At 59.6% G+C, this 115,343-nt stretch carries 104 protein-coding genes (1 of these 104 running past the window's edge); 35 read left to right on the top strand and 69 right to left on the bottom strand.

Annotated elements, in window-relative coordinates; genetic code table 11:
• A protein-coding gene (locus ACSSNI_RS09825) for an alkene reductase (protein WP_200637674.1) crosses the window boundary here: on the top strand, positions 1–171 show its end. It extends 879 nt beyond the left edge of the window; only the last 171 of its 1,050 coding nucleotides appear in the window; its start codon lies beyond the left edge, outside the window; the stop codon is at positions 169–171.
• A 221-nt stretch (positions 172–392) separates the two neighbouring features.
• Here the strand turns inward: ACSSNI_RS09825 and fghA are convergent, their stop codons facing one another.
• Positions 393–1,238, bottom strand: coding sequence for an S-formylglutathione hydrolase (gene fghA / locus ACSSNI_RS09820; RefSeq protein ID WP_200637673.1), 846 nt, complete (start codon positions 1,236–1,238; stop codon positions 393–395).
• Positions 1,239–1,307: 69 nt separating this feature from the next.
• Positions 1,308–2,423: an S-(hydroxymethyl)glutathione dehydrogenase/class III alcohol dehydrogenase gene (locus tag ACSSNI_RS09815; protein ID WP_102834872.1), complete on the bottom strand. Its 1,116-nt coding sequence runs from the start codon at positions 2,421–2,423 to the stop codon at positions 1,308–1,310.
• Between the two features lie 129 nt (positions 2,424–2,552).
• Here ACSSNI_RS09815 and ACSSNI_RS09810 point away from each other — a divergent pair, with 129 nt between their 5' ends.
• From ACSSNI_RS09810 to ACSSNI_RS09800, 3 genes are all read left to right on the top strand, one after another.
• Entirely contained in the window at positions 2,553–3,452 is a 900-nt protein-coding gene (locus ACSSNI_RS09810; protein ID WP_102834873.1) for a LysR family transcriptional regulator, read from the top strand.
• A gap of 131 nt (positions 3,453–3,583) precedes the next feature.
• Complete coding sequence (gene hpf, locus ACSSNI_RS09805) at positions 3,584–3,901, top strand: ribosome hibernation-promoting factor, HPF/YfiA family (RefSeq protein WP_102834874.1); 318 nt, start codon at positions 3,584–3,586, stop codon at positions 3,899–3,901.
• A gap of 81 nt (positions 3,902–3,982) precedes the next feature.
• Complete coding sequence (locus tag ACSSNI_RS09800; protein WP_200637672.1) at positions 3,983–5,149, top strand: baeRF3 domain-containing protein; 1,167 nt, start codon at positions 3,983–3,985, stop codon at positions 5,147–5,149.
• A gap of 75 nt (positions 5,150–5,224) precedes the next feature.
• Here ACSSNI_RS09800 and ispD read toward each other — a convergent pair whose 3' ends face one another.
• From ispD to rpsB, 23 genes are all read right to left on the bottom strand, one after another.
• Positions 5,225–5,929 (bottom strand): 2-C-methyl-D-erythritol 4-phosphate cytidylyltransferase, encoded by a 705-nt coding sequence (gene ispD / locus ACSSNI_RS09795; protein WP_200637671.1) that lies wholly within the window; start codon positions 5,927–5,929, stop codon positions 5,225–5,227.
• Positions 5,926–6,204 carry a cell division protein FtsB gene (ftsB, locus tag ACSSNI_RS09790; protein WP_073301032.1) on the bottom strand — a complete coding sequence of 93 codons (279 nt, stop codon included), beginning with the start codon at positions 6,202–6,204 and terminating at the stop codon, positions 5,926–5,928. The genes ispD and ftsB overlap by 4 nt, the downstream gene beginning before the upstream one ends.
• Before the next feature lie 194 nt (positions 6,205–6,398).
• Positions 6,399–7,688, bottom strand: coding sequence for a phosphopyruvate hydratase (gene eno / locus ACSSNI_RS09785; RefSeq protein ID WP_200637670.1), 1,290 nt, complete (start codon positions 7,686–7,688; stop codon positions 6,399–6,401).
• 33 nt (positions 7,689–7,721) lie between these two features.
• Positions 7,722–8,567 (bottom strand): 3-deoxy-8-phosphooctulonate synthase, encoded by an 846-nt coding sequence (kdsA, locus tag ACSSNI_RS09780; RefSeq protein ID WP_102834878.1) that lies wholly within the window; start codon positions 8,565–8,567, stop codon positions 7,722–7,724.
• On the bottom strand, positions 8,564–10,195 hold the full coding sequence (locus ACSSNI_RS09775) for a CTP synthase (protein ID WP_148924637.1): 1,632 nt from the start codon (positions 10,193–10,195) through the stop codon (positions 8,564–8,566). Before ACSSNI_RS09775 ends, kdsA begins: the two co-directional genes overlap by 4 nt.
• A 140-nt stretch (positions 10,196–10,335) precedes the next feature.
• Complete coding sequence (tilS, locus tag ACSSNI_RS09770; protein WP_200637668.1) at positions 10,336–11,655, bottom strand: tRNA lysidine(34) synthetase TilS; 1,320 nt, start codon at positions 11,653–11,655, stop codon at positions 10,336–10,338.
• 164 nt (positions 11,656–11,819) lie between these two features.
• The gene (locus ACSSNI_RS09765) at positions 11,820–12,770 is read right to left on the bottom strand and encodes an acetyl-CoA carboxylase carboxyltransferase subunit alpha (protein WP_200637666.1); all 951 of its coding nucleotides are present in this window, start codon (positions 12,768–12,770) and stop codon (positions 11,820–11,822) included.
• 185 nt (positions 12,771–12,955) lie between these two features.
• Positions 12,956–16,477 (bottom strand): DNA polymerase III subunit alpha, encoded by a 3,522-nt coding sequence (gene dnaE / locus ACSSNI_RS09760; RefSeq protein WP_200637664.1) that lies wholly within the window; start codon positions 16,475–16,477, stop codon positions 12,956–12,958.
• Between the two features lie 132 nt (positions 16,478–16,609).
• Positions 16,610–17,257 (bottom strand): ribonuclease HII, encoded by a 648-nt coding sequence (gene rnhB / locus ACSSNI_RS09755; RefSeq protein ID WP_200637662.1) that lies wholly within the window; start codon positions 17,255–17,257, stop codon positions 16,610–16,612.
• The gene (lpxB, locus tag ACSSNI_RS09750) at positions 17,257–18,390 is read right to left on the bottom strand and encodes a lipid-A-disaccharide synthase (protein ID WP_200637660.1); all 1,134 of its coding nucleotides are present in this window, start codon (positions 18,388–18,390) and stop codon (positions 17,257–17,259) included. Before lpxB ends, rnhB begins: the two co-directional genes overlap by 1 nt.
• Position 18,391: 1 nt before the next feature.
• A complete protein-coding gene (gene lpxA, locus ACSSNI_RS09745; RefSeq protein ID WP_200637658.1) occupies positions 18,392–19,168 on the bottom strand; it encodes an acyl-ACP--UDP-N-acetylglucosamine O-acyltransferase in 777 nt (258 codons plus the stop codon).
• Positions 19,165–19,605: a 3-hydroxyacyl-ACP dehydratase FabZ gene (gene fabZ / locus ACSSNI_RS09740; RefSeq protein WP_019342391.1), complete on the bottom strand. Its 441-nt coding sequence runs from the start codon at positions 19,603–19,605 to the stop codon at positions 19,165–19,167. The genes lpxA and fabZ overlap by 4 nt, the downstream gene beginning before the upstream one ends.
• A 99-nt stretch (positions 19,606–19,704) precedes the next feature.
• Positions 19,705–20,763 (bottom strand): UDP-3-O-(3-hydroxymyristoyl)glucosamine N-acyltransferase, encoded by a 1,059-nt coding sequence (gene lpxD / locus ACSSNI_RS09735; protein ID WP_200637656.1) that lies wholly within the window; start codon positions 20,761–20,763, stop codon positions 19,705–19,707.
• The gene (locus tag ACSSNI_RS09730) at positions 20,763–21,266 is read right to left on the bottom strand and encodes an OmpH/Skp family outer membrane protein (RefSeq protein ID WP_200637654.1); all 504 of its coding nucleotides are present in this window, start codon (positions 21,264–21,266) and stop codon (positions 20,763–20,765) included. The genes lpxD and ACSSNI_RS09730 overlap by 1 nt, the downstream gene beginning before the upstream one ends.
• Before the next feature lie 46 nt (positions 21,267–21,312).
• On the bottom strand, positions 21,313–23,676 hold the full coding sequence (gene bamA, locus ACSSNI_RS09725) for an outer membrane protein assembly factor BamA (protein ID WP_200637652.1): 2,364 nt from the start codon (positions 23,674–23,676) through the stop codon (positions 21,313–21,315).
• A 69-nt stretch (positions 23,677–23,745) separates the two neighbouring features.
• A complete protein-coding gene (rseP, locus tag ACSSNI_RS09720) occupies positions 23,746–25,098 on the bottom strand; it encodes an RIP metalloprotease RseP (RefSeq protein WP_200637651.1) in 1,353 nt (450 codons plus the stop codon).
• 85 nt (positions 25,099–25,183) lie between these two features.
• Entirely contained in the window at positions 25,184–26,398 is a 1,215-nt protein-coding gene (gene ispC / locus ACSSNI_RS09715; RefSeq protein ID WP_234484440.1) for a 1-deoxy-D-xylulose-5-phosphate reductoisomerase, read from the bottom strand.
• Positions 26,371–27,186 (bottom strand): phosphatidate cytidylyltransferase, encoded by an 816-nt coding sequence (locus ACSSNI_RS09710; RefSeq protein ID WP_448259192.1) that lies wholly within the window; start codon positions 27,184–27,186, stop codon positions 26,371–26,373. Before ACSSNI_RS09710 ends, ispC begins: the two co-directional genes overlap by 28 nt.
• Positions 27,180–27,941 (bottom strand): polyprenyl diphosphate synthase, encoded by a 762-nt coding sequence (gene uppS / locus ACSSNI_RS09705; protein ID WP_200637647.1) that lies wholly within the window; start codon positions 27,939–27,941, stop codon positions 27,180–27,182. Before uppS ends, ACSSNI_RS09710 begins: the two co-directional genes overlap by 7 nt.
• 158 nt (positions 27,942–28,099) lie before the next feature.
• Positions 28,100–28,657, bottom strand: a complete 558-nt coding sequence (gene frr, locus ACSSNI_RS09700) for a ribosome recycling factor (protein ID WP_025240920.1) — start codon at positions 28,655–28,657, stop codon at positions 28,100–28,102.
• Positions 28,654–29,397 (bottom strand): UMP kinase, encoded by a 744-nt coding sequence (pyrH, locus tag ACSSNI_RS09695; protein ID WP_045429014.1) that lies wholly within the window; start codon positions 29,395–29,397, stop codon positions 28,654–28,656. Before pyrH ends, frr begins: the two co-directional genes overlap by 4 nt.
• Positions 29,398–29,593: 196 nt before the next feature.
• Complete coding sequence (gene tsf, locus ACSSNI_RS09690) at positions 29,594–30,463, bottom strand: translation elongation factor Ts (protein ID WP_200637645.1); 870 nt, start codon at positions 30,461–30,463, stop codon at positions 29,594–29,596.
• Between the two features lie 125 nt (positions 30,464–30,588).
• The gene (gene rpsB / locus ACSSNI_RS09685) at positions 30,589–31,329 is read right to left on the bottom strand and encodes a 30S ribosomal protein S2 (RefSeq protein WP_102834894.1); all 741 of its coding nucleotides are present in this window, start codon (positions 31,327–31,329) and stop codon (positions 30,589–30,591) included.
• 301 nt (positions 31,330–31,630) lie between these two features.
• Here rpsB and map point away from each other — a divergent pair, with 301 nt between their 5' ends.
• Positions 31,631–32,413: a type I methionyl aminopeptidase gene (map, locus tag ACSSNI_RS09680; RefSeq protein WP_200637642.1), complete on the top strand. Its 783-nt coding sequence runs from the start codon at positions 31,631–31,633 to the stop codon at positions 32,411–32,413.
• 31 nt (positions 32,414–32,444) lie between these two features.
• Positions 32,445–35,147 (top strand): [protein-PII] uridylyltransferase, encoded by a 2,703-nt coding sequence (locus tag ACSSNI_RS09675; RefSeq protein WP_200637640.1) that lies wholly within the window; start codon positions 32,445–32,447, stop codon positions 35,145–35,147.
• Between the two features lie 58 nt (positions 35,148–35,205).
• Here the strand turns inward: ACSSNI_RS09675 and ACSSNI_RS09670 are convergent, their stop codons facing one another.
• From ACSSNI_RS09670 to ACSSNI_RS09640, 7 genes are all read right to left on the bottom strand, one after another.
• Positions 35,206–35,535: a Na+/H+ antiporter subunit G gene (locus ACSSNI_RS09670; protein WP_102834898.1), complete on the bottom strand. Its 330-nt coding sequence runs from the start codon at positions 35,533–35,535 to the stop codon at positions 35,206–35,208.
• 9 nt (positions 35,536–35,544) lie between these two features.
• The gene (locus tag ACSSNI_RS09665; RefSeq protein WP_200637634.1) at positions 35,545–35,814 is read right to left on the bottom strand and encodes a K+/H+ antiporter subunit F; all 270 of its coding nucleotides are present in this window, start codon (positions 35,812–35,814) and stop codon (positions 35,545–35,547) included.
• On the bottom strand, positions 35,799–36,299 hold the full coding sequence (locus tag ACSSNI_RS09660; protein WP_200637631.1) for a Na+/H+ antiporter subunit E: 501 nt from the start codon (positions 36,297–36,299) through the stop codon (positions 35,799–35,801). The genes ACSSNI_RS09665 and ACSSNI_RS09660 overlap by 16 nt, the downstream gene beginning before the upstream one ends.
• Positions 36,296–37,798: a monovalent cation/H+ antiporter subunit D gene (locus ACSSNI_RS09655; RefSeq protein ID WP_200637630.1), complete on the bottom strand. Its 1,503-nt coding sequence runs from the start codon at positions 37,796–37,798 to the stop codon at positions 36,296–36,298. The genes ACSSNI_RS09660 and ACSSNI_RS09655 overlap by 4 nt, the downstream gene beginning before the upstream one ends.
• The gene (locus tag ACSSNI_RS09650; protein WP_102834902.1) at positions 37,795–38,124 is read right to left on the bottom strand and encodes a Na+/H+ antiporter subunit C; all 330 of its coding nucleotides are present in this window, start codon (positions 38,122–38,124) and stop codon (positions 37,795–37,797) included. Before ACSSNI_RS09650 ends, ACSSNI_RS09655 begins: the two co-directional genes overlap by 4 nt.
• The gene (locus ACSSNI_RS09645; protein WP_200637628.1) at positions 38,124–40,916 is read right to left on the bottom strand and encodes a monovalent cation/H+ antiporter subunit A; all 2,793 of its coding nucleotides are present in this window, start codon (positions 40,914–40,916) and stop codon (positions 38,124–38,126) included. Before ACSSNI_RS09645 ends, ACSSNI_RS09650 begins: the two co-directional genes overlap by 1 nt.
• 291 nt (positions 40,917–41,207) lie before the next feature.
• The gene (locus tag ACSSNI_RS09640) at positions 41,208–41,669 is read right to left on the bottom strand and encodes an outer membrane lipoprotein (protein WP_102834904.1); all 462 of its coding nucleotides are present in this window, start codon (positions 41,667–41,669) and stop codon (positions 41,208–41,210) included.
• A gap of 175 nt (positions 41,670–41,844) precedes the next feature.
• On the opposite strand from ACSSNI_RS09640, the gene ACSSNI_RS09635 reads away from it, so the two are divergent.
• On the top strand, positions 41,845–42,081 hold the full coding sequence (locus ACSSNI_RS09635; protein ID WP_200637626.1) for a hypothetical protein: 237 nt from the start codon (positions 41,845–41,847) through the stop codon (positions 42,079–42,081).
• A 50-nt stretch (positions 42,082–42,131) separates the two neighbouring features.
• Here the strand turns inward: ACSSNI_RS09635 and pdxH are convergent, their stop codons facing one another.
• From pdxH to dinG, 4 genes are all read right to left on the bottom strand, one after another.
• Positions 42,132–42,779 (bottom strand): pyridoxamine 5'-phosphate oxidase, encoded by a 648-nt coding sequence (gene pdxH, locus ACSSNI_RS09630; RefSeq protein WP_102834906.1) that lies wholly within the window; start codon positions 42,777–42,779, stop codon positions 42,132–42,134.
• 115 nt (positions 42,780–42,894) lie between these two features.
• A complete protein-coding gene (locus tag ACSSNI_RS09625; protein ID WP_148924620.1) occupies positions 42,895–43,524 on the bottom strand; it encodes an OmpA family protein in 630 nt (209 codons plus the stop codon).
• A gap of 136 nt (positions 43,525–43,660) precedes the next feature.
• Positions 43,661–44,809 carry a serine hydrolase domain-containing protein gene (locus ACSSNI_RS09620; RefSeq protein ID WP_200637624.1) on the bottom strand — a complete coding sequence of 383 codons (1,149 nt, stop codon included), beginning with the start codon at positions 44,807–44,809 and terminating at the stop codon, positions 43,661–43,663.
• Positions 44,810–44,947: 138 nt separating this feature from the next.
• Entirely contained in the window at positions 44,948–47,092 is a 2,145-nt protein-coding gene (gene dinG, locus ACSSNI_RS09615) for an ATP-dependent DNA helicase DinG (protein ID WP_200637622.1), read from the bottom strand.
• A gap of 86 nt (positions 47,093–47,178) precedes the next feature.
• Between dinG and ACSSNI_RS09610 the strand changes: the two genes are divergently transcribed.
• Positions 47,179–47,643 (top strand): CopD family protein, encoded by a 465-nt coding sequence (locus ACSSNI_RS09610; protein ID WP_200637620.1) that lies wholly within the window; start codon positions 47,179–47,181, stop codon positions 47,641–47,643.
• Between the two features lie 60 nt (positions 47,644–47,703).
• Here the strand turns inward: ACSSNI_RS09610 and ACSSNI_RS09605 are convergent, their stop codons facing one another.
• Complete coding sequence (locus tag ACSSNI_RS09605; RefSeq protein WP_465250172.1) at positions 47,704–48,342, bottom strand: OmpA family protein; 639 nt, start codon at positions 48,340–48,342, stop codon at positions 47,704–47,706.
• A 174-nt stretch (positions 48,343–48,516) separates the two neighbouring features.
• Between ACSSNI_RS09605 and ACSSNI_RS09600 the strand changes: the two genes are divergently transcribed.
• On the top strand, positions 48,517–49,014 hold the full coding sequence (locus ACSSNI_RS09600; RefSeq protein ID WP_200637618.1) for a DUF6231 family protein: 498 nt from the start codon (positions 48,517–48,519) through the stop codon (positions 49,012–49,014).
• Between the two features lie 6 nt (positions 49,015–49,020).
• Positions 49,021–49,506, top strand: coding sequence for a YchJ family protein (locus ACSSNI_RS09595; RefSeq protein ID WP_200637616.1), 486 nt, complete (start codon positions 49,021–49,023; stop codon positions 49,504–49,506).
• 62 nt (positions 49,507–49,568) lie between these two features.
• Here ACSSNI_RS09595 and fpr read toward each other — a convergent pair whose 3' ends face one another.
• On the bottom strand, positions 49,569–50,345 hold the full coding sequence (fpr, locus tag ACSSNI_RS09590) for a ferredoxin-NADP reductase (RefSeq protein ID WP_159968733.1): 777 nt from the start codon (positions 50,343–50,345) through the stop codon (positions 49,569–49,571).
• Positions 50,346–50,458: 113 nt separating this feature from the next.
• Between fpr and ACSSNI_RS09585 the strand changes: the two genes are divergently transcribed.
• On the top strand, positions 50,459–51,385 hold the full coding sequence (locus ACSSNI_RS09585; protein WP_102834915.1) for a LysR family transcriptional regulator: 927 nt from the start codon (positions 50,459–50,461) through the stop codon (positions 51,383–51,385).
• Between the two features lie 48 nt (positions 51,386–51,433).
• Here ACSSNI_RS09585 and erdR read toward each other — a convergent pair whose 3' ends face one another.
• Entirely contained in the window at positions 51,434–52,084 is a 651-nt protein-coding gene (erdR, locus tag ACSSNI_RS09580) for a response regulator transcription factor ErdR (protein ID WP_102834916.1), read from the bottom strand.
• A 234-nt stretch (positions 52,085–52,318) separates the two neighbouring features.
• On the opposite strand from erdR, the gene ACSSNI_RS09575 reads away from it, so the two are divergent.
• On the top strand, positions 52,319–53,242 hold the full coding sequence (locus ACSSNI_RS09575; RefSeq protein ID WP_200637614.1) for a DMT family transporter: 924 nt from the start codon (positions 52,319–52,321) through the stop codon (positions 53,240–53,242).
• 14 nt (positions 53,243–53,256) lie between these two features.
• On the opposite strand, the gene ACSSNI_RS09570 is transcribed toward ACSSNI_RS09575, so the two are convergent.
• Positions 53,257–53,973: a tRNA-uridine aminocarboxypropyltransferase gene (locus tag ACSSNI_RS09570; protein ID WP_200637612.1), complete on the bottom strand. Its 717-nt coding sequence runs from the start codon at positions 53,971–53,973 to the stop codon at positions 53,257–53,259.
• Between the two features lie 114 nt (positions 53,974–54,087).
• Here ACSSNI_RS09570 and ACSSNI_RS09565 point away from each other — a divergent pair, with 114 nt between their 5' ends.
• Positions 54,088–54,480 carry a PA3611 family quorum-sensing-regulated virulence factor gene (locus ACSSNI_RS09565; protein WP_200637610.1) on the top strand — a complete coding sequence of 131 codons (393 nt, stop codon included), beginning with the start codon at positions 54,088–54,090 and terminating at the stop codon, positions 54,478–54,480.
• A gap of 51 nt (positions 54,481–54,531) precedes the next feature.
• Here ACSSNI_RS09565 and ACSSNI_RS09560 read toward each other — a convergent pair whose 3' ends face one another.
• Complete coding sequence (locus tag ACSSNI_RS09560) at positions 54,532–56,937, bottom strand: phosphoketolase family protein (RefSeq protein ID WP_200637608.1); 2,406 nt, start codon at positions 56,935–56,937, stop codon at positions 54,532–54,534.
• Between the two features lie 128 nt (positions 56,938–57,065).
• On the opposite strand from ACSSNI_RS09560, the gene ACSSNI_RS09555 reads away from it, so the two are divergent.
• Entirely contained in the window at positions 57,066–58,466 is a 1,401-nt protein-coding gene (locus ACSSNI_RS09555; RefSeq protein ID WP_200637606.1) for an MBL fold metallo-hydrolase RNA specificity domain-containing protein, read from the top strand.
• Between the two features lie 260 nt (positions 58,467–58,726).
• Complete coding sequence (locus tag ACSSNI_RS09550; RefSeq protein WP_200637604.1) at positions 58,727–59,818, top strand: LOG family protein; 1,092 nt, start codon at positions 58,727–58,729, stop codon at positions 59,816–59,818.
• 66 nt (positions 59,819–59,884) lie between these two features.
• Here ACSSNI_RS09550 and recX read toward each other — a convergent pair whose 3' ends face one another.
• From recX to ACSSNI_RS09530, 4 genes are all read right to left on the bottom strand, one after another.
• Positions 59,885–60,346 carry a recombination regulator RecX gene (gene recX / locus ACSSNI_RS09545; RefSeq protein ID WP_200637602.1) on the bottom strand — a complete coding sequence of 154 codons (462 nt, stop codon included), beginning with the start codon at positions 60,344–60,346 and terminating at the stop codon, positions 59,885–59,887.
• Between the two features lie 5 nt (positions 60,347–60,351).
• Positions 60,352–61,395: a recombinase RecA gene (gene recA / locus ACSSNI_RS09540; RefSeq protein ID WP_102834922.1), complete on the bottom strand. Its 1,044-nt coding sequence runs from the start codon at positions 61,393–61,395 to the stop codon at positions 60,352–60,354.
• Positions 61,396–61,479: 84 nt separating this feature from the next.
• Positions 61,480–61,980 carry a CinA family protein gene (locus ACSSNI_RS09535; RefSeq protein WP_200637600.1) on the bottom strand — a complete coding sequence of 167 codons (501 nt, stop codon included), beginning with the start codon at positions 61,978–61,980 and terminating at the stop codon, positions 61,480–61,482.
• A 93-nt stretch (positions 61,981–62,073) separates the two neighbouring features.
• Positions 62,074–62,499, bottom strand: a complete 426-nt coding sequence (locus tag ACSSNI_RS09530) for a potassium channel family protein (protein WP_200638165.1) — start codon at positions 62,497–62,499, stop codon at positions 62,074–62,076.
• Positions 62,500–62,737: 238 nt separating this feature from the next.
• Here ACSSNI_RS09530 and mutS point away from each other — a divergent pair, with 238 nt between their 5' ends.
• Both mutS and fdxA read left to right on the top strand, forming a co-directional pair.
• Positions 62,738–65,308, top strand: coding sequence for a DNA mismatch repair protein MutS (gene mutS / locus ACSSNI_RS09525; protein WP_200637598.1), 2,571 nt, complete (start codon positions 62,738–62,740; stop codon positions 65,306–65,308).
• Between the two features lie 131 nt (positions 65,309–65,439).
• Complete coding sequence (gene fdxA / locus ACSSNI_RS09520) at positions 65,440–65,763, top strand: ferredoxin FdxA (RefSeq protein ID WP_102834926.1); 324 nt, start codon at positions 65,440–65,442, stop codon at positions 65,761–65,763.
• Positions 65,764–65,815: 52 nt separating this feature from the next.
• Here fdxA and ACSSNI_RS09515 read toward each other — a convergent pair whose 3' ends face one another.
• Entirely contained in the window at positions 65,816–66,007 is a 192-nt protein-coding gene (locus ACSSNI_RS09515; RefSeq protein ID WP_045429079.1) for a CsbD family protein, read from the bottom strand.
• A gap of 311 nt (positions 66,008–66,318) precedes the next feature.
• Here ACSSNI_RS09515 and ACSSNI_RS09510 point away from each other — a divergent pair, with 311 nt between their 5' ends.
• Entirely contained in the window at positions 66,319–67,542 is a 1,224-nt protein-coding gene (locus ACSSNI_RS09510; RefSeq protein ID WP_200637596.1) for an MFS transporter, read from the top strand.
• A gap of 170 nt (positions 67,543–67,712) precedes the next feature.
• Here the strand turns inward: ACSSNI_RS09510 and ACSSNI_RS09505 are convergent, their stop codons facing one another.
• On the bottom strand, positions 67,713–68,438 hold the full coding sequence (locus ACSSNI_RS09505; RefSeq protein ID WP_200637594.1) for an SIMPL domain-containing protein: 726 nt from the start codon (positions 68,436–68,438) through the stop codon (positions 67,713–67,715).
• 174 nt (positions 68,439–68,612) lie between these two features.
• Between ACSSNI_RS09505 and ACSSNI_RS09500 the strand changes: the two genes are divergently transcribed.
• Positions 68,613–69,560: an alpha/beta hydrolase gene (locus ACSSNI_RS09500; protein WP_200637592.1), complete on the top strand. Its 948-nt coding sequence runs from the start codon at positions 68,613–68,615 to the stop codon at positions 69,558–69,560.
• A 19-nt stretch (positions 69,561–69,579) separates the two neighbouring features.
• Here ACSSNI_RS09500 and ACSSNI_RS09495 read toward each other — a convergent pair whose 3' ends face one another.
• A complete protein-coding gene (locus tag ACSSNI_RS09495; protein WP_200637590.1) occupies positions 69,580–70,482 on the bottom strand; it encodes an alpha/beta hydrolase family protein in 903 nt (300 codons plus the stop codon).
• Positions 70,483–70,787: 305 nt separating this feature from the next.
• On the opposite strand from ACSSNI_RS09495, the gene ACSSNI_RS09490 reads away from it, so the two are divergent.
• From ACSSNI_RS09490 to ACSSNI_RS09480, 3 genes are all read left to right on the top strand, one after another.
• Entirely contained in the window at positions 70,788–71,225 is a 438-nt protein-coding gene (locus ACSSNI_RS09490) for a response regulator (protein WP_148924600.1), read from the top strand.
• Positions 71,226–71,227: 2 nt separating this feature from the next.
• The gene (locus tag ACSSNI_RS09485) at positions 71,228–72,226 is read left to right on the top strand and encodes a sensor histidine kinase (RefSeq protein WP_200637588.1); all 999 of its coding nucleotides are present in this window, start codon (positions 71,228–71,230) and stop codon (positions 72,224–72,226) included.
• A gap of 158 nt (positions 72,227–72,384) precedes the next feature.
• Entirely contained in the window at positions 72,385–74,244 is a 1,860-nt protein-coding gene (locus ACSSNI_RS09480) for an SLC13 family permease (protein ID WP_200637586.1), read from the top strand.
• Between the two features lie 59 nt (positions 74,245–74,303).
• On the opposite strand, the gene ACSSNI_RS09475 is transcribed toward ACSSNI_RS09480, so the two are convergent.
• From ACSSNI_RS09475 to ACSSNI_RS09460, 4 genes are all read right to left on the bottom strand, one after another.
• Positions 74,304–75,314, bottom strand: a complete 1,011-nt coding sequence (locus ACSSNI_RS09475; RefSeq protein ID WP_200637584.1) for an alpha/beta fold hydrolase — start codon at positions 75,312–75,314, stop codon at positions 74,304–74,306.
• Between the two features lie 246 nt (positions 75,315–75,560).
• Positions 75,561–75,989, bottom strand: coding sequence for a 3-isopropylmalate dehydratase (locus tag ACSSNI_RS09470; protein ID WP_200637581.1), 429 nt, complete (start codon positions 75,987–75,989; stop codon positions 75,561–75,563).
• Positions 75,990–76,066: 77 nt separating this feature from the next.
• Entirely contained in the window at positions 76,067–76,288 is a 222-nt protein-coding gene (locus ACSSNI_RS09465) for a hypothetical protein (protein ID WP_159967442.1), read from the bottom strand.
• Between the two features lie 118 nt (positions 76,289–76,406).
• Entirely contained in the window at positions 76,407–76,550 is a 144-nt protein-coding gene (locus ACSSNI_RS09460; protein ID WP_159967441.1) for a hypothetical protein, read from the bottom strand.
• A gap of 201 nt (positions 76,551–76,751) precedes the next feature.
• Here ACSSNI_RS09460 and ACSSNI_RS09455 point away from each other — a divergent pair, with 201 nt between their 5' ends.
• Positions 76,752–77,144: a hypothetical protein gene (locus ACSSNI_RS09455; RefSeq protein ID WP_200637579.1), complete on the top strand. Its 393-nt coding sequence runs from the start codon at positions 76,752–76,754 to the stop codon at positions 77,142–77,144.
• 135 nt (positions 77,145–77,279) lie between these two features.
• A complete protein-coding gene (locus tag ACSSNI_RS09450; protein ID WP_200637577.1) occupies positions 77,280–78,545 on the top strand; it encodes a DUF445 domain-containing protein in 1,266 nt (421 codons plus the stop codon).
• A gap of 36 nt (positions 78,546–78,581) precedes the next feature.
• Here ACSSNI_RS09450 and ACSSNI_RS09445 read toward each other — a convergent pair whose 3' ends face one another.
• From ACSSNI_RS09445 to ACSSNI_RS09430, 4 genes are all read right to left on the bottom strand, one after another.
• Positions 78,582–79,241 (bottom strand): ABC transporter ATP-binding protein, encoded by a 660-nt coding sequence (locus ACSSNI_RS09445; protein ID WP_200637575.1) that lies wholly within the window; start codon positions 79,239–79,241, stop codon positions 78,582–78,584.
• The gene (locus tag ACSSNI_RS09440) at positions 79,234–79,995 is read right to left on the bottom strand and encodes an ABC transporter permease (RefSeq protein WP_200637573.1); all 762 of its coding nucleotides are present in this window, start codon (positions 79,993–79,995) and stop codon (positions 79,234–79,236) included. Before ACSSNI_RS09440 ends, ACSSNI_RS09445 begins: the two co-directional genes overlap by 8 nt.
• Positions 79,992–80,915 (bottom strand): ABC transporter substrate-binding protein, encoded by a 924-nt coding sequence (locus ACSSNI_RS09435; RefSeq protein WP_234484439.1) that lies wholly within the window; start codon positions 80,913–80,915, stop codon positions 79,992–79,994. Before ACSSNI_RS09435 ends, ACSSNI_RS09440 begins: the two co-directional genes overlap by 4 nt.
• A 200-nt stretch (positions 80,916–81,115) precedes the next feature.
• On the bottom strand, positions 81,116–81,562 hold the full coding sequence (locus tag ACSSNI_RS09430) for an HIT family protein (RefSeq protein WP_200637569.1): 447 nt from the start codon (positions 81,560–81,562) through the stop codon (positions 81,116–81,118).
• A 247-nt stretch (positions 81,563–81,809) separates the two neighbouring features.
• Between ACSSNI_RS09430 and ACSSNI_RS09425 the strand changes: the two genes are divergently transcribed.
• Positions 81,810–82,514, top strand: coding sequence for a glutathione S-transferase N-terminal domain-containing protein (locus ACSSNI_RS09425; protein WP_159967434.1), 705 nt, complete (start codon positions 81,810–81,812; stop codon positions 82,512–82,514).
• Positions 82,515–82,518: 4 nt separating this feature from the next.
• On the opposite strand, the gene ACSSNI_RS09420 is transcribed toward ACSSNI_RS09425, so the two are convergent.
• The 3 genes from ACSSNI_RS09420 to ACSSNI_RS09410 form a co-directional block, all read right to left on the bottom strand.
• Entirely contained in the window at positions 82,519–83,247 is a 729-nt protein-coding gene (locus ACSSNI_RS09420; RefSeq protein ID WP_200637566.1) for an anti-sigma factor, read from the bottom strand.
• Positions 83,244–83,816, bottom strand: a complete 573-nt coding sequence (locus ACSSNI_RS09415) for a sigma-70 family RNA polymerase sigma factor (protein WP_200637564.1) — start codon at positions 83,814–83,816, stop codon at positions 83,244–83,246. The genes ACSSNI_RS09420 and ACSSNI_RS09415 overlap by 4 nt, the downstream gene beginning before the upstream one ends.
• Positions 83,817–83,916: 100 nt before the next feature.
• Positions 83,917–84,447: a DUF3455 domain-containing protein gene (locus tag ACSSNI_RS09410; RefSeq protein ID WP_200637562.1), complete on the bottom strand. Its 531-nt coding sequence runs from the start codon at positions 84,445–84,447 to the stop codon at positions 83,917–83,919.
• Positions 84,448–85,245: 798 nt separating this feature from the next.
• Between ACSSNI_RS09410 and ACSSNI_RS09405 the strand changes: the two genes are divergently transcribed.
• Entirely contained in the window at positions 85,246–86,409 is a 1,164-nt protein-coding gene (locus tag ACSSNI_RS09405) for an acetyltransferase domain-containing protein (RefSeq protein WP_200637559.1), read from the top strand.
• A gap of 53 nt (positions 86,410–86,462) precedes the next feature.
• On the opposite strand, the gene ACSSNI_RS09400 is transcribed toward ACSSNI_RS09405, so the two are convergent.
• On the bottom strand, positions 86,463–87,416 hold the full coding sequence (locus ACSSNI_RS09400; RefSeq protein ID WP_200637557.1) for a helix-turn-helix domain-containing protein: 954 nt from the start codon (positions 87,414–87,416) through the stop codon (positions 86,463–86,465).
• Positions 87,417–87,558: 142 nt separating this feature from the next.
• Between ACSSNI_RS09400 and ACSSNI_RS09395 the strand changes: the two genes are divergently transcribed.
• Positions 87,559–88,176 (top strand): cysteine hydrolase family protein, encoded by a 618-nt coding sequence (locus ACSSNI_RS09395; protein WP_200637556.1) that lies wholly within the window; start codon positions 87,559–87,561, stop codon positions 88,174–88,176.
• A 28-nt stretch (positions 88,177–88,204) separates the two neighbouring features.
• Here the strand turns inward: ACSSNI_RS09395 and ACSSNI_RS09390 are convergent, their stop codons facing one another.
• The 3 genes from ACSSNI_RS09390 to ACSSNI_RS09380 form a co-directional block, all read right to left on the bottom strand.
• Complete coding sequence (locus ACSSNI_RS09390; RefSeq protein ID WP_200637554.1) at positions 88,205–88,381, bottom strand: hypothetical protein; 177 nt, start codon at positions 88,379–88,381, stop codon at positions 88,205–88,207.
• 48 nt (positions 88,382–88,429) lie between these two features.
• Entirely contained in the window at positions 88,430–89,173 is a 744-nt protein-coding gene (locus tag ACSSNI_RS09385) for a Mut7-C RNAse domain-containing protein (RefSeq protein ID WP_200638163.1), read from the bottom strand.
• A gap of 75 nt (positions 89,174–89,248) precedes the next feature.
• A complete protein-coding gene (locus ACSSNI_RS09380; protein ID WP_159967426.1) occupies positions 89,249–90,031 on the bottom strand; it encodes a sulfite exporter TauE/SafE family protein in 783 nt (260 codons plus the stop codon).
• Between the two features lie 198 nt (positions 90,032–90,229).
• Here ACSSNI_RS09380 and ACSSNI_RS09375 point away from each other — a divergent pair, with 198 nt between their 5' ends.
• Together ACSSNI_RS09375 and ACSSNI_RS09370 are read left to right on the top strand one after the other, a co-directional pair.
• Positions 90,230–91,219, top strand: coding sequence for a ribonuclease Z (locus tag ACSSNI_RS09375; RefSeq protein ID WP_200637552.1), 990 nt, complete (start codon positions 90,230–90,232; stop codon positions 91,217–91,219).
• 136 nt (positions 91,220–91,355) lie between these two features.
• Complete coding sequence (locus ACSSNI_RS09370; RefSeq protein ID WP_200637550.1) at positions 91,356–93,473, top strand: TonB-dependent receptor; 2,118 nt, start codon at positions 91,356–91,358, stop codon at positions 93,471–93,473.
• 141 nt (positions 93,474–93,614) lie between these two features.
• Here ACSSNI_RS09370 and hrpA read toward each other — a convergent pair whose 3' ends face one another.
• Positions 93,615–97,754 carry an ATP-dependent RNA helicase HrpA gene (hrpA, locus tag ACSSNI_RS09365; protein WP_448259171.1) on the bottom strand — a complete coding sequence of 1,380 codons (4,140 nt, stop codon included), beginning with the start codon at positions 97,752–97,754 and terminating at the stop codon, positions 93,615–93,617.
• A gap of 276 nt (positions 97,755–98,030) precedes the next feature.
• On the opposite strand from hrpA, the gene ACSSNI_RS09360 reads away from it, so the two are divergent.
• From ACSSNI_RS09360 to ACSSNI_RS09340, 5 genes are all read left to right on the top strand, one after another.
• Positions 98,031–99,305, top strand: coding sequence for a tyrosine-type recombinase/integrase (locus ACSSNI_RS09360; RefSeq protein WP_448259169.1), 1,275 nt, complete (start codon positions 98,031–98,033; stop codon positions 99,303–99,305).
• A gap of 321 nt (positions 99,306–99,626) precedes the next feature.
• Positions 99,627–100,007 (top strand): BRO-N domain-containing protein, encoded by a 381-nt coding sequence (locus ACSSNI_RS09355; RefSeq protein WP_448259238.1) that lies wholly within the window; start codon positions 99,627–99,629, stop codon positions 100,005–100,007.
• 1,150 nt (positions 100,008–101,157) lie between these two features.
• Complete coding sequence (locus ACSSNI_RS09350; RefSeq protein ID WP_448259168.1) at positions 101,158–101,907, top strand: hypothetical protein; 750 nt, start codon at positions 101,158–101,160, stop codon at positions 101,905–101,907.
• A 577-nt stretch (positions 101,908–102,484) separates the two neighbouring features.
• A complete protein-coding gene (locus tag ACSSNI_RS09345; protein ID WP_248493228.1) occupies positions 102,485–102,871 on the top strand; it encodes a hypothetical protein in 387 nt (128 codons plus the stop codon).
• Between the two features lie 68 nt (positions 102,872–102,939).
• On the top strand, positions 102,940–103,959 hold the full coding sequence (locus ACSSNI_RS09340; RefSeq protein WP_448259167.1) for a hypothetical protein: 1,020 nt from the start codon (positions 102,940–102,942) through the stop codon (positions 103,957–103,959).
• A gap of 626 nt (positions 103,960–104,585) precedes the next feature.
• Here ACSSNI_RS09340 and ACSSNI_RS09335 read toward each other — a convergent pair.
• From ACSSNI_RS09335 to fadD2, 4 genes are all read right to left on the bottom strand, one after another.
• Positions 104,586–106,190, bottom strand: coding sequence for a M28 family metallopeptidase (locus tag ACSSNI_RS09335; protein WP_200637535.1), 1,605 nt, complete (start codon positions 106,188–106,190; stop codon positions 104,586–104,588).
• A gap of 255 nt (positions 106,191–106,445) precedes the next feature.
• Entirely contained in the window at positions 106,446–108,131 is a 1,686-nt protein-coding gene (locus ACSSNI_RS09330; RefSeq protein ID WP_200637532.1) for a methyl-accepting chemotaxis protein, read from the bottom strand.
• A gap of 179 nt (positions 108,132–108,310) precedes the next feature.
• Positions 108,311–109,999 (bottom strand): long-chain-fatty-acid--CoA ligase FadD1, encoded by a 1,689-nt coding sequence (gene fadD1 / locus ACSSNI_RS09325; RefSeq protein WP_200637529.1) that lies wholly within the window; start codon positions 109,997–109,999, stop codon positions 108,311–108,313.
• A 212-nt stretch (positions 110,000–110,211) separates the two neighbouring features.
• Positions 110,212–111,900 carry a long-chain-fatty-acid--CoA ligase FadD2 gene (gene fadD2 / locus ACSSNI_RS09320; RefSeq protein ID WP_200637527.1) on the bottom strand — a complete coding sequence of 563 codons (1,689 nt, stop codon included), beginning with the start codon at positions 111,898–111,900 and terminating at the stop codon, positions 110,212–110,214.
• Between the two features lie 269 nt (positions 111,901–112,169).
• Between fadD2 and ACSSNI_RS09315 the strand changes: the two genes are divergently transcribed.
• Positions 112,170–112,640 carry a MaoC family dehydratase gene (locus tag ACSSNI_RS09315; protein ID WP_102834960.1) on the top strand — a complete coding sequence of 157 codons (471 nt, stop codon included), beginning with the start codon at positions 112,170–112,172 and terminating at the stop codon, positions 112,638–112,640.
• A 128-nt stretch (positions 112,641–112,768) separates the two neighbouring features.
• Here ACSSNI_RS09315 and ACSSNI_RS09310 read toward each other — a convergent pair whose 3' ends face one another.
• Positions 112,769–114,757 carry a methyl-accepting chemotaxis protein gene (locus tag ACSSNI_RS09310; protein ID WP_200637524.1) on the bottom strand — a complete coding sequence of 663 codons (1,989 nt, stop codon included), beginning with the start codon at positions 114,755–114,757 and terminating at the stop codon, positions 112,769–112,771.
• Between the last annotated feature and the right edge of the window lie 586 nt (positions 114,758–115,343).

Genomic DNA, 115,343 nt, shown 5'->3' with positions numbered 1-115,343 from the left:
AACGCTTGGCTTGAAGAAGGTAAAGCCGACGCGGTTGCATTCGGCATCCCCTACATCGCCAACCCCGACCTGGTCGAACGCCTACGCAAGGACGCTCCGCTCAACGAGCCTCGGCCTGAGTTGTTCTATGCGAAAGGTGCCGAAGGTTTCACCGATTATCCATCGCTCTAGCTCCTTGCGATGGAAGGCCCGACCGGGTAACCGGTCGGGCCTTTTTTGTGCTTGCCGCTGATGACGCGCAACGCCTTGCATCGATAGGCCTGGGCATTTGCGCTGCCCGCAACGCTACAGCGATCTATCCACCGTGAAAGCAATCAGTGGTAAGCCACCTCCCCGAGAGAAAAGGTTCTGCTATCGCAAAACAGCCAGCTCAACGGCAAACGCAACACACCTCAAGCCTTAAGCGCCTGCGCATGATGACGCAGATGATCGTCGATAAAGCTGCTGATGAAGTAGTAGCTGTGATCGTAGCCAGGCTGGATACGCATCGTCAGCGGATGATCCGCCGCTCTTGCGGCTGATACCAACGCCTCAGGCTTCAACTGGTTGACCATGAAGTCATCACGATCACCTTGGTCGACCAGTATCGGCAACTTCTCCTGCGCCTTGGCGATCAAGGCGCAGGCATCCCATTCACGCCAGCGAGAACGATCTTCACCGAGGTAATTGGAAAAGGCCTTTTCACCCCACGGGCAGTCGGCCGGACTGGTGATCGGCGCGAAGGCCGACAGCGACTGGTAGCGGCCAGGATTCTTCAAGGCGCACACCAGCGCACCGTGACCGCCCATGGAGTGTCCACTGATGCCGCGCTTATCAGAGACCGGGAAGTTTGCCTCGATCAGCGCAGGCAGCTCATCAACCACGTAGTCGTGCATACGGTAATGCTGGGCCCATGGATCCTGAGTCGCATTGAGGTAGAAACCCGCCCCTAGACCGAAATCATAGGCAGCGTCCGGATCATCAGGCACATCAGGCCCACGAGGGCTGGTATCTGGCGCGACGATGATCAAGCCAAGTTCTGCTGCAAGTCGATGCGCACCCGCTTTCTGCATGAAGTTTTCATCGGTACAGGTCAAGCCGGACAGCCAGTACAGCACGGGCAGCTTTTCGCCCTGCTCCGCCTGAGGCGGCAGGTATACGGCAAACACCATGTCGCAGTTCAAGCTGGCAGAGCGGTGGCGATAGCGCTTGTGCCAGCCACCGAAGCTCTTCTGGCAGGAAATGTTCTCGAGGCTCATGGGCCCTCCTGAAGCGGGCCGGTGGTGTTCGCCAGGGCAAGGCAAAGCACCACGGCCCGACATGCGAAATCAATAGTGGATGACGGTCCGAATGCTCTTGCCTTCATGCATCAGGTCAAACGCATGGTTGATCTCGTCCAGCCCCATATTGTGGGTGATGAAGGTATCCAGCGGGATCTCACCGGTCTGAGCCTTCTCCACATAGCCCGGCAATTCGGTGCGCCCTTTGACGCCGCCGAAGGCGCTGCCACGCCAGACGCGGCCCGTCACTAGCTGAAACGGACGAGTGCTGATCTCCTGACCCGCGCCGGCCACACCGATGATCACCGATTCGCCCCAACCCTTGTGGGCACATTCCAGCGCGGCGCGCATCAGCTGGACGTTGCCGACACACTCGAATGAATAGTCAACGCCACCATCGGTCATCTCGACGATGACTTCCTGGATCGGCTTGTCGTAATCCTTCGGATTGACGAAGTCGGTCGCGCCCAGTTCTTCGGCGATGGCGAACTTGGACGGATTGATGTCGATCGCGATGATTCGGCTGGCCTTGGCCATCTTTGCGCCGATGATCGCTGCCAGGCCGATGCCGCCCAGGCCGAAGACCGCTACTGTCGCGCCCTCTTCAACCTTGGCGGTGTTGAGTACCGCACCGATCCCGGTGGTTACGCCGCAACCCAGCAGGCAGACCTTGTCCAGTGGCGCTTCCTTGGGAATCTTCGCTACCGAAACCTCAGGCAACACGGTGTATTCGGAAAACGTCGAAGTACCCATGTAGTGGTAAATCGGCTGGCCGTTGTAGGAAAACCGCGTGGTGCCGTCCGGCATTAGGCCCTTGCCCTGGGTCGCGCGCACCGAGCTGCAGAGGTTGGTCTTGCCGGATTTGCAGAATTTGCACTGGCGGCATTCGGCGGTGTACAGCGGGATCACGTGATCGCCCACCGCCACCGAGGTAACGCCCTCGCCGACAGCTTCGACGATGCCGCCCCCTTCGTGACCAAGGATGCATGGGAAGACACCTTCCGAGTCTTCGCCGGAGAGCGTGTACGCGTCGGTGTGGCAGACGCCAGTCGCAACGATGCGCACCAGCACCTCGCCAGCTTTGGGCGGCTCGACGTCCACTTCGACAATTTGCAGAGGCTGATTGGGGGCAAACGCGACTGCGGCACGGGACTTGATGGTCATGGCTGGCTTTACTCGTGGATGAATGGTGAAGCGCAGTGTAGTTTTATCAGCGGACAGGGTTAATAAGCTGATCGTGAAAACATTATTGCCATACAGGGATAATTCAGCCCTATACCGAAAGGATCGCTTATGAACCGCTGGGAAGGCTTGGACGAATTCGTGGCAGTCGCTGAAGCGGGCAGCTTCATGCGCGCCGCCGAACATCTGCGCGTATCGTCATCCCATGTAAGTCGGCAAGTGGCGCGGCTTGAGGAACGTCTGCAGGCCCGCTTGCTCTATCGCACCACCCGCCGTGTATCGCTGACCGAAGCCGGCCATACCTTTCTCTCTCGCTGCCAACGTTTGATCGAGGAGCGCGACGAAGCCTTTCACGCCATCAGCGACCTGCATGCCGCCCCCACAGGGTTACTGCGGATGACCGCTGCAGTCGCGTACGGCGAACGCTTCATCGTGCCGCTGGTAAACGAATTCATGGCGCAGCACCCTCAATTGCGGGTCGACATTGAATTGTCAAACCGCACGCTCGATCTGGTGCAGGAAGGTTACGACCTGGCCATACGCCTGGGCCGACTCAGCGAATCACGGCTGGTCGCTACGCGCATCGCCCCGCGGGCGATGTATCTGTGCGCGGCACCGAGCTACCTCGAACGCTACGGCCGGCCTCACACGCTTTCCGAGCTGGCGCGGCACAATTGCCTGATAGGCACCGTTGATACCTGGACGTTGCAGATCGAAGGCCGCGAGCAACCTTTCAAGCCCTCGGGCAACTGGCGTTGCAACAGCGGCCAGGCGGTGCTGGACGCTGCACTACGGGGCTTCGGGCTATGCCAGCTACCGGACTATTACGTCCAGGAACCGCTGCGCCGCGGTGAACTGGTGTCCTTGCTCGAAACCTATCAGCCGCCGAATACAGCCGTATGGGCCGTCTATCCGCAGCGGCGCTATCCCTTGCCAAAGGTCCGGCTATTGATCCAGGCATTGAAGCAGGGCCTGGCAAGCCGCCCTGAATACCGCAACGAACGCAATTGAGTTGCGACTGCGCCGCGCGTCCGACTGCCAGCGTCAGGCGGAACCCGAATTAACCCACCACGTCGAAATCCTGAAGCCGGTGCCTCCGGCCCTCTGCTTGAGCGAGCCGGCCATTCAATCAGGAGGACATCATGCAGATTCTGGTGAACAGCAATCATAGCGTCGACGTGACCAGCAACCTTGAGGAGCACGTGAAGGCGACGGTCGAGAGCGAACTGGAGCGCTTCGACGATCAGCTGACCCGAGTCGAAGTTCATCTCAACGACGAGAACAGCGGCAAAAGTGGTCCGCAGGATAAGCGCTGCCAGATGGAAGCACGCGTCAAAGGGCACGAGCCCATCTCGACCAGCCACAAGGCGGACTCGCTGAATATGGCTATCGACGGCTGTGCCGAAAAGCTAAACCACGCACTAGCCCATGCACTGGACAAGAAACTCAATCACCACTGAACGCCGCCTATGCGACCCGCCAAAGCGGGCCTATCGTCACCCGTGAGGAACCGAACCATCTGACAACGAGTGAGGCCGTACATGAACAGATTGCTCGATCGAGAAACCATGTCCCAACTGCTGGCAAAACGCGAAGCGCCCTGCCTGTCACTTTATCAGCCCACCCACCGCAGTTTCCCCGAGCGTCAGCAGGACCCGATTCGCTTCAAGCACCTCCTCCGTGAGCTGGAAGACTCGCTCAAGCAACAAGGCCGGGGGGATCAGGCCAAAGCATTACTTAAGCCGTTCCAAGACCTGATGAATGATCCCGACTTCTGGAATTCCAACCGTGATGGACTTGCCGTCTTCGGTGCGGTGGATTATTTCGAAGTATTCCGCTTGCAACGCAGCGTTCCCGAGCTCGCCGTCGCCAATGATCGAATGCACCTCAAGCCGCTACTGCGTATCGCGCAGTCTGCTGATCGCTATCAGATACTGGCGATCACCCTCAACTCGGTTCGTTTATTCGAAGGCAACCGCGACGGCATCGACGAGGTCCGCTTGGGCGACGGGGTACCGAAAACACTTGAGGAAGCATTGGGGCGCGATCTGACCGAGAAGGGGCAGACCGGCTTCCCGCAAGGCTACAGCCGCGCCAGCGAGCGTGGCGACCCAATGCAGGTAGAAAGCGGTGGCGCTGGCCGCCAAGACGAAATCGATCGAGACCGGGAGCGTTTCTTCCGTGAAGTGGACCGCGCAATTCTCGAGCACCACAGCCGCAAGTCGCGACTGCCGCTGATCCTCGCCGCATTGCCGGAGCATCAGTTTCACTTTCGCAAACTCAGCCACAACGAGTTCATGCTTTCGGAAGGGATCGAAAGCGATGCGTCGTTGCTGAGCCATGACGAACTTCGGCAAAAGAGCTGGATGGTCGTGCAGCCGCGCTACATCAAGCGTCTGGAAGGCTTCATCAACCAATACGGCGTCTCGCACGGTCAGGGACTGGCTACCGATCAGCTTGAGCAGATTGGCCAGGCGACACTCGAAGGCCGCGTTGCCACGCTTCTGGTAGAGGCGGAGCGTCAGATTCCAGGAGTTGTGGACAAGCAGCAGGGTAAGGCGGTCGCAGTGGAAGATGACACCGCGACGACGTCCGACCTGCTCGACGAGTTGACCATATGGACGCTGGAGCAAGGCGGTGAGGTGATTGCTGTGCCTACCGAACGCATGCCAACTCAAAGTGGTGCCGCTGCAATCTATCGGTACTGATCGCAACGCCTCTAGAGCTGCTATGCAGAGCGCATCGACTTTACTTTGTGCCGAGCATTCTGAGCAGCGCTGGACTCACGATTTCCAGCGCTGCTCCAGCCATTGAAGATCCTCTGGACGAGTGATCTTCAGATTGTCGGCCCGACCTTCAACCAAACGCGGGTGGTATCCTGCCCATTCAAGCGCGGACGCTTCATCAGTCACCGCCACCCCGCTAGCCAGCGCATCCGCCAAGGCCTCGCGCAACGACCCAAGCCGGAACATCTGTGGGGTAAACGCCTGCCAGATGACGCTGCGATCAACCGTCTCCTGGATGCGGCCGTCTGTATCTGCACGCTTGAGCGTATCGCGCGCCGGCACGGCGAGCAGCCCACCAACGGGATCTGTGGCAAGGGTCTCCAGCAGCTGATTAAGATCCGTGAGTGTCAGGTTGGGTCTGGCGGCGTCGTGCACCAGCACCCAGTCGTTGTCCGTGGCACCGAGGCCAGACAGTTTTCGAAGGCCGCCAAGCACGGAGTCAGCTCGCTCGCTACCGCCATCGGCACGGTGAACCCGCGGATCTATCGCGCAAGGGAGATCTGGCCAATAGGCATCATCACGCGCCAGACAGACCACCAGTCCCATGAGCTGGGGATGACCCAGGAAACAATCCAGGGTGTGTTCCAGGATTGTCCTTCCAGCCAGCTGCAGATACTGCTTGGGACGGTCGGCTCGCATGCGACTGCCAATGCCGGCAGCCGGAATCACGACCCAATAAGACGGGAGATTTTCTACGCTCATTCGGTGAGCTGAAAGAGAGTTTCGCCCTCTTTGACCATGCCCAACTCATGCCGAGCACGCTCTTCCACAGTTTCCATACCCTGCTTGAGCTCTCTGACCTCGGCTTCGAGAATTCGGTTGCGCTCAAGCAACCGCTGGTTCTCGCCCTGCTGCTCAGCGATCTGTTTGTTCAGCCCGCTGACCTGGGCGAGGCTGCCCTCGCCCACCCACAGGCGATACTGCAAGCCACCCAGGAGCAGAATCAGGACAACAAACAACCAGTAGGGACTGCGCATGGAGGGCATGGATCGAATTCGATTGGTTTCCAGTGACGTTGTATAAGCGGCGGTCAGCGACATGGCCCGGCTTTCCTTTGCTGGCTAGCGCATCGCCTTGCGGCGACCTTAACAGCGCTGACCGTTATCCACAAAAAAGGGCGACTAACGCCGCCCTTTTCTAGCATGCCCCAGCTTTTCTAGCGATAGCCAGATTAGCCGCGAAACTCGGCACGTCCCTTGTAAGCCGCTTTCCCGCCAAGCTGCTCTTCGATACGAAGCAGCTGGTTGTACTTGGATACGCGGTCCGAGCGGCACAGTGAACCAGTCTTGATCTGGCCGGCAGCCGTTCCTACTGCCAAGTCGGCGATGGTGCTGTCTTCGGTTTCGCCGGAGCGGTGCGAAATCACCGCCGTGTAACCAGCAGCCTTGGCCATCTGGATGGCTTCCAGGGTTTCGGTCAGCGAACCGATCTGGTTGAACTTGATCAGGATCGAGTTACCGATGCCCTTCTCGATGCCTTCCTTGAGGATCTTGGTGTTGGTTACGAACAGGTCGTCGCCCACCAGCTGAACTTTGCTACCGATCTTGTCGGTCAGAACCTTCCAGCCAGCCCAGTCGGACTCATCCATGCCGTCTTCGATGGAGATGATCGGGTAGCGGTCGGCCAGGCCCGCCAGGTAGTCAGCAAAACCGGCGGCGTCGAAGACTTTGCCTTCACCGGCGAGGTCGTATTTACCGTTCTCGAAGAACTCGCTGGAAGCGCAATCAAGCGCCAGGGTGACGTCATCACCCAGCGTATAACCGGCGTTAGCCACCGCTTCTGCGATGGCTGCCAGGGCGTCTTCGTTGGATGCCAGGTTCGGTGCGAAGCCACCTTCGTCACCAACCGAAGTGCTCAGGCCACGGGCCTTCAACACCGCTTTCAGGTGGTGAAAGATTTCGGCGCCCATGCGCAGCGCATCAGCGAATGTCTTGGCGCCGACGGGCTGAACCATGAACTCCTGAATGTCGACATTGTTGTCGGCATGTTCACCACCGTTGATGATGTTCATCATCGGCACCGGCATGGAGTACTCACCCGGCGTGCCATTGAGGTTGGCAATGTGCGCGTAGAGCGGCAAATCTTGGTCCTGCGCAGCGGCTTTGGCAGCAGCCAACGACACGGCAAGAATGGCGTTGGCACCCAGCGAGGCTTTGTTTTCGGTACCGTCCAGCTCAATCATGGCGCGGTCCAGCGCCTTCTGATCCAGCGGATCCTTACCCAGCAGCAGATCACGGATAGGCCCATTGATGTTGCTGACAGCCTTCAGCACTCCCTTGCCCATGTAACGGCTCTTGTCGCCATCGCGCAGTTCCAGCGCCTCGCGGGACCCAGTGGAAGCACCGGACGGCGCACAGGCGCTACCAGTAATGCCGTTATCCAGGATAACGTCCGCTTCAACAGTGGGATTGCCACGGGAGTCGAGAACCTCACGCCCTTTGATGTCGACGATCTTTGCCATTTTTATTAACACTCCGTAGATAGCTTCAAGGCTTCAAGCAGTTTCGATTGGCGCAAAATTCTTGATCAGATCATCCAGCTGCTTGAGCTGGGTGAGGAAGGGTTCGAGCTTGTCCAAACGCAATGCACAAGGACCATCGCACTTGGCATTTTCCGGATCCGGATGGGCCTCAAGGAACAACCCGGCCAGCCCTTGGCTGAGACCGGCCTTGGCCAGATCGGTAACCTGTGCGCGACGACCGCCAGCCGAGTCGGCGCGGCCACCCGGCATCTGCAGCGCATGTGTGACATCGAAGATCACCGGATATTGCATCCGCTTCATGATGTCGAAGCCGAGCATGTCGACGACCAGGTTGTTGTAGCCAAATGAGGAGCCGCGTTCGCAGAGAATCAGTTGATCATTGCCGGCTTCTTCACACTTGGTGAGGATGTGCTTCATTTCCTGCGGCGCGAGGAACTGCGCCTTCTTGATATTGATCACCGCACCGGTCTTCGCCATCGCCACCACCAGATCGGTCTGGCGCGAGAGGAAGGCCGGCAGCTGAATGATGTCGCACACCTCGGCCACCGGCTGTGCCTGGTGAGGCTCGTGTACGTCGGTGATCACCGGAACGCCGAAGGTCTTCTTCACTTCTTCAAAGATGCGCATCCCCTCTTCCAGGCCAGGGCCTCGGAAGGAGTTGATCGAGGAGCGATTGGCCTTGTCGAAGCTGGCCTTGAAAATATAGGGAATCCCGAGCTTCTCGGTGACCTTTACATAGGTTTCGCAGATCTGCAGTGCAAGATCGCGAGACTCCAGCACGTTCATCCCGCCAAACAACACGAATGGCTTGTCGTTGGCGATCTCGATACTGCCGACGCGAATGGTCTTCTGACTCATGCCTTGCCCGCCTTGTAATCCAGCGCTGCCTTGACGAAGCCACTGAACAGCGGATGACCGTCGCGCGGTGTGGATGTGAATTCAGGGTGGAACTGGCAGGCCACGAACCAGGGATGATCTGGCGCCTCGACCACTTCGACCAACGCGCCGTCACCGGAGCGACCGGTGATCTTCAGGCCAGCGGCCTGCAGTTGCGGCAGCAGGTTATTGTTCACTTCATAGCGATGGCGATGACGCTCGATGATGCGCTCCTTGCCGTAGCAGGCGAACACATTGGAGCCTGCCTCCAGACCGCATTCCTGCGCACCCAAACGCATGGTGCCACCCAGGTCTGACGCATCGCTGCGGGTTTCCACAGCACCGGTGGCATCTTCCCACTCGGTGATCAGACCCACGACCGGATGGGTGCTGTCCTTGTCGAACTCGGTGGAATTGGCGTCGGTCCAGCCAAGCACGTCACGAGCGAACTCGATCACCGCAACCTGCATGCCGAGGCAGATGCCGAGGTAGGGAATCTTGTTCTCGCGAGCATATTTGACGGTGGCGATCTTGCCTTCCACGCCGCGCAGCCCGAAACCACCCGGAACCAGGATCGCATCCATGCCTTCCAGCAGGCTGGTGCCCTGGTTTTCGATGTCTTCGGAATCAATGTAGCGAAGGTTCACTTTGGTACGGCTCTGGATGCCAGCATGGCTCATTGCTTCGATCAGAGATTTGTACGCATCCAGAAGTTCCATGTACTTGCCGACCATGGCAATGGTGACTTCCCGCTCCGGGTTCAGTTTGGCGTCGACCACACGATCCCACTCGGACAGGTCGGCGCCGCCGCACTCCAGACCGAAGCGCTCTACCACAAAATCGTCCAGCCCCTGAGCATGGAGGACACCAGGAATCTTGTAGATGGTGTCAACGTCCTCAAGGCTGATCACCGCGCGCTCTTCGACGTTGGTAAACAGAGCAATCTTGCGCCTTGAGGAGACGTCGATCGGATGGTCGGAGCGGCATACCAGTACGTCTGGCTGCAGACCGATGGAGCGCAGCTCCTTCACCGAATGCTGGGTTGGCTTGGTCTTGGTTTCACCAGCCGTGGCGATATAAGGGACCAGCGTCAGGTGCATCAGCATCGCGCGTTTCGCGCCCACTTCGACGCGAAGCTGGCGGATCGCCTCAAGAAAGGGTTGCGACTCGATGTCGCCGACCGTGCCGCCAACCTCCACCAGCGCGACGTCGGCATCGCCAGCGCCTTTGATGATGCGGCGCTTGATTTCGTCAGTGATGTGCGGGATGACCTGGATGGTGGCGCCCAAGTAGTCACCACGGCGCTCGCGACGCAATACGTCTTCGTAGACGCGGCCGGTGGTGAAGTTGTTGCTCTTGGTCATCGTGGTGCGGATGAACCGCTCGTAGTGACCAAGGTCGAGGTCGGTCTCGGCGCCGTCGTGGGTGACGAACACCTCACCGTGCTGGAACGGGCTCATGGTGCCCGGATCCACGTTGATGTAAGGGTCCAGCTTGAGCATCGTGACCTTCAGGCCCCGCGCCTCCAGGATGGCCGCCAATGAAGCCGAGGCGATGCCTTTCCCCAATGAAGAAACAACACCACCCGTGACGAAGATGTAGCGCGTCATGAAAAACCCTAGAAGTCTGCGTTAAGCGGTCAGCGCCGCCGGGGAAAAGCGAAGGTGCCACTGCGCCTGGGGCGGCAATAGCTCAACTGCCACGGTTTTCGAAGAAAGCCGCAGAAGCTGTGTTGGGACGGGAGCGTAGTCTACTCGAAAGACCCTACCAGCTCAAACGTGTCGACGGTTGGCGGCGACCACTGCAGCGACAGGGCTTGGGCATCGAACTGCGGCAGATTGGCGACCGCAACGAGCTCACCGTCTAGAAACAGCAGCGGTAGACGCGAGCGCACGAAACCTGGCATTCCAGCCTCATTTAGCAACCGTTTGAGGTCACGCCGGCCTCGGCCAGGAATTTTCAGTGACTCGCCGCCCTGACGATAGCGCACCTGCAGCAAGCCTTGCCCAGCGTAGCCGCTCAAGCGCAGGAAGCCGTTGCCGGGCAGCTGCAGGTCAGTGCTCGGCTGCGGCCAGTCGACTGGCCCCGCCACGGTGGCCAACCAGGACCCCGATAACCACCAGAGGCAACCATCGCCTCTGTGCAGCTCGCCAGCAGCCAAGCGCCAGACCGGAGCGGCATCTGGAGCGGCATCACGCAACGCATCCCAGCCAGCCCAATGATCGCTATCAGGAAGCGCCGTCAGATCAGCCAACCAATAGCGCAACGCATTGCGCTGACGAGCGGGACTGAGCGATTCCAGTGACAACAAGGAGAGCTTCGGCATCAGTAACCACTGATACCGGCAAGGCGCATGAGCTTTGCGCAGATCGATTTCGGCGAGCTCATCCAGCAGCTGCTGTGCCTCGCCCAGATGTCCGGCGGCGCGCGCCATATTTTCCACGGCTCGCGGCCAGCGCTGCCGGAGCACTGGCATAACACGATGACGAAGAAAGTTTCGCGCATGTTCGGTGCACTGGTTGCTTGGGTCCTCGACCCAGCTGAGGCGCTGCGCCCGCGCGTAGGCCTCCAGTTCGTCACGCCCGACATTCAGTAAAGGTCGCACAAGCCAGCCCTCACCCAGCGCGCGTACTGTCGGCATGCTGGCAAGTCCCCGCACCCCCGCGCCACGCAGCAGGCGAAAGATCAGGGTCTCCGCCTGATCGTCTCGGTGCTGACCTGTGAAAAGCACGTCGGCTGTGTGCAAGCACCCGCTGAAAGCCGCATAGCGCGCAGCTCGCGCGGCGCTTTCGAGGCTCGGACCAGGCTCGACCCGTACCCGCACAACCTGCAACTCGATGCCGAGGCTTTGGCAGATGGACCGGCAGTGCTCCGGCCAACCCTCGGCTGCAGGCTGCAAACCATGGTGAATATGGATCGCGCTTATTGGCGGAAACCTTTCGCGAGTCGATAAGCGCACCAATAAATGCAGTAAAGCAGTGGAGTCCAGACCACCGGAAAAAGCCACACGCCAGCGCGGCGCGGTACGCCATGGTTGCAATACATCAAGCAGCCGAGACTCGAGAGACATCTGATTGCAGCTCAGAATAAACGAAGGTCAGCATAAGCTGGATATGGACGAACGCTAGCCAATCGCACGGATCAGTGGGGCGCTGAAACAATCTGGCAAAGTGAAAGGCTCAGACACGAAAACGGCGGGAAAGCCCGCCGTTTCGTTCATCGGTCACTCAGTTATCAGGCTATTCCGTAGCTCATCAGACGCTCGTAACGCCGCGCCAGCAGGGCCTGGGTATCGAGCCCTTTGAGCATGTCGAGCTGAACAGTCAACTCGTCACGCAGCGACGCCGCGATCGCCGCCGGATTACGATGGGCGCCGCCCAGCGGCTCGGGTACGACCTTGTCGACGATACCGAGATTCTTCAAACGCTCAGCGGTTACACCCATCGCCTCGGCAGCTTCCGGCGCCTTGTCAGCAGTCCGCCATAGAATGGAGGCGCAGCCTTCAGGCGAAATGACCGCATAAGTCGAGTACTGCAGCATGTTCAGCTGGTCGCAGACGCCAATAGCCAGCGCACCGCCGGAACCACCCTCGCCGATCACCGTGGCGATAATGGGGGTTTTCAGCCGTGCCATGACCCGCAGGTTCCAGGCAATCGCTTCGCTCTGGTTGCGCTCTTCAGCGTCGATACCCGGATAGGCGCCGGGTGTGTCGATGAAGGTGAGGATCGGCATCTTGAAGCGCTCGGCCATTTCCATCAGGCGGCACGCCTTGCGATAGCCCTCAGGACGGGGCATACCGAAATTGCGACGCACCTTTTCGCGGACCTCTCGACCTTTCTGATGACCGATGATCATCACCGGCTCGCCGTTCAAGCGAGCCGTACCACCGACGATTGCGGCGTCATCGGAGAAATGGCGATCGCCATGCAGCTCTTCGAACTCGGTGAACAGGTGTTTGATGTAATCCAGCGTGTAAGGGCGCTGCGGGTGTCGGGCCAGACGAGCGATCTGCCAACTGGTGAGATTGCCGAAGATGCTCTCGGTGAGCGACTCGCTCTTGTCCTGCAGGCGGGCAATCTCATCGCCAATGTTCAGCGAGTTGTCATTACCAACCAGGCGCAATTCTTCGATCTTGGCTTGCAGGTCGGCGATCGGCTGTTCGAAATCGAGAAAATTCGGGTTCATAGGCATCCGTCATGCGTCGACGGCCAGGCGGCCGGGAGCTGTTCCGTTTTTTGCGCCCTACCTTACGGGACGGACGCATTCAGGTCGAACAAAATGTTCACAATCATGACCCGATCAGAGATCAGGCCGGTTCAGGACGCCGATGGTTCTCGCACCTGCAAAGGTGCACCCATCGGCGGGTCCCACTATCGGTATTGCAGAAAGACGTTGTCGCGCCCGAACTGGTCACGCAATGCCTGAATCAAGTTGTCAGCAGGGTCGATTCGCCACCCTTCGCCGAACTGCAACAGAGCACGGGCATCAGCGCCGGTGTACTCCAGCGTAATCGGACAGGCGCCGCGATGACGACCGCAAACATCGGCCAACCAACGGACCCGATCGCCTTTTAGCGCATCGCTGGCCACTTTGACTCGCAGACTTTCGGCCAACCCGGTTCGGGCCTCCTCCAGACTCATGACCCGCTTGGCTCGCAGGCGCAATCCTCCCGAGAAATCATCATTACTGACTTCGCCCTCTACCACCACCAGAGCATCGGTCTGCAGTAACGCCTGAGCGCTGTTGAAGGCTTCGGCGAACAGCGAGGCTTCGATCCGCCCCGAGCGATCGTCCAGGGTGATAAAGCCCATTTTGTCGCCTTTCTTGTTCTTCATGACCCGCAGGTTGACGATCAGCCCGGCTACAGTTTGCTCGCCCCGAGCGGGACGCAGATCGATGATGCGCTGACGAGCAAAGCGGCGGACCTCGCCTTCGTATTCATCGATTGGATGCCCGGTAAGGTAGAGCCCCAGGGTGTCCTTCTCGCCTTTCAGACGCTCCTTCAAGGACAACTCGCGAGCTTTGCGATGGTTCGCATAGACATCTGCTTCGGGCTCAGCAAACAAGCCCCCAAACAGGTCCGCATGGCCGCTGTCGAGGCTGCGTGCCGTCTGCTCTGCTGCCTGGATCGCCTCTTCCATTGCCGAGAGCAGCACCGCCCGATTGCGATCGATATTGGCCTGGTAGGCTTTCGGCTCATCAGAGAAATAAGGCCCAAGGCGATCCAGCGCGCCTCCACGGATCAGGGCTTCGAGGGTGCGCTTGTTGATTCGCTTAAGATCGACACGGCTGCAGAAATCGAACAGGTCCTTGAACGGCCCACCTTCCTTGCGACATTCACAGATGGCTTCGACCGGGCCCTCACCGACGCCTTTGATCGCGCCAAGCCCGTAAATAATTCGGCCATCGTCACTGACCGTGAACTTGAACTCGGAGTTGTTCACATCAGGCGCGTCGATACGCAGCTTCATGCTGCGGCATTCTTCGATCAGCGTGACCACCTTGTCGGTGTTGTGCATGTCCGCCGAGAGAACCGCCGCCATGAAAGGCGACGGGTGATGCGCCTTGAGCCAGGCGGTCTGGTACGAAACCAGGCCATAGGCCGCCGAGTGAGATTTGTTGAAGCCGTAGCCGGCAAACTTTTCGACGAGGTCGAAGATGTTACCCGCCAGATCAGCGTCGATGCCGTTGTTGGCACAGCCTTCGATGAAGCCGCCGCGCTGCTTGGCCATTTCCTCGGGTTTTTTCTTACCCATGGCGCGACGCAGCATATCCGCCTGGCCAAGGGTATAGCCGCCCATGACCTGCGCAATCTGCATCACCTGCTCCTGATACAGGATGATGCCGTAGGTGGGAGCCAGCACCGGCTTGAGGCCCTCATACTGGTAATCCGTATGCGGGTAGGAAATTTCTGCACGGCCGTGCTTACGGTTGATGAAGTCGTCAACCATGCCCGACTGCAGCGGGCCAGGCCGGAACAGCGCCACCAGAGCGATGAGGTCTTCCAGGCAGTCCGGCTTGAGCTTTTTGATCAGCTCCTTCATCCCGCGCGATTCAAGCTGGAAGACTGCGGTCGTCTCGGCTTTTTGCAGCAACGAATAGGTCGGCTTGTCGTCCAGCGGGATGAAATCAATGTTGACCGGCTCGAGCCCCTTGCGCGCCTGCTCGCGATTGATGGTTTCCAGCGCCCACTTGATGATGGTCAGGGTGCGCAGGCCAAGGAAGTCGAACTTGACCAGGCCCGCCTGCTCGACGTCATCCTTGTCGAACTGAGTCACCAGGCTGCCGCCTTCGTCATCGCAGGCGATAGGTGCAAAATCTGTGAGCTTGGTGGGCGCGATGACCACGCCGCCGGCGTGCTTGCCGGTACCGCGCGTGATCCCTTCGAGCTTGAGCGCCATGTCCCAAATTTCCCGGGCGTCTTCGTCGACGGCCAGGAAATCCCGGAGCGGCTCTTCCATTTCGTAGGCTTTCGCCAGAGTCATGCCGACTTCGAAGGGAATCATCTTCGACAATCGATCAGCCAGGCCGTAGGACTTACCCTGCACCCGCGCCACGTCACGCACCACGGCCTTGGCCGCCATGGTGCCGAAGGTAATGATCTGGCTGACCGCGTTGCGGCCGTACTTCTCCGCCACGTAGTCGATGACCCGGTCACGGCCATCCATGCAGAAGTCGACGTCGAAGTCGGGCATGGAGACCCGCTCCGGATTAAGGAAACGTTCGAACAGCAGGTCGTAGGCCAGCGGATCGAGATCGGTGATCTTCTGCACGTAGGCCACCAGCGACCCCGCACCCGATCCCCGCCCAGGCCCAACCGGCACGCCATTGCTCTTCGCCCACTGGATGAAGTCCATGACGATAAGGAAGTAGCCGGGGAAGCCCATCTGAATAATGATGTCGAGCTCGAAATTCAGCCGGTCGATGTAAACCTGCTTTTTCGCCTCATAGTCCGGCGTGTCCTTGGGCAGCAGCACCTCGAGTCGCTCATCGAGCCCATCGAACGATACCTTGCGGAAATATTCGTCCATGGTCATGCCATCCGGCACCGGAAAATCGGGCAGGAAGTAGGTACCGAGCTGCACTTCAATGTTGCAGCGCCGGGCGATCTCTACGGTGTTCTCCAACGCCTCTGGCAGATCGCTGAACAGCTCCCACATCTCCTCGGGCGTCTTCAGATACTGCTGATCGGAGTAATTGCGCGGCCGCCGCGAGTCGTCGAGGGTGCGGCTTTCACCGATACACACGCGCGTTTCGTGGGCTTCAAAATCTTCCTGTTTGAGAAAGCGCACGTCGTTGGTAGCCACAAGCGGAACACTGCAGCGCTGCGCCAATACCACCGCCGCATGCAGATGTTCTTCGTCGTTGACGCGGCTCGTACGCTGTACTTCAAGATAGAAACGCTGCGGAAAGGTTTGCCTCCACTCATCCAGCAACGCCTCAGCCAAGGCTTCTTCGCCATTGAGCAACGCATGGCCGATCTCCCCTTCCTTGGCGCCTGACAATGCAATCAAACCATCCGCCGCACCTTTGACCCAATCGCGCTCAATGATGATCTGATCGTTACGCTGACCTTCTGTCCAACCGCGTGAAACCAGTTCAGTCAGGTTGCGATATCCCTGGCTGTTCATCGCCAGCAAGGTCAAGCGGCTGAGCGGTCCATCTTCATCACGGCTGGCCAGCCAGATATCGGCACCACAGATCGGCTTGATCCCTGCGCCTTGTGCCGCCTTGTAGAACTTGACCAGCGAGCACATGTTGCTCTGGTCCGTGACCGCCACCGCTGGCATGCCTGCGCTTGCTACCGACTTCACCAACGGTTTGACGCGCACCAGTCCGTCAACAAGAGAATATTCAGTGTGCAGACGGAGGTGGACGAAGGAGACGGGCATGAACGAACCTTGGACTGGCGAAACGACAAGCCGCGAATTGTACCGGAAAGCCGCAGTCGATTAAGACGGCGTTTAACCGCTTGTGGATCAGCGGAAAGCACGCCTCGATAGACTGAGGAATGCCGGCGAAGATCAGCCTAGCAGGCTAGCCGTTTCGGCGGTTACGCGCTCAACCACGGCGCCGCCTTGCTCCAGGAGGTTGCGCACAGGCGCGAAGGAACGGCGATGGATGATGGTCGGGCCGAGACGCCGCAGGGCGTCGAGGTGATGCGGCGTTGGATAGCCTTTATGGGCGGAAAGCCCATAACCGGGATAGCACAGATCCAGCGCACACATTTCCCGATCCCGGCTGACCTTGGCCAGAATCGATGCAGCGGCAATTGCGGGTACCTGTGCATCGCCCTGTATGACCGGTGCGCTCGGCACCGCAAGCTGGGGGCACCGATTACCGTCGATCAAGGCCAATCGAGGTCTGACGCTGAGCCCTTCAACTGCACGCTGCATGGCCAGCATGGTGGCATGAAGGATGTTCAGCTGATCGATCTCATGCACCTCGGCGCGGGCAATGCACCAAGCCAGCGCTTTCTCGCAAATCTCATCGAATAACGCCTCGCGGCGCGCCTCGGTGAGCTTCTTCGAGTCGTTCAAGCCTTCGATCGGACGCAAGGGGTCAAGGATCACCGCTGCAGTAACCACGGGTCCACACAGCGGCCCACGGCCCACTTCATCGACGCCAGCGACCAGCTCTTCAACCAGATTGAAATCCAGCCCGATTTGCATCAGCGCGCGCCTATCAGTTCAAGCACTGCATCGGCCGCCTGGCTCGAGGCATCGCAACGCAGCGTACGGTGAATCGCATCAAACCCGTCGGTCTGCCTGTCGCCGTTATCCAGCAATGGCGACAACAGCTGAGCCATTGCGTCTGGAGTCGCAGCGTCCTGAAGCAACTCAGGAACAAGGAGCCGCTGCGCCAACAAATTAGGCAAGGCCACATACGGGCTTTTAACCAGGCGCTTGAGGATCCGAAACGTCAGCGGTGCAACGCTGTAAGCCACCACCATGGGCCGCTTGTATAGCAAGGCCTCGAGCGTTGCGGTGCCAGAGGCGATCAGCACTGCATTGCAGGCGGCCAACGCCTCATGGGAACGACCGTCAAGCAACGTCAGCGGCAGGTCCCGTCCTGTCAGCATCTGCTCCAACTGAGCTCGCCGCTCGGGACTGGCACAGGGCACCACGAAACGAATCCCCGGACGCATCGAGCGCAAACGATCGGCTGCGGCCAGGAACAGTTCGCCAAGGCGACCCACCTCTCCGCCCCGACTACCGGGCATCAACGCCACGACCAGCCCGTCCTGCGGCAGATTCAATAGAACCCGCGCCTCGGCGCGATCAGCTACTAATGGGATAGTGTCGGCCAGTGGGTGGCCTACAAAACGCACCGCCACCTGATGGTCGTGGTAAAACTTCGCCTCGAAGGGAAACAGAGTCAGCATCAGGTCGCAGGCTTCACGGATTTTCAACACACGCTTTTGACGCCATGCCCAGACCGAAGGGCTGACGTAATGCACCGTCCTGATACCAGCACGACGCAATTTAAGCGCCAGGTCCAGATTGAAATCCGGCGCGTCAATTCCGATAAATACATCGGGACGCACTTCAAGCAAGGTCTTGAGCAGTCGCTTGCGTCGTCCGAGCAGTTCCGGTAGGCGCCCGAGCACCTCAACCAGCCCCATGACAGCCAGGCGTTCTTGCGGAAAATAGGATTTAAGCCCCTGCGCCTCCATTCGAGGGCCGCCCACCCCAACGAATTCGACCATCGGATGCTGCGCCTTCAGCGCTTGCATCAATCCGGCGCCAAGAATGTCGCCAGACGCTTCGCCAGCAACCAACGCAACTTTAAGAGGTTTTGACATATCAGCGGGTGATACCGCGGTTCGAAGCCCGCACTGAGTCTCTAAACAGCGCTACCTCAGGAAAAGCCTGGGCATCCACCTCGAGCGCAGTCAGTGCAGCTTCTACCGTCAATCCCTTGCGATAGACGACTTTATAAGCATTGCGCAGTGCCATGATGGCTTCGGTGCTGAAGCCCCGACGACGCATGCCTTCGAAGTTCATGCTGCGTGCTTCGGCCGGATTGCCAAATACCGTCACAAAAGCGGGAACATCTTTGCCTATGGCCGTGCCCATGCCGGAAAAGCTGTAAGCACCGATGTGGCAATACTGATGGACAAGGGTGTATCCGGACAGGATCGCCCAGTCACCCACATGCACATGGCCAGCTAGCGCTGTGTTATTGACCAGGATGCAATGATTGGCGATGACGCTGTCATGGCCAATGTGCGCATAGGCCATGATCAGATTGTGGTCACCGAGCGTGGTCTCGCCTCGATCCTGCACGGTGCCGCGGTGAATGGTCACCCCTTCGCGGATCACGTTGTGATCACCAATCAGAAGGCGGGTAGGCTCACCCTTGTATTTGAGGTCGGGGGTATCTTCACCCACAGAGGAAAACTGGAAGATTCGATTGTGCCGGCCGATACGGGTCGGCCCCTTGATGACCACGTGAGACGCGATCACGGTACCCTCGCCTATTTCGACATCCGGGCCGATGATCGACCACGGGCCGACCTGAACGTCATCCGCCAGCCGGGCCGCAGGATCGACGATGGCGCGAGGGTCGACCAAACTCATATCTTCTGTTCCGCACAAATGATTTCCGCCGAGCATACCGGCTTACCGTCAACACTGGCGCGGCAATCGAACTTCCAGATTCCGCGCTTGGCGCTGATGAAGGATGCCTCAAGCGTCAACTGATCGCCCGGCACTACGGGTTGCCGGAAACGCAGCTTGTCCGAGCCGACGAAAAAGTACAGTGTGCCATCGGCTGGCTTCGCACCCATCATCTTGAAACCAAGCAGCCCCGCCGCTTGCGCCATGGCTTCAATGATCAAGACGCCCGGCATGATCGGATGCTGCGGAAAATGCCCGTTGAAGAACGGTTCGTTGATGGTGACATTCTTGTAGCCGCGAATACGCTTGGCATCCGTGTCTAACTCCACCACCCGGTCAACCAGCAGAAAGGGGTACCGGTGGGGAAGGTATTCGCGTATCTCGTTGATATCCATCATTTGGAAAAAAGCCCGTTAGGAGAATGGGAGCCTGCACAGCCATATAGCCGAGCGACCCGCTGGCAAATGCCTTCTGAAAGGAGCGGTCAGACGGTATGGTCAGCCATCTGAAGCCGTATCCCCGCGTGGGGTCACGGATGCCAAGCGCTTTTCTACCTGCTGCAGCCGGCGCGCCATGTCGTCAAGGTGCCGAATCCGAGCAGCACTCTTGCGCCATTCCGCGGCAGGCTGCATGGCCGTTCCAGAAGAATAGCTTCCCGGCTCGGTGATCGACCGCGTGACCATGGTCATGCCTGTGATGAACACGTTATCGCAGACCTCGATATGCCCAACGAGCCCAGCGCCGCCCGCAATCATGCAGTTACGACCAACCTTCGTGCTACCGGAAATGCCGGAACAGCCAGCCATGGCAGTGTTATCACCGATCTGTACGTTATGCGCGATCATGATCTGGTTATCCAGCTTGACGCCATTGCCTATAACCGTATCCGATATGGCACCTCGGTCGATGGTGGTATTGGCGCCAATCTCGACGTCATCACCGATACGCACGCCACCGAGCTGAGCAATCTTTTCCCAACTGCCCTGCTCATTGGCGAAGCCGAACCCTTCACCTCCGATCACCGCACCGGGTTGAATGACCACGCGTTCGCCGATGATTACGTCGTGACAGAGGGTAACGCGAGCAGCGAGCCGACCTCCGGCGCCGATGCGGCTTCGCGCACCGACAAGGGATTGTGCTCCGATCTCCACACCGGGCCCCACCCAGGCATCTGCCTCAATCACCACCTGCGCTCCAATGCGCGCCGAGGGATCAACCGAGGCACTGGGGTCAACAACTGCAGTGGAGTGAATACCGATGGGCGCCAGTGGGCGCCTCTCAAACAGATGCGAGAGGCGTGCATAGGCAAGATACGGGTTAGCTACAACCAATGCGGCACCGGTGTAGCCATCGGCATCCTTGGCGGTAAGCAGCACGCCGCCCGCTTTAGTCGCGGCCAGAAATTTCCGGTACTGCGCATTGGCCAGAAAGCTCAAATGCTCAGGGCCAGCATCCTGCAACGTCGCGAGACCTGACACTTGCAGCGAGCCATCGCCGCGCAGGTCGGCACCGAGCCGTTCGGCCAGGTCGCCGAGCGTATAAGCCACTCTGCTCATTAGCGCAGCTGATTCATGCGCTCAATGACCTGGCGGGTGATGTCGTACTGCGGCTTGACATCAACCACCGCGCCACGCTCGAGCACCAGATCATAGTCACCTTTTTTGATGACCTCTTCGACCGCCTTGTCCAGCTTTGGCTTGAGCTGCTTGAGCATGTCACGATCAGCGGATGCTTTAGACTCGTTCAGCTCCTTCGACAGAAACTGGAAGTCGCGGGCCTTTTGCTTGAATTCAAGCTCAAGACGCTCACGTTCAGCCTGCTGCATCTTATCGCCGTCTTTGCCCAGACGGTCCTGAATGCGCTTGGCGTCGCTCTCCAGTCCTTTGAGCTTCTCCAGCTGTGGGCCGAACTTCTTCTCTGCGTCGACCGAATAGCGCTTGGCTGCGTCCGATTCGAGCAGAGCCATCTGATAGTTCATCACCGCTATTTTCATTTCAGCAAATGCGGGGGTCGCCACTAGAGCAGTGGCAATGACAAGCAATTGGGTCAACTTACGCACGGTATATACCACTCTTCAGGATGCGCTGGAGCATGGCTCCAGATGATTAAAAGGTTTGGCCCAGCGAGAACTGGAAGACCTGAGTATCCGCTTCGTCCGGCTTCATTACCGGCATCGCCAGACTGAAACTCAGCGGCCCCATAGCAGTGATCCAGGTCAGACCGACACCGACCGAACTGGCCATGTCGCCGATATCGATATCGCTGCATTTAGCCGAGCCCGACGGGCAATTCGTATCGTAGACGTTACCCACGTCCCAGAACACCGAGGTGCGCAACGAGCGTTGATCCTTGACGAACGGCATCGGAAACAGCAGTTCCATTCCGCCCTGGATCAACACGTTACCACCGTAGGGCAGCGCATCCTGATCAGGATCGGCAATGGTGCCCTCATTCCCGGTTACAGGCTCGCCACGACTCGGCGTGCTGCGCGGACCGAGACTGCTGTCTTCGAAACCACGGACAGAGTTGAAACCACCTGCATAGTAGTGCTCATAAAACGGCAGCCGTGAGGTCGAGCCATAGGCATCGCCATAGCCCAGCTGCGTATGCAGCCGCATGGTGTAAGTCTTGGTAACCGGCACGAACAGCTGAGCGTTGTAATCGAGTTTATAGAACGACAGGTCGCTGCCTGGAATGGTAATTTCCAGCGACAGGCTCTGTGAATGCCCCCGGGTTGCCAGAACGCCACGGTTCAACGTCGACTCAGACCAACCGACTGAAGCCTTGAAGTTGAGATAACTGTCGCCTTCCTGCTCGATGAAATCGAAAATCTCATCAACCGTGTAGCGTCCACTGTCGATCGTGTCCTGTTGCGCGGACAGACCAAACGACAGCCGCGAAGTCTCGCTGATCGGATAGCCAATGTTCACACCGCCACCCAGACTATCGACCGAGTAGCTTGAAACGTCGTAGTCCAGCTCGTCGTAGTCGGTGGTTCGATAGAAAGCATTATATCCAAGGCTGACGCCGTCTTCGGTCCAGTAGGGATCCACAAATCCGAAGTTGTAACGCGACTGGTATTCGCTGCGGGTGAGCCCTACGCTGACACGATTACCGGTGCCTAGGAAGTTGTTCTGACTGATCGACCCGCCGAGAATCAGACCCGCATTCTGCGCAAATCCGATGCTCGCCATAATCGAGCCAGAGGGCTGTTCCTCGACGCTGTAGTTCACATCGATCTGGTCGTCGGTACCTGGGACCTGCGGCGTCTCGACGTTCACTTCCTTGAAGAAGCCCAACCGCTCGAGACGAGTCTTGGACTGATCGATCAGATAGGTCGATGCCCACCCGCCTTCCATTTGGCGCATCTCGCGTCGCAGCACCTCGTCTTCGGTCTTGGTGTTGCCGCGGAAGTTGATGCGATTGACATAGGCACGCTTGCCCGGATCGACCACAAAAGTGATCGATACAGTGTTGTCCTCGTCGTTGGTTTCCGGCACGCCGTTGACGTTGGCGAAGGTATAGCCCTCATTGCCCAAGCGGCGCGTGATCAGCTCCGAGGTGGTAGTCATCACCTTTCGCGAGAAGACCTGCCCTTCCTTTGCCAACAGCAAGGATTGCAGCTCTTCTTGGGGCACTTTCAAATCGCCGCTCAGTTTGACGTCACTGACGGTATAGCGGTCGCCTTCAGCGATGTTTACCGTGATATAGACGTCTTTCTTGTCTGGCGTGATGGACACCTGGGTAGAGGTGATGTCCATGTTGATATAGCCGCGATCCAAGTAATAGGAGCGCAGACGCTCAAGATCACCGGACAGCTTCTCCCGCGCGTACTTGTCGTCATTACGGAAGAACGACAACCAGTTACTGGTCTTCAACTCGAACAGGTCAGAAAGATCTTCGTCAGGAAACACGGAATTGCCGACGACGTTGATATGCTTGATTGCCGCGACGGAACCTTCGTTTATGTTGATCTTCAACGCGACGCGGTTGCGTGGCTGCGGAACAACCTCAGTTTCGATCGTGGCCGAGTAGCGACCCTGCGCAACATACTGCCGCTGCAGCTCGTTGCGCACACCTTCGAGCGTGGCTCGCTGGAAGATTTCACCTTCGGCAAGGCCTGACTGCTGGAGACCGGAAAGCAGGTCTTCGGTCTTGATTGCCTTATTACCATCGATTTCGATGCCGGAGATCGACGGGCGCTCGACTACGTTGATTACCAGCACATCGCCTTCACGGCCGAGCTGGATGTCTTCAAAAAAACCGGTGCGAAACAACGCTCGGGTTGCATCGACCAGCCGACTGTCGTCAGCTGCCTGACCGACATTCAGCGGCAACGCGCCAAAGACACTGCCAGCAGAGACTCGCTGCAGACCGTTGACGCGTATATCGGAAATAGTGAAGGACTCGGCGTGAACTTCGGCAATCATCAGTGCGGAAATAACCGCAGGTAGCAGCAGACGTTTCATGAAGTCCTTTCTTTTCAAACCTGATAATTGAACCTGCGCGTGGCGCGGCGACATCAAGGTATATGGCGGTTAAAGGCGGCCAAGGTCGTTGACCAGCGCAAGCAGCATCACCCCAACAACCAGGCTGATACCGATCTGTACTCCCCAGCCCTGGACCCTGTCCGACAAGGGACGTCCACGGACCCACTCGACCAAGTAGAAGAGCAGATGCCCTCCATCCAGGACAGGGATAGGCAATAGATTGAGTACCCCAAGACTTATGCTCAGGTAGGCGAGGAAATTCAGGAAGTCGCCCACGCCCGACTGTGCAGAAGCGCCCGCCACTTTAGCAATGGTTATCGGACCGCTCAAGTTTTTTACCGAGAGCTCCCCGAACAGCATTTTCCTAAGCGAATCCAGTGTCAGAACGCTCATTGTCCATGTGCGACGAAGCCCTTCACCGACAGCTTCGACAGGACCATGACTGACCTGACGCAACATTTCCGGTGGCCATTCCCCCCCCGCAACGCCAGCACCAAGATAACCCCGACGCTTATCCCCATCACCACGCTCAGCCAGCGTCAGGGGCAGATCAATCTGCTGGCCGTCACGCTCGACCCCCAGTAACACTGCCCGTCCGGCCAGCGGCTTAACCCGATCTATTACTGCTTGCCATTCGGTCAGCGCCTCTCCATCAAGACTGACCAAACGATCCCCTAGTTGAACACCAGCAGCCTGAGCCGGCCCTTCCGGATCCAGCTGGGCAACCACCGGTGCGATTTCCGGACGCCAAGGGCGAATGCCCAACGAACCGATCGGGTCAGGTTCTTCGGCGCCTTTCAGCCAATCCGTCAGCTCCAGCTGCAGCCGTTGCGGCTGATCGCCATCAACCCCACGCACCAACATCTCCAGCGATCCGCTTTCACCTAGTCGCCGGATGAGCTGCAAGTTGACCTCTGCCCAACCAGCCGTTGGCTTGCCGTTGATTTCGACGATTTCCTGCCCTGGCATCAGCCCTGCCCGCTCAGCAAGGCTACCGACCTCTACCGCGCCCACAACTGGACGAACCTGCTCGGTGCCCAGCATGGCCAACGCCCAGAAGAACACCAGGGCAAGCAGAAAATTGGCTAACGGCCCAGCGGACACAATGGCGAAACGCTGCTTTACGGTTTTGCGGTTGAAGGCCTGTTCCAGCAGAGCGGGCGGTACGTCGCCCTCGTGCTCATCGAGCATCTTGACGTAGCCGCCGAGAGGGATCGCGGCGAGAACGAACTCGGTACCCTGGCGGTCATGCCAGCGCAACAACGGCCGACCGAAGCCTACCGAGAAGCGCAGAACCTTGACGCCGCAACGACGAGCTACCCAGAAGTGCCCGAACTCGTGAAAGGTTACCAGTACACCCAGCGCCACGAGGGTGCCAATGATCATGTACAGCGCGCCCATATTTCCTCTGCCTCGAAAGGTCTTTTAGCAGCCTGTCAGCCCGATCAATGCCGGAGCGTCACAGCCAAGTTGGGACTTTTGATCACTATCGATCGCGGGTTTGCAACCAGCTCGAAGCAAGCTTGCGAGCCTGCGTATCGGCGGCAAACACGTCAGCAAGGCAACGAGCCGGAACCGAAGCCTCCTGATCGAGAACGTCCTCGATAATACTCGCGATTTCAGTGAAGCGAATGCGGCCGTTCAGGAAAGCATCCACAGCCACCTCATTTGCGGCATTGAGCATCGCAGGCGCCGTTCCGCCGTCCTGAGCGGCCTGTCGGGCGATCCGAAGACACGGAAATCTGTGCTGGTCGGGGGCCTCGAAATCCAGACGGGTCACCTGAAGCAGGTCCAGGGCAGATACGCCTGAGTCGATCCGCTCCGGCCAGGCCAACGCATGTGCAATAGGTGTGCGCATGTCGGGGTTACCCAGCTGAGCCAAGACCGAACCGTCGACGTAGTCGACCATCGAGTGGATGACGCTTTGCGGGTGAATCACGACCTCGACCTGGTCCGGCCGAGCATCGAACAGCCAGCAAGCCTCGATGAGCTCAAGCCCCTTGTTCATCATGCTCGCCGAATCGACCGAAATCTTGCGACCCATGGACCAGTTCGGGTGAGCACAGGCCTGATCAGCAGACACAGCAGCGAGCTGCTCCAGAGGCAGTTGACGGAACGGCCCACCTGAGGCGGTAAGCAGAATTCGCCGGACGCCAACACGGCTCAGGCCGGCAGCATAATTGCCAGGCAGACATTGGAATATGGCGTTGTGCTCGCTGTCGATGGGCAGCAACACCGCCTCGCTGTCGTGTAGCGCCTGCATGAACAGCGCGCCGGACATGACCAGCGCTTCTTTGTTCGCTAACAGAACCCGCTTGCTGGCTTGAACCGCCGAGAGCGTCGGACGCAAACCGGCCGCACCAACAATCGCGGCCATAACCACATCGACCTCGGGATGCGCTGCAACCTCACTCAGACCACCCTCACCTACCAGCACCCGGGTTTTGACGCTATCGCTGTCGAGTTGCTCCTGCAGCACACGAGCCCTGCTGCTATCAGCCACTACGGCATACCGGGGATGGTGCAGTCGGCACAGCTCACGCAACTCGGCGATGCGACTGAATGCAGTAAGCGCAAAAGCCCGGTAACGCTCGGGATGACGGGCGATGACATCAAGCGTGCTCAGCCCGATGGAACCGGTCGCGCCAAGAATTGTTACCTGCAGCGGGCCACTCACCATGCACCCCAACCGGCGAGCCATAGCAGAACCGTGAATACGGGTACCGCAGCTGTCAAGCTGTCGATACGATCCATCACGCCACCGTGCCCTGGAAGCAGCTGGCTGCTATCCTTGATACCAGAGCTGCGCTTGAACATGCTTTCGGTCAGATCACCAACAACGGAAATGACCACTACCAGAGCCGCACCCAACAGAGCGAGCACTAGCTCACGTGTGGACCAGGACTGATAGAGACCAACAGAAAACGTAATCAGCAGGCTGGTAACCAGGCCACCAATCATCCCCTCCCAACTCTTGCCCGGACTGACCTGCGGAGCGAGCTTGCGACGACCAAAGGTCTTGCCTGCCGCATAGGCACCGATATCAGCGCCCCAGACCAGTACCATCACAGCAACGATCAGCCAATTGCCTTGCGGCCACTGTTTCAGCAAAACCAGACCCTGCCAGGCGGGCAACAGAATCAGCAATCCGATAAACAGGCTGCCGGCACGCCCACCCCAGTGCCGCTGCCTTCTGGGATAGCTGACCACCAACGCCGCAGCCGCCAGCCACCAGACCACGCTGATCGCTAGCAACCATGATGCCAAGACGGGAGCCGAATACAGCCCAGCAAGCAGAAGAGCGACCGCCGCCGCATAAAGAATCCGGACCGCCTGAGCCTCGAACCCCGCTAGACGCGCCCACTCCCAGCCCCCAAGCACTACTACGAGGCCTATGAACAACGCAAAAGCGAGACCCTCAAGAAGGAAAAACCCAATCAGTGCGATCGGAAGAAGGATGGCTGCCGTGATGATGCGATGCTTCAGCATTCAGCTCGAACCTCTATTTCTACCTGATCCCCGGTCTTACCGAAACGTCGTTGACGCTTGGCGAAATCGGCCAATGCAGTACGCATAGCGTCGTGCTTGAAATCGGGCCAATACAGGTCCGAGAAATACAACTCAGCGTAAGCCAGCTGCCATAAAAGGAAATTGCTGATGCGCCGCTCACCCCCGGTACGAATGCAGAGGTCCGGCGGAGGCATGTCACCAGTTGCCAGATAGCGCTGAAAGACGGCAGGCGTGACCTCATCCGGATTCAGGCGACCCTCCTGCGCTTCGTGAGCCAATCGCTGTGCGGCTTGGAGTATGTCCCATTGGCCGCCATAGTTGGCAGCCACTTGAAGCACGAAACGGCCTGCTCCCGCGGTCATCCTCTCAGCCTCAAGCATTGCTGCCTGCAACTCCGGATGAAAGCGAGAGCGATCACCAATGATTCGCAAGCTGATGCCATTTTCATTGAGCTTGCGCGCTTCGCGGCGTAGAGCAGTCAGAAAGAGCTCCATCAGAGCCCCAACCTCTTCAGCAGGCCTTTGCCAGTTCTCACTGGAAAAGGCAAACAGCGTAAGCACCTCAACACCTGCCTCAGCGCAGACCTCGATAACGGCTCGCACCGCATCTACACCGGCCTTGTGCCCAGCCACGCCGGGCAAGAGACGACGCTTCGCCCAGCGATTGTTACCATCCATGATGACTGCGACATGACGGGGTACATTCCGCCCGGCAATCTGCCTGACCTTATCCATGAAACGACTCTACCTGCGCTCAATCACGCTGCGAACAATGGGAGAAACCGCCAGCGGCAGCTTCCGGGGATACGACTGGTTAGCCCCTCGCGCCGCGACCCTGCTTGGCTCGGCGCACTCCGACGTGTGCAGTACGGACGAAGTCCGGTACAGCGACATCAAACAGCCATCAGGTCGTTTTCCTTACCTTCAAGCGCCTTGTCGATCTCCGCAACGTACTTGTCGGTCAGCTTTTGAACGTCGTCCTGTCCGCGTCGTTCCTCGTCTTCGCTGATTTCCTTCTCCTTCACCAGATCCTTCAACTGAGCAATGGCATCGCGACGGATATTGCGCACGGCGACACGAGCATTCTCGGCCTCCGAACGCGCCTGCTTGGTGTACCCCTTACGGGTCTCTTCAGTAAGCGCAGGCATCGGCACGCGGATGGTAGTGCCAGCCGTGGCAGGATTCAGGCCGAGATCAGACGTCATGATCGCCTTTTCGACAGCCTGAATCATGCCTCGATCGAAGACCGTAAGGGCCAGAGTGCGCGAGTCTTCCGCGGTTACGTTGGCTATCTGGCGCAGAGGCGTGTCACTACCGTAATAAGACACCATAACGCCGTCGAGAATACTCGGATGAGCACGACCGGTACGAATCTTGGCGAACGCGTGCCCCAGCGATTCCAGGGTTTTCTTCATGCGTTCCTGTGCGTCTTGCTTGATCTCGTTGATCATTGATACTGCTCCTCGATCAGGGTTCCTTCGGCGCCGCCAAGCACAATATTGAGCAGGGCACCGGGCTTGTTCATATTGAACACCCGCAGCGGCATGTTGTGGTCGCGGCACAGGCAGATGGCGGTCAGGTCCATGACGCCCAGCTTGCGGTCAAGCACATCATCATAAGTCAGCTGTTCGAACTTTTCGGCATTCGGATCCTTGAATGGGTCCGCCGTATAAACACCGTCAACCTTGGTGGCTTTGAGCACCACATCGGCATGAATCTCGATGGCACGCAGGCAGGCGGCCGAATCGGTGGTAAAGAACGGATTGCCGGTGCCCGCGGAGAAGATCACCACTTCGCCGCTCTTCAGGTGACGCATCGCCTTGCGGCGGTCGTAATGGTCAGTAACACCGACCATCGAAATCGCCGACATGACCAGTGCGGGAATGTTTGAGCGCTCCAAGGCGTCACGCATGGCCAGGGAATTCATGACCGTAGCGAGCATGCCCATGTGGTCGCCAGTTACACGGTCCATGCCCGCAGCAGACAGCGCAGCACCACGGAAGAGGTTGCCGCCACCAATGACCAGGCCAACCTCTACGCCGATGCCCACTAACTGACCAACTTCCAAGGCCATGCGATCAAGCACCTTGGGATCGATGCCAAAGTCCTCGGACCCCATAAGGGCCTCGCCGCTTAATTTGAGCAGAATGCGTTTATAGCGAGGATTGCGTGCACTCATCTGCTGAGCCATTGGCGTTGTCTCTCCTGCGGCATTTGTATGACTAGGCTGGCCTGCAGCCGGAAAAAATGTCTGCGCTATGACAGCGCAGTATCGCGTTGGTGCCAAGCGGTGACCGTCGCATTGGCGAAAAACATTTCAACCCTCCAATCCGACAAAGAGGCCGCGCGCGTAAGCGGGCAGCCTCTTTGAGGACAGCAGAAGCGTCTTATTGCTTGGTGGCAGCTACCTGAGCGGCGACTTCAGCAGCAAAGTCGACCTCGGCGCGCTCGATGCCTTCACCTACTTCGTAACGCACGAAGGAAACGATTTCGGCACCAGCCTTCTTAGCCAGCTCACCGACCTTGACGTCCGGATCCTTGACGAAGGCCTGTTCGACCAGGCTGGCTTCAGCAAGAAACTTGCTGATACGGCCTGCAACCATCTTCTCGACGATTTCGGCCGGCTTGCCTTTGATCTTGTCTTCGTTCAATGCCAGGAAGATTTCCTTTTCCTTTGCAACAGCCTCTTCGGAGACCTGCGACGGATCCAGGAACTGCGGGTTGCTAGCAGCGACGTGCATGGCGATTTCCTTCGCCAACTCAACGCTACCACCCTTCAGCGCAACGAGCACACCGATACGGTGACCGTGCAGATAAGCACCTACCAGATCCGCCTCAACGGTAGTCAGGCGGCGGATATTGACGTTCTCTCCGCACTTGGCAACCAGCGCTTCACGATCAGTTTCCTGAGCTGCAACCAGCGGCGCAGCATCGGTCATCTTCTCGGCAAAAGCCTTCTCGACGCTGTTGCTGACGAAATTCTTGAAGTCGTCCTGCAGGGCCAGAAAGTCGGTCTGCGAGTTGACTTCGATAATCACGGCACGCTTGTTGTCATCAGCAACCTTAACCGCAATAGCGCCTTCTGCAGCGATGTTGCCAGCCTTCTTGGCGGCCTTGATGGCACCCGCAGCACGCATGTCATCAATGGCTTTCTCGATGTCGCCACCAGCAGCGGTGAGCGCCTTTTTGCAATCCATCATGCCTTGGCCAGTGCGCTCGCGCAGTTCTTTAACCAGGGCTGCAGTGATCTCTGCCATGTTCGCAAATCCTCTCGATTCGATTGTCGATCATGCCCTCAACTCGGGCGATCAATTCGGAATTGGCAAAAAGGGGGCATAGCCCCCTTTCTGTTCAACGGGTATCAGCTAGGCGACAGATGCGCTCAGCCTTGAGCGGCCTCGGCAGCTGCCTCTTCGACGAACTCGTCAGCACCGCCAGCATTGTTCTGACGACCACGCAGCACAGCGTCCGCCATGGAGCCGAGATAGAGTTGCACGGCACGGATGGCGTCATCATTACCAGGGATGATGTAGTCGACGCCTTCCGGGCTGCTGTTGGTATCAACGATGCCGATAACCGGAATACCCAGCTTGTTGGCTTCGGAGATAGCAATGCGCTCGTGATCAACGTCAACAACGAACATGGCGTCCGGCAGGCCGCCCATGTCCTTGATGCCGCCGAGGCTACGATCCAGCTTTTCCAGATCGCGAGTACGCATCAGCGCTTCTTTCTTGGTCAGCTTCTCGAAGGTGCCGTCCTGAGCCTGGGTTTCCAGCTCACGTAGACGCTTGATCGAGGCGCGAATGGTCTTGTAGTTGGTCAGCATGCCGCCCAACCAGCGATGATCGACGTACGGCGAGCCACAACGAGCAGCTTCTTCGCGAACGATCTTGCCAGCGGAACGCTTGGTGCCAACGAACAGAATCTTGTTCTTGCCTGCAGCCAGCTTCTCAACGAAGCGCAGAGCGTCGTTGAACATCGGCAGGGTTTTCTCAAGGTTGATGATATGGATCTTGTTACGCGCGCCAAAGATGTACTTATTCATCTTCGGGTTCCAGTAACGGGTCTGGTGGCCGAAGTGCACACCGGCCTTCAGCATATCGCGCATAGTGACTTGAGACATGAGAGTTCCTCAGATAAGTCGGGTTAGGCCTCCACGCGTCCCGATATCCAACTCTTGCGAGCACCCAGGATACCGTGTCGACACGTGTGTGGGGTCAGGCTCGGCAGGTAGTCCCGCAGAGCGGCGCGTTTTATAGCACAAGCAAGCATCGGAGGCTAGCGCGTGCTGACATTGAATGAAGTTATCAAGGCTGCCTCTGTTTGCCGGAGCCGCCAGGGCCGCCTGCAGGCCACGCCCTCTTTGGTTTATCATTTGCCGCTTATATCTATTCGCCTGCGCCTCTTGGCGCCAAGAGGGTTGCATGACTGTTTCCATCAAGACGCCTGAAGACATCGAGAAAATGCGCATTGCCGGCCGCCTGGCCGCCGAGGTGCTGGAAATGATCGGTGATCACGTCAAGTCGGGCGTCACCACCGAAGAACTGGACCGCATCTGCCACGACCACATCGTCAACGTGCAACAGGCTGTACCTGCCCCGCTCAACTACAAGGGCTACCCCAAATCGATCTGCACCTCAATCAACCACGTCGTATGCCATGGCATCCCGAACGACAAGCCGCTCAAAGACGGTGACATCCTCAACATCGACATCACGGTCATCAAGGACGGCTACCACGGCGATACCAGCAGAATGTTCATTGTCGGCAAAGCGCCAGAGTGGGCCGAGCGACTCTGCAAGGTAACGCAGGAGTGCCTTTATAAAGGGATCGAAGTGGTCCGCCCCGGTGCGCGCCTTGGCGACATTGGTGAAGTGATTCAGAAGCACGCCGAGAAGAACGGTTTCTCCGTCGTCCGCGAGTACTGCGGACATGGCATCGGCAAGGTTTTCCACGAAGAGCCGCAGGTGCTGCACTACGGCCGAGCTGGGACCGGTCTTGAGCTAAAGGAAGGGATGACCTTCACCATTGAACCAATGATCAACCAGGGCCGGTCAGAAACCCGTCTGCTTGGCGACGGCTGGACAGCGATTACCAAGGACCGCAAGCTATCCGCCCAATGGGAACACACCCTTGTGGTCACTGCAGATGGCTATGAGATCTTCACCCTTCGCAGCGATGACACCATAGCCCGCACATCGCCCTGATATTTTTGATGCTTTGACGGAGGGCGACGGTATGCCTCAGGTTGATTCCGAATTGTTCGACCGCAGCCAGTTCCAGGCTGAACTGGCACTTAAGGCCAGCCCCATCGCCGCCTTCAAGAAAGTCATTCGCAAGGCCAGAGAGGTGCTCGATGCGCGCTTCCTCGCCGGCCAGGATATCCGTAGCCTGATCGAAGGCCGCGCCTGGTTCGTTGACCAGATCCTGCGCGCCGCCTGGGGCCGCTTCGACTGGAGCAACGAAGCACAGATCGCGCTGGTCGCGGTAGGCGGCTATGGGCGCGGCGAACTGCACCCCTATTCCGATATTGATCTGCTGATCCTCCTCGATAATAACGATCAGGAAATTTTTCGGGACGCCATCGAGCGATTTCTAACGCTGCTCTGGGACATCGGCCTGGAAGTTGGCCAGAGTGTGCGTTCGGTGCAGGAGTGTGCCGAGGAGGCACGTGCAGACTTGACCGTCATCACCAACCTCATGGAGAGCCGCACGATCGCCGGCCCCGAACGCCTGCGCCAGAACATGCTGAAGGTCACCAGCCCTTCAGAAATGTGGCCCAGCAAGGAATTCTTTCTTGCCAAGCGTAACGAGCAGGCCACCCGCCATTCGAAGTACAACAATACCGAGTACAACCTGGAGCCAAACGTCAAAGGCTCCCCTGGCGGGCTGCGTGACATACAGACCATTCTGTGGATAGCGCGGCGCCAGTTCGGTAGTTTGAATCTCAGCGCTATCCTTGATCAGGGATTCCTGACCGAAGGCGAATACTCACTGCTGGTGGCCGGGCAGGAGTTCATCTGGCGTGTCCGTTACGGGCTTCACATGCTGGCCGGACGCGCGGAGGATCGCCTGCTGTTCGACCACCAGCGCAGTCTCGCCGCCCTCCTTGGCTACGAAGACAGCGATGCCAAGCTGGCGATCGAGCGCTTCATGCAGAAGTACTACCGCGTCGTGATGAGCATTTCAGAGCTAAGCGACCTGGTCGGACAGCACTTCGCCGAGGTAATCCTCTGGGAAGGCGACAGCGGCGATGCGGTGCCGCTCAACAGCCGCTTCCTGGTGCGCGACGGCTATCTGGAAGTAGCCGATGATTCAGTGTTCAAGCGCAGGCCCTTCGCGATACTGGAGATCTTCGTACTGCTGGCCCAACATCCCGACATTCAGGGTGTACGAGCGGAGACCATCCGCCTACTCAGGGACCACCGGCATCTGATCGACGACGAGTTTCGCAGCGACATCCGCAACACCAGCCTGTTCATCGAGCTGTTCAAATGCAAGGAAGGCATCCACCGCAATCTGCGGCGCATGAATCGCTACGGCATTCTCGGGCGGTATTTGCCCGAGTTCGGCCATATCGTCGGGCAGATGCAGCATGACCTCTTTCATATCTACACGGTCGATGCCCATACGCTCAACGTCATCAAGTACCTGCGCAAACTGAGCAAACCCGGAGTCGCCGAAAAGTATCCACTGGCCAGCAAATTGGTGGAACGGCTACCCAAACCGGAGCTCATCTACATCGCCGGGCTCTATCACGATATCGCCAAGGGCCGTGGCGGCGACCATTCGGAGCTGGGCGCAGTGGATGCGCAGGAATTCTGTGTACGCCACAAGCTGCCTGCATGGGACACGCGCCTGGTGGTATGGCTGGTCGAGAACCATCTTGTGATGTCAACGACCGCCCAGCGCAAGGACCTGTCGGATCCTCAGGTAATCAACGACTTTGCCCAGCAGGTAGGTGACGAAACCCACCTCGATTACCTGTATGTGCTGACTGTTGCAGACATCAATGCAACCAACCCGACACTCTGGAATTCCTGGCGGGCAAGTCTGCTGCGCCAGCTGTACACCGAAACCAAACGCGCCCTCAAGCGTGGCCTGGAAAACCCACTTGGGCGTGAGGAGCAGATTCGCCAGACCCAGCGAGCCGCACTCGACAGCCTGGTGCGCAACGGAACCGATCCAGATGATGCTGAACAACTATGGTCGCAGCTGGGCGATGACTATTTCATGCGTCACAGCTCGGTCGATGTGGCCTGGCACACCGAAGCCATCATCGAGCACCCGAGCGACGGCGGTCCGCTGGTCCTGATCAAGGAAACCACCCAGCGTGAATTCGAAGGTGGCACTCAGATCTTTATCTATGCGCCAGATCAGCATGACTTCTTCGCCGTGACCGTCGCGGCCATGGACCAGCTGAACCTGAACATTCACGACGCCCGAATCATTACCTCGAGCAGCCAGTTCACGCTGGACACCTACATCGTGCTGGACGCCGACGGTTCACCCATCGGCAACGACCCCGAGCGCACAGAAGAAATTCGACAAGGGCTGATCACCGCGCTGCGGAACCCGGCTGATTATCTGACCATCATTCAGAAACGCGTACCGCGACAGCTCAAGCATTTCGCGTTCCCGCCGCAGGTCACCATTCACAACGACATGCAGCGCCCGCAAACGATCATCGAGGTCGTTGCACCAGACCGCCCCGGGCTACTGGCGCGCATCGGCCAACTGTTTCTGGACTTTGATCTCTCGGTACAGAATGCCAAGATCGCCACGCTGGGCGAGCGTGTAGAGGACGTTTTCTTCGTCACCAATGCAGACAACCAGCCTTTGTCAGACCCGCAGCTATGCACTCGCTTGCAGCAGGCAATGATCAAGCAGTTGACCCAGGACAACGAGCATCAGCCCTCACCTAGCAGCATCGTCATCTAATCAGCAACGGCATCCTGCCTCTGCGACGAGGCGGTAGCGAATATCGCCGGGGCCTGAGTCAATCCCAGGGCTTGCCTCGGGTTTTCTCTGTGTAGGGCAGCCTCTGCTGCATGGCTGCCTTCGCCAGCACATGCGCGCTGACTGGTGCGGTCAAAAACAGAAACAGGGTGATCAGCACCTCATGGACGCTGAGGCCGTTGCCCTGATTACTGAAGAAGATCATCGAAGCGATGACGATCCCACCGACTCCAAGCGTGGTCGCCTTGGTTGGGCCATGCAAACGCGTAAAGAAATCAGGAAGACGATACAAACCGATCGCGCCTACCAGGGCAAACACGCTTCCCACTATTAGAAATGCGCTTACCAGCAGCTCTATCCAGAATGGCATGCAGCCTCCTCAGTCGATGATCTCACCGTGCAACAGGTGTTTCCCCACTGCCACGGTACTGACGAAGCCCATCACCGCGATGAGCAGAGCAGCCTCGAAGAACAGGTCGGACGTGAGCCAGATGCCAAACAAGACGATCAAGGCCAACGCATTGATGTACAGGGTGTCGAGCGCCAACACCCGATCAGGCATGTCGGGCCCCTGGACCAGCCGCACCACATTCAGGATCGCTGCGATTCCAATGATCGCCATGCACAGCGGAATTACGTACGTGAGCATTCGAAAATCTCCAGCAGCGGTGTTTCGTACCGGTTTTTCACCTCGGCCACCAGCGCTTCCGTGTCGGGCGCATCCAGCGCGTGGATCAACAGCATCTTGTGGCCGGGCCGCAAAGCAGCCGATACCGTCCCTGGGGTCAGCGAGATGATGCTGGTCAGCACAGCGAGAACGAACGGATGCTCGATCGCCATCGGCACTTCGACGAAGGCAGGCCGCAGCCGGTCCCGAGAACTGAGCACCAGCTTGGCCACGCTGACGTTGGCCACGACGATGTCGTAACAGACCTTTAACAGGAACAGGCAAAGCTTCAACGGGCGGCGGACCTTCGGCAGATCGACCAGAAACCCCTGCACCAACAAAGGAATCGCCCAACCCAGAACCAGTCCAAGCACCAGATGCCCCACGCTTAGCGCATTACTGAGAAGCAACCAGAGCAGCGCCAGCAGCAAGGTTAGCGCGGGATTGGGAAGCAGGCGGGACTTCATGCCTCACCTCCCCGAATGATTTGCATATAAGGCCCCAGATCGAACAGCTGCGCTGCCGTCGCTTGCATATAGGCCTGAATCGGCTGCGCCACCACGACCAACAACACGCTTCCCAACAGCAATCCGAAACTGGCCACCACGCGCACTCGATCCGCAGGTCGCCCGACGCTGACCGCCTCACTTGGCCGCCAGAAGACCATACTGCCGGCTCGGCTTAGCGCGATGACCATCCCTAACCCGCCCACCAGCACCACAGGCCACAGCAGCAGGGCGTCGACCCCAGCAGGCACAGCCTGCAGCAGCATCACCTTGCCGATGAATCCTGAAAAAGGCGGGAGCCCGGCGATCGAAATCGCACCGGCAAAAAACAATGCCCCCAGCATCAATGGCTGCTTGAGCGCTGGTGCCGAAAGCAGCTCTGAGGCCATATCGCCGCGCTGGCGAGCAATGAGGTCAGCGAGCAGGAACAAGCCCCCGGAAACCAGAGTGCTGTGCACCAAGTAATACAGGGCAGCACTGAGGCCCACCTCCGACCCCAGCGCGATGCCGGCCAGCAGGGTGCCCACCGAAACCACCACCAGATAGGACAGCAGGACCTGCAGGTTGCGGGCCGCCAGCGCACCCAGTACGCCGCCGATCAGCGTGAGCATCGCTAGTGGCCACAACCAGTCGAGGACCATGTTGCTCAGCACACCCGCTTCGCTGCCGAAAATCAGTGTGAAGACTCGCACGATGGCGTAGAGCCCAAGCTTGGTCATGATCGCGAACAACGCCGCCACTGGCGCAGTCGCCGCGGCGTAGGCTCGTGGTAGCCAGAAATACAGCGGCAGAATCGCGCCCTTCAGTGCGAAAACCACTAGCAACAAGTAGCCCGCCGCAGCGAGAAGCGGCGCGTCGGCCGGGTCGGCCGCACTCACCCGCCCCGCCAAGTCGGCCATGTTCAAGGTTCCGGTCAGGCCATAAAGCATGCTGACGCCGATCAGAAACAGCGATGAACCCAGCAGGTTCAGCACAACGTAGTGGATGCCCGCCTGCACGCGCTTCGCGCCGTGGCCATGAAGCAACAGCGCGTAGGACGAGATCAACAGGATCTCGAAGAACACGAAGAGATTAAACAGATCACCAGTCAGAAAAGCGCCGTTGATGCCTGCCAGCTGGAACTGAAACAACGCATGGAAGTTCGGGCCGCGCTCGTCATCTCCACGCGCGGCATAAAGCACCGAAAAGCCAGCAAGCACCGCGGTCACCAGCAACATCAAGGCACTCAGCCGATCCAGCAACAGCATGATGCCGAACGGCGGCTGCCAGTCACCGAGACGATACACGGACAGCTCGCCAGCATTTGCCTGCCAGGCCAGCCACAAGGCCAGCGGCACCAGCAGCCAGGTGGCGGTTACTGATAGCAAACGCTTAAGCGATGCGCCACGGCGATGAATCAACAGCAAACTGCACCCGACCAACAGGGGCAGCAGGATCGGCATGATCAACGCATGATTCATTTGCCCGGCTCCCGACCATCAACATGATCGGTACGCAGCTCGCCCAGACCGCGAAGGGCCAGTACCACAACGAATGCGGTCATGGCGAAGCCTATGACGATTGCAGTCAATACCAAGGCTTGCGGCAAGGGATCACCGTACTCGGCGCTCGCCCCGATGATTGCCGGAACCCCTGTCGAAAGACGCCCCATGGCGAATATGAAGAGATTCACTGCATATGAAATCAAGGTCAGCCCCATGACCACCGGAAATATCCGTGCACGTAGCAGCAAATACACGCCACTTGTCATCATCACGCCCAACGTGACCGCATAGACGATTTCCATCAAACCACCTCCTTGCACGACTCGTCCTGACTGACATGACCGAGGTTGGAAAGAATCAGCAGCGTTGCCCCTACAACAGCCAAATACACACCGAGATCGAACAGCATCGCGGTTGCCAGCTCAAAGTCGCCAATCAACGGAAGATGAAAATGGCCGAAGGCCGAGGTCAGGAAGGGCCGACCGAACAACCAACTGCCGAGCCCGGTCAGACCGGCAATCAGCACACCAAGCCCGGCCACGCCGTGATAGCTGAACGGCTGACGCTGCTGCGCCCAGACCACACCATGAGAGATGTACTGCAGAATCAGGGCGACTGCTGTAATGAGCCCAGCGATGAAGCCACCCCCAGGGAGATTATGGCCGCGCAAAAAGATGAATACCGACACCAACAGCGCCATCGGCAACAGCACGCGCGACAGCGTGTCGAGGACCATCGGGTGCCTGTCGGTGGACCATAGCCGGCCGCCGTAATCCCTGACCGGGTGAGGCAGATGCAAGCCATGAAGCAGGCCATAGATCCCTACTGCGGCAATTGCCAACACGGCGATCTCGCCCAGAGTATCGAAGCCACGGAAGTCGACCAGGATGACGTTGACCACGTTGGTTCCACCGCCTCCGGATACGCTGTTCTCGAGAAAGAACGAGGCAATGCTGTCATACGGCCGACTCAAGACCGCATAGGCAAGCAAGGCCACCATGGTGCCAAAGGCCGACGCAATGATCAGATCGCGGAAACTGCGCAGACTACTCGACTCGACCGGCGTACGGTCAGGCATGAAAAACAAGGCCAGGATCAGCAGGATGATAGTCACTACCTCAACTGAAATCTGAGTCAAGGCCAGATCCGGTGCCGAGTAGCGGGCGAACACCAGGGCGACCAACAACCCCACCACACTGAGCACCATCAGCGCCATGAGACGTCTGCGGTGAAAGATCACCGTCATTACCGACGCCAGGGCGAGCAACAGCATCCCGACAACGGTGATGCCGTCCAGCGGCGTCAGCGGTACAGTGCCGCGCAGCGCTTGTAGGGGGGTCAAGGCATACACAACTACCAGCAGCGAGCTGACCAGCATCAGCACCAGATACCGCTGCAACGATCCGTTCTCCATGCGCTCGGTCACCCAGCGCGCCGTTGCAGCTATGCCGCTGACCACCTGAGCAAAGACCTGCAGCGAATCGACACGCGGCAGCCCTTCATACCAGCGAAACGCCCACTTGCGCATCGAGTAGATCAACAGGCCACCGCCCAGCGCTACGAAACTCATCGCCAAGGGAAGGTTGAAGCCATGCCATATGGCCAGGCTGTAGTCAGGAACGTCACCGCCCAGGCTGCCGGCAACAGCCGCAGCCAACAAAGGTGCGACAGTGTAGGCCGGCAAGGTACCCACCAGCAGGCAAAGCAACACGAGGATCTCAACGGGAATCTTCATGTACCGCGCCGGCTCATGCGGCGGATATTTGGGCAGGTCGATCGGTTCGCCGTTGAAAAACACGTCATGCACGAAGCGCAGCGAGTAAGCGACTGAAAAGGCGCTCGCCAGCGTCGCCAGAGCCGGGATTGTCCAGTAAAAGCTACCCAACAGATGCTGGTCGAGCGTCTCGGCAAAGAACATCTCCTTGCTGAGAAAGCCATTTAGCAGCGGCACGCCGGCCATCGCCAGCGACGCCACAATTGCCAGCGCCGCCGTATGCGGCATGTACTTCAACATGCCGTTGATTCGCCGCATATCGCGAGTTCCGGTCTCGTGGTCAATGATCCCCGCGGCCATGAACAACGAAGCCTTGAACGTTGCGTGATTGATGATATGGAAGATCGCAGCCACCGGCCCGAGGCGTGAGTCGAGACCGAACAGCAAAGTGATCAGTCCCAGGTGACTGATGGTCGAATACGCCAGCAACCCTTTCAGGTCGTGCTGGAAGAGCGCCATGACCGCGCCGATCAGCAACGTCGCCAAGCCCGTCAAACTGACCAGATAAAACCACCATTCCGAATCGGAAAGGGCCGGGTACATCCGCGCCAACAGAAACACGCCAGCCTTGACCATGGTCGCGGAGTGCAGAAATGCCGATACAGGGGTGGGCGCCGCCATCGCCTGTGGCAACCAGAAGTGAAACGGAAACTGCGCCGATTTGGTAAATACACCGAGCAGAATCAGAATCAAGGTCAGCGGATACAAGCCGCTGGCGCGGATCAAATCACCCGACGCCAAGACAGTGCTTAGCTCGTAGCTGCCGACGATATGCCCGATCAGCAAAATACCCGCCAACAGCGCTAGCCCGCCGCCTCCTGTAATTGCGAGGGCCATGCGCGCGCCCTGGCGTGCATCGGAGCGGTGATTCCAAAAACCAATCAACAGGAACGACGAAAGGCTGGTCAGCTCCCAGAACATCAACATCAACAGAAGGTTTTCAGCTAGCACCACACCGAGCATGGCGCCCATGAACAATAGAAAGAAGCCGAAAAAGCGCCCCATCGGCTCGCTCTTCGACAGGTAATAGCGTGCATAAAGGATGACGAGCAGGCCGATGCCGAGAATCAACAGCGCAAAGAGAAATCCCAGACCGTCCAACCTCAAACTGAGATTCAACCCCAGTTCGGGAAGCCAGGGCAGGGTCTGGACTTCCGTCTCGCCGCCAAACACGGCGGCACGCTTGGACAACAGCAATGCCAACGCCAGCAATGGGGCCAGACCGGCACCGAATGCACAGGCAGATCGCCCAAACCGCTCAAGCAGCAACGGCAGGCATATGCCCAGGAATGGCAACGCGATGATCAGCGCAAGCGCCATGAGTAAAACCCCTTAAGCCGTGCGTGCGCACGGCAGTTATATCCCTTGGTCGGCCCTTTCGCAGCCCGAAGGGGCATGGCGGTGTGCGCCGATTATCCATACCGACCGTAGCAACGTCATGGATTCAAGTATTTCGAAAAACAAAAAGCGCAGCCTGAACACCGTATCAGCCGGCATTCAGGCTGCGCCCTGTCTCCCAACCCGCTTAGAAAAGTCGCCTGCGATTCATAGCATCTGACTGGCGTCCGCGACAGCCCGTTGCTAACGCTCCCCCGGCCGACACGAACGGTATCAGGGTGCGATACGGCTGGTGCCATTGACCGTCATGATTCGTACGCGCTGACCGACACGAAACACCTGATTGGGCTCGACTTCCTGAACATAGGCGCGCATGTTGCCGTCATCCTCACGCACCGTGATTTCAACGCCTTGAGCCCGTGTGATGCCCTCCTCCGCTGCTGAACCGAGCATACCGCCGGCCAGTGCGCCGATCACCGCCGCCACGGCACTGCCCCGACCGCCGCCAACCCCGCTACCAGCAATACCACCGACCACAGCGCCTGCGCCGGTACCGATCGGGGTCTTGGTCCCTTCGAGCTTGACCGGGCGCAATGACTCGATCGTGCCATAACGTACCGTCTGGACGGTCCGCGCCTCGTCGCGGGAATAGCTATCCCCGGTAAGGTTGGAAGTACAACCGCCGACGGCAAGCGCCACGACGGTGAACGAAGCAACAACGATAGAGTGGCGCATAGGTACTCTCCTGGGAAACGAGGTTGAACCCGACCGTGGTCAGTCGGTGCGGCGAAGAAACACTTGGCAACCGCCTCGACCTGACTCAGCATTCATTCAACTAGGACCGTACTTTACCCGAGGCGATCCCGTCCCGCATGCAGGGCGCTCGCTCAAGCTGTACTCGAGACTATCCATGGACTACTTCATTATCACCATCGTTACGCTGGCCGGGCTGGTTTTCCATGCCTGGCTGTTCATCCGATTCAGACGCTGGGCGGAACGGGACCTGGCGCTTTCGTTGGCAGGAGATGACCCACAGAAGCGAGCGTGGGTCTTGCAGCGCCTTTCAGCTGCGAAAGATGCGCGCGTCAAACGTAAGGACTTGCAAGCATGGCTGGAAAGCGAATTAGCGCTCTACAACGAGCGCTGACATGAAAAAGAGGCCGCAACCGGCCTCTGATCAAAAGCTGAGCCCTCGGCTCAGGGCGCCAGACGCTCGCGCTGCCAGTTGCTGGCCAGGCGTCGATAGTTGAGCCGGTCATGCAGACGGCTGGGACGTCCCTGCCAGAACTCCATTCGCTCCGGCAGCAAACGATAACCGCCCCAATGAGGAGGGCAATGCGGGGCCTGGTCCAGAAAGCGCTGCTCCGTCTCGGCGAGAAGCCGTTCAAGCTCGGCACGATCGCGAATCACATGGCTTTGGGGTGAAGCCCAAGCGCCAAGGCGGCTACCCAGCGGACGCACCTGATAGTAAGCATCCGACTCGGCCGCGCTGACCTTCTCGACCCGCCCCTCGATACGTACCTGACGCTCCAGGCTGGGCCAGAAGAAGGTCATCGCAGCGAACGGACATGCTTCCAGCTGCTCGGCCTTGGCACTGTCATAGTTGCTGAAAAAGGTGAAGCCACGTTCATCCAATGCTTTGAGCAGAAGCACTCGGCAATGGGGGCGACCCTCGGCGTCTACCGTCGCCAAGGTCATGGCATTCGGTTCGACTGGCGGCTGCTCCGTTTGCACCGCATCCTGAAACCACTGCCGAAAGAGTTCGAACGGCTCTTCCGGCGCGTTCACTTCACTGAGTCCGTCACGCGTGTAATCGCGGCGCATATCGGCCAAGGATTGGGTCATCGCTGGTTTCCTGGAAGACAGTTGAAGCCAAAGCTTACCGGCTCTATGCGTTACCCCGCTTGATTCAACGCAAAAGTAGGCCGAACGGGCAGCGGGTCGATGACAGAGCACCGGGTTATTTGGCTTTGCTGACTTCTGCGGCAGCGACTTGGGTCGGCTTGGCAGGCGCCTCGCTGTACTGGGTAATCAGTGCCAGCAAGGTTGGCTGAGGAGCCAAGACCATCTCGACACGCCTGTTCAGAGCACGGCCTTCTTCGTGCTCGTTTGAAGCACGCGGCATATCTGAACCCAGCCCACGAATGCGCAGCCGGTCGTGTTTCAAGCCACTCAGCCGGAAAATTGCCGCTATGGCTCCGGCACGCTGGCGGCTGATGTCGCGATTGAGATCGGTCGGTCCCGTACTGTCAGCATGGCCAACCACAACCACGGCGGTCTTCTCGTCGCCTTCCACCAATTTCGCCACCCGACTGAGCGGACCAAGCGTTACAGGCAGCAGCATGCCGGGGCGGTCCGGGTTGAAGGAGCCATCGACGGGTGCGGTGACCACTAATACGCCCTCACGGCGCTCAAGCTCGAAATGACTGTCCTTCAACGCATCGCGAAGGCGCGGCTCGTACCCATCCAACCAGGCAGCGTCAATCACAGGACTCGGCGCAGCAACCACTTCCACCGGCTTGTCGTCGTTGGAGCTGCAGCCGGCAATGACCATACAGAGTACAAGAGAGGCGCTTTTCAGCAGGTTCATGAGCCAATTTCCGTGGAAGAGGGTTGCGAAAACAAACTGCGTGGGTTGAGCACGCAGCTTAAGCAAGGATTTGACTCAAATTGTGGACGCAGGTCCTTGTTCTGCAAAGTCTCACCCAGCCAAACAGACGAGTGGTTCAACCGATACATGCCTTGACTACACGTGCCAGAGATTGCGCGCGTGGATCCATCAGCACGTAAGGCCCCATCGTGTTGGTGACAAAGCCGAAGGCCACTTCGCGCTGAGGATCGGCGAAACCGATGCAACCGCCGGCCCCCGGGTGGCCGAAGGCGCCCGGCCCCATTCCGAAGGTGGCGTTCTCAACGTCCGGCTGGTCTAGCCAGCAGCCTAGCGCGAAACGAGTCCGGGTGAGCAGCGTGCGGTCCTCACCGATGCAGTGTTCTCGCGTCATCTCGTCCAGCAGCTGGTAATCAAGCAGCTCCCCACGCAACAGGCCGTCATAAAAGCCTGCTAATGATCGCGCATTACCATGCCCGTTGGCAGCCGGCTGTGCCATTCGACGCCACTCCGGCTTATTCGCGCTGTTCATGATCGACGGTGGATTGGTAAAGGCGAGAGCCGTGAGCGATTGCGGATCGCACATCAGGGCTTTGATTACCCGTTGGGCTGCCGCATCGCCAAGGTTGTTTTTCTCCCGTGTCAGATAGCCGACTCGATCAAACTCGCTATCGGCCAGACCGATATGGAAATCGAGTCCCAAAGGCCGAGCGGTACGCGCCACTATCGCTTCACCCGGCTCACGGCCGTCGGCGCGGCGAATCAGTTCGCCTAGCAACCAACCATAGGTGATTGCGGCGTAGCCGTGCCCTTCGCCGGGCGTCCACCAGGGTGTCTCGGCTGCGAGCGCCGCAGCCATCGTTTCCCAGTCGTACAGAGCTTCGGGCGGTAGTGGCTGGCGAACTGCCGGCAACCCAGCCTGGTGGCTGAGCAGTTGCCGTAGCGTGATGTCCTGTTTGCCGTTGACACCAAATTCCGGCCACACACGGGCAACCGGCTCATCCAGCTGCAGCTTGCCCTCCGCGACTAACTGCAGGGCAGCCACCGCGGTGAACGTCTTGGTGCAAGAAAACAGATTGACCAGGGTGTCGCTCTGCCAAGCCTGTTCACCGGCATTATCTGCAACGCCAGCCCACAGATCGACGACGGTTTCGCCACCAACCTTCACACAAACCGCGGCGCCACGCTGCTGGGTCCGCACGAAAAGCTCGCTGAATGCGTCCCTGACCGCTTCGAAACGAAGGTCGATATACCCCTGAATCTGCACGTTTGTGCTCCTTACCAGGCTGATGGATTCAGCGCATTGTTCCAGTCACACCGAATCTGGCAAACAAATTCGAGTTCGCTGAAGAGACAATCATTCACTTGAATAACGGCGCATGTTGCTCGCTAGGCCAACATGCCACTAACCGATCTCGCGGCGGAACGGCGGCAACGCATTGAGGATGGCCTTTCCGTAGCGCTGCGTGACGACCCGGCGATCCAGCAGCGTGATCGTGCCGCGGTCCTCCTCAGTACGTAGCAGCCTTCCGCAGGCCTGTACGAGGCGCAAGGAGGCATCAGGTACGGCGATTTCCATGAAGGGATTACCGCCTCGCGCTTCGATCCACTCCGCCAACGCTGCTTCGACCGGGTCATCGGGTACTGCAAACGGAATCTTGGCAATCACCACGTGTTCGCAATACGCACCAGGGAGGTCGACGCCCTCTGCAAAGCTGGCGAGCCCGAAGAGCACGCTCTTCTCGCCATCGTCCACGCGCGCTTTGTGCTTGTTAAGCGTCTCCTGCTTGGACAGATTGCCCTGAATGAGTACCCGCCGTCGCCAGTCCCGCTCCAGCCCGTCGAAAACGTCCTGCATCTGTTTGCGCGACGAAAAAAGTACCAGCGTACCGCGTGAAGCTTCCACCAGCTGCGGCAGATCCCGCACGATCGCCGCCGTGTGTGCAGCGGCATCCCGCGGGTCGGCCTTGAGATCGGGCACTCTCAGTACGCCAGCGTCGGCATGATGGAACGGGCTCGGCACCACCGCCGTAACAGCACAACGTGGCAACCCGGCACGCATGCGGTAGCGATCGAAACTGTTCAGTGCGGTGAGCGTGGCCGAAGTTACCAGCGCGCCGTAGCAGACGTTCCACAGATTGCGGCGCAACGTCTCGGCCGCCAGGATCGGACTGGCGTTGACTTCAATATCGAACAGAGCGCCACCATCGGCCAGTGTCAGCCAGCGCGCCATGGGTGGGCTGTCTTCTGGATCGTCGACCGTGAAGGCTGTCCACAGCTCCCAGTTGCCCTGGGCCCGAGTGAGCAGACTGCCGAATAATGGATACCACTCCTCGGCTTGATGGCTGGCGATGCCCACACCCGTTTCGCCATCCATCGCCTCTTTGAGCAACTCGGTCAGCCGGGTGAACAGATCGTTCAGCTTGGCGAAGCCCTTTTTCAGCTCGATACCCAGCTCGATCAGATGCTCCGGAACCACACCACCCACGAACCGATGACGAGGCCGCTCGCGGCCCTCCATGTCTTCCCCGGCTCGGAAGTCAGCCAGCTGTTCGCAGGCACTGAACATGAATTGCTGTTGACTGCGAAGGTCTCGGGCGATTTCAGGAACCGCCTCGATCAGCCGGCCGAGATCGCCCGGCAGCGGATGCTGGGCGAGCAGCTTGGTCAGGTTCTTTTCGACCTGGGCAAGCCACTCGGCGGTAGAACGCAGGCGGGTGAAATGAGCGAAATGCCCGATCGCCTTATCCGGCAGATGATGGCCTTCGTCAAAGACATAGAGTGTGTCGCGCGGATCGGGCAGCACCGCCCCACCACCCAACGCGAGGTCTGCGAGCACCATGTCATGATTGGTGACGATGACGTCAACCTTGGTCATGCCTTCGCGCGCTTTGTAGAAGGCGCACTGCTGAAAGTTGGGGCAGTGGCGCCCAGTGCATTGACTGTGATCCGTGGTCAGGCGCGCCCAGTCGGGATCAGCCAACTCTTCAGGCCAACTGTCGCGATCACCATCCCAGCGATTGCCTGCGAGCTTCTCGATCATGCTTCCGAAGAGCTTTTCGCTCCGCTCGTCCACATCGATGCGAAAGCCCTCTTCTTCGAACAATTGAGCGGTTGCGCTCTGCGCCTGCCCTTCCTGCAGCAGTGCGTCGAGTTTGGACAGGCAAAGATAACGACCGCGTCCCTTGGCCAGAGCAAAGGAAAAGCTCAGGCCGCTGTTGCGCATCAGATCCGGCAGATCCTTGTGCACAATCTGTTCTTGCAACGCGATCGTAGCCGTTGCGATCACCAAGCGCTTGCCCGCCGCTTTGGCCGTCGGAATGGCAGCCAGGCTATAGGCGACAGTCTTGCCGGTGCCAGTGCCAGCCTCGACCGCGACGATGGCGGGTTCCCCATCGCGCCGCCCCTCATCGTCGGCCTTGATCGCGCCGAGCACTTTCGCCACTTCGGCGATCATCAGACGCTGGCCATAACGGGGCTTGAGGCCCTTAGCTTCGAGAAACTGGGAGTAGGCGCCCTGGATCTGGGACTTGAGTTCAGTGCTGAGCATGGGCGCGGATGCTGTATATATTTTCAGTATTTCTGGAGGGTGGCTATGATAACGCGCGTTTCCTCGACCGCCACCGGAGATTTCCCATGACCGCATTCGCCGCGCTCTATTCACTACATGTACTGGCCGCTGTGATCTGGGTGGGAGGCATGTTCTTCGCCTGGATGGTCCTGCGCCCAGCGGCTGTTTCCGCACTACAGGCACCGGAACGGCTGAAGCTTTGGGCCGAAGTGTTTCGCCGCTTCTTTCGATGGGTCTGGGTTACGGTGCTGGTGCTTCCGATAAGTGGTATCGGTATGTGGCACATGCGCTTCGACGGGCTGGAGGCTGCGCCTCGCTACGTCCACATCATGGCCGGGATGTTCCTGGTGATGCTCGCCCTGTTCTTGCGCATACAGCTGCTGCAGCTGCCCCAACTCAAGCGCGCGATCACCGCGCAGAACTGGCCGGAAGGTGGCGCTGCATTGGGCCAGATCCGCAAGCTTGTCGGCATTAATCTACTGCTGGGTCTGGCTGTGGTCGCGCTGGCAAGCGCGCGCCCCTTGTTCTGAGGCGGCCAATTGAAACAAGAAAACCGGGTCATACAACCCGGTTTTTTTACAGAGCCTGCGTTACGGACGCGCTTCGACCGACGCCTCAACGCGACGGTTGATGGCACGGCCCAGCTCGGTCGAGTTATCAGCGACCGGACGCGACTCACCATAGCCCACCGCTTCAAGACGGTTGGCTTCAACACCGTAGCGATTGACCAGTGCATCGCGAACGGACTCGGCACGCTGCATGGACAGACGCTGGTTATAAGCGTCAGTACCGATGGAATCGGTGTGACCCTCTACAGTCGTCGAGGTCTGGTCGTACTGCTTCATGAAGTCAGCAAGCACTTCGATGTCATCGTATGCGTCCTGACGGATGGTGGCTTTGTCGAAGTCGAATTTTACGTCCAGCTCAACCCGTACAGCCTCCATCACAGGCTCGGGCTCCGGCTCAGCCATCGGTGCAGGCTCAACCGTTTCAACCACGGCGACAGTCTCCTGCTCGGTGCCATTGGCCCAGCAGTAGGCTGCAGCCATGCCGCCACCAATCAATGCGCCATAACCTGTGTAGGTGCTGCTTTCTATCGCGCCCAACGCGGCGCCGGTTACGCCGCCAACAGCCGCGCAGCTGGGCCAATCTTGTTTCTGCACCCCTGCGCAGCCGGCCAGAAAGGTGGTCATCACAATCACGGGTACTGCTGTCCGTAAGCTACTCATCGTTAAAGCCTCCTAATGTGGGATCGGCCAGAGCTTTATGCGCCATAGCATAAGCAGCTCCAGTTATATCGAGACTAGGACGGCAGGCGCCAGCGCGCTAGTCTTTATACTTTGACAGACCGAGCGGACTGCAATCTCTGCATTCCGCTACGCCTGATATCGAGGAATCCCGGCTTGACCGCATCCCGCTCATCGCAGACGCCGCAGCAAGCTTTGGCCGCCCTGTTGGAACAACACCGTCCGGCCCGATTGCTGTATGTCGGTCATAGCGAACTGCCCGCTATCGACGCATTTAGCCACAGCCATAACCATTGCCAGATCGATCGCGCACTGACCGGCCCACTGCCTGCAGACCTCGCGGCCCGCCGCTACGATCTCGCCCTGGTCGCTGACTGCCTGGAACACCTTCCGAAGCGCGACGGCCTGCAGTTGCTCGGCGGCATTCGCAATCTCAACACCAGCCGCATGGCGGTTTTGGTCGATCTGAATGCGTCGGACTGGCAGGCAACCGATTTTTACTCGCTGGCCTTACAGCTCAGCGGACGCTTCGAACGAGGCGGCCAAACGGTGACCCTCTTCACCTACGACCTACTGGATTACAAGCAGGTTCCAGACTGGCTCAATGCAAAATACTGGGCCAATCCGCAAATGTTCGGCAAATATTGGTGGTGATTGACGATGTCTGATGATCAACCGACAGACGCAAATTGCCCTTGCGGCACCGGCGACCCCTACGGCGAATGTTGCGGCCGTTATCATCAAGGTCTACCAGCGCCTAGCGCTGAACAACTGATGCGCTCGCGGTATAGCGCCTACGTTGTCGGGGCTATCGCTTACCTGCAGGCCACCACGCTGCAGGCACAGCAACAAGCTCTGGATCTGCAGTCCATGAAGGAGTGGAGCGCCAACAGCACCTGGCTGGGACTGGACGTTGAGCAAAGCCAAGTGCTCGGCGGACAGCCAGAACATGCGCTGGTCAGTTTTACTGCACGATGGCACGACGGAGCCGGAGAGCACGCTCAACATGAGCGCTCAGCGTTCGTGCAGCACAATGGACGCTGGTACTTCATTGACCCCACTGTCCCGCTGAAGGCCGGTCGCAATGACCCGTGCCCGTGCGGGAGCGGTCAGAAGTACAAGAAATGCTGTGCCACTTACTTCTAAAGAGCCAGCCAAAAAAAACCGGCTGACGTGACGCTCAGCCGGTCGTTGGACTCAACGTCCAATCACTTCTCGACGAATGCTCGCTCGATCAGGTAGTGCCCAGGATCGCCCATCCGCGGCGATGCCTTCAGACCAAAGCTGTCGAGCACTTCGCTTGTTTCGGCCAGCATACTAGGGCTACCGCAGATCATCGCACGGTCGTCTTCCGGGTTGATCGGCGGCAGGCCGATATCCGCAAACAGCTTGCCGCTGCGCATCAAGTCGGTCAGACGCCCTTGATTCTCGAACACCTCGCGCGTGACGGTGGGGTAATAGATCAGCTTCTCTTTCAGGGCCTCGCCGAAGAATTCGTTCTGCGGCAGGTGCTCGGTTATGAACTCACGGTAGGCAACTTCGTTTGCGTAACGAACACCATGCACCAGGATGACTTTCTCGAAACGCTCATAGGTTTCCGGATCCTGGATCACGCTCATGAAAGGCGCCAGACCGGTTCCCGTACTCAGAAGATAAAGATGCTTGGCCGGCAACAGGTCGTCCAGCACCAACGTGCCAGTCGGCTTGCGACTGACCATTAGCGAATCACCTTCTTTCAGGTGCTGCAGGCGAGAGGTCAGCGGACCATCTGGCACCTTGATACTGAAGAACTCCAGATGCTCTTCATAATTGGGGCTCGCAATGCTGTAAGCACGCATGAGGGGTCGCCCTTCTACTTCGAGTCCGATCATCACGAACTGACCATTTTCAAAGCGCAGCCCCGGATTGCGGGTGGTTTTGAAACTGAACAGCGTGTCGTTCCAGTGATGCACACTGAGGACTCGCTCAACGTTCAGGTTGCTCATGTAGTGCTCCCCTTCTAGCGCACAACGGCGCATCAATATTTGCTGGCAGTTTACCGGGCCGACTAATATCCGCTAAACGAATATTAACGATATATGTTATCGGTTATATAGATATGCATTTCACACTCCGGCAGTTACAGGTGTTCGTCGCGTTCGCGCGGCATGAAAGCGTTTCCCGTGCGGCTGAAAGCCTTGCCCTTTCACAGTCGGCGACCAGCACCTCACTGGCCGAACTGGAGCGCCAGTCGGGTTGCCAGCTGTTCGATCGTGCCGGTAAACGTTTGTGGCTGAACGCATTAGGCCACCAGCTATTGCCGCAGGCAGTAGGCTTGCTCGACCAGGCCAAAGCGATTGAGGATCTGCTCGCTGGCAAAACGGGATTCGGCTCGCTGAGCGTGGGCGCTACCCTGACGATCGGCAACTACCTCGCCACCTTGCTCATCGGCAGTTTTATGCAGCGTCACCCTGAATGCCGGGTGAAACTCCACGTGCAGAACACCGCGCATATTGTCCAGCAGGTTGCGCAACATGAACTTGATTTAGGTCTGATTGAGGGCGACTGCCAGCATCCAGAGATCGAAGTATTACCCTGGGTCGAGGACGAACTGGTGGTGTTTTGCGCGCCCCAGCATGCGTTGGCCGCCCACACTGCGGTGAGCCTGGATCAACTCTCGCGCGAAGCCTGGATTCTCCGCGAACAGGGCTCTGGTACTCGCCTGACCTTCGACCATGCCATGCGCCATCATCCGGCCAAATTGAACATTCGGCTCGAGCTGGAGCACACTGAGGCGATTAAACGAGCCGTCGAATCCGGGCTCGGGATCGGCTGCATTTCAAGATTGGCGCTACGCGATGCATTTCGCCGGGGCAGCCTGGTCGCTCTGGAAACACCCGAACTGGACCTTGCTCGGCAGTTCTATTTCATCTGGCACTCGATGAAATATCAGACCGCCGCCATGCGCGAATTCATCGAGCAATGCCGAGCGCTGACGGCAGGCGTCCGCCGCAGTGATGAGATTGTACTGCCGACGATTGCCTGACACTGAGCCAGCGCGGTTAACGAGGCATCTACAGGCAAGAACGTGCTTTCAGCTGCTGGGGATCGAGCCCATCTGCTGCAACAGTAGAGCAGCCTGGGTTCGGGTGCGAACGCCCAACTTACGGAAGATTGCGGTCACATGCGCCTTGATGGTCGCCTCGGAAACACTGAGTTCATAGGCGATCTGCTTGTTTAGCAAACCGTCGCACACCATGGTGAGCACGCGAAACTGCTGGGGCGTGAGGCTCGCGAGCCCTTCGCTGGCAGCCTTGGCTTCGGGGCTGACGTGCGCCACATCCTCGATATTGCTAGGCCACCAGACGTCGCCATCAAGCACGACCCGAACAGCCTGCTGAATCGTTTCGAGTGAGCTGGATTTGGGTATGAAACCGCTGGCGCCAAACTCACGAGAGCGAGCAACAACCGCAGCGTCTTCCTGTGCGGAGATCATCACAACAGGCAGCTGGGGATACTGACCTCGCAGCAGCACCAGCCCGGAGAACCCATAAGCGCCGGGCATATTGAGATCCAGCAATACCAGATCCCAGTCCGATGTTCGGGTCAGTTGAGCTTCGAGCTCGGCAATGCTAGCCGCCTCGGATAGCCGAACGTCATCGCCCAGCCCAAGCGTCAATGCTTGCTGGAGGGCACTGCGAAACAGGGGATGATCATCGGCGATAAGGATTTCGTAAGCAGCCATGGCGGACCTATAGTTTTTATTGGCGCTTCACCTGCCTGAGCCGGGTGCTGACAATCAGGACGGCAAGAACCCGCAATATGCTCGAGGGTGACCACGGTGATGATATCGCGCCACCACGCGAAATTCGATCATCGTTCCGCATTTAATCAGCCGTTTGCCGCGCCGGACGGCGAAGCGGTGGCAAAGCCCCTCGGTTTGATGCAAAGTTCGCGGTTTTTCCGCACGAGTTCAAACATGCGCAAACAAGCCCTTCGCGCCGATTTCTTAATGCTGATCACGGCCATGATCTGGGGAAGCGCATTTGTCGCACAGCGGGTCGGCATGGATAACATCGGGCCATTCCTGTTCACCGGCCTTCGCTTCGCATTGGGCGCAATCGTATTGCTGCCCTTGTTGCTGCACCAAGGCCGAGGCGCTGCTCGCCACGAGCCATTCTTGCAGCGTGGATTGCTACTCGGAGGCCTCAGCATGGGCCTCGCCCTCACTATAGGCATCAACCTGCAACAGGTTGGCCTGCTGTTCACCAGCGTGACCAACTCCGGATTCATCACTGGCTTGTACGTCATCGTCGTGCCCTTACTCGGCCTGGCTATTGGCCAGAGGACCGGCATGGGCACCTGGCTAGGCGCAATACTCGCCGTGGTTGGCATGGCGCTGCTCAGCATCGACGAAAACTTTCAGATCGCTTCCGGCGACTGGATACAGTTGGCTGGCGCTTTCGTGTGGGGCATTCATGTGTTGCTGGTGAGCTTTTTCGTGGGTCGTCATGACGCCATTCGCCTGGCCTTTCTGCAGTTCGTAACCTGCGCGGTTGTCAGTCTGCTGCTGGCGGCAGTCTTCGAAGAAGCCAGCCTGAACAGCATCTGGCTTGCCGCGCCGGCCCTGATCTATGGCGGAATGTTCGCAGTGGGGGTTGGTTATACCTTGCAAGTCGTGGCGCAGAAGCACGCAATCGCCTCGCACGCGGCCATCATCCTCTCGCTCGAAGCGGTGTTCGCCGCACTTGCTGGAGCATTTTTGCTTGATGAAAGCCTAAGTCCGCGCGGTTATTTTGGTTGTGCGCTGATGTTCGTTGGCATGCTCGCCGCCCAACTCTGGCCGCGCAAGGATGTACCCGTGCCGGCTGCTACCGAAATCCCACAGGTGGCCAGGCACTGACCCACAGGCCAATATCAGCGCTGGCCAAGGGCAGCCAGCGCCCGATGAGTGGCATCCTCGGGATCTGGTGCGCGGTGATATTTGGCACCCAGGTAATGGTCAGTGAACGCATCGAGCCAGGTATCCAGTGCCGCGCAGCCTTGGTCATCTCCAGCCAAGCCCAAGCACAACGCAGCGACCTCCGCGGTGCACAGGTGTTCGCTGCGGGTCGAGCGACGCAGGCGATAACGTGACAGTACGTCGGCCTGCAAGCTCAGCACTGGCAGATGATTCAGATAGGGGCTTTTACGAAACATCTTGCGCGCTTCGGTCCAAGTCGCATCCAGCAGGATGAACAGCGGGCGCTTCCCCGGTGTGACCTCAAGCTCCGTAACCACCCGATCTGGTTGCGCGTACTCACCCGGAAAGACCACCAGGGGCTGATAGCGGGCATCGGCCAGCAGCTCTAGCAGCGCAGCGTCTACACCGGTTCGTTGCCAGGTGAAGGCATAGGTTTCAGCCACGATATCGGCAATCAGCCAACCGGTATTGCTCGGTTTCAGCGGCTCGATATCGTGCATGATCAGGCAGACCGCGCTATTGGTCGTCACCGATGGCAGCCAGTCACACAGGCAATGGCTGAAGGCAACTCGGCAGCGGGCACACCGCGGCGTGCGCGAACCGCGGGCAATGAACGGTTTGGCGCTACGCGCCAGGCGAGCATCGCGAAGGCGGACGACGGCGTGAGTCATGATTGTTCGATCAACAGAGGGGGAGCGGAGTTTAACAGCCGCCCCCAAACCATGGCAGCGCTGAACCGTGAGGACCGACACCGGTCGAACGACGGCAGTCATCAGGAGATCACCATGCGCCGTCTGACCACACTTTTAACGCTTTGCCTCGCCCTGCCCTTCGCCCACACCGCATCCGCACAGGAACAGGCGCTCAGCCAATTGCTGGAAAAAGTCGCCCGTGAAAGCAGTGTAGGCACTCCACGTGCGATCAACTCCGACCTGCTCGACGAGGGCTACAGCGTCGACGGAAACGAGCTGGTCAACCATTTGAGCGTTCAGCCGCGCCACGCCGCGCAGATGCGAGACAACCCCAAGCAAGTCCGCACCCAACTGGCCGCCAGCGTTTGCAACAACGAGGGCCTGCGTCAGCTGATGAGCCAGGGCGCAGTGTTGCGCTTCGAGTTCAGTGAGTACCAGAGCAAGAAACCGATCACCACGGAACGCTATCGCTCCAGCGATTGCTGAAGCCGGCAACACGCCAAGGGCAGCATCGGCGCTGCCCTTTGACAGGTCTGACTAGCGCAGCACGCGCGGATCGCCCTTGCCCGCGACCGCAGCCGCCTCATCTGGCTTGAGCAGTGCGGTTCGCGGTATATCGAGCAAACGTGCGCAGGCGGCCAATACATTCGCCCAGCTAGCCCGGTTGGCGAATTGCATACCGCCCTCGTCCAGCGTGCCACCACGATTGCGATAGCCCAGAACCGAATTTCGTCGCACGTCCGGCAAAATCGGCCAGAGATGACCACGCGCCACTTCGGGCCGCATGTGAGTGAGCAGCACCCTCATCTCCATCTGTTCGGGAAACAGGCGCTCGGTTACACCCTCGGCCGCAAGCGCCTCGATCTCCCAACGATCCCGCGGTGCGCGGAAGCGACCCGGCTCCTGCAGATACACCAGACGATAGCTGACACGCGCTTCTTTGAGGCGCTGAGTGGCACGTTGCATTTCAGTCAACTGATAGCTGCCATTGGCAATCAGAAGGATGGGGTTATCACCCTTCTGCTCGTCAACGATGATCGCGCCGTCACGGGCAAGCTGCTCGGCCTGCGCCTGATTGAAAATAGCTGGCCGCTCACGCTTGGGCATGACCAGGCAAGCCAGCGCACCGCGGGTCTGGTAGATCGAAGGCAGCAGTGCCATGGCGCTGTTGTGGTCTGCCGGGAACAAAACTCTCGCCATATCGCTCATTTCGCTCAGCAAGGCCTCGCAAAAAGTGGTGTCCTGGTGCGACTGCTGGTTCTTGCCGTTTTCCCAGGTGTGAGACGTAGCGATGATGGGCCAGCCAAGCCAACCGGCTGGCCGCCCAACCTCCTTCTGCTGACGGGAGAAAATCAGGGTTTGGCGTACCGCGCCGAGCATCTTCACGCAGAACGCCTCATAACTGGCAACCAGGTTCAGGCCACCCTGGTTGGCAAGACAGGCGGAAACCACGGCCTCTTCATTCAGTGCTGTGATGATCTTTCCGTCCACTGCCTCCAGCTCTCCCTCAGGATCGACCACGCGGTGCTTCATCGCTCTGAGTACGCCGCCCAAGCGATTGCTGGCCAGTTCATCGGGGTTACCCACACGGGGGCGCAGTGACGGATTGGCACGGGTGAGTTCGACAAAGAAATCATCTACCGCTGCCATCGGGGAACAGGCGTGATCGTGATACCGGAGCGGCGGCATGACCGGAGCATTGGGCCGCCTGGTCGCGAGGACGTTGTCGCGCTCGGCAGGGCGCGCATGGCGGGACTGCGCAACCAGCTGGCGAGCTTGCTCAAGCTCATCCCAGGGAACGAAAAGCGGGGCGGCATGAGTATTGAACAACTCACGCGAAGCGTCATCGACGCTCGGGTTGCCCGGCAGCGGCAGGTTATGCGCTGCATTGCAGCCGGCACCATAGAAGCCGAATCCCTTGATCGTCTCGGCTATTCCGTAGGGGATCGGCAGCGGATAGCGCAGCAGACCGCGGGATTTTTCCTCGACACGCCGAACCAGGCGCTGCTCCATCTCCCACAGGGCGCAGACGAAAGCAGCCGGGTCACGCCCATCGAACGGGATAGGGTCAAAGCCACAACGGCTAAGATGCTGGCGAAACCCCTCAAGCCCCTCATGAGTGCCAAGCTGGGTCCGTTGTTCGATACGCCGACCATTGGCGATCATGATGGGCAGCGCTACACCGCAATCCTCGGCACGCCACCAGCGCGGAATCCAGTCGCTGCCGCGCTGTTCCTCTGCTGCACCATCGGATAGAAAGGCCACCAGCGTCTCGCCAGGCAGTGGCATGTGGGCATATTGCAGCTCGGCGAAGCCAAGGTATCCGCCTTCGGCGATACCGCCCCCAGTGTGTGCATTGACATGGCTGCCGAGAGGCGCTGAGGGGCTGCCATCCGCCGCCTGATGGTAGCCGTAGAAGTCTTCGAGGAGCCGATTGATGCCCGCCTCGCCATCGCCGTAGGCTTGCTTCTGTTCGGGGTGCAGATTGTCGGTAAGCAGATTCAGCGCTTCGATCGCTGCAACGCAGTGGCCCTGCCCCATCAACCAAGCACGTGTACTGCCGGTCAGGGCGTTCAGTCCTAGATAACCGGCGTAGGCAGGCACCATATTAAGAGAACCGCCGGTATGCCCTTCTGGCGCAACCTTGAAGTCCTCGGCGCTGAGTTCAGAGCCGTCCAGCCGAACCCGACGCGCATAGGTCATGTGCACAACCAGCCACAGGCCAGCCGAACCGATCCTGTCGATCGCCTGCAGCAGCCGATACACACTTGCCAGATCCGGCTGCAGCTCGGCCTGTACCAGCTGATGGGCCAGGCGAAACACGGAAGCCTGGGTTTCCAAAGCATGTTCAAAGGGTCCGTACCCGGTTCGCCAGCGAGCGAACTCCGGCTGGATCTCCGCATGATGGTCCAGCTCGTCAAGACTGGGCAGTAGCTGATTCATGAGGCACTCCGTTGGTGGGCATTGGCGATAGTCTAGTCAGCGTCTAGCGGGCTCTCTCTGATATGCATCAAGATGAGCTGCCGGCATAGCGGGCATGCTGGGCGCAACTGTACAGACAGGAGGTTCTCATGGCTTTGCTCAGCTTTCTCGGCGCCATCCAACAGGTCACCGGATCCTGTTATCTGATCGAAACCCATGATGGCGTTCGCGTGCTTCTAGACTGCGGCATGCGCCAAGGGCGGCGCGAAGAGGAGGCCGGCAACCGTGCAGGTTTTAGCTTCGACCCGCAGACCCTGAATGCCGTGGTGCTGTCACACGCACACATCGACCATAGCGGCTTGTTACCGAAGCTCGTGGCAGCCGGATTCAAAGGGTCGATTCATGTCACCGAAGCGACCGGGAAGCTGGTCGAGCTGATGCTGCTCGACTCGGCGAACATCCAGGAAAAGGACGCCGAGTGGGAAAACCGTTGGCGCGCGCGTCTGGGCAAGCCGGCCATCAAGCCGCTCTACACTCGGGTCGACACCGAACGCATGCTTGCGCAAAGACAGCCTCACGCCTATGGCGACGTCTTCGAAGCCGCACCGGGGGTCTCCGTGACCTTTTTTGATGCGGGACACATCCTTGGCTCAGCTATCGTTCAAGTCGACGTCACCGACTTTGGCGCCACCCGCCGCCTGGTATTTTCCGGGGACCTCGGCAATGCCTGCTCGCCCCTCATGCATGCGCCGACGCCACTGCGCGAGGCCGACGTGGTACTGATGGAGTCCACCTATGGCGATCGCGACCACCGCGATCATCAGGCAACCATCGAAGAACTGGCCGAGATCCTTCAGCAAGCCCACCGTGATGGTGGCAACGTACTCATGCCGTCCTTCGCCGTTGGCCGCACGCAAGATCTGATCTATTACCTCGGCCTTCTGTACCACCAGGGCCGAGTGCCTCAGCAAGTGGTCTTTCTGGACAGCCCGATGGCCATCGGCGCGAACGCAATCTACTCACTTTTCCAGGAGCAGCTGGACATAGAACCAGGCGCAGCACCTGATAGTAACCGGCAGCGTATCGAGACATGGCTGCCGATATTCAGGGCGACGCCAACCCCTGAAGAATCGATGGCCATCAACCGTTTCAAAAGTGGCGCGATCATTATCGCCGGCAGCGGCATGTGCAATGGTGGGCGCATTCTTCATCACTTCAAGCACAACCTCTGGCGTAAGGAATGTCACCTGGTCATTCCTGGCTTCCAGGCGAGCGGCACACTTGGTCGCGCCATCGTCGATGGCGCGAAAACCGTCAAGCTGATGCATCAGCGCATAGCGGTGAACGCCCAGGTCCATACGTTGGGCGGTTTCTCCGCGCATGCGGGGCAATCGCAGCTGATCGAATGGGCTAGCCACTTCAAGTCGCGTCCGGAGCTATATCTAGTCCACGGGGAGCTGGACAAGATGCATACATTGCAGGAAGCCCTGCGCGTTCGCCTCGATTGGCAAGCCCGCATTCCGGAACCGGGGGATCGCATCGCACTCTGATGGCCGGAAACTGATGCCCCAGACATAAGCTGCACGCGCGATGATCGTGGCTGTTCACCGAGCGATAGAACCGACGTTCGACATCTTTGCGCTGAGCTACTGTTAGGCATGAAACAAGTGCGTCACGAACGCCAAATGCCGACATACCATCACCCAGATTGTTTTCGGCGGCTGTCTGGACTTACTCAGACCACAGTGCGAGATACGGTTCTCGCGCCTGGCGGATGAGCAGCGCCCCAGCTTCCACAGGGAGAACTTGTATGCCTTTCGAATCGGACGATTACCTGTCGCGACATTTCAAAACCAGTGGTGCCGAGCTATCGAAGAAAATTGATGAACTGGTTGCACTCGTAGTTCCATCCAGCAGCCAGAACCTGCCCCTATATCGGGAAATGCTGGTTACCGTCATGCGCATGGCTCAAGCCGACCGAAGCCGCTGGGATGCCAAGATTCTGCTACAGACCATGCGTGAAATGGAGCACGCCTTCAGCCGCCTCGATCAGTTCAAGCGTCGCCGCAAAGTGACCGTTTTCGGCTCGGCGAGAACGCCCATCGAACATCCGTTGTACGCGCTCGCCCGCGAGCTCGGCGAGACGCTTGCACGCTACGACCTGATGGTTATTACCGGTGCCGGTGGCGGCATCATGTCGGCTGCCCATGAAGGCGCCGGCATGGATAACAGCCTCGGCCTGAACATCACCCTACCCTTCGAGCAGCATGCTAATCCGACGGTAGATGGCACCGACCACCTGCTGTCTTTTCACTTCTTCTTCGTGCGCAAGCTGTTCTTTATCAAAGAGGCCGATGCGCTGGTGCTCTGTCCCGGTGGTTTCGGCACACTGGACGAAACCCTGGAAGTACTCACGCTGGTCCAGACGGGCAAAAGCCCACTGGTGCCGATTGTGCTGCTGGATGAGCCCGGCGGCACATTCTGGAAAGACGCGCTGAACTTCATGCGCCGACAGCTTGAAGGCAACCGTTACATCCTTCCAACTGATATGCGGCTGATGCGCTTGGTAGACAATGCCGAAGACGCTGCTGCTGAGATCGATCACTTCTACAGCAACTTTCATTCGAGCCGATGGCTGCAAGACTGCTTCGTCATGCGCATGAACCATGTGCTGACCGATTCCGCCATGTCCTACATGAACGAACATTTTGCCGACCTTTGTCTCAAAGGCCGCTTCGAGCAGCAAGCGTGCTGTGAAATGGAATTGGACGAGCCGGAACTGCAGCCGTTACCCAGGCTGAGCTTCGTATTTAACGGAAGGGATCATGGCCGGCTACGGGAGCTGACCGACTTTATCAATGCAAAGGAACACTGGGCTTCGCCGCTGAGCGCGAAAGATTGAAGTAGTGCGAGCTCAGTTAGTGACGCGATCTCTACCAGCTGCGGGATGGCCGCTATCGAATCCGGATCAATCGAACGAAGCGCCCCGCAGAAGGCGACCAATCGAATCCAGGGGATAACCTCGGTAGCTCAAAAAGCGGCCCTGGCGGGCCCTTTCACGCTGATCGCCCGGTAACTCACCGAACTTTCGCAACCAGACTTCGCGCAACTGCTCATTCCAGTCGAAGCCACTGTCACGTAACGCCTGCTCGATTTCCTCCCGCGGGAGGCCTCGCTGGGTCAGTTCCTCACGTATGCGCAACGGGCCGTAACCCGCATTAGCACGCATGCGCACAAAACTTTCCAGATAGCGAGCCTCGCTGAGCAGCCCCTCATCAGCCAGTTTTTCCAGGGCTGGCTCGATGAGATCAGGCGGGGCACCACGCGAACGCAACTTGCGACTCAGCTCCATACGTCCGTGCTCGCGCCGGGCCAGTAAATCCATAGCGGCCCGCCGCACGGCGGCAGGGCTGTCGAGCACGACCGGCATGCTGCTTAGAGGTCAGCTTCGGCCAGGTCTTCAACGACCGGATTGGCCTTGCTGCTCGGAGAAACCACCAGCAACTTGTCACGAATCTGCTGTTCGATCTCGCGACCGATCTCTGGATTCTCTTCCAGGTATTTAGCAGCGTTGGCCTTGCCCTGACCGATCTTGTTGCCTTTGTAGGCATACCAGGCACCAGACTTCTCGACCAGACCCTGTTGAACGCCGAGGTCGATGACCTCGCCATTACGGTAGATGCCCTTGCCGTAAAGAATCTGGAACTCGGCCTGACGGAACGGTGGCGCCACCTTGTTCTTGACGACCTTGACCCGCGTTTCACTGCCGACCACTTCGTCGCCTTCCTTCACCGCGCCGGTACGGCGGATGTCGAGACGAACCGACGCATAGAACTTCAATGCGTTACCGCCGGTGGTGGTTTCCGGGCTGCCGAACATCACACCGATCTTCATGCGGATCTGGTTGATGAAGATAACCAGGCAGTTGGCGTTCTTGATGTTACCGGTGATCTTGCGCAGCGCCTGAGACATCAGACGAGCCTGCAGACCGACGTGGGTATCGCCCATCTCGCCTTCGATTTCCGCCTTGGGGACCAGAGCCGCTACGGAGTCGACAATGATCACGTCGACCGCGTTGGAGCGCACCAGCATGTCGGTGATTTCCAAAGCCTGTTCGCCGGTATCGGGCTGTGAAACCAGCAGGTCGTCTACATTGACGCCGAGCTTGCCAGCGTAATCGGGATCCAGCGCATGTTCGGCGTCGACGAAGGCGCAAGTGGCGCCGGCCTTCTGAGCCTCAGCAATGACGGAAAGCGTCATGGTGGTCTTACCGGAAGATTCCGGACCGTAGATTTCGACGATCCGACCTTTAGGCAGACCGCCAATGCCGAGCGCGATGTCCAGGCCCAGCGAGCCAGTGGAAATGGCCGGGATCGCCTGGCGATCATGATCGCCCATGCGCATGACCGCGCCTTTACCGAACTGCTTTTCGATCTGGCCCAAGGCGGCAGCCAAGGCGCGCTTCTTGTTCTCGTCCATTACAATCCTCACTTGATCAAGAGGGCCAGAGGCCACGACAACTGTATAAGTAGACAGTATTAGAGCATAGGCAAAAACGAGCGCCTAGCCCTCAATCGGATTTTCTCCGGCCACTAGGCGGATCAGTCCGACGAGCGCAGCCTTCACACTCTGCTCACGAACAGACTGTCGGTCGCCGTCAAACTGGAAGCGTCTTGCAAACCGCTCAGCCTCGCACCCCCAGGCCAACCAAACCGTACCGACCGGCTTATCCGGCGATCCACCGCCCGGCCCTGCTACGCCGCTGACGGCAACGGCGTAGCGCGCTCCGCTGGCGACCTGGGCGCCGCAGACCATAGCTTCTACAACCTCACGGCTCACCGCACCCACTTCTGAAAACAGATGTTCCGGCACCTGCAGCTGACGCGTTTTCTGACCGTTCGAGTAGGTGACAAAACCAGCCTCGAACCAGGCCGAGCTGCCAGCAATGCGGGTAATGGCCTCGGCAATACCTCCCCCTGTGCAAGATTCGGCGGTGGTTACTTGCGCCGACTTTTGCTGGAGCGCATGGCCTAGCTGCGCCGCGAGTTCGGTCAAGGCGGACATGAAGGCTCCTTATATCGATATCAAACGCTACCTTAACAGCGCACGTTTCTGAGGGTCAGCCACACGTCGCCAGACGCAGCCTGATGAATGCCATCACCGAACGGTCCAGTGACGCTGCATTTCGAGAAACAGAAACGAGGCGGTCCAGGTGATCAACACCAGGCCCGTCAACGCCTCGATGCCCGTCAGAAATCGAATGGCGCCGACGGGGTGGATATCCCCGAAACCAACGGTCGTGAAGGTCGTGAAAGAAAAATAGGCACAGTCCAGCAGGCTGCCGCTGAACTCGCCGGCCAGCGTCCCCCACCCAGTCGCGTGGTGCATGAGGTAGTAGGCAAAGGCGAACACCCAGACCTCTACCGCGTGCGCGGTCAATGCGCCGAACACACCAAACACTATCCCAACGCGATGATGGAAATGGGGGCTCGCCCTGCTTGCAGACAGGCGCGACAGAAACTCGTAGTGAATCGCCACGACTACCGCAACGACGATGACGTTGACCAACGTAACGAGAAGCAGATTCGCCGATGCGTTCGACGCCTGTTCTAGAGCAGACATAGCACTTCCAAAGCAATCAAACCCATGCGGGGCATCTCAGGTACCGGCTCGGCAGGTTGGCCCTTCGCACCCACGCGGGCCATGATAACCTTCCCGGTTTATTTCATCCTGCACACAGTGCCACCAACGGTGGCCGATACCTGAACGGGATCGAGCCGCGCCCGCGCTGTTACCTGCACATCGCCCCAAGTCGAGCTATATGTCACAAGACCTGTCCCATCACACGCCCATGATGCAGCAGTACTGGAAGCTCAAACGCGAGCACCCTGATCAGCTGATGTTCTACCGCATGGGCGACTTTTACGAGCTGTTCTACGACGACGCCAAGAAAGCGGCCAAGCTGCTGGACATTACCCTGACCGCGCGTGGCCAGTCCGGTGGGAATGCGATCCCCATGGCTGGCATTCCGTTTCACTCGGCCGAGGGCTATCTCAGCCGTTTGGTGAAGCTTGGCGAGTCCGTGGTGATCTGCGAGCAGATCGGCGATCCGGCCACCAGCAAGGGCCCGGTGGAACGACAGGTGGTGCGGATCATCACCCCCGGCACGGTGAGTGATGAAGCGTTACTCGACGAGCACCGCGACAACCTGCTTGCGGCGGTGGTCGGCGATGAAAAGCTGTTCGGCCTGTCGGTCCTGGACATCACCAGCGGCCGATTTAGCGTGCAGGAGTTCGGCGGCTGGGAAACGCTCCTGGCTGAAGTCGAACGTCTCAACCCGGCCGAGCTGATGATCCCGGACGATTGGCCGGCGAATCTGCCGGTGGAGAAGCGCCGCGGTGTGCGCCGTCGCGCGCCTTGGGATTTCGACCGTGACAGCGGCTTCAAGGGCCTCTGCCAGCAGTTCGGCACTCAGGACCTGAAAGGCTTCGGCTGCGAGCAGCTGACGCTGGCCATCGGCGCCGCGGGCTGCCTCCTGACCTACGCCAAAGAAACTCAGCGTACCGCTCTGCATCATTTGCGCAGCCTTCGTCACGAACGCCTCGACGAGACAGTGATTCTCGACGGGGCGACCCGGCGCAATCTGGAACTGGACATCAATCTTGGCGGCGGACGGGAAAACACCCTGCAATCAGTAGTCGACCGTTGCCAGACCGCCATGGGCAGCCGCCTGCTCAGCCGCTGGCTGAATCGCCCCCTGCGTGATCGACGCGTGCTCGAGGCCCGCCAGGACTCGATCACCTGCCTGCTCGAGCACTATCGTTTTGAACAGATCCAGCCACAGCTGAAGGAAATCGGTGACCTCGAGCGCATCCTCGCGCGGATCGGCCTGCGCAACGCGCGTCCCCGCGATCTGGCGCGCCTGCGCGACGCGCTCGCGGCACTGCCCCAGTTGCAGGAGGGCATGCAGGAACTGGTGGCGCCGCACCTGATCGAGCTGGCAGCCACCATTCGGACTTATCCCGAGCTGGCTGCCTTGCTGGCTAAAGCCATCATCGATAATCCACCGGCCGTGATCCGTGAGGGTGGCGTCCTGAAAACCGGCTATGACGCCGAGCTGGACGAGTTGCAATCGCTGTCGGAGAACGCCGGCCAGTACCTGATGGATCTGGAAACCCGTGAGAAGGCCCGTACCGGGTTGGCTAATCTGAAGGTTGGCTATAACCGCGTGCACGGGTATTTCATTGAGCTGCCGAGCAAGCAGGCCGAGTCGGCCCCAGCCGATTACATTCGCCGGCAGACACTCAAGGGGGCCGAACGCTTTATCACGCCCGAACTGAAAGAATTCGAAGACAAGGCGCTGTCTGCCAAGAGCCGCGCATTGGCGCGCGAAAAGCAGCTCTACGAAGAATTGCTGGAACGCCTCATTGGTCATCTCGCACCACTGCAGGACAGCGCCGCGGCTCTGGCCGAACTCGACGTGCTCAGCAACCTGGCCGAACGGGCGCTGACGCTTGATCTCAACCGTCCACGTTTCGTCGAGCACCCCTGCATGCAGATCGAACAAGGTCGTCATCCGGTCGTCGAGCAGGTCCTGCAGACGCCGTTCGTCGCCAACGATCTCAACCTTGATGACGACACCCGCATGCTGGTCATCACCGGTCCGAACATGGGCGGTAAGTCGACCTACATGCGTCAGACCGCGCTGATCGTCCTGCTGGCGCAGATCGGCAGCTTCGTTCCGGCGAAGGCCTGCGAGCTGTCCCTGGTCGACCGCATCTTCACCCGCATCGGCTCTTCGGACGACCTGGCTGGCGGCCGCTCGACCTTCATGGTGGAAATGAGCGAGACCGCCAATATTCTGCACAATGCCAGCGACCGCAGTCTGGTGCTGATGGACGAAGTCGGTCGAGGCACCAGCACATTCGATGGCTTGTCGCTGGCCTGGGCGGCTGCCGAGCACCTTGCCAAGCTGCGCGCCTACACCTTGTTCGCGACGCACTACTTCGAGCTCACCGTGCTGCCGGAAAGCCAGCCAGCGGTGGCCAACGTGCACCTGTCGGCCACCGAGCACAATGATCGCATCGTCTTCCTTCACCACGTCCTGCCGGGTCCGGCAAGCCAGAGCTATGGCTTGGCCGTGGCACAACTGGCTGGCGTGCCAGGTGAGGTGATCCAACGCGCACGTGACCATCTGTCGCGGCTGGAAACTACCAGTCTGCCTCACGAAACGCCGAAAATGGCGCCCGGCCAGCCTGCCCCACCCATGCAGAATGACCTCTTCGCCAGCCTGCCCCATCCGGTGGTCGAAGAATTGGTGCGGATCAATCCCGATGATATGAGCCCGCGCCAAGCGCTGGACCTGCTATACAACCTGAAAGCGCGTGTCTGACGGCTGCTAAAAGCTGATAGAATCGCGCGCATTTTTTGGATATAGGCGGCATTTGCCTGGTGTCGCCATAGTCCTGCCGAACGGGGGCGTCATTGCAACGCCACCTGACACGCCCGAGGAGATAGCTAGAAATGACCTTCGTCGTCACCGACAACTGCATCAAGTGCAAATACACCGACTGTGTGGAAGTCTGTCCGGTGGACTGCTTCTACGAAGGCCCGAACTTCCTGGTCATTCATCCCGACGAGTGCATCGATTGCGCGCTTTGCGAGCCGGAGTGCCCTGCCCAGGCGATCTTCTCCGAGGATGAAGTGCCCGATGATCAGCAGGAATACACCCAGCTGAACGCCGATCTGGCGGAAGTTTGGCCGAACATTACCGAGAAGAAGGACTCGCTGCCCGATGCCGAAGAGTGGGACGGCGTGAAGGACAAACTGCAGTATCTGGAGCGCTAAGCGCCAGAAACGAAAAAAGCCCGCGATGCGGGCTTTTTTCTTGGCTCAGCGGTCAGGCGCGATCAACGCCCTTCTTCACTGTGTCTTTGGCTTCGCCCTTGACTTGCTGAGCGTCGCCTTTAACTTCCTGACGCTGGCCTTCGCCTTTCATGCGCTCGTTATCAGTCGCCTCGCCCAGACCCTGCTTGGCCTTGCCCGCGGCTTCGTTGAGGTTGCCTTTCATTTTATCTCCGGTACTGCTCATGGCGCGTTCCTCTCTGCTTGGGTACGTTCAGTTGACAGAGCCGCTCCGACAATAGTTTCGTTTTCCCGAGGAACGGTTCGGCAGGGTCATCAATCAATGCGTGCTTTGGCCAGGCGATCCATTGACAACCGAGCCGCAACCCCCAAACGCACCGTGACATGGGTCGCGCCATAAGCGCAGTCGGTCCTCGACGCGGAGCAGAACTTCAACCTACGATCGCTGCCTACTTATTCGCCCACCCCCACACACCCCAGCGCCGCTCGACTTGAGCGGCGCGTGTCCGTTATTCGAATCATTCCGTCGAGGCACCGATGAACCATGTGAACGCCACAGGCAAGCCGACGCTTTCGGCACGCGCCATATTGCTGATCGAGCTGGCCCTGGCCATGGGCGGGTTCGCCATCGGCACCGGCGAATTCGCCATCATGGGTCTGATGCCCAACGTCGCGCAGGGCCTCGGAATCAGCGAACCCCAGGTGGGCCACGTGATCAGCGCCTATGCGCTGGGCGTGGTGGTGGGAGCGCCGCTGCTGGCGATCCTCGGTTCCCGAGTGTTTCGGCGGCATCTGCTGTTGCTGCTGATGACCTTCTTCGCACTGGGCAACTTCGCCAGCGCGATGGCGGCGGATTACCACACGCTGATGGTCTTTCGCTTTATTGCAGGGCTGCCCCACGGCGCCTATTTCGGCGTAGCCATGCTGGTCGCCGCTTCAATGGTGGCCCCCGATCAACGCGCCAAGGCGGTCAGCCGCGTACTGGCCGGCCTGACTATTGCGATGCTGATCGGCAACCCAACCGCCACCTGGCTGGGGCAATGGCTCAGCTGGCGCTGGGCCTTCGGCCTGGTGGGCCTCATCGCCCTGCTGACGGTGTTGCTGGTGGCAATCTTCCTGCCGCTCGACCGCAGTGAGCCGCGCAACAACCCCATGCTCGAACTGCGTGATTTCAATCGCAAACCCGTGTGGCTGGCGCTGGCCATCAGCTCGATCGGTTTCGCCGGCATGTTCTGCGTATTCAGCTACCTGGCGCCGACCCTGCTGGAGGTCACCGGCGTCGGCGAGCACTGGATTCCGGTAGGCCTGGCCGCGCTCGGCCTGGGCGGCATCGTCGGCAACATCTTTGGCGGCTGGCTGTTCGACAAGTTGGGATTCAAGGCGATTGCCTGGTTGCTGCTATGGAGCATTGTGGTGCTGCTGGTGTTCCCGCTCGCCGCGCACTCGCTGTGGACGATCCTTCCAGCCGCGTTTGCGGTAGGCACCATGATATCGCTCGGCCCGCCCCTGCAGACCCACCTGATGGATGTGGCCGGTGAAGCCCAGACCCTGGCAGCCGCATCCAACCATTCGGCATTCAACGTTGCCAACGCGCTCGGACCCTGGCTCGGCGGGCTGGCGATCAGCGCCGGACTTGGCTGGACATCGACCGGCTACATCGGCGCCGCTACCGCTGCCGTCGGCTTGCTGGTGTTCTGGTGGGCCTGGACCGCAAGCAACCCAAGCGAAGAAACAAGGGGAGCCGCTACCGCCTGCGATTGAGGGAATGACCTCATCGAGTCGTGAACTGGCAAAACCTAAACACCTGCTGATTGCCCCGCAAAAAAAACACCGCAAACAGCGCAATGTTCGGAGGGATATCGAGCCTCCCGCCACATGGGGTCAATCCTTCTACAACCGCGACCGGCCTCGGCGTCCCAGCAACAGGGGAATTACTGCAGCGCGTATTCGAATGTGCTGACCACACGCAGACGCTTGCCTGGCGTACGTCCGGTGTCCATGTCGCTGCCGTCGTCGTCGAGCACCCGGATTACACCCTGGTTGGCAGTCTTCAATTCGCCGAGCTGCGCACCGGCATCTTCGGCGAACTTGGCAGCCTGCTCGCGGGCATTGCGTGTGGCGTCCTCCAGCAAGGCAGGCTTGAGATCATTAAAGCCTCGCAGCTGGTAGCGCGGCCCGCTAAATCCGTTCTGTTCGGTATCCAGCTGGATGCCGGCCTGTATCAAAGGGTCTACCCCGTTGGCGGCCTTACCGACCGCCTCGACACGCGCCGATTTCACCAGCACCTGCCCACTGCCGTTGAAACGCAGGGCGATCTCCTGCGGGGCCCACTCACGCGCCAACAGATCCTGAACCTGTAATGGGCGCACTTCGATCTCGTCGTCAGCGAATCCCTGCTCGCGAAGGAATGCTACGACTCGATTGCGATCCTCGGACAGGCTCTGTTGAACGCTGGCAAAATCGTTGCCGGCACGACGAAAACCCAGTGTCCAGACGGCGAAATCACTCGACACGTCTCGCTCCGCGAGCCCTTTGACCGTCACCGAGCGATCCGCCATGCGAAAGCGCTCCACCCCCTGCCCTACAGACCAACCAGCAAAAGCCACCGCGGCGGCGATCAATAAAGCGGGCAGCAAACCGATACGTGCGGTAGTCACGATGAACCTCCATCAGCAGTAGGAGCGTTGATGCTACTCCGCATCGCTAATCAATGGCCGCTAGTCACCCGTGCCGCACTGCAATCTGTAGTAATGACTTATCGACGCTAGCCGCTTGCGTGCCTATCCAACTGGACGCTCAATGTCCGCTCCAGAAGGAGACGCCCTCACCGCATGTTGAAGTTGCCGTTTTTCCGCACCAGAGCCCGCACAGTTGCTTCGCTGATCATCCTCGCTGCGCTCGCCGTGCTGCCGGTAGGTTGCTCAATGCTCGAGCAGAAAGAGCGAGAACTGGTGTTTCGTATCGAGCCTGGTACCGCCAGCTGGTATCGAGGCCTGCCCAATGGGGTAGAAGAACTGGAGCTGACTGCGCCTGCGTTTGGCGACAGCCAGAACATCCACGCATGGTGGTGGCCAGCCGAAGCGGCAGATGCGCCAGCGATTCTCTATCTTCATGGGTCGCGGTGGAACCTCACCGGGCACCTGTTCCGGCTGGAGCAGATTCGGTCGCTGGGTTTTTCGGTGCTGGCAATCGACTACCGGGGCTTCGGCCAGAGCCTCGGCGAGCTGCCGTCCGAGGCCACCGTCTATGAAGATGCTCGCATCGCCTGGGACCACTTGAAAACGCTGCAACCAGACGCCGGCAAACGTCTGATCTATGGCCACTCGCTGGGCGGCGCTGTGGCGGTAGACCTGGCGGCCGAGCTTGGCCGTGAAGCCAAACGCCGGGACGAACCACCGCAAGCGCGCGCATTGATCGTTGAATCCACTTTTACCAACCTGGCCGATATCGCGACGGAAGTGGCCGACACCGCCTGGCCGATCCATTGGCTGGTGTCGCAGAAATTCGACTCGCTGGAAAAGATCGACCAGGTCGGCATGCCACTCCTGCTGGTCCACGGAACGCAAGATCAATACGTGCCGGCGAGCTTCAGCGAAGCACTCTACGCCGCTGCGCGTAACCCCAAACAGCTCCTGCTGATAGAAGGCGGCAACCACAACAACGCCATGCGCGTGGGTCGGCGCGCCTATGCCGAAGCCATCCGCGAATTGCTGGAGACACCAGTGGAGCACGCCGCCAACAGAACATTGCCAGGCGATTCAGAGACCAACCGCAGTTGAAGTGCGGCCGCGTTCGCGCTCAGTAGGCTGCACAAACGGCGGGTTGTGCCTCGTCTGACCAGGGGTTGCGGCCCTCCTCGATCCAGCCCAGGCTGGCTTTCCAGAATCCGTCTCGGTGGCGTTCGCGGAACAGATCGAAGTGCCCGACCCGCTCCATGCCCAGTGCCGCCGGGCTGAGCTGCACCTGCTGGACCTGAGCGTTGCGGTAATAGGCCAGCCCGCGCGCAATAGCCGCTGGCGTGCCGTATTCATCGTCGCTGACACTAACCGCCAGGATGGGCGCATTGATCGCAGCAAAGCGCTGAAGCACATCGGCCCGCTCGTGCTCGGGGTAGCTCTGTTCCAGCCTTGCCCGGCGAAACGCCCATTCCCGTGCAACGCCCGCCGGCAGATCCTCCAGCCAGCCCAAGCGGCGGCCGGGAAAATAGCCGAACAACGCAGCCATTGCAGGCATGCAGAGATGCCACTTGGCGAACATCCGCAGGCGCTGCGCAGCCGCATAGTCACGCCAGTAGGCGTATTGCGCCCCAACGCTGAGAAAGCGGTCCACTTCGGTCGCGGCCGCCGCGAAACCCGGCAGGAAACCGCCAATGCTGTGACCGACCGCAACCAGCGGACCGTCAGGATCACGCTGGCGCATCCAGTGCACCGCGGCGTCGAAGTCCAGATCACCCCAGTCGCGCCAGCGAATGTGCACGCCGCGCAGGCTTTCAGGCCGCGAGCCGCCAATACCGCGGTAGTCGTACGTCAGTACCGTGTAGCCCTGCTCGCGCAGAAAATCCGCATACCGGGCGTAGTAGCGCGCCAGCACACCGGTCGCGCTGCTGATAACCACCGAGCCGCAGCTGTCCCCAATTGGCAGCCAGAGCTGCCCAGACAGTGAATAGCCGTCACGGCATGTGAGACTGATGGATTCAGGCATGCGGTCGTCAATCCTTGGTAACTGATGTGCCGGGCTCTCGCACATTTGCTTTGGGGCCAAACATGACCCAATCAGCAGCGCTACAGCGTGCAACCTCCTGGGAGGCGACGCAGCAGCTGATTACGGTCTTCAACAACCATAGGCGTCGGAACCGCACCCGCCAATGTTCCGCGCCCTAGGCGCCGCTCGAATCATGAGCGCTCATCGATGAATGTTCGCAAGTCGCTTGTCGGCATTGCTAGACTTCACGGCTAATTGCCGTGGCTCCGCAAAAACTCCTCCTTTTCCTATACCGAAAGGCTTTCATGCGCATCCTGCTGGTTGAAGACGATCCCATACTCGCGTTGATCGCAGCGTCTATGCTGGAAGACGAAGGACACGAGATCATCGGCCCCGCTTATGGCGATGAGCAAGCCCTGGCGCTGGCCGACAGCCAGAGCATCGACATCGCATTGGTTGACATCAACCTGGCGGGGCACGATGAAGGCGTTGCGCTCGCGCGCACTCTGCGCAAGCGCTACGGGATTGCGTCGATGTTCGTCAGCGGCCAGACCGAAGCGGCGCGCAACAACACCGATGCCGCCCTGGGGTTGTTACGCAAGCCTTACGAACCGAGCGATCTGGGCCGCTGCGTAGCGATCGCACAGGCTCTGATCAGTGGGCTGACTGTGTTACCAATGTCCGTGCCGGCTTCGCTTGAAGTCTACTCCCCTGCTTTAACCTGCAACCGCCCAGGAGCCTGAACATGGACCAGTCGCAAGAACCTGTGGGTGAACCGCAGGACGGCATGGGCGAGCGCGAATTCCGTGAGCTTGCCGATAACGCACCGGTAATGATCTGGCGGTCACGTACCGACAAACTCTGCGACTGGTTCAACAAGCCCTGGCAGGAATTCGTCGACAGAACGCCGGAGCAATTGTTCGGCTATGGCTGGGCAGAAGACGTCCACCCGGACGATTTCGAGCGTTGCGTCGCGATCTACAACGATGCCTTCGATGCCCGCGAAGCCTTCACCATGCCCTACCGACTGCGCCGCCGTGACGGTGTCTATCGCTGGTTTCTCGACAACGGCGCGCCTTTTTTCCGCAACGGCGAGTTCGCCGGTTACTTCGGCAGCTGCATCGATATCACCGAGCAGCGAGACCTTGAAGAGCACCAGCGGCTCTTGCTAGCTGAGCTCAACCACCGGGTGAAGAACAACCTCCAGCTGATCATCTCGTTCCTTCAACTCTCGAAGAACCGCGCCAGTGGCGAGGAAGCCAAAACCCTCCTGCAAGGAGCGATCAGCCGTATTCATGGCGTTGGGGCGGTGCAGAACGAGTTGCACAAATACACCAGCGGAGTTGTCGACCTGGCCGAATATCTGCCGAATCTGGCGCGCAGCGTGCTCACCATCGAACGGGGTGAGGATCACATCCTGACAACCGAGGCTCAGTCGGTGAAGGTTTCATTCCAGACTGCTTCCAACCTTGGCCTGATCGTCAACGAGCTGGTAATCAATGCAATCAAGCATGGACGGGTGAACCGCATCGCTCTCACTGTGCGGCGACCGGAGCCGGGAGTGGCCGAGATATGCATTGCCGACCAGGGGCCTGGTTTCAGCGAGGACGAACTCACCAGCAGCACGCCACGCGGCAGCGCCAAGGGCAGAGAGCTGGTCGACGCTCTGGCGCACGCTTGCAACGCGACCGTCATCCGCCGCAATTTAAATGGCGCTCAGGTCTGCCTCCGCTTCCCCTGCTGACTGGCGCGCAGCGAGGCGGACACGAACGCTGCGCTCCATTTGCTGTAGAGACCGCGCCACGTGCCAGCAGCCGCATGGCGCAACCTTCCAAACCATTCCACCCGTTCTGCTGACCGACGCCTCGTTAAAGCGCGTGCAGCTGCCTTCCGGAGTTATTCATGCAAAGCGATCAGCTGATCGTGTTCGCCGTCCTCGCCGCGACATTGGGCCTGTTCGTGTGGAATCGCTGGCGTTACGACATCGTCGCAGTGGGTGCCTTGTTGGTGGTCACCCTGGCCGGCATCGTGCCACCGCAGGAGGCGTTCATGGGCCTCGGGCATCCGGCCGTGATCACCGTTGCGGCGGTTCTGGTACTCAGCCGCGGGCTACTCAACGGCGGCGTGGTGGATTCGCTGGCACGCCACCTGACCAAAGTCGGTGACCGTCCCTGGATTCAGGTACTGACACTGACGGGCATCGTCGCGTTGTGCTCGGGGTTCATGAACAACGTTGGCGCACTGGCGCTGTTCATGCCGGTGGCCGTGTGGATGTCCCGTCAAAGCGGCCGATCGCCCTCCTACCTGTTGATGCCGCTGGCCTTCGGCTCGTTGCTTGGCGGCACCCTGACGCTGATAGGTACACCACCAAACATAATCATTGCTGGCTATCGGCGTGAGGTCGCCGACGAGGCGTTCGGCATGTTCGACTTTTTGCCGGTGGGCCTTGCGATCACGCTCGCCGGCGTACTGTTCATCGGCTTGATCTGGCGCCTGACCCCTCGCCGTGAAGATCCAAGTGGCGACAAGGAGCTGTTCGAAATCAGCGCCTACATGACTGAGCTGCAAATTCCGGCAGACAGCAAGTATGTCGGTCGCTCGCTGCATGATCTGATCGTTGCAGGCGGTGACGAGGCGGATGTCATGGTCATCGCCCTGATACGAGACGGACAGTATCAGCGCATGCCGTCGACCTACGACGTGCTGCGCGGAGAAGACATCCTCATGGTCGAAGCGGACTCCGACAGCCTGAAGCGCTTTCTCGACGTCACTCACCTGCAACTCGCCGCCGAAGCCGACAGCAAGGCGGAGGCGCGGGAGAAAGCCGAGCAGGAAAAGCGCGCGGAAAAGAATGGCGACGCGGACAAGCAGCCCGATACCACCGAATCCAACGGGGATCGCCGTGCCGAGCGAGCGCTGGCAGAGGCCATCGTGACGGCCAGCTCGTCACTGGTCGGCACGAGCGCGACCGGTCTTTCGCTGCGCGAGCGATACGGTGTGAACATCCTGGCCGTGGCTCGCCAAGGGCAACGGTTGCAGCAGAGACTCGGCAAAATTCGCTTTGCCGCCGGCGACATTCTGCTGCTGCAGGCGCGCGAGGACCAACTGCAAACCGCCCTCAACAGCCTTGGTTGCCTGCCCCTGGCCTCGCGCGGCTTACGCATCACCGCTCCGCAAAAAGTGTTGCTGTCCAGCGGTATATTCGCCGCCGCACTGGCGCTTATCGCACTGGGCATCGTTCCGGCGGCTGTGGCGCTGGTAGCCGGTGCGCTGGTGATGATCCTCGTCGGGCTGGTGCCGACCGGCGACATCTACAAAAGCATCGACATGTCGATCATCGTCCTGATTGCCGCGATGCTGCCCATCGGCGAAGCACTGGAAACCACGGGTGGCTCACGCCTGATCGCCGATGCCCTGCTCGAGGTGGGTCAGGCTGCGCCGCCGGCAGCCACCGTTGCGATCCTGATGATTGGGGTAATGCTGCTGTCCAACGTCGTCAACAATGCCGCAGCGGCGGTACTCGCCGCGCCTGTGGCAATAGCGCTCTCACGAGGCATGGAGGCCTCTGCCGACCCGCTGTTGATGGCGGTCGCGATTGGGGCGTCATGCGCCTTCCTCACCCCCATCGGACATCAGTCGAATACTCTGGTAATGGCGCCGGGCGGCTACCGTTTCGGTGATTACTGGCGACTCGGGCTGCCTTTGTCGATCATGGTGGTGCTGGTGTCGGTGCCCACGATTCTCTGGATATGGCCGTTGTAGAGGCCTGCACAGCCGGTCTTAAAACACCGGCGTGCCGTCATCCGTACGCGCCACGTCGATCAGTGCGCCTTGAGGCCGTCTAGCAAAGCCTCATGAAACACATCAGGGGCCTCGACCTGGGGGGAATGCCCAAGCTCCGGGAAAGTCACCAGAGTAGCGTTGGGGATCATCGCCGCCGACTTTTGGCCCAGTTCTGGGTAGTTCCCGAGGCGTTGCGCAACATCCTCCGGCGCACGGTTCGCACCCGGTGCCGTGCGATCCTTGCCACCGATCAACAGCAACGTCGGCACGCTGAGGGTATCGAATTCGTGAATGACCGGCTGGGTGAAGACCATGTCGGACGTCAGCGCCTGGTTCCAGGCGACTATTTCCTTGCCGTCGCCGGCATACATCCCGGCTGCCATATTCACCCATCGGTCATAACGCGGCTTCCAGTTGCCGTTGTAATAGAACTTCTGCTGGTAGGCTTTGATCTTCTCGAAGTCGGTTTTCAGCTGACTTTGATACAGCTGTTCAATCGGGGCATAGGGCACGCCTTTGGCTTGCCAGTCCTCAAGTCCAATCGGATTGACCAAGACCAGTTGCTCGACCATTTGCGGATAGTTGAGGGCGAACCGTGATGCCAGCATGCCGCCCATCGAATGTCCGATGACGGTGACCTTCTCCAGATCCAGCGACCGCAGCAAAGCCCGGGTGTTGTGCGCCAGTTGCGCGAAACTGAACTGGTATCGCTCGGGTTTGCTGGAGCTGCAGAAGCCAATCTGGTCCGGCGCAATCACCCGATAACCCTGCTGTGAGAGCACCGCGATGCTCTCTTCCCAGGTCGCCGCGCAGAAATTCTTGCCGTGCATCAGCACGACCGTTCGCCCATTGGCCTTACCCGCTGGGGCTACGTCCATGTAGCCCATCTCTAACGGCTGGCGCTGCGACGAAAACTCGAAGCGCTTGATCGCGTGGGGATAATCGAACCCCTCAAGATGCGGCCCGTAGCTCGGACTCTGTTCAGCGTGCAACGCGGGAACCAGGGCTAGCCCGGCGACGAACATCAGGGAGGATATGGCTCGTTTCACGCATCGACTCCTGGCGGGCGGCCACTAGGGCTGCATGGCGTATGGGTCGTTGTGCGGAGCGGACGGCTGGGGATGTCAGATAGACGCCGAGGGCTCAAGCACAACGGTTTGCCTATCTGGGAGCACGAAAGCGAAGTGAGGGTTCGGTGTGGCCGGCGGAAGAATGTTTCGTCTTTATACCGGCGGGTGACCGTGACCGAGCGACCCGCCCCACTGCCCGCCCTCAGCAGAGCGCGATGCGAAGGTCTACTCGGTGTCGACCTGATTGATATCGAAGCCGATGCGGTTATCACTGCTGATACGAAACTGCAGCGTCTCGCCCGGCTCGACCCGCGCAGCCTTTTCGCGCAACAAATTGCCCATGCCGCACAGCGTGTCGTCCTCAGGGTCCGATTCGATGCTGACGATGCGCATCCCCGCCGGCACCTGCAAGCGCACCCGCTCGCCTACGTGGATCCGCGCAGCAAGCTTGCGATCGACCATTACCGCCACATAGCAGCCGCCACCGCGAATACCAAAGTCACGCGTCACCACTAGCTCGCCGCCATTGGCGACAGGCGCTTGGTACGCACGCAAACGCTCCTCGGGAACCGGCGTGATGTCCTCCGGATCCGCCTGCCAGGACGAGCACCCGGCCAAGGCCAGCACAGGGATCAGGGCGAAGATCAAGCGCATAGAGGACTCTCCAGTCTGGTAAGCGAAGCGGTAATGGTACGACAGCTTTATTCGCTCACCGTGCGGACAGTTGTGGCTTACCGGGTCGACACCGGATGGCTGCTGCCGGGATAGGGCCGTTCTTCTTCCAGCGCTCCATGGCGATCGTAGACCTCGACTGATGCGGTCTTGCCTTCCATCAAGCTGTCCAGGCCGGTGAACATTTCGTCTTTGGTGAGGGTACGCAACACCGTTTCCTGAGACTGCTGATCGGTCAGTTCCCAGCCCATCGGGGTGGGATTCACGTGGTATTTGTCCATGCTGTGCTCCTTTTATGAATCTGCGCGACCCGCTTCTTAAGCAAGAAAGCGGCGAGTGAGTGCGCCATTAGACGTACCGACTGGCTGGCAGCCGGTGCGGCAAACGAACGTCAGCGGGCTAGCCCCGGTTGTCGTCGCCTTCGACTTCATCGAAATCAGGGTCCTCACCTGCTTCCTTCTCGCCGGCGTCGGTCATGGTGACGTCCGGCAGGTCGTCGGCTGGCTTGTTCTGCTCAGGCTGAGTCTGGTCGCTCTGGTTCATGGCTACCTCGTTGGCTTGGTGCAAAGGGTCTACCAGATTGGAGCAACAGGCGCCCTGCAGCGTTCGCCTGTACGGGCACCGGCGGTCCGATCAGTGCTCTGCAGCCAAAAGAATCCATCGCCCTTTCCAACTTGCGATTGCAGCGACCCCTGTACTCCACCACACTGCCGACAATCCAATCTTTGACCGGAGCTGCCTGCCATGCCTGCCACCCAAACCCCCTCGCGCGACAGTATTCTGGCCGACCCGGATGCACTCAACTGCACGATCTACCGCGCTCACGAAACCGATCCGGACGGCGAAGAACGCGATATGGGCGATGCCCGCGTGATCATCACCGGGCAGTTCGAGCCGCCGCAGGAGTGGGACGCCAAGGCGCGGGCCGATTACTTCGATGGCATGCCGGAAGAGGCGTTCTTTACCGCCGTGTTTGCCAGTGAGCACGCCTCAGACTCCAAGGGTTTCTTCACTGTCGAGGCGGACGACTACGCGGCCGTGACCGAGCAGGACGGCACCATCTCCATGTTCTACGTCTGCGAGCGCCTGGAAGACGATAGTTACGTATTGCTGCGCGAGGAAGACGACGAGCTATAAGCCGCACGGCTGCTGATGCCGAACCCTTACCTCGCTAACCGGGTCTGTGCTGTATAGGCAGACCCGTCGGCACCTCCCGATCCGATACGCCTGCGCACCACCCGCACACACCACTCGCCACAAAAGAGGAATCGCATGAGCCCTCTGCACCGCCGCTGGCAATCCCCCGTCACGCGCATGAAGCTGGTCGCCGGCCTGCTGCTGCTACTCGCTGCGTTGCTCTATGTCATCGCAACCGCCATGGAACCGCGCCACCCTGCCTGGGGCTATCTCGCGTCCTTCGCTGAAGCGGCGATGGTCGGTGCGATTGCCGACTGGTTCGCTGTGACGGCCCTGTTCCGCCACCCGCTCGGCCTGCCGATCCCCCACACGGCGATCATCCCGCGCAGCAAGGCGCGCATCGGACAGAACCTGTCGAGCTTCATTACCACTCACTTCCTCTCCACACCTATGGTGCTGGCCAAGCTCGAGGCACTCGATATCGGCGGCCGACTGGCCAACTGGTTACGCCATCCCGCCAATGCCGAAGCGGTAGGCGGTCAGCTCACCAACATGGCGAGGTTCGGCGTCGCGTCGCTGCACGACGAGCGCGTGCAAGCCTTCGTCCAGGCCAAGCTGATTAACCGCGCGCGCAAGGTCGATCTCGCACCAATCTGCGGGCAGGTGCTGGAAATGCTTACGCGCCAGGGCAAGCACCAGGCGATGCTCGATGAAGCGCTGATCAAGGTCGATGCACTGCTGCAGGACGACGACACCCGCGCGCTGGTGGCCGATGCCATCACGGCTGAAGTCAGGACGCTGCGCTACCTGGGGCTCGGCAAAGCAGTCGGCGGCTGGTCGGCCAACAAGTTCGTCGACGGCGTATCAGCGGTGATCGCCGAGATTGCCGGTGACCCCGAGCATCCTCTGCGCGAGCGTTTCGACGAACACGTTAGCGAATACATTGATCGACTCAAGCATGATCCGGCCTATCGGCTGGAGGTCGAGCGCATCGTCGCCCAATTGCTGGAGCACCCCGCGACGACCGACTACCTTCGGACCCTCTGGCGTGAGCTGACCGAGTGGCTGGAGGCCGATCTAGAAAGCCCGGATTCGCGTATCGGCAAACGGATCGTGCGCCTGACCCAAGGCCTGGGCGACTCCCTGGCCGCCGACACCGCCATGCGCAACTGGATCAACGAACAGTTGATGGCAGCCGCGCCGAGCCTGCTCGAGCGTTACCGCGGACAGATCGGCAAGTACATTGCCCAGCGTGTGGAAAATTGGGAAAGCCGCGAACTGGTCGAGCAGATGGAGCAGAGTGTCGGCAAGGACCTGCAGTACATCCGCATCAACGGCACGCTGGTCGGCGGTTTGGTCGGGCTGCTGCTGCATGCTCTGACGCAGCTGGCGGCTGGATGAGTGAGCGCGCCGGTATGGCGCGGCCAGCAAGCCTTTTCAGACCTGGAGCGTGCGCAACTGCTCGCTGAGCTGACTGGTGCTGGCACCCGCCATAACGGGCCGATCCCAACGCAAGGTGGCAGGCTGGCCGCTCATGTACCACAGGCGGTTGGCCAGTTGATCGGCGTCGTGGGGATCATGGGTTACACAGATCAACGCCATCTGCGGTTGCGCATCGAGCAGGCGAACGATCAGCTCGCGCAGTTCGGCGGCGCGCTCCGGGTCGAGTGAAGCAAAGGGTTCATCGAGCAGGAGCAGATCCGGCCTGATTGCCAGGCTACGGGCCAGCGACGCGCGACGCGCCATACCCAGCGAGAGCTGATCCGGCAGCCGATCACCCGCATCACTCAAGCCAACATCAGCCAGCAGCCGATCGATATCGCCTGCGGTTGCGCCGACCAGCTTGAGGTTCTGCCGCACCGTGTACCACGGCAGCAGGCGGTGTTCCTGAAACAGGTAGCCGATGCGTAGGCCGGGTTGTAGTCGGACCATCGGCGCCAGACGCGGGTCAAGCCCGGCAATGGCATTGAGCAACGTGCTCTTGCCAACACCGGAGGGGCCCAACAGGCAGATGCGCTCACCTGCCCGCACCTGCGCATTGATCACGCCCAGTACCGGATGGCCTGCCGCAATGCCATCGATGCGCACCTCAAGCATGCTGCATCCCGGCGTTGCGCCAGCTCGATGCGCGACGCTCCAGCGGTTGCAGCAGCGCCAGTTCGATCAATTGCACGACGGCGATAAAGGCCAGGCTGTAGGCCAATATGCTCGCCACGTCGAACACCTGAAAGGCCATGTGCAACTGAAAGCCGACTCCATCGGACCGGCCCAACAACTCGACCACCAGAACGATCTTCCAGATCAGCGCCAGACCACCGCGAGTCGCCGCCATCAGATAGGGAAACAGCTGCGGCAGCCAGACGTTCACTACCCGCTGCCAGCAGTTGAAGCCGTATACCTGCGCCATCTGCTCCAGCTTCGGATCGAGGCTGCGCGCGCCTTCGCGTACGGTGACCGCCACGTTGGGCACCTTGTTGATCACCACCGCCAGCACCGCCGCCGCTTCTACCAGACCAAACCAGACGTAGAGCAGGATGATGGTGACCAGTGCCGGGAGGTTGAGAAACAGCACCAGCAAGGGATCAAGAACTGCATTAGCGAACCGCGAACGCCCCATCCAGACGCCCAGCAGCGCACCCAGCGCCATCGCCAGCGCAAAGCTGATCAGCACCCGACGCAAAGTGACCAATAGGTGATGGGGCAGCTCGCCGCTTTCAACCGCCAGCAAGAAGGTCCGCAGCACATTTGCCGGACTCGGCAGCAGGGGCGTGTTCGTACTCGCTGCTACGACAGCCCAGATCGCCACCAACAGCGGCAGCGCAACCCAGCAGGCATAGCGCGACCCACTCATGGCCCACTCTGGAACAGCGCCGCGGGCATCAGCTGGCCCTGCTTGGCGCCAGTCAGGACCAACAGCCGCTGCAGCGCAGTGATACGCGCTTCGTCCAGCGGCTGCGGGATGCCTTCAACAAAGCTGTCATGCAGCGCGGCGAACACTGCGTCGTTGTCGGCACGCATCAATGGCCGGATCGCTTGCCATCTATCGGGCTGACTCGCCAGCTCGTCCTTGGTCTGTCGCAGCGCGCTGGCGAAGCGTTCTAGCAGGTCGCCGTGCGCGTTGGCCCAGGCTTGCGGAAACAGATAACCCAGCACGGGCAGATCCGGATCGAGACTCAGTGTTCCGACCAGTTCATTCAGGCCGAACGCTGCGTGTACGCCACCTTCGCCGCGCAGCCGCGCCGAGAAGTGCCAGAAGGTCAGCAGCGCGTCCACCTGACCGCGCCGCAGCGCCTGGCTGAGCAGCGGTGGCGCGGCGTACTGCACTGTCGCTTCGCGCGCCAGATCGATTCCCTGCCTTGCCGCTAGCTGCTGCAACAGTTGCCAGCCCAGCCCGTCCGGCCCGCCTGCCACACCGATACGTTTGCCGCGCAGATCGGCCAAGGTGCGAATGTCGCTGGCGTCACTTACCAGAACTTCGCCGATCTGCGAGGAAAAAGGCAGGTAGCGATATGCCGTGCCGGCCTCGTAGCGCGCCTGGGCCCAGAGCAAATCGCTGACCGCGCCGTCCACGCTGCCGCTGCTCAGCGCCAGCCGTGATGCGGGCAGGTCAGCCACCAGACGCACCTTCAACTCGAAGCCATTGGCCCGGTCAAGGTTGTGACGCTTGAGATGATCGAGTTCCCAATGCGGCGTGCCGAACTGCAGCACGCTGAGCGTAAGGACCGGCAGTGGTTGCGTCTCGCCCTGCGCCTGGACAAACAATGGCAACATCGCGAGCAGAACACCACGCCCACATCCAAGTGCGGCGAGGCATGCGCGGGCGAAATAGAGGATGAGGAACCACGGAGCAGGCTTCATGCCCGCAGGGTACGAAGCCTCACATCAGCCACGAATAGTACTTTGGTGTCTCTTCGCTGCTGCGATGGTCGGGGCTGTAGCTGTCGCAGCAGCGGTACTGGTTCGGGTGACGATCAGCGCTCGATCTCGGCAAGCTTGCCTACCAACCGCGCCTGCAGCTTTTCCAGCTCCGCTGGATCGGCCTTGCCTGCGGCATGAATACCGAGCCCCTCTCCCGAATAGCGCGGGACGATGTGCACATGGATATGAAACACCGTCTGCCCCGCTGGCGCCCCGTTGAACTGCGCGATCTGCACGCCGTCAGGCTGCAGCTCATCGACGATCACACGCGCCAGCTTCTGCGCCACCGCCATCACCTTGCACAGCGCCTCGGTATCCACATCGAGGATGTTGCAGGCCGCGGAGCGCTTCGGAATCACCAGCGCATGGCCGTAGGACTGCGGAAACACGTCGAGAAAGGCCAGTACGTCATCGTCTTCGTAGAGATTGTAGCAAGGGGCATCGCCGCGAATGATCTGAGCGAAGATGTTTTGCGAGTCGTAGGGGGTAGTAAGGGACACGTGCAGCGCTCCATGGCGAAGTTGAAACTTGAACCATAGCGGGCGCCAATGCCAGTGCAAAGCGACGCACACAACAACGTTGAGTTTTCACCCCGTCCACCTGCTGCCTGGGCGTCTCGCCCCAACCTGCAGCGTCAACCAGCCGCAACGAGGACAGACCGCCGCTGTCCGAATGAAAACAAGCCAAGGTGCGCCTTCGCTATACGGCGCGCTGTTTTATCTCCGACGTCACCCTGAGGAGGAATCGATGCACGATCTATCCACCTTCGCCATCACGCAAAAATGGCCCGCCAGCTACCCGGATCGCCTGCAGCTGTATTCGCTGCCCACGCCCAACGGGGTGAAGGTGTCGATCATGCTGGAGGAGACGGGCCTGCCCTACGAGGCACATCTGGTCAGCTTTGAAAGTGGTGACCAGCGCTCGGAAGAATTCCTTTCGCTGAACCCGAACAACAAGATCCCGGCGATCCTCGACCCCAATGGTCCGGATGGCGAACCGCTGGCGTTGTTCGAGTCCGGTGCGATTCTGCTGTACTTGGCGGACAAGACCGGCCAGCTCATGCCCGAAGACGCCGCAGCCCGCTACGAGACAATTCAGTGGTTGATGTTCCAGATGGGCGGCGTCGGGCCGATGTTTGGTCAGCTAGGCTTCTTCCACAAGTTCGCCGGCAAGGACTACGAGGACAAGCGCCCACGCGACCGTTACGTCGCAGAAGCCCAACGTCTATTGGGCGTGCTGGACAGGCGCCTGCAGGGCCGCGACTGGCTGATGGGCGGTCGTTACAGCATCGCCGACATCGCGACCTTCCCCTGGGTACGCGGCCTCGTTGAATTCTATGAAGCGCGCGAACTGGTGGAGTTCGAACGCTTCGTCAATGTACAGCGGGTATTGGATGCCTTCGTCGCGCGACCCGCAGTGGCCAAGGGGCTGAACATTCCAGCTCACGGCTGACCCGTCAGATCACCTTTGCCGCCCGCCCGATGAACTGGATCGGTCCGGTCGGCAGACCGGTCGGTGAGCCGGTGGGCTGTTCCAGCGTCAACTCGAACAGCTGGTTGGGCTGCAACGGAGGTAGGTCGTCGAGACGAATCCTTACCGGCTCGCCCGGCTTGACCAGCCCGAGGGAGACAGGTGCCTGCCAGCCTTCGGCCTTGGTCCAGAGCTGCAGTGCTTTATCCGGCGGCAACTCGGTGACGCCCAACGGAATCAGCTCGATCTCCTGCGTCCGATTGCTGGCCTGCACGACCCAACCCGGTGACAGGTCCTGCGGCGCAGCGAGCACAACGAGCCAGGTCGGTGAAGGTTCAGGCGACAGACGCGTCACCAGCAAGGCGCCGAGTACCAGCGTGGCCGCCATGCCGGCTGCAGCAAAACCACGCCACAGAGACAGACTGTCCCACCAGCTGTTCCGGCGGGTTGGCGCCACCAAAACGGCCTGACGATTCGCCTCGTCCAGCGTGCGTTGGATGCGACTCCACAAACGCGGCGAAGGTGTTTGCCGTTCGACCAGGTCGGTCAGGTGCAGCAGCCGCGCTTCCCAGTAATCGACCGCTGCACGCAGCTCAGGCTCGACGGCCAAGCGCTTTTCGACCGCCTCACGGTCGCCCGCAGAAAGTGTGCCGAGTACATATTCCCCCGCGAGTTCGTGCAAGGTCTCGTGCGGATCGTTGGGTTCGTTGTTCATCCGATGCACTCACGAAGGGCGGTCAGGCTGCGGCGGATCCAGGCTTTCACCGTGCCCAGTGGCGCACCCAGGCGCTGGGCAATTTCCTGATGCGAATAGCCGTCGACGTAAGCGTGAAACACGCAGTTGCGGCGCACCGGTTCGAGTTGTTCGAGACAGGCTTCGATCCTGCCGGGGTTTACCCGCCAATCGAAGGCGTCGGTCTGTTCCTGCCAGCCATCGATGGCGGCGTGCTCCATGTCGCCCTCCTCGTCCGGTTCCATCTGGACGTGGCGGGCATTGTTACGTACGGCGTTTAGGGCCAGATGGCGGGTCAGGCTGAAAATCCAGCCGCGGCCTGAGCCACGCGTTTGATCATAGGTCCCGGCCTTGTTCCAGATGCGGATGAAGGCGTCATGGACGATGTCTTCGGCCAGCGCCAGGTCGCGCACGATGCGCTGCACCACGCCGAGCAGGCGCGGACTTTCCTGCTCGTAAAGTTGCTGCAGCGCTGAGCGCTCGCCACGCGCGCAGGCGCGGAGTGCCGCTTCGTAATCGAACAAGGGGGGTTGCGACACGGTATCTGCCATTGGCTGGTGATCGACACCCCCGGCGCATGCGCGCCGGGGAGTCAGAGCATAGAGGCGATCAGCACTCATATCGAGCGGCTTTTCACCCGCTGCGCTTTACTCACTTGCTGGCCCAGAACAGATAGTCGGCCTGGTAATCGACAATCTGCTGCTCGCCTTCATTAGCCGCTGCGCACGCCTTGGCCGGCGCTACGCCGCCTTTGGTCGCGACACGCTGAATGTAGGTAACACCGTTCATCGCGCCTTTGCCTTCGGCTGGGTTGGCCTTGACCAACTGGTGCGGGATGTTGCCCTCGCCAGCCGGCGCGATGGCGACCTGAGTGCCGGTCACCTTGGAGCCGTCCATCGATTCCCAGGTTGCAGGCGGGCCGTAGTATTTGCCGACCTGCTTGCCGCTGCGGTCGTTGAGCGCTGCCTTCGGCCCCATGAAGACCCAGGCCATCTGGCCGGGCATGTCGGTCTTGGCCTGGCATTCGTAGGTGATCTGGCCGACGCCGACCGTTTCCATGGCGACCTTGTGGCCATCCGGTACGCGCACGGCTTCAGGTACATCCATCTGGGCAAAAGCGCTGGTAGAGCAGCCGAGGGCCAGTGTCAGACCGGTCAGGCAGAAGATCTTTTTTGCGTCCATTTTCGTGTCTCCGGGTAGTGATCGGATTGCGCGGCCAAGCGGCCACTACCTGTACTACCCAGCAGGCAGACAATTGGATGCAGTGAGTTTGCAAAAAAAGTTGCGAGCCTTGTCCTGCACCTTGAACCCATCGCCGAGGGTGAAAGGCTGCTCGCGGCGCCATCAGAAAGCGAAAAGGTGGTGATACCCCTCTGACAAACATTTCCTGAGCCGAGCCGACTGCGTCAGCGTCAGCGTCAGCGTCAGCGTCAGCGTGGCTAGGATGACGAACTGCATGAGCTAGCATTCAGCCATCTCATCTAACCATTTCGATGGTTTTGTCCAGCTATATAGCAACGAATTTTTCTAAAAAAGCCATTGACAGATTTTTTTATGCACATTCGATGCATCCGTTCTGGACGTGTTCTGCACGTACCTTCCACCGCAGCGTCACTATCTAGTAACTAACTGATTTAAAAGGAATTAAAGATACTGAGTAAAAACTCGTCGATCTGTTCGTAGCCCGCGTGAGCTGGGCGTTTGGTCGAGTCATCCAAGTTATGTGCACAGTGTTATCCACAGGTTTTGTGGATAACATCACGGACGCCAAAGATACCGGGGCTTCGCGACTGTCGGCGTGCCCATACTCGGTAATTGCTACCGTTTTAAGAACCCTCACCCAGTGCGTCGTACCCAGTGTGAAGGAACGGGGGACGGTCCTGTACAGACGCGATTGGCGCGCCCTAACTTTTGTTATAACGTATCGCACCCAAATCGCGATGCGTCCTGCGCTCGCTATGTCTACGTCGCGAGTGCTCCATGTCCGCCTCTACCGCAACCTCACCAGCCTCGGCGCGTCTGCAATCTATCGATGCGCTACGTGGTCTGGTCATCCTGTTCATGCTGCTCGACCACGTTCGCGAAACCTTTCTGCTGCATCTGCAGGTCCCGGATCCGATGGATGTCGCGGTCACCGAACCTGCGCTGTTCTTCAGCAGGACGCTGGCCCATCTCTGCGCGCCGGTATTCATCCTGCTCACAGGTCTATCAGCGTTTCTGTACGGGGAGAAACATGCAGGGCGGGCGGCCGTTTCGAACTTTCTGCTCAAGCGCGGACTTTTTCTGGTGGTGCTGGAGTTCACCCTGGTCAACTTCGCCTGGACGTTCCAGGTCCCGCCGAGCGTGATTTACCTGCAGGTTATCTGGGCAATCGGTCTGAGCATGATTGCCCTGGCCGCATTGCTCTGGCTGCCGCGCGGACTGCTGGCGGCTCTGGGTCTGGCAATCATCGCGGGCCACAACCTGCTCGACCCGCTGCACTTCGCCAGCGACTCGCTGATGCATATTCCGTGGGCGGTCCTGCATGACCGTGGCTGGATCGATATTTCTGAAAGCCTGCGCCTACGCACTTCTTACCCGCTGCTGCCATGGATAGGCGTGATCGCCATCGGCTACTCCATCGGTCCGTGGTTTGCCCGTGAAGCGGACCCGGTCGCGCGGCAGAGTCGGTTGCGCAGCTATGGCTTGGGTGCGCTGCTGGCCTTCGTGGGTCTGCGTCTGATCAACGGCTACGGCGAGCAGCCGTGGAGTGCCGGCGAGACCGGGACGCAAACCCTGATGAGCCTGCTCAACATCACCAAGTATCCGCCGTCGCTGCTGTTTCTCTGTCTGACGCTGGGAAGCGGCCTGCTACTGTTGTTGGCCTTCGAGCGCCGCCAGACTCGCCGTTGGTTGCGACCACTATCAGTATTCGGGTCCGCACCGATGTTCTTTTACCTGCTGCACCTGTACGCACTCAAATTGCTCTATCTCGCCGCAGCGGCCATCTGGGGGCTCAACCAGGGAGGTTATTTCGGCTTTGACGCCGTATGGCCGATCTGGCTCAGCACGCTCGTTCTGGCAGTAGCACTGTTTCCGGCGGTGCGTTGGTTTGCCGAGCTGAAGGCACGCCGACGTGACATTCAGTGGCTCAAGTACCTCTGAGCCGCACATGACGGGCTCGGAGAGCCTGACCGTTACGCCTAAGTTAGGGATGCTCAAGCCTGGCCGCGGAAGGCCTGGCGGTAGTGCTTCGGTGAAACCCCGAGAGCTTTGCTGAAATGCTGGCGCAGCGAGACCTGGGAGCCGAACCCGGCCAGCGAGGCAATGGCAGCGATAGGGTGGTCGGTGGTTTCCAGTAGCCGCTGGCTCAGGGCTAGCCGCTCGGTCAGTAGCCAGCCACTGACGGTTGTACCAGTGAACAGTCGAAAATGCCGGGTGAAGGTACGCCGGCTCATCATCGCCTTGTCTGCCAAGCTGTCCAACGTATGAGGTAGGTGCAGCGTTGCCCGTGTCCAATCCAGCAATTCGCCTAGGCGTGTGTCGCGGCGATTTGCAGGCACGGGCTGTTCGATGAACTGCGCTTGGCCCCCTTGACGATGAGGCGACATGACCAGCCGCCGAGCGACCCGGTTGGCAATCTCCGCGCCCCAGTGCTTACGCAACAGATAGAGACAACAATCCAGCGCGGCGGCTGTGCCTGCGGACGTCAGCAGGCCATGGTCATCCAAGTAGAGCACATCAGCGTTGACCTCAACCGAGGGAAATCGTGTTTTGAAATGCTCGACCGATGCCCAATGGGTCGTAGCGCAACGACCATCGAGCAGGCCGGTCGCAGCCAGTACATAAGCGCCCAGACAAAGCCCAACAAGCGTGGCGCCGCGGGCGTGGGCGGCCACCAGCGCATCGATCAGTGCGGCTGGCGGTGGCTCATCGGCGTGACGCCAGCTCGGCATGATCACCGTCTGCGCCTGCTCCATCGCTTCCAGTCCGCAGTCGACCTGCAACGCAAACCCTGCTGTGGTGCGCAAGAGTCCTGGCTCGGCTGCGCACACCTCGACACGATATCCCTGCTCTCGCGAGCCTTCCTCACCGAATACCAGGCACGGCACAGACAGGTGGAAAGGGCTGATCTGGTCAAAGGCAATAACTGCGATTCGATGCGGCTGCATGATTGACCCTTGGCGTCAAAGAACGCAGAGATGGGAAAAAAAACTGGCCCGATCTTAGCGCAAGCCGTCGTGCGGGCCACTCACGATACCAACCGAACCGCGACACAATGGCGCTCCCCCTCCTCGAGCAAGGACACCTCACATGAGCCAGAAGCGTGCATTGATCGTGATAGACGTCCAGAACGAATACGTCACAGGCAACCTGCGCATCGAATACCCGGACGTGCAGTTGTCGCTCGGCAATATCGCACGCGCCATGGATGCGGCGCGCGACGCAGGAATTCCTGTCGTGGTTGTGCAACACCTAGCGCCGGCGAGTTCACCGTTGTTTGCCCGCGGCAGCCAGCAGGCCGAGTTGCACCCGACCGTTGCAGAGCGTCCATTCGATTTTCGCATCGAGAAGTCCATGGCCAGCGCCCTGACCAATACCGACCTTGGCGGCTGGCTGCGTGAACGGCAGATCGACACCCTGACGGTGGTGGGCTACATGACCCACAACTGCGATGTTTCAACGACGCTCCAGGCACACCATGAAGGCTGGAAGGTGGAGCTGCTGCATGACGCCAGTGGCTCGTTGCCCTACGAGAATTCGGTGGGCGCAGCTAGCGCCGAGGAAATTCATCGCGCCTTCACTGTGGTGATGAACACCGGCTTCGCGGCAGTGGTAACCACGGACGAATGGCTACAGGCCGTGCGGGATGAGCAAGCGCTTTCACCCGACAATATCTACCTGTCCAATCAACGAGCCGTGCAGCGCTGAAGGATTGAGCAAAGCTCCGCCGAACCTGTCAGCCGGCCCGACGGCGGAGGCCCAGCCATAAAAGCACGCCGCCGGTCGACATGAAGCCGGGCGCCATCCAGACGAAGGTCTTCGCTTCCGATGCAAGACCAATCGCCAGGCAGGCAACTCCGGAAACAAGCAGAGGGATGGCGGGCGTGAGATAGGACATCTTGTGGCGTTGCATGGGCGGCTCCAGAGCACTGAGACGCCATTAACCAATACGAACCGATCGCTAGTCAACGAGCGTCAGGGATTCGAGCAAGGCGCGCATGTCTTGCCAGTGCGTGCCCTCCCAGAAGATCTTGTCGCACTCGCTGCAGCCCAGGAAGCGCTCATGGCGCGCCAGTACGCGCGGCGGGACGCGGTCGAGTATCGCCTGCCTGTCCACTTCATGCAGTCGCACATTGCAGCTCAAACACAAGCTGAAGGGTCGGGCATGGCTGGCGAGATCGAGCCGATGATAGAGCTCGCGCAGCTGACCTTGTGGTTTGAGCGCATGCACATAACAGCCGTGCAACACCACCCGGTGCATCAGCAGTGCGCGGTCGCGGGTCAGCAGGACACGGCGTTCACGGTTGGCCAGCTCTGCCATGGCCGCATCTTCGAAGTGGTTGTCGTACAGCGTGTCGAACCCGGCCATACGCAGCAGTCGCGCCAGACCGCCGAGGTGGGCATCCGCCACAAAACGCGGCGGGCCGGACGGCAAAGGTTGAGCGGTGGCTAAAGCACTGACGTCCAGCTTTTCGAACTTGGGATATACGGCAATGCGGCCACCGTTTTCGATGGGCAAATCAAGGCCAGCTGGCGCGCCGTTCACCAGGACCAACGCCACTTCGGTATGGGGTACGCCGAGGGCTTCGATCATGTGCTTGGTGGTTGCAGACTCCGCGCAGGCACACTGAAATGCTTGCCCACGGCGCTCGACCGGGAGGAATGCGTTCAACCTGGCATAGAAGCGAAACGTTGCATTGGTCATGGTGTCTGGCAACGCCAAGCGAGCCTGCTGTACTACGCACGCGCAGCGCGCTCCACTCCCGAAGATTGCGATAGGTCAGATCAGCTTATACCCGATCATCGCCAGCATGACTGCCAGACAAGGCCGCAGTACCGCTTCAGGCACGCGACCAGCCAGGTTGCTGCCCAGGTAGATGCCCGGCAACGACCCCATCAGCAAGTAGGTCAGGATGGTCCAGTCCATGTTACCCATGCTGGCATGGCCCAGCCCAGCTACCAAGGTCAAAGGCACCGCGTGGGCGATCTCGGTGCCCACCAGTCGGCGGGTGGCCAGCAAAGGGTAAAGGAAGAACAGCGCCACGGTGCCCAACGCGCCAGCTCCGATGGAGGTCAGCGTCACCATGGCGCCGAGCACCACGCCCACCACCACGGTCAGGATGTTGAGGCCACGCGGCGAGAGCCGTGGGGTTGGACCCGAGAGACGCGCAGCAAAGGACATCAGGCGTTTCTTGAACAGCACTGCCAGCGCCGTGAGCACCAGTACCACACCCAATGACTGTTTGATCACAGCATTGAGCACTTCCTGGTCGCCGTGCAGGCCCTTGAGTAGCCAGAGCATCAACGCTGCCGCCGGAACACTGCCCAACGCCAGCCAGCCGGTCAGACGCCAGTCGATGTTTCGATGCTTCTGATGGACCCAGACGCCCCCTGCTTTGGTGATCGCGGCATAGAGCAAATCAGTACCAACAGCCGCAGCCGGATTGACGCCGAACCACAACAGGATCGGCGTCATCAGCGAGCCGCCGCCAACGCCGGTCATGCCAACGATAAAGCCAACCAGCAGGCCGGCCACAATGAAGCCGATTACACCGAATTCCATCACGTGCTGTCCGATTAAGGCCCGCGGGGGCCGTGTCAAAGGCCAGCAGCATAACGGTCCGAACTAGCAATCCTTAATATAAGTTGGTGCTTTCTTAGTAGCTAAAAGATATATGCACAGCACCGCTGCGGTTGGCGCCGGTTTCTCCTGCAGCACCCAGCCGCCATACTGACGTTACAAAAATGCACGAGCATCCTCATGGATCTGATCTTCCTCGGTACCTCTTCCGGCACGCCGACCAAGTCCCGCAATGTCAGCGGTGTAGCCCTACTGGAAGATCAGGGCAAGGGCTGGTATCTGATCGACTGTGGCGAGGCCGCCCAGCATCAACTGCTGCACACACCACTGACGCTTCACGGCCTGCGTGCAGTGTTCATCACCCATGTGCACGGCGATCACTGCTACGGTTTACCGGGCCTGCTCGCCAGTGCTGGAATGGCGCGGCGGCAGGAACCACTGGAGATCATCGCTCCGAAGGCAATCGAAGGCTGGATCAGGGCAACGCTGGAAATGAGCCAGAGCTGGTTGCCCTATGAACTGAAATTTCATGCCACCGAGGCGCTCGATGGCTGGTCCAGCTCCCAGATGCAGGTCGAGGCTACCGCCCTTTCACATCGCGTCCCGAGCTGGGGATACAGCTTTACCGAAACCCGCCCGGACCCGAGCCTCGATGTCGACAAGCTCGACCGCGACGGCATCCCGCGCGGCCCACTCTGGGGCGAGCTGATGCATGGCCGCGAGGTCGCGTACGAGGGCCGTACGCTGCTCAGCGAGGACTATCTCCTCTTCAACCGTGCACCGCGTCGTGTGGTTATCGCAGGCGATAACGACCGACCCGAACTGCTCCGCGACGCCTGCCAAGGCGCGCAACTACTGGTTCACGAAGCCACCTATACCCAGGCGATTGCCGAAGCCGGCAAGGCTGATTTTGGCCATAGCACAGCCGCGCAGGTCGCCGCTTTCGCAGCCTCGGTCAATCTGCCGCATCTGGTGCTGACGCACTTCAGTGCGCGATATCAAGGCGCTCCGAGTCGAGGCTTATCGATTGAAGACATTCGAGAGGAAGCCGCAGGACATTTTGGCGCGAACCTGATTTTGGCTGAGGATCTGCTGCGAGTCAGCCTAGACAAGCGTGGGCAGCTGCAACGGGTGGAAGATACGACCGGGACGAGCGCAAAGCATCACTGAGCCAGCAACCTGCGTTTAGCCTGGAATAACCGCCGCCGAGTAAAGCAGAATCAATACAACTTAATGATAAACACTATCATTTACATTCATCTTACATATCGCTATTGTCGCCTCCTCTTCCACTGGAGATGACACCGTGCCATCAAACGCAACCCGTCTATTGCCATTGCTCAGCCTGCTTGCCGCTCCGGCTTTGTATGCACAATCCGCCTCCCCGCTTGAACTTCCCGCTACCGCGGTGACCGGTGCCCGCGAAGAAGCCAGCTATAAGCCGGAAGCGAGCACGACTGCTCTGAAGATCGACGCCCCGCTGCGCGACATTCCGCAGTCGATCAACGTGGTGCCCCAAAGCGTGCTCAGGGATCAGGGTGCCGATTCTCTGGAAGACGCGCTTAAAAATGTTCCGGGCATCGGCCTGAGCAACGGCGACGGGCAACGCGATCAGGTCACTATCCGAGGCTTCAGCGCGATTGGCGACCAATACATCGATGGCATCCGCGATGACGCCCTTTACTACCGGGACATGTCGAATATCGAACGCGTGGAGGTGCTCAAGGGGCCTGCTGCTGTGCTCTACGGTCGCGGCTCCTCCGGCGGCCTGATCAACAGCGTGACGAAGAAGCCGACCTTCTCGCCAGAGCAGGAAGTGGGCGTCAGCTTCGACAGTGAAGGAGAGCGGCGCACACAATTCGATGCAGGCTGGGCGGATCAAGAACAGCAAAACAAGGCATTCCGGGTAACCGGCGCGCTGGAAGACAGCGACACTTTCCGCGAGGATGCCTTTCTGGAACGCAAGGCCCTGGCGCCGTCGGCCTATTTCCGCCTTTCCGACGACCTCGAAATCAACCTCGGCGCGTCGTATCTGTATGACAAACGTCTGATCGACTTCGGTATTCCCGCACTCAACGGCCGCCCCGTAGAGGTGGACCGTGACAAGCGCTTCGGTTCTGCCGATGCGAGTCAGGACTACACCCGCAGCGAGGTCTTCTCGCTGACAGCGGGCATCGATTACCGCATCAATGACGCCTTCACGCTGAGCAATACCAGCCGCTACTACCACTACGATCTGGACCGCAACAACACCCTGGCACACACCGACGCCAACCGCTTCGTTACCGCTCCGGACGGCAGCCTGCTGGTCAAGCTCAAGCGTGGCAACGTCCAGCGTAAGGAAGATGGCTGGTTCAACCAGACCGAGCTCAAGCAAAACGCGGTCTTTGCCGGCATGAACCATCAATTGCTCTACGGCGTTGAGTTTGGCCGCCAGGAAAAGGATCAGCAGTTCTACAACCAGAACGACGTCGCGCGGGTGCCCGTGTATGGCGATACGCTGCTGCCGGTGCCTTCTCAGGCCAATCAGAAGACTGGGGACGGCCTCAATACTCAGGAAACCACGGGCCTCTACGTCCAGGACCTGATCGAACTGTCGCCACACTGGAAAGCGCTGCTGGGCGTGCGCTACGACGAGTTCGACCAGTCCTTCCGCAATGACCTCGATAACAAGGCCGAACTGGAACGTACCGATTACACCCTCAGCCCGCGCGCGGGTCTGGTCTGGCAGCCGGATGACATGCAGTCCTACTACCTGTCGGTCAGCCGTTCCTATCAGCCATCGGGCGAGATGTTCCAGGTCAGCACGACCAACGTTGAGCTGGACCCGGAAGAAACCACGAATTACGAGATCGGCGCCAAATGGAACCTGTTGCAGGACCGGCTCACGCTGACCGCAGCGGTATTCCGTCTAGAGCGTACCCAGATCAAAACTACCGATCCGGTCAACCCGGCCAAGCTGGTACTGGCGGGCGAGCAGCGCACCGACGGCTTCGAAGCCACCTTCATGGGTCAGGTCTCGGACAAGTGGCAGCTGTACGGTGGCTACGCCTTCCTGGATGCCGAAATCACCCAATCGAACAGCAAGACCAACGGTGTCGACAACGAGGGTCAGGTCCCGACGCTCACGCCACGCCACAGCGCCAACCTGTGGGCGGTGCGCTCACTCGACACCAACTGGCGCGTCGGCATGGGTGCCAGCTACGTCGGCAGCCGATACACCGCGCTGGACAACGATACCGAGCTACCCGGCTACACCACCGTCGACGCGGCGCTGTTCTATGAGCAACCCAAGTGGGATGCGGCACTGCGTCTGTTCAACGTCTTCGACAAGGAGTACTACGCTTCGGCGCACGGCTCTGTCGACCTGATCACCCCCGGCGCGCCACGCACTCTGGAGCTGAGCGCCAACTACCGGTTCTAAGTGATTTCGAGTAGCTGAAATTAGCGAGGCGCTTATCGATAAGCGCCTCGTTTCATTTCGTCGCCTGTATTACCGGCTGCCCTACCCGGCCAGCTCACGAAGGCGATTCTTAAGAACAACTGAAGCTGTAACCCTCAGCAGTCAAGCCTCCACCTGACTCCACTGCTTGTTCAATCGTTTGTCCGACACCGCCATCTTCGTCCCCAGCTGCTGCGCCCAGAGCGATACGCGGTATTCCTCGAGCATCCAGCGGTAAGCCGTCAGTTCGGGGTCGCGCTTACCTTCCTGCTGGTGTTTTTTCAGCCGTGCCTGGTACTGCTCCCAATAGCCGGCCAACTCGCCGGACCACACGCGGTCACGCTGAAGCTGAGAACCGATCTTCTCGAAGCGTTGCTCGACAGCCTTGAGGTAGCGTGGATATTCCTTCAACCACTCACCCGGTGTTTCACGCACGAAGCCCGGATAGACCAGATTGGCCAGCTGCGCCTTGATGTCATTCAACGCCACCGCCTGAGCCAGGTCGATCTTGCCTTTGAAGCGTTTTTGCAGCCCGTGCCAGAGCTTGAGAATGTCCAGCGTCAGGCGCCCCAGCCGTTCGGCGTGCGCCGCCCAGTCGCCGCGTTTGCGCTCGGCCAGTGACGCCAGCGCCGCGCCGTCGCGGGGCAGCGGGGTTTCGCCGTCGAGGATGCAGCTGTCGAGGCTGGCCAGCAGGATATCCTCGACCAGCGCATCGACCTTGCCCATATCGCGGTACAGCAGCGCCAGCTCGGTAAGGCCCGGCAGTTTGTTGCGCAGGTATTTCGCCGGCTCGGCCAGTTGTTGCAGCAACAAGCGCTGCAAGGCGCGGCGATGTTGGAAGTCGGCCTCGGCCTGGGTCGGGAAACGTCCCTCCTTGACCACCCCAGCCTCCTCGACCAGTGCGGGATAGACCGTCATCGACAAGCCGGCCATCTTCGCCTGAGCCTTCTCCGCCACCTGGGCGAACCCCTTCGCCTCGACCGGTTTCTGTTCGGCCTTCTGCTGAGGGGGCGCCAGCGCGGCCTGGCTGGCTTCATTGAAGCGTGCGGTCAGTTCGGCCAGATCACGGCCTTCACCGAGGAATTTCCCACGGGCGTCGACCACCTCGATGTTCATCTTCAGATGGCTTTCGAGCCCCACGGCCGCTTCCGCCCAGGCATCGTCCGAAACCCGGGCACCGGTCATGCGCAGCAGCTCGCGGCCCAGCGCATCCGGCAGCGCGCCGTCAGCGAAGGTGATTTTCGACAGCGCGGCCTTTACGAAGTCCGGCACCGGGACGAAGTTCTTGCGGATCGCCTTTGGCAAGTTGCGCACCAGCGCCACGGCCTTGGCCTCGATCAACCCCGGCACCAGCCAGTCGAGCCGCTCGGCACGCAGTTGCGGCAACAGCGGCGCGGGGACACGCAGCGTCACGCCATCGCGCGGGTGGTTGGGTTCGAAGTGATACTCCAGCGGCAGCTGCAGTTCGCCAATACGCAGATGGTCCGGGTACTGCGCCGCGGTGACTTCGCTGGCGTCACGCGCCAGGACATCCTCATCGCGCATGACCAAGAGCTGAGGATTCTTCTGACTCTCACGCTTGTACCAGGTCTCGAAGCTCGCAGTCTGGTAGATGTCTTGCGGCACACGCGCGTCGTAATAGGCGAATAGCGTGTCCTCGTCGGCAATGATGTCGCGACGACGGGCCTTGGCTTCCAGCTCGTCAAACAGCTCCAGCAGCTCGCGATTGGCGGTGAGCGCCTTGGCGCGGCTGTGCATCTCACCGCGCACTAGGCCCTCGCGTATAAACAGTTCACGCGCAGCGGCCGGATCGATGGGACCGAAATGCACCGGCCGCCGCGCCACGACGATCATGCCGTACAGGGTGACCTGCTCGAAGGCGACCACCTGACCGCGCTTCTTCTCCCAGTGCGGCTCGAAGTGGTTGGTCTTGGTCAGGTGCTTGGCCAGCGGCTCGATCCAGTCGGGCTCGATCTTGGCGACCATGCGCGCGAACAGCTTGGTGGTTTCGACCAGCTCGGCCGCCATGATCCAGTTGGGCTTCTTGCGACCGATGACGCTGGACGGATGCACCCAGAAACGTCGCTGGCGCGCGCCGAGGAAGTCGCCCTCCTCGGTCTTGTGTCCGACCTGGCTGAGCAGCCCGGACAGAATCGCCTTGTGCACCGCCGCGTAGCTTTTGGCTTTCTGCGCGGCCTCGCTGGCTTCGGCTTGCTGGGCCAGTTTGACGTTGACCTTTTTGTCCTTCGTCAGAGCGGGCCTGTCCGTGGAAGAGGCTTCGCCGTCCTCCACCCTGCCTGGATCAGCAGCTTGAGCGGACTTCGCATTGCGAGACTCGGCGTGCTGGCGATCCTGACGCTGCGATACCCGCTCATCCGCAGGCTGGCTGCCACGGTTCTGCGCGCTATCGTTGAGCTTCAATTCCCGCACGATCAACGTCAACTGGCGATGCGCATCCCGCCACTCGCGAAGCCGCAGATAGTTGAGAAAGTTCTTCCGGCACCAGGTGCGCAACGGATTGGAACCGAGCGCTTGGCGCTGCTCCTCGAAACCGCGCCAAAGGTTGATCAGCGCCGCGAAATCCGAGTCCAGATCCTTCCATTGCGCGTGGGCCTGGTCGGCCTGTTGCTGGCGATCAGCCGGGCGCTCGCGCACGTCCTGCACCGACAGCGCGCTGGCAACGATCAGCACCTCGGCCATGCTGCCCATTTTCGCCGCTTCCAGCAGCATGCGCCCGAGCCTTGGGTCGATGGGCAGGCGCGCCAGTTGCCGGCCCAAGGGGGTCAGCTGGTTCTCGCGATTGACCGCCGACAGCTCCTGCAGCAGGTTGAAGCCATCGCTGATGGCCTTGCCGTCCGGCGGCTCGATAAAGGGAAAATCTTCGATCTGGCCGAGGCGCAGGTGCAGCATCTGCAGAATGACCGCGGCCAGGTTGGTGCGCAGGATTTCCGGATCGGTAAATTCCGGTCGGCTTAGGAAATCCTCCTCGCTGTACAGCCTGATGCAGATCCCCGGCTCGACCCGCCCGCATCGCCCCTTGCGCTGGTTGGCGCTGGCCTGGGACACCGCCTCGATGGGCAGCCGCTGGACCTTGGCCCGGTAGCTGTAGCGACTGATACGCGCCGTACCCGAATCGATCACGTAGCGGATGCCTGGAACGGTCAACGAAGTTTCCGCGACGTTAGTGGCGAGCACGATCTTGCGGCCCGGTCGGGGCTGGAAGATCTTCTGCTGCTCGGCGGGCGTCAGCCGTGCATACAGCGGCAGCACCTCGGTGAACTTCAGGTTGGCCTTGCGCAGCATCTCTGCGGCATCGCGAATCTCCCGTTCGCCTGGCAGGAACACCAGCACGTCGCCGGGGCGCTTGCCGATGCTGCGCTCGTGGGCATCGATCTCGTCCAGCGCCGCCAGAATGCCTTGGTCGATGGTGAGGTCATCCTCAACGCGGTTGCCGTCCTCATCGGTCTCGGCGGCCAGCGGGCGATACCAGGTGTCGACCGGAAAGGTGCGCCCCGAGACTTCAACGATTGGCGCACCATTGAAATGCTCGGAGAAGCGCTCAAGGTCGATGGTCGCCGAGGTGATGATCACCTTCAGGTCCGGCCGGCGCGGTAGCAGCGTTTTCAGGTAGCCGAGCAGGAAATCGATGTTGAGGCTGCGTTCATGGGCCTCGTCGACGATGATGGTGTCGTAACGCTCGAGGAAACGGTCGTGCTGGGTTTCGGCCAACAGGATGCCATCAGTCATCAGCTTGATCAGCGAGCTGTCCTTGCTCTGGTCCTCGAAGCGAACCTGATAACCCACCAGCTCACCCAGGGGCGTGCCGATCTCTTCGGCAACACGAGTGGCGACGCTACGAGCAGCCAACCGGCGCGGTTGGGTATGACCGATCAGGCCATGCACGCCGCGGCCGATTTCCAGACATATCTTCGGCAGCTGGGTGGTCTTGCCTGAGCCGGTTTCACCCGCAATCACCAGCACCTGATGCTTTTCCAGCGCAGCCTTGATTTCGTCACGCTTGGCGGCAATCGGCAGGCTGTCGTCGTAGCGCATGACCGGCACACTCTGGCGCCGCGCCTCGACCTTGGCCGCTGAAGCTTGAAAGCGCTCAAGCCACTGAGCGAGGCGCTCCTCGTCAATCGGGGCAGCACCGGCTTTTTTGCGCAGGTCGTGCAGCTGACGACGCAAGCGATGACGGTCGGCGTACATCGCCTGATCGAGGTTTTTCAGGAGTTGTTCTGAAGCAGGCGTTGCGTCGGTCATGGACAGCCGTAAGCGATTTCGTGAAGGGCGCGATTGTCGCAGATTTGGCATGGATGTGGTGGCTCCCCAGGAACCACGCGGACTCCAGCAATCATGGGCCTTCACGAAGCTACACTCAGTCACAACCCAGTCACAAGCCGGTCACAAGTTCGGGTCGTTTTGGCCTCCCCTTGGCACTTCAGGAAGCAAGGCGTTTATCAGCTGAGGGTCCGACCCAAGGGCTCCGTTGTGGCATCCTGCACAGTCTCTCTCCGCACCACTGACCGATCTACCGCAATGACCACCAGCAAGCAGCTCCAGACGGCTCTCAGAGCCTTCCACCTCGACAATCCTGACTCTACGTGGCCTGAAATACGCGATCACCTTCGGTCTATCGCAGAGGACCTGTTGGCGACTCCGACAGAGTGGGAACTGCTGGACGTAATGTGCATGAACTACTCGGACCTCAATGATGACTTGGGGTACATCGCATCGACTGCCGCTCTGACCGTTCCTCAGGCAAAAGGCGTGTCCATGGCAAGGCAGATTATGCTGGCAGCTGAGCGAAGGCTGGGAGGTGACCCAAGGCAGCTGGTAAGGCTTATAGATAAAATAGATAGGGATGCTGATCGTGATAGCCCCAAAGCATCATCTGCCTCCCTATCTGTAAGCCCACCTCAGGCCCTTCCTCCGGTTCGCTTTGAGTCTCTCGCTGAGTCCTACCGTAACGAGCACAAGGCGAACGTCAAAGAGAGCAGCATGAAGGAAATCGGCTATTGCCACGGGACCCTATCGGAGGCTCTTGGCGATTTGGACATGAGGACGCACACACGGGCCGACCTTATCGCCCTTCGGGATACGCTTTCAGAGTCCCGGCGTCCACTCAGCGTCAACAACCTGCTAACCAAGCTCGCTACGGTCCTCAGCTGGGCTGTGAGCAACGATCTGATTCCCAAGGCATACACCCAAAACCTCAAGTACAAGAAGGGCGCAGAGAGCACCAGAAAGGCGTTCACTCAGGAGCAGATAGCTACGCTGATGACCCACGTTAACGGCCTCCCCGCTGACTCTTGGAAGCGCTGGGCGCTGTCACTGGGAGTCATCACTGGGGCAAGGCTGAATGAATACGCCCAGTTGACCAAAGAGGACATACGCAAAGAGGGAGATATCTGGGTTATCGACATCAACGACAACAATGGAAAGGAACTCAAGACGGCACAGTCCAAGCGACTCGTTCCGTTGACCGATGGGGCCTATGGGTTCGACCTGAGGGCCTTCCTGCGCTTCGTGGAGGATGCCGAGGCGGATACCGTGCTGGGCGTGAACTACCGCCTTGCTGGTCGAGGGCTTAACTTCGCTCTACGGGACATCCTGAGCAACGATGATCCAGACCTGACCCTCCACTCGCTGAGGCACTCAATCACGTCCCTGCTGCAAGCTGAAGGGGTCCCAGTGGCATACGTACAGGCGATCCTTGGGCAATCTTCGGGCACCCTGGCTTTCGATACGTATGGCTCTGGGGTGCCGGTGGAGAAGCTGGCAGAGGTTCTGAGGGAGAAGCTGCCCCGATAAGCCGAGCGGCTGGCTTAGTGGACCCACCGTCCGTTATGCGCCTAACAGAAGATTGTTCCGCTAAGGTCCTCCGAGCGCAAGAGTGACGCTGGGGGCCTATGGAGATTCCGCAGACCCGTTCAAATAAGGACCACAAAGTGGCGGATCGAGCCACTTATGGATAAGTTATCCGGCTGTCTTCCTGACCGAGGCGCTGGTGGCGGCTGAGGACATCCACAATGCCTTCCAATTTGGGTCTCTACAAATTGTGGAAACGTGCTGAAGATACTGACCGATAAATCCTCGGTCAGTCTTAGGTACATGAATCCTGTACCTTGAAACCTGATCGGCCACCCCGAGCATGACCTCCTGTTCATCGCTACTCAGGTCGCCCGAGCGGCTGGCCTGAAGAACCCGAAGGATGCAACCCTGAAGCGCCGTATGCGGGACGCCTCCGGTTTCCACCGCCTTGGCGATCTTCTAATGGTATGCCCAAATCATACCTTAGAACCGTACAAGGTCCTGGCCATTCCCCGCTGGAAGGAAATGTGGTTCACCACGGAAAGTGCGACCTTTGAGATGCTCGCCCAGGGACACGCACCAGCTTCCCAGCCATTCCGCGATTGGGTCTTCAAGGAAGTCCTCCCGTCGATCCGCAAGACCGGCCAGTACAACGTCAATGAGTCCACCACGGAGACCGGCCAGCAGTTCGCCGGGGAATAATGTGGAGTAGTGCTTAGCTTGGAGTGATGTCGTATTGATACTATACGAAACCACTGGAGGAACCGTATGAAGATCAAAGCGCTATGCCTCATTACGCTGGTCACCGCTGTGGCTGGCTGTGCCTCGCATTCTCCTAATCTACAGGTGGGAAACGAGCTGACCTACACGAGCCTCAAGGAACATCGCGATGCCTTAAAGACGGTCAAAGTTTACGACTCCCTACCAAAAGGAGCTGAAATCCTTGGGGAAATCTCCGCGTCCCGCTGTCACCGAAACTCCCTACACGAACCCCCACGAGAGGAGTCCGTAGTAGCCGACCTACAGGTATCCGCTTACGTCAACGGGGCAGACGGAATCACAGGCGTGTCAATCAAGAAGGCATCCGCCTTGTCGAGTAACTGCTGGCATGTTCTGAATGGAACCGCCATAGCATTCACCCAGCCGAGCAACTGACAGTCCACAAAAACCCTCACTATAAGGAGAGACGATTGATTCCCTCCTTCCGCCAGTCCGCTGGCACCCATTCGACTTCCCTGCGGTTGCTCTTAAAGCAGCTCACCAGGGTGACCCTTTTGTTTCCACTGGAATGACCCGCCGCTGACTACAGCACAGGGACCCAGCCGTGGACCCGGTAGTCGAGCCGGGGTGAGCTATGAATAAGCCGAGTGTTCCTCGGTCGTCTCAGGGAGGTGGTGGCCCCTGATTCGTTCATAGACACAAGGGTGGCTGTTACTTAAAGATTCTAAAGGATCATCTTCTTATTACTCTTTTAATAATCTTTAAACTTTAGGTTTTCTCTGGGTCCTTAGGTTTCCCTCTCGGAGAACCATGGTTGTCTTCAAGTTTGGGACAGGTCTTGCCAGACCATGATCCTGATCCTTTGAGGGCAACCTAATGTCCTTGAGTCTGGCTCTCGGTCAACCAGTGCAAAACCTGCAAAGGTCCACCTCAGTTAAAAACCCTCACTAATAGGACTACCCCTCGGTTGTCCCTCATCGCCCGTCGCTGGGCACAAACGCCAGTTCCCTCTGGCAATCCCAATCCAGTCTTTCTGATAGCGCCTTTCATGCCACGCCGGTTCCCTTGTCTGGGGTCTGGATGACCGGCTGTGGGTGCGACCTGAAGGGCGCTACCAAAAGGAAAACAGACAATGAACATCAACGAACAGAAAACCGAGCTGCTGCCTATCGTTATCGAAGGGCAGACCTTCGAGCCGAACGCTGAGGGCCTGTGGTCGCTGACTGAGGTCAACAAAACGCTGCCCGATTTGACCAAACCTCCGGCCCAGTGGCGGGGACGTGAGCGGGACTACTTCGAGCGGTGTGCAGATTTGCATACCGTCAATGGTGACAATGGCGGCACATGGGCAACTGAGCGGGCGACCATCGCCTATGCCATGGCTTGCTCCCTCGACTTCTATGTCTTGGTAGTCGATGCCTTCGTGACCATGCGGAACGACGCCATTCTGTCCGCCCGTATGTCTTCCTTGGCATTGGCCGAAACGGGCAAGCTCCTGGCTGACAACATGCCCAAGGCCACCGCTCTGATGCTTAAGGCCAAGGGTCATGGAATCTCGTGGTCCGACGCTTGTCGAGCCGCGCGGGTCGATAGGCCTTTACTGGCTAAGCGTTACCTGCTGGCCCAGGGTAAATTCCAGAGCGTCTTCGATCATGATAAAGGCGATCATGTCCTTCAGCCGGTAGCCAGAGCGTTCACCCTTGGCTTCTTCAAGCGCCACGTGGGGGTCTTCGGGAACGCCGATGGCTGGAGAGTTACTGACAAGGGCGTGGTCTGGCTGGAAGGTCGAGCCAATGCGATTAATGAGTGGGCCCTTGAGCGTGACCGCAAGAAGTCCCAGGCTCGCCGTGAGGCCCCCAAGGCCCCCAAGGTGACCATCTAATGCGATATCGACTGATCCCAGGCCCAGGATGTCCTCAGGTCCTTTGTGACCAGCTCAACGATGCTCTGGGAACCCCAAGCGCGCGCCGTGTCTACCATGCGGCCAGGAGCGCCTATAGGCCCCATACGGACCACACCCTGGCGTCCTTCCAGGCTCACTTCCAGGAAACGCTCAGGCTCCCCTTGGGAGAGCTGGACGGCATCCTTGATCGGGCCGCTATGACGTTTCAGGAAGCAATGCTGCTGCCTATCAGGTTCGACCTGAGGGCACGCTGAGAGCACGCCTGTAGGGCTCCCAGGGAGTCGCTGGGTTTCGTCTTTAAGGTTTCATCATCCGTTATCGACAACCGCCAGCCACTGGCACTCCAGCGACTCACCTGGGAGCCTTACAAGCTCACTCTGCGACACCTTCACTTCCCCACCTGAAGTCCCCAAAACGCCCATCCCACGGGCGACACACTGAAACCAAGAATCCATAGAGCAAACCCTCAGGGTCGGCGTGTTTACGTCTCCTTGCGTCTTGTCGCGCCTGCCGTGCGGACTGGGGGTTTGCTCTATGGGATAGGAGACCTACCCAAATGAAAATTACCGTTAGCAACGTAACTCCCGAGACCGTAAGCATCCACGGCCAAACCCTGGCCCGAGAGTATGCCGAGCTGGTCCTCCTGCCTCTGTTGGTCGCGGCTGAAGGCCAGAACCATCCGGCAATCGTAAAGGTAGCCGAGGCGTTCGCTACCGCTGGGCTGAGCCTTGAGGGCTCCCCTGAGGCATCCCGACTCTATCGGAGCCACCAGCACCAGCAGCGAGTCGAGCAGGAGCGCCTGAAGGCTGAAGCCCAGGAACATGCCCGCCGTTGCCACGTCCCGACGCCCCAAGAGATTGCCCAGCAGATCGCTGAGCGTGAGCGCAAGGCCCGAGAGATTCGTGAGCATGGCGAACGCCTGCGTGCTGCCCGTGGACGTTAACGCTATGGACCTTCTGGTCTTCGTCCTGATTACCACTCGCCAATACTTTTTCTAAGGAGTTACCAACAATGAAACCTTTTCAGTACAAGAGACCCGATAGCGTCTACTCCCAGACCGTCACCACTGCCCACGGCTCAACGGCCACCCAGGCAACCTTCCACACCTCCGACATCCGAGCGGATCACATGGCTGCTACGGACCCTCTGGTCTATGCCCAGGCCATGTATGAGGCTGCTGATGACCACCTCAACGGTGACGAGTGGCGCGACAACATGAACACGGCGTTTCCTTCCGAGGTTCGCCCCTACGGCTCCCTGCCGACCGCTCCCCAGGTCGCCCTAATGGCTGACCGCTCCGTGACCTTTGATCCTCGCCAGACCTACGATGGACGCACCATGACTCACGGCGAAGCCAAAGCAGGCTCGCTTGTCTCGATGGAGGCCCCAGAGGTCGGCATTCTGGTATCGGGTCGTGTGTCGATCTTCGACCATACCGTCCAGTTCGGCTTCACTGAGCGCAGCATGGAGCAGACCGGTGTGAAGCTGCTGGATGACCTTGAGCTAACCCTGGCCGGTAAGATTGCCCAGAGCCTTGAGGGTCAACCTTCGGTCACCACGGCTTACGTTGGCGCCCTCAGCGGTAGCCCTGCTGCCCAGGCAGAGGACCTGCTGGACATCTTGGCGGTTAACCTCGACACCTTCTGGGGCCGTGATGTCTCCGAGTTCGGCGTCCTGATCCCCGTTGCCCTCCGTCCGACCCTCAACCGTGCCGCTCAACGGGCTGGCCTTGAGGACATCGACGAGCTGGTAGGGACCCGCGTTCAGGTCTACAGCGGTCCAGACCGAGGCATCTTTCTGGTGCCCAAGGCGTTCGCCCTGTTGTCGTTCCGTGAAGACCAGAACGGCGATGTCTGGCGGGTGGAACTGAGCCGTAACGCTTCGACCCAGAGCTGGGACCTTGAGGTCTCCGCTGTGGTGGACGTGATGGCCACTGCGATGGTTGAGGTGAAACTGGGTGGTTCCGAGTGGGAAACCGCGCCGGTAGCCCTGCCGATCATCAAGCAACTGGTCCTCTCAGAGCAGCCGTAAGGCCCTGGGAGATACACCAGAGGACGGGCGGTGGCCAGTAAGCTGGCGTGGTTGTGATAACCATCCCCCTTCCAATCCAAAGGAATGAGCCCTGGGTAAACCTGGGGCCGTCCTGTGCCGTCAACTGGCTGTCACTGGGTCTCCTTGAGATTCGGTTTAAAGCTCCTCGACCTGAATGGGTCTTGGGGCTTCTTTTTGAAATACCCGACTAAATCAGTAGGAGACTCGCATGGGTAAGCTACAGGCTGCTTATTGGCTGCTGGTGGTTGCGCCTTGGGTCGTCTCGCTGGTCGCTCGGTCTGCGTTGAGAATCTGGGAGAAAAATCTGAGACGTCATATCAATAAAGAAGACCAGCCAAATTCCCCCGTGCCGCCCTCGGTCCCCTTGGATCGCTGAGGCTCACAAGCAGCTGATGCAGGAGCAAAACAGAGGGAAAACAGGCGGACTCTTGGGGTCACAAGCGGGTCACAACCGAGTCACAAGCTGCCTTGACGAAGCCCGGAAACCCAGCAATCATGGGCCTTCCACCGCTCTCCTAACAAATGTCGCAGATTTGCCCGACTGCCCGTAAGGAAAGGGATTGGCGGAAGGACCGCGCCGGCGAACCGGCGCGGTGTTCAGACGATCAACGGATCCAATGACCCCAACGAGACTTCTCCTGCACCTGCTGGATGCGCATGGCGCCGATGCTCTGCTCGGCCGCCGCCGCTATCTCGTCGTCGATCATCTTGGTCGACAGGGACAGCCAGCTGGTCGCGAAGGCCAAAGCATCGCCGTGCAGCTCCAGCGCCTCGGTCGAGAGGTTGCTGAGGTCGTCGCATTCGTTGTGGTAACACGGATCGTACGCTTGTCCGGCCGCACCTCCGTAACGCTGCGCCTGCTCCTCGGTCTTGATGTCTTCAGCGCCGGTAAACAGCCCGCCAAAGGCGATACCGTCTTCGAAGAACTGCGCATAGTCGGAGCGGAAGTCGATCTCGGTGCCTTCGGATGGCGCGTTGCGCAACTGGAAGTAGGAGCGGAACAGACGCTCGATGGCTCCCGAGCCAGGAGGACCTTGCAGGCCAAAGTCAGAGCCATCGCCGTCATAGATGAAGTTCGCGTAATTCGGCGAGCCGATCATGTCGACGTTCAGATAGGCCTTGATCTGCTCCTTCTCCTCCTCCGGCAATTGGTTGACGTAGTAAGTCGAGCCGACCAGCCCCGACTCCTCAGCACCCCACCAGGCGAAGCGCACCTTGTTCAGCGGATAGGCCCTGCTCATCAGCGTTGCCATTTCCAGTAGCGCGGCACTGCCGGAGCCGTTGTCGTTGATCCCTGGCCCTTCGAACACCGAATCCAGATGCGCACCGACCATCACGACATTGTCAGGATCGCCCCGCCGGGTCTCGGCCAGCACGTTGTAGGTTTCGGTCCGCTCGCGGACCACGTCGACGTTCATGCTCAGCTGCAACCCATCGGTCTCAGCCCAGGTCACGCCATTTTCATAGGTGGAGAACAGCACCGGGATGCCACCCTCATAGTCCTCACCCAGTGTGGCAACCAAAAGCCCCTTGCGGTCCTCGGTATCGCCCTGATTGAAGATGATCGCACCCGCTGCCCCGGCCGAAGCGGCATTGGTTGCCTTCTGGCCGAACGCGCAAGCGCCGCGTTGCATCAGTGCAATGGCGCCAGCTGGGAAGCCTGCAAAGTCTTCCGGTTCACATCCGCTGGTAGAGGTATTACCGAGGCCGAGGGAGAGGTCCACCGGAACGACCGGCGCGGTTACGGTCCCGGGGTCGGTCTGATCGGCATAGGTGAAGTCTTCCTCCCAGGTGTACTGCACAGCCTGCGGCGCGACCGCAGCGAGTGAACCTGGCCCCTCGGGGTAGAACGCGAGGAAGGGGAAGGTCTGCACCCGTACCCGGTAACCGGCGCGCTCGAGCGTGGTGCGTACGTAATCGACCGATGCCTGATAACCAGGCTGACCGGACGCGCGATTGCCATTGTTCAGGGAGGCGATGTCCTGCAGCTGCTGCAGGTGCGTCATGACGTTACTCGCCTGCATACAGCGAGGCAGCCCGAGCGGCGTACCTACCAGCAGCGGCGAGCGGCAGACCCGTGAGTCGGGCTTGCCAGGGCTCCAGTAATCATCGAACGCAGCGATGTCCGAGGTGGGCGCGGCGAGTGCTGCGGTGGAAGCCAGTAAAGCGAAAGAAGCAACTACCCGACGTGCATTGTTTTTCTTTTGCATGGGTAACTCATCCTTGCAACGAGATTGATGGGCAGGCCGCAAAATGGCATGCGCCATCGTCCCCTACGGCATTAAGTGGACGCGGCCATAGGGGACTAGACCGGGACGCTTATGTCCCGGTTCTTACTCTCGCGCCGGACGGCGCTACCTTCTGTCGCCTCGCTTGAACCTGTCTCGTCTGGGCCATGCGCAGGCCATACCTACGCGTGTGGAGTGCAGCAGCGCAGCCGGCGCGGAATCATTTGCCTGCTGCGCTTAAACTCGGAACTGTCCAACCAGTCCCTGCAGGCGTCCGCCAAGACCATCGAGCTCCCGTGCGGTCTGAGCACCTTCGGCCGCATCGCTGGCCACACCGTCCACCGCATCGGCGATGTGGTGGACGCTGCGGTTGATCTCTTCAGCCACCGCGGTCTGTTCTTCAGCCGCGCTGGCGATCTGGGCGTTCATCGAGTTGATGGTGCCGATCAGCGCGGCGATGGCATCCAGTGATTCGCCGGCTTGGTTGGCTTGCGCCTGCGTTGCCTCGCCCTTCTCACTGGCGCGTCGCATGGTGCCTACGGTGTGCGAAGTTGCGCTCTGCAGACGGTCGATCATGCTCTGGATTTCACCGGTGCTCTGCTGGGTGCGGCTGGCGAGGGCCCGCACTTCGTCTGCAACCACGGCAAAACCTCGACCGGCTTCCCCGGCGCGGGCCGCTTCGATCGCCGCGTTCAGCGCAAGCAGGTTGGTTTGCTCGGCAATCGCACGAATTACATCCAGCACACCGACGATGCCCTCTACGTCCTGCTGGAGCCCCTCCAATGAAGAACCACTGTCCCGCAGCTCGCCCACCAGCTCGTGAATCTGTTCAATGCTGCGGTCGACCACCTGCTTGGCGGCCAGGCCTTGCTGGTCGGTCTCCTGCGCGGCTTCTGCCGCTCGCTGCGCGCTCATCGCTACTTCGTGTGCAGCAGCCGACAGTTCGTTGATCGCCGTGGCTACCTGATCGGTCTCATGTCGCTGGTCTGCCATCGCTTGTTCCGAGCGCTGCGCCTGGCTGGCCACCGCGCCGACCAGCCCGGTCAGCTGAGTCGTGGTGTCCGCAACTTGCTGAACCAGCGTATGGATTTTCTCAACGAAACGATTGAAGGACCCGGCCAGCTCGCCCAGCTCGTCACGACTCGTGATGGGCAAGCGATGGGTTAGATCGCCGTCTCCGGCGGCCATATCATCCAGATTGCGCTTGACCAACAGCAGAGGTCTCAAAATGGCATTGCTTAGGAACAGCGCCAGCCCGGCAATCAACACCAGCAGTGCGGCAGCTGAGCCCAGCATGATGGTCGTCATGCGATCAATGCGTTGTTGGAAAGCCATGCGCGCCGCCTGCACGTCCCGCTCGACACCATCGAGGTTCAACGAGGTCCCGAACGCCAGGTTCCATTTCGGCAGGTATTCGGCATAGCCGATCTTTGGCACCACGGCCTTGCTATCTGGCATCTCAAAGCTGTAGTCGACGAAATGAGAGCCATCCTGAGCAGCCTTGACCAGCTCGCGAATCGCAAAGACGCCGTTGGGGTCCTTGTAACCAGCAAAGCTCTGACCGATCTTTTCGCGAGTATCGCCTTGGAAAACCCTCACTGACTGATCGTCATAGCCCCAGAAATAGCCCTCGGTGCCATATGAAAGTCGTTCGAGAAGCCTGACTGCTTCGGCTCTCGCCGCCATGTCCCCGTCGGCAGATCGGTCGTAGAGCGCACCAATGGCGTTGCGCGCCACTTCGACATAATGCTTGAGTTCGGCGCGGCGATCTCGCGTCAGGCTTTCACGGACGTTGTTCTCCTGCTGCCGTGCCAGGTCGCGTAATTCGTAGACGGCGATGCCGCTTAGCATCACGGCCAGCACCAGTGTCGGCACAACCCCCAACAGCAGCAGCTTTACTCGTAATCGAAGATTGGCAATCATGCGCTTTGACCCCACTTTTCACATGGATTAATACCGTCATTGTGACAAGGACTAAGCAAGGCAGACAGCAGCCAAAGGTCGCATGTAAATGAGTTAACAAACCCGTTTGTTACGTTGACGGTGGCTGTGTAGAAACGCAAAAGCCCCGCCAGAGCGGGGCTTTTGTGTACCAGTAACGGTTATTTCTTTCCGAGTTTTCTGAGCTCTTCGTCACGAAGTTCTCGGCGCAGGATCTTGCCAACATTGGTAGTCGGCAGACTGTCACGGAACTCGACGGTCTTGGGTCGTTTGTAACCGGTGACGTTGTCGTGCATGTGCTGCATGACCTGTTCCTTGGTCAGGCTTTCGCCCGGCTTGACCACAACAAACAGCTTGATCGCCTCGCCCGATTTCTCATCCGGCACCCCGATGGCCGCGCACTGCAGCACGCCTGGCAGGGTTGCGAGCACGTCTTCAAGTTCATTGGGATAGACGTTGAAACCGGAGACCAGAATCATGTCCTTCTTGCGATCGACGATGCGCATGTAGCCGTCGTCCTGGATGATGCCGATGTCGCCGGTCTTCAACCAACCCTCAGCGTCCAAGATTTCATCGGTGGCTTCCTGGCGCTGCCAGTAGCCCTTCATGACCTGAGGACCTTTGACGCAGAGCTCGCCGATAGCGCCCATGGGCAGGTCGTTGCCCTCGTCGTCGATGACTTTGCACAACGTCGACGGCATTGGAATGCCGATGGTGCCGATCTGGATGCCACCGAACGGGTTAACCGAGACCACTGGGCTGGTTTCGGTCATACCGAAACCTTCACAGATTTCACACCCGGTGACCTGCTGCCAACGCTCGGCCGCCGCTAATTGCAGTGCCATACCGCCGGAGAAGGTAGCTTTCAGCGAAGAGAAATCAAGCTTGCGGAAGTCTTCGTTGTTGCACAGGGCGACAAACAAGGTGTTCAGTCCGACGAAACCGGTGAAACGGTATTTGCCCAGGTCCTTGACGAACGTCGGCAGGTCGCGCGGGTTGGTGATCAGCACGTTGTGTGCACCGATCAGCATCATGGTCATGCAGTGAAAGGTAAACGCATAGATGTGGTAAAGCGGCAGCGGCGCGACCATCGTTTCGCAGCCATTGCCCAGCTCCGAGCCCATCAGGGCGCGACACTGCAGCATGTTGGCGACAATGTTGCGGTGGGTCAGCATCGCACCCTTGGCCACGCCTGTAGTACCGCCGGTATATTGCAGAACCGCCACTTCATCACTGACCGGATTGGCTTCGCGCGCCACCTTGCCACGGCCCAGCGACATGGCGTCGGTAAACTTGACCGCTTTCGGCAAGTTGTAAGCCGGCACCATTTTCTTCACATGCTTTACCACGGCGTTAACCAGCATGCGCTTGACGGTTGGCAGCATATCGCCAACCTCAGTCACTACGACGTGCCGGATGCCTGTCTTCGGCAGCACTTCTTCCGCCAGGTGAGCCATATTGGCCAGGCAGACCAACCCCTTGGCGCCGGAGTCGTTGAACTGGTGCTCCATCTCGCGCGACGTGTAGAGCGGGTTGGTATTGACCACCACAAGCCCAGCGCGCATGGCGCCAAACACGACGATAGGATACTGAATGACGTTGGGCAGCTGGACCGCGATGCGATCACCTGGCTGCAGATTGGTGTTCTGCTGAAGATAGGCAGCAAACTCACCGGACAGTTTGTACAGCTCACCGTAGGTCAGGGTCTTGCCGAGATTACTGAAGGCAGGCTTGTCTGCGAATTGCTCACAGGACTGTTTGAGCACAGCCTGAATGTTCTGGTACTCATCGGGATTGATCTCACTGTTGACCCCGACAGGATACTTATCCTTCCAGAAGTTATCGGTCATGTAACCCCACTCCTAAGCGACAGCTTTACTGCATATAGCAGCTGTTTTGTTGTGTTTTGTTAATTTTTGTACGGAACTTCCGGCCAAAAAGTGGATTCGAGGTTAGCAGTTTTGGAACTGGCCGAACAGTGTCCAGCCAGTGCAAAAAGGGCACAAAGTGACCGATCAGGATTTACCGGTCACTTCGAGAGCAATCTCAGGTATCGCTGAGATCAGGCCTGATCGCGCAATTCCCGGCGCAGAATCTTGCCCACCGGAGTCATTGGCAGCGAGTCGCGGAATACTATTTGGCGAGGCACCTTGTATCCCGTGAAGTTCTCTCTGCAGTAAGCCTTCAACTCATCGACGGTCAGGCTGGCATCGCTGCGCACGGCGAACAGTTTCACGGCTTCGCCGGACTTTTCATCAGGCACGCCGATCACTGCGCAGGCAGCCACCTTCGGATGCGCCATGACCACATCTTCGATCTCGTTGGGGTAGACATTGAAGCCGGACACGATGATCAGGTCCTTCTTGCGATCGACGATGCGAACAAAACCATCCTCATCGATTACCGCGACATCGCCGGTTTTGAGCCAGCCCTCGGCATCCAGCACTTCGGCCGTGGCGTCGGGACGCTGCCAGTAGCCCTTCATGACCTGAGGACCTTTGACGCACAACTCACCGCGTTCACCGAGAGGGAGTTCGCTGCCGTCATCGTCGATCACTTTCAACGTCGTGCCCGGTACCGGCAGGCCAACGGTCCCCAGACGTGAACCGTCGCCGTGGGGATTGGCGCAGACCACGGGTGAGGTTTCGGTCAAGCCATAGCCTTCAGTCACAGTGACGCCAGTCATGCTTTTCCAGCGCTCGGCCACCGCGGAAACCAGCGCCGTACCACCTGAGTTGGTGCCCTTCAGCGAGGTGAAATTGATTTTCTTGAATTCGGGGTGCGACATGAGCGCGACGAACAGCGTGTTCAGGCCGAGGAAAGCGGTGAACTGCCACTTCTGCAGTTCCTTGACGAAGCCATCGATGTCGCGAGGGTTGGTGATCAACACGTTATGGTTGCCGGTCACCATCATGCACATGCAGTTAACTGTGAAGGCATAGATGTGATACAGCGGCAGCGGCGCGATCATGATCTCCTGCCCTTCCTTGATGATCGTGTGCCCCTGCTCGTCCAGCTGCTGCATGTTGGCGTGGACCTGCTGCATATTGGCGACCAGGTTGCCATGAGTCAGCATGGCGCCTTTAGCCACGCCAGTCGTCCCGCCGGTGTATTGCAGGACCGCAACATCGTCCAGCGTCAGCGACACCGGCTTGAGCCCGTGTCGAGCGCCATCACGCAGCACGTGCTTGAACGACACGGACTGGGGCAGGCTGTACGCCGGCACCATCTTTTTCACATGCTTGACCGCGGCGTTGACCAGCAGCCCCTTGAGCGACGGCAACATGTCGCCGATACGCGCCTCGATGAGGACCTTGATACCCGTATCGGGTACGACCTCCTGTACCAGCTTGCCGAAGGTATTCAGGTATACCAGCGCCCGTGCACCGGAATCCTTGAACTGGTGGCGCATCTCCCGCGCGGTGTACAGCGGGTTGGTGTTGACCACGATCAGCCCGGCACGCAGGGCACCGAAGACAGCAATAGGGTATTGCAGCAGGTTGGGCATCTGTACCGCGATGCGATCGCCGGGTTGCAGGTCAGTGTGGTTCTGCAGCCAGGCCGCGAAAGCCGCCGAGTACCGCTCCAGGTCCGCATAGGTCAGCGTCACCCCCATGTTGCTGAATGCGGGACGGTCTGCGTGTGTCTTGCAGGAGCGCTCGAATACTTCCACAACCGAGCGAAAACCGCCCATATCCACGTTGTTCGGCACACCGGCGGGGCGTTTGTCATTCCAGAAGTCAGGTTGCATTGTTATTGGCCTCTATACCTGAGAGTGTCTGACCCACTCGCGGCGGGCTGTGGCGAACTTAACAGCTCCGCTGTCCGGTGCAATAGCGAGGCGGGTGTAATCAGTGATGTGAATCTCCGGCCACTGCTCCAGACCACCAGACACGGGACAACCCCATCGCAGAGCTCTAGAATGCAGCCACTCGGGCGCCTTCTACGGAGCGCCTTTCGCTCCGACGGATCCTATTGCGGCGGGTTCTGTCGTTTATATCCGCATTCAGAGGTCTACGCATGAGTACGCTGAGCAACACTCCCTACGCTGATCTGGAAGTTGGCCAAAAGGCCTCCTATAGCAAGACCGTGGAAGAACGTGACATTCAACTGTTCGCCGCCATGTCGGGGGACCACAACCCGGTTCACCTGGACGCTGAATTTGCCGCTTCGACAATCTTCCGTGAGCGCATCGCCCATGGCATGTTTAGTGGCGCCTTGATCAGCGCAGCCGTGGCATGCGAGCTGCCTGGGCCGGGCACCATCTATCTCGGGCAGACGATGCGCTTCGCTCTGCCGGTCAAGCTTGGCGACACCTTGACTGTGCGTTTGGAAATTCTCGAAAAGCTGCCCAAGTTTCGCGTTCGCATCGCCACCCAGGTGTTCAACCAGCGCGACGAGATGGTCGTGGACGGCGAGGCCGAAATTCTTGCCCCACGCAAGGCACAGACCGTCGAGATCAAAGCCCTGCCACCGGTCACCATCGGCTAAGAACGAAGCGATGCGGGCCCGGACCAATACCACCCCTGCATCACCAGATGCTGTCACCGTGATCGGGCGGTGACAGATAGCCAGTCGGTAACTGTTCCGGCATGGAAGCCTCTTAGGCCGCCACCAGATCACTTCATTTTGAACTGCCCGATCAGCCCGTGCAGCTCTCGCGTCATGTTGACGACCTCCCCGCTCACAGCCACGGTGTGGCTGGCTTCGGTCGCATTGGCTTCACTCAAACTCTTGATAGCCAGTGTGTTGCGTTCGACGTTCTCTACAACGATCGCTTGCTGTTCCGCCGCAGAGGCGATCTGAGTGTTGTGATCGATGATAAGCCCCATGCTTTCGGTGATGCCCTCAAAGATCGCCGCGGTGCGGGTCACTTCTTCCACAGTTTCGGACGCATTGCAGTGGCTGGCCTGGATGATGCGCACGGCATCGCTAACCTGCTGCTGCAAGCGACCGATGGTGGCGTAGATTTCGCCGGTCAGGGCGTGGGAGCGCTGCGCCAGGCTTCGCACCTCATCGGCCACCACAGCGAAGCCACGCCCTTGATCGCCGGCTCTGGCCGCCTCGATGGCAGCGTTCAACGCCAACAGATTGGTCTGCTCGGCGATGGTCTTGATGACGTCGACAGCTTTGGCGATCTCGCTGCTCTCCTGTTCGACTGAGGTGATCGCCACGAGCGACTGATCCATCTCGCCGAACAGTCGATTGATTTGAAGGACTGCGAGCTCGATCTGCACTTGCCCGTCACGGCACTGGTCGCCAGCCCGATTCGCTTTTTCTGCTGTAGTCAGCGAATTGCTGCTGACCTCCTGGACGCTGCTGACGAGCTCGCTGATGGCGCTGGCCATCAGCTCGAGCTCGGCTGCCTGGTGGGCGATGGCCTGCTGGCTGTCGATCGCACTGGTATTCAAGCGCTCGGCCTTGCCGGTGGTCGACGCAGAGAACCGCGCCACTTCACTGATCAGCTCGCGAATGCGGGTCTGCATGCGATTGAAGTCTTGCGCCAGGTCGCCCAGCTCATCGCGGGCGCGAGTCTGGATGTCATGCCTCAGGTCACCCTCGGAAAGCTGCCGTGTGCCATCACCAATGACTTTGATGGCACCACGCACCGACAGATAAAAACCCGCAAACAGATAAAGAGTGAAAAGCACCACCACTAGCAACGCCGCTGCCCAGCTGTACAGGCTGGTACGCTCGTTCGCCAGATGCTCGGCGACTTGCTGGCGCACCGTGCTGAACAGGCTGAGCGAAGCTTGATCAAGCAATCTGGCGACGTCATCGTAGCGGGCGAAATCATCTGCCCACAGCTGCACGCTGTCGCTGCCGAAGAAGCGCGAACGGGTATAAGGCTCGGTGACCGCTGCATAGGTCTGCGCCAGCGTTTCCGACGCCACAGCCACTTGCTGCGCGACCGCTCCGGGACCAGGCTCGGCGACCGCCATGGCTGCGATTTCGCTGCCAAGGTTGATCACGGACGGCCGGGTTGCCGACTCCAGGTAGCCGTAAGCCTTCAAGTAGGCGCTGTAAGCGCCGGCCTGGGCCAGCTTTTGGTGAAGCGGGAGGATGCGATTGAGCAGGCGGTCCATTTCGCTGAACACCAGCGGATCCTGATCCTGTGCCAGGTGTGCACGGGCGGCAATCGCTTTCATCGCCTCGACATGCCCGAGCACTGGCGCGCCGTGATACATGAACAAGGTGTCAACTGCCGTACCGCGTTCAAACTTCATCTCCTCAGCTCTGGCGGTAGGATGCGCTGCCAGCTCGCTAAAGCCATTGGCGCTCAGCCAGCGATTGAACTCGCTTGCCTGAGCTTCATAGATTCGGCCCTGCTGAGCTATTGCCTCGTTGACGTCAGGCTTGTCGCGCGCCTGGCGGACCACCTGTAGAGCAGCCACGCGCCAGGCCGCCTGCTGGACAGTCAAATAGCGCTCAAGCGCCTCGAGCCCGACCTGCTCGTGCTCAAGCGCATCGATAGAGCGATAGATCGCGGACAGCTTGTCGCTGGATAACCAACAGTACGGCAGCATGAACACAGCCAGGATGATGATGAATTTCTGGGCATAACGTGCCCTAGACATCAGAGACAGAACCGGGGCGAAAAAAGACATGGGATTCCTCTGCATACCGCCGGCTGCAGGAAGCCGGCGTTCCAGCGCCCAGGGAGGGACGCGCTTACGAGGCTGGTTGCAACATCCTTGCCCACAACGCCGACGACCGTGCTTTTCCTGACTGACTGGCCAGCATGTATACCGGCCAACCCAAACGCCCGAGGCAATAGCAGTGAGCCATCAAAAATCTGCCACGCCTGCTGTGACTTTTCGCTTAGAGGTTTTATTCAGCAAGCAGCGCTCTAAAACGGGGCTCCCCCGCGAACTGTGCACCACGATGAATGCATCGACTGGCATTCCAGCCGTTGCGCCGCGCCACTGCCTGATAAGCAAGAGAGATTGAAGGGGTAACTGTTTACCTGCATCCCGATGCGTATGCACCGCCCGCAGCCGGCAGCAACCCGAAGGGGCGGGAAGACAAATCAACTTGGGGATACGCGCTGCGCGCCTCGCCCCCCCTCGGCCGAATCGAGAAACAGCGGTGTTTCGTGGTTGCAGCGAATTACAGAATCGAGTAGGAGGCGGATTCACATCCGCCGTCCTCTCACACCACCGTACGTACGGTTCCGTATACGGCGGTTCAGGT

This window comes from Stutzerimonas tianxiuensis (genome assembly GCF_053470365.1).
Note: the sequence above shows the minus strand (reverse complement) of the source record. Positions and strands in the feature narration are given on the sequence as shown.

Bases quoted from the DNA above. Each gene is read 5' to 3' on its own strand.
- fghA (WP_200637673.1), bottom strand. From the start codon at position 1,238: ATGAGCCTCGAGAACATTTCCTGCCAGAAGAGCTTCGGTGGCTGGCAC.
- ACSSNI_RS09815 (WP_102834872.1), bottom strand. From the start codon at position 2,423: ATGACCATCAAGTCCCGTGCCGCAGTCGCGTTTGCCCCCAATCAGCCT.
- ACSSNI_RS09810 (WP_102834873.1), top strand. From the start codon at position 2,553: ATGAACCGCTGGGAAGGCTTGGACGAATTCGTGGCAGTCGCTGAAGCG.
- hpf (WP_102834874.1), top strand. From the start codon at position 3,584: ATGCAGATTCTGGTGAACAGCAATCATAGCGTCGACGTGACCAGCAAC.
- ACSSNI_RS09800 (WP_200637672.1), top strand. From the start codon at position 3,983: ATGAACAGATTGCTCGATCGAGAAACCATGTCCCAACTGCTGGCAAAA.
- ispD (WP_200637671.1), bottom strand. From the start codon at position 5,929: ATGAGCGTAGAAAATCTCCCGTCTTATTGGGTCGTGATTCCGGCTGCC.
- ftsB (WP_073301032.1), bottom strand. From the start codon at position 6,204: ATGCGCAGTCCCTACTGGTTGTTTGTTGTCCTGATTCTGCTCCTGGGT.
- eno (WP_200637670.1), bottom strand. From the start codon at position 7,688: ATGGCAAAGATCGTCGACATCAAAGGGCGTGAGGTTCTCGACTCCCGT.
- kdsA (WP_102834878.1), bottom strand. From the start codon at position 8,567: ATGAGTCAGAAGACCATTCGCGTCGGCAGTATCGAGATCGCCAACGAC.
- ACSSNI_RS09775 (WP_148924637.1), bottom strand. From the start codon at position 10,195: ATGACGCGCTACATCTTCGTCACGGGTGGTGTTGTTTCTTCATTGGGG.
- tilS (WP_200637668.1), bottom strand. From the start codon at position 11,655: ATGTCTCTCGAGTCTCGGCTGCTTGATGTATTGCAACCATGGCGTACC.
- ACSSNI_RS09765 (WP_200637666.1), bottom strand. From the start codon at position 12,770: ATGAACCCGAATTTTCTCGATTTCGAACAGCCGATCGCCGACCTGCAA.
- dnaE (WP_200637664.1), bottom strand. From the start codon at position 16,477: ATGCCCGTCTCCTTCGTCCACCTCCGTCTGCACACTGAATATTCTCTT.
- rnhB (WP_200637662.1), bottom strand. From the start codon at position 17,257: ATGCAAATCGGGCTGGATTTCAATCTGGTTGAAGAGCTGGTCGCTGGC.
- lpxB (WP_200637660.1), bottom strand. From the start codon at position 18,390: ATGTCAAAACCTCTTAAAGTTGCGTTGGTTGCTGGCGAAGCGTCTGGC.
- lpxA (WP_200637658.1), bottom strand. From the start codon at position 19,168: ATGAGTTTGGTCGACCCTCGCGCCATCGTCGATCCTGCGGCCCGGCTG.
- fabZ (WP_019342391.1), bottom strand. From the start codon at position 19,605: ATGATGGATATCAACGAGATACGCGAATACCTTCCCCACCGGTACCCC.
- lpxD (WP_200637656.1), bottom strand. From the start codon at position 20,763: ATGAGCAGAGTGGCTTATACGCTCGGCGACCTGGCCGAACGGCTCGGT.
- bamA (WP_200637652.1), bottom strand. From the start codon at position 23,676: ATGAAACGTCTGCTGCTACCTGCGGTTATTTCCGCACTGATGATTGCC.
- rseP (WP_200637651.1), bottom strand. From the start codon at position 25,098: ATGGGCGCGCTGTACATGATCATTGGCACCCTCGTGGCGCTGGGTGTA.
- ispC (WP_234484440.1), bottom strand. From the start codon at position 26,398: ATGGCTCGCCGGTTGGGGTGCATGGTGAGTGGCCCGCTGCAGGTAACA.
- ACSSNI_RS09710 (WP_448259192.1), bottom strand. From the start codon at position 27,186: ATGCTGAAGCATCGCATCATCACGGCAGCCATCCTTCTTCCGATCGCA.
- uppS (WP_200637647.1), bottom strand. From the start codon at position 27,941: ATGGATAAGGTCAGGCAGATTGCCGGGCGGAATGTACCCCGTCATGTC.
- frr (WP_025240920.1), bottom strand. From the start codon at position 28,657: ATGATCAACGAGATCAAGCAAGACGCACAGGAACGCATGAAGAAAACC.
- pyrH (WP_045429014.1), bottom strand. From the start codon at position 29,397: ATGGCTCAGCAGATGAGTGCACGCAATCCTCGCTATAAACGCATTCTG.
- tsf (WP_200637645.1), bottom strand. From the start codon at position 30,463: ATGGCAGAGATCACTGCAGCCCTGGTTAAAGAACTGCGCGAGCGCACT.
- rpsB (WP_102834894.1), bottom strand. From the start codon at position 31,329: ATGTCTCAAGTCACTATGCGCGATATGCTGAAGGCCGGTGTGCACTTC.
- map (WP_200637642.1), top strand. From the start codon at position 31,631: ATGACTGTTTCCATCAAGACGCCTGAAGACATCGAGAAAATGCGCATT.
- ACSSNI_RS09675 (WP_200637640.1), top strand. From the start codon at position 32,445: ATGCCTCAGGTTGATTCCGAATTGTTCGACCGCAGCCAGTTCCAGGCT.
- ACSSNI_RS09670 (WP_102834898.1), bottom strand. From the start codon at position 35,535: ATGCCATTCTGGATAGAGCTGCTGGTAAGCGCATTTCTAATAGTGGGA.
- ACSSNI_RS09665 (WP_200637634.1), bottom strand. From the start codon at position 35,814: ATGCTCACGTACGTAATTCCGCTGTGCATGGCGATCATTGGAATCGCA.
- ACSSNI_RS09660 (WP_200637631.1), bottom strand. From the start codon at position 36,299: ATGAAGTCCCGCCTGCTTCCCAATCCCGCGCTAACCTTGCTGCTGGCG.
- ACSSNI_RS09655 (WP_200637630.1), bottom strand. From the start codon at position 37,798: ATGAATCATGCGTTGATCATGCCGATCCTGCTGCCCCTGTTGGTCGGG.
- ACSSNI_RS09650 (WP_102834902.1), bottom strand. From the start codon at position 38,124: ATGGAAATCGTCTATGCGGTCACGTTGGGCGTGATGATGACAAGTGGC.
- ACSSNI_RS09645 (WP_200637628.1), bottom strand. From the start codon at position 40,916: ATGGCGCTTGCGCTGATCATCGCGTTGCCATTCCTGGGCATATGCCTG.
- ACSSNI_RS09640 (WP_102834904.1), bottom strand. From the start codon at position 41,669: ATGCGCCACTCTATCGTTGTTGCTTCGTTCACCGTCGTGGCGCTTGCC.
- ACSSNI_RS09635 (WP_200637626.1), top strand. From the start codon at position 41,845: ATGGACTACTTCATTATCACCATCGTTACGCTGGCCGGGCTGGTTTTC.
- pdxH (WP_102834906.1), bottom strand. From the start codon at position 42,779: ATGACCCAATCCTTGGCCGATATGCGCCGCGATTACACGCGTGACGGA.
- ACSSNI_RS09625 (WP_148924620.1), bottom strand. From the start codon at position 43,524: ATGAACCTGCTGAAAAGCGCCTCTCTTGTACTCTGTATGGTCATTGCC.
- dinG (WP_200637622.1), bottom strand. From the start codon at position 47,092: ATGCTCAGCACTGAACTCAAGTCCCAGATCCAGGGCGCCTACTCCCAG.
- ACSSNI_RS09610 (WP_200637620.1), top strand. From the start codon at position 47,179: ATGACCGCATTCGCCGCGCTCTATTCACTACATGTACTGGCCGCTGTG.
- ACSSNI_RS09605 (WP_465250172.1), bottom strand. From the start codon at position 48,342: ATGAGTAGCTTACGGACAGCAGTACCCGTGATTGTGATGACCACCTTT.
- ACSSNI_RS09595 (WP_200637616.1), top strand. From the start codon at position 49,021: ATGTCTGATGATCAACCGACAGACGCAAATTGCCCTTGCGGCACCGGC.
- fpr (WP_159968733.1), bottom strand. From the start codon at position 50,345: ATGAGCAACCTGAACGTTGAGCGAGTCCTCAGTGTGCATCACTGGAAC.
- ACSSNI_RS09585 (WP_102834915.1), top strand. From the start codon at position 50,459: ATGCATTTCACACTCCGGCAGTTACAGGTGTTCGTCGCGTTCGCGCGG.
- erdR (WP_102834916.1), bottom strand. From the start codon at position 52,084: ATGGCTGCTTACGAAATCCTTATCGCCGATGATCATCCCCTGTTTCGC.
- ACSSNI_RS09575 (WP_200637614.1), top strand. From the start codon at position 52,319: ATGCGCAAACAAGCCCTTCGCGCCGATTTCTTAATGCTGATCACGGCC.
- ACSSNI_RS09570 (WP_200637612.1), bottom strand. From the start codon at position 53,973: ATGACTCACGCCGTCGTCCGCCTTCGCGATGCTCGCCTGGCGCGTAGC.
- ACSSNI_RS09565 (WP_200637610.1), top strand. From the start codon at position 54,088: ATGCGCCGTCTGACCACACTTTTAACGCTTTGCCTCGCCCTGCCCTTC.
- ACSSNI_RS09560 (WP_200637608.1), bottom strand. From the start codon at position 56,937: ATGAATCAGCTACTGCCCAGTCTTGACGAGCTGGACCATCATGCGGAG.
- ACSSNI_RS09555 (WP_200637606.1), top strand. From the start codon at position 57,066: ATGGCTTTGCTCAGCTTTCTCGGCGCCATCCAACAGGTCACCGGATCC.
- ACSSNI_RS09550 (WP_200637604.1), top strand. From the start codon at position 58,727: ATGCCTTTCGAATCGGACGATTACCTGTCGCGACATTTCAAAACCAGT.
- recX (WP_200637602.1), bottom strand. From the start codon at position 60,346: ATGCCGGTCGTGCTCGACAGCCCTGCCGCCGTGCGGCGGGCCGCTATG.
- recA (WP_102834922.1), bottom strand. From the start codon at position 61,395: ATGGACGAGAACAAGAAGCGCGCCTTGGCTGCCGCCTTGGGCCAGATC.
- ACSSNI_RS09535 (WP_200637600.1), bottom strand. From the start codon at position 61,980: ATGTCCGCCTTGACCGAACTCGCGGCGCAGCTAGGCCATGCGCTCCAG.
- mutS (WP_200637598.1), top strand. From the start codon at position 62,738: ATGTCACAAGACCTGTCCCATCACACGCCCATGATGCAGCAGTACTGG.
- fdxA (WP_102834926.1), top strand. From the start codon at position 65,440: ATGACCTTCGTCGTCACCGACAACTGCATCAAGTGCAAATACACCGAC.
- ACSSNI_RS09515 (WP_045429079.1), bottom strand. From the start codon at position 66,007: ATGAGCAGTACCGGAGATAAAATGAAAGGCAACCTCAACGAAGCCGCG.
- ACSSNI_RS09510 (WP_200637596.1), top strand. From the start codon at position 66,319: ATGAACCATGTGAACGCCACAGGCAAGCCGACGCTTTCGGCACGCGCC.
- ACSSNI_RS09500 (WP_200637592.1), top strand. From the start codon at position 68,613: ATGTTGAAGTTGCCGTTTTTCCGCACCAGAGCCCGCACAGTTGCTTCG.
- ACSSNI_RS09495 (WP_200637590.1), bottom strand. From the start codon at position 70,482: ATGCCTGAATCCATCAGTCTCACATGCCGTGACGGCTATTCACTGTCT.
- ACSSNI_RS09490 (WP_148924600.1), top strand. From the start codon at position 70,788: ATGCGCATCCTGCTGGTTGAAGACGATCCCATACTCGCGTTGATCGCA.
- ACSSNI_RS09485 (WP_200637588.1), top strand. From the start codon at position 71,228: ATGGACCAGTCGCAAGAACCTGTGGGTGAACCGCAGGACGGCATGGGC.
- ACSSNI_RS09480 (WP_200637586.1), top strand. From the start codon at position 72,385: ATGCAAAGCGATCAGCTGATCGTGTTCGCCGTCCTCGCCGCGACATTG.
- ACSSNI_RS09470 (WP_200637581.1), bottom strand. From the start codon at position 75,989: ATGCGCTTGATCTTCGCCCTGATCCCTGTGCTGGCCTTGGCCGGGTGC.
- ACSSNI_RS09465 (WP_159967442.1), bottom strand. From the start codon at position 76,288: ATGGACAAATACCACGTGAATCCCACCCCGATGGGCTGGGAACTGACC.
- ACSSNI_RS09460 (WP_159967441.1), bottom strand. From the start codon at position 76,550: ATGAACCAGAGCGACCAGACTCAGCCTGAGCAGAACAAGCCAGCCGAC.
- ACSSNI_RS09455 (WP_200637579.1), top strand. From the start codon at position 76,752: ATGCCTGCCACCCAAACCCCCTCGCGCGACAGTATTCTGGCCGACCCG.
- ACSSNI_RS09450 (WP_200637577.1), top strand. From the start codon at position 77,280: ATGAGCCCTCTGCACCGCCGCTGGCAATCCCCCGTCACGCGCATGAAG.
- ACSSNI_RS09445 (WP_200637575.1), bottom strand. From the start codon at position 79,241: ATGCTTGAGGTGCGCATCGATGGCATTGCGGCAGGCCATCCGGTACTG.
- ACSSNI_RS09440 (WP_200637573.1), bottom strand. From the start codon at position 79,995: ATGAGTGGGTCGCGCTATGCCTGCTGGGTTGCGCTGCCGCTGTTGGTG.
- ACSSNI_RS09435 (WP_234484439.1), bottom strand. From the start codon at position 80,915: ATGTTGCCATTGTTTGTCCAGGCGCAGGGCGAGACGCAACCACTGCCG.
- ACSSNI_RS09425 (WP_159967434.1), top strand. From the start codon at position 81,810: ATGCACGATCTATCCACCTTCGCCATCACGCAAAAATGGCCCGCCAGC.
- ACSSNI_RS09420 (WP_200637566.1), bottom strand. From the start codon at position 83,247: ATGAACAACGAACCCAACGATCCGCACGAGACCTTGCACGAACTCGCG.
- ACSSNI_RS09415 (WP_200637564.1), bottom strand. From the start codon at position 83,816: ATGGCAGATACCGTGTCGCAACCCCCCTTGTTCGATTACGAAGCGGCA.
- ACSSNI_RS09410 (WP_200637562.1), bottom strand. From the start codon at position 84,447: ATGGACGCAAAAAAGATCTTCTGCCTGACCGGTCTGACACTGGCCCTC.
- ACSSNI_RS09405 (WP_200637559.1), top strand. From the start codon at position 85,246: ATGTCCGCCTCTACCGCAACCTCACCAGCCTCGGCGCGTCTGCAATCT.
- ACSSNI_RS09400 (WP_200637557.1), bottom strand. From the start codon at position 87,416: ATGCAGCCGCATCGAATCGCAGTTATTGCCTTTGACCAGATCAGCCCT.
- ACSSNI_RS09395 (WP_200637556.1), top strand. From the start codon at position 87,559: ATGAGCCAGAAGCGTGCATTGATCGTGATAGACGTCCAGAACGAATAC.
- ACSSNI_RS09390 (WP_200637554.1), bottom strand. From the start codon at position 88,381: ATGCAACGCCACAAGATGTCCTATCTCACGCCCGCCATCCCTCTGCTT.
- ACSSNI_RS09385 (WP_200638163.1), bottom strand. From the start codon at position 89,173: ATGACCAATGCAACGTTTCGCTTCTATGCCAGGTTGAACGCATTCCTC.
- ACSSNI_RS09380 (WP_159967426.1), bottom strand. From the start codon at position 90,031: ATGGAATTCGGTGTAATCGGCTTCATTGTGGCCGGCCTGCTGGTTGGC.
- ACSSNI_RS09375 (WP_200637552.1), top strand. From the start codon at position 90,230: ATGGATCTGATCTTCCTCGGTACCTCTTCCGGCACGCCGACCAAGTCC.
- hrpA (WP_448259171.1), bottom strand. From the start codon at position 97,754: ATGACCGACGCAACGCCTGCTTCAGAACAACTCCTGAAAAACCTCGAT.
- ACSSNI_RS09360 (WP_448259169.1), top strand. From the start codon at position 98,031: ATGACCACCAGCAAGCAGCTCCAGACGGCTCTCAGAGCCTTCCACCTC.
- ACSSNI_RS09350 (WP_448259168.1), top strand. From the start codon at position 101,158: ATGAACATCAACGAACAGAAAACCGAGCTGCTGCCTATCGTTATCGAA.
- ACSSNI_RS09345 (WP_248493228.1), top strand. From the start codon at position 102,485: ATGAAAATTACCGTTAGCAACGTAACTCCCGAGACCGTAAGCATCCAC.
- ACSSNI_RS09340 (WP_448259167.1), top strand. From the start codon at position 102,940: ATGAAACCTTTTCAGTACAAGAGACCCGATAGCGTCTACTCCCAGACC.
- ACSSNI_RS09335 (WP_200637535.1), bottom strand. From the start codon at position 106,190: ATGCAAAAGAAAAACAATGCACGTCGGGTAGTTGCTTCTTTCGCTTTA.
- ACSSNI_RS09330 (WP_200637532.1), bottom strand. From the start codon at position 108,131: ATGATTGCCAATCTTCGATTACGAGTAAAGCTGCTGCTGTTGGGGGTT.
- fadD1 (WP_200637529.1), bottom strand. From the start codon at position 109,999: ATGACCGATAACTTCTGGAAGGATAAGTATCCTGTCGGGGTCAACAGT.
- fadD2 (WP_200637527.1), bottom strand. From the start codon at position 111,900: ATGCAACCTGACTTCTGGAATGACAAACGCCCCGCCGGTGTGCCGAAC.
- ACSSNI_RS09315 (WP_102834960.1), top strand. From the start codon at position 112,170: ATGAGTACGCTGAGCAACACTCCCTACGCTGATCTGGAAGTTGGCCAA.
- ACSSNI_RS09310 (WP_200637524.1), bottom strand. From the start codon at position 114,757: ATGTCTTTTTTCGCCCCGGTTCTGTCTCTGATGTCTAGGGCACGTTAT.